Here is a 107,521-nt window from a genome sequence, read left to right on the forward strand (position 1 = left end):
CGTGACAGAACGGCCGTTCTCACGCGCAACGCGTTACGCGATCGCTACCACCCTCCATGCGGCCCCGGCCCCACTCGCACCTGGAAATCGCACTCCGTGACCGCTCCCCAGCAAATGCACCAGACCCCGGTAAATGGCCGGGATCTCCGGCGCTACTTGGCCAGACGTGATCTCTTGACGGCAAGAGGACGGCTCCCAGGCTCCAGGCCACCGTGGCCGGGATGAAGCCGGGCGACGCGCTGGTCATCACCAAGCCCGACCGGGTCGCGCCGCAGTGTCAAGGAGCTACTGGTCTTCCTGGCGGGCGAGCTTGCGCCGCGCGGCATCAACCTGCACATACTGACCGGCATCTGTGCGGGCATCCACCGCCCGGCCTGGCCGGGTATGGCCGACAAGATGCTGTTCCTGGTCTCGGCGACGGCCGCCGAGATGGAACGCGATCTCATCTCCGAGCGCACCCAGGAGGGCCTGGACACCGCGCGCGCCGCCGGCCGCGCCCGCCGTGAGCGCGGCCAGGCCCGCCACGCCCTGACGTCAGGCTGGGGAAGGCCCCCGGCTTGCGAACGAAAGAGAGGGACGCCGATGGACGGAGACATCGACCGCGTCGCGATCGCGTTCCTGCGCAAGCTCAGGCCCGAGGTCCAGGGATACTTCCCGAACAGCGAGGAGTTCCGCTCGCTGCCGGACGCCGACCGCAACCGGCTCTACGAGTATGACGCCGAGCCGGCGGAAGTTGAGCGCCAGCGAGCCCGGCGCCGCTGACGTCCGGGGCCGACCCAACCGGCTCCGAACGCCTGACCAGCATCCACCGCCGGTACCGCCGAGAGCCGCCGGCCCCCCTTGACAGAGAGCCTTCCGTTCTAGTGGTCGTCGCAACACCCCACCTCAGGGGATGCGATGGACTTCGAGATCCGGGAGATTCGATCTCCTCAGAGACGCAAGAAGCTGACCTAGGAGCGCGAGCACTACCTTGCTCTCGTGCAGCAGGGCGCGCGTCGTGCGCCGGCGGCCGCGGCCCAAGCAAGGCAAGATCGGCCGGAGCTCCGAGCTGCGGGCATACATTCAGGACCACCTGCATAAACGCTCGAGTCCGAGCAGATCTCCCAGAGCCTGCGCAGGAACTTCTCTGACCGACCAGAGATGCATGTGTTGCCATGAGACCACCCACCAAGCACTCTACGTTCAGGGCCGCGGCGAACTGCGCCGCGAGCTGACCAAGGCGCTGCGTACCGGCCGCGCCATGCGCAAGCCTCACCGCCTGGCCCAGCAGCGCCAGCCCTGATCGGCGACGATCATTCGCTCAAGCGAGCCGGGTGCCGGGTCTTGGCCTCCCCGGCTCAGCGGGCGGGCCTTATCAGGTTCCCGCGTCAATGCCCAGGTGAAGGGGCGCGGTCGGGTGCCGGCGCGGGGAGTACGGCGGCGTGACTGCTCACGATCGCGCGCATCGCCCTGTGGATCACGTACGCAGGAGTCGCCCGCAACCGCTGAGGGGCTGGCGGGGAAAACGCATCTATGACCGGCGGCAAGGCGAGCGGGTCATTGCACACACTTTATGCGTGAACCACATGATGCCATCATCCTCGGGCCGAACACCTGCCAAAAGGCACTGATTTCTGCCATTGATCATCGAATTCCGGCCAGAAATGGCGCGAGCGACGAACGGTGTTGACGCAGGGCGTACAGAACAGGCTGATCGGCGCGCATAACCGGCTGCGGTCCAATGGAGACAGGCTCAGGAAAAGCCGCTACCCTCCCATGGCAATCAATGATCACAGGAGCGTAATGAACATTCGCGGTAAGGCATCGACCGCTGCGGCGGCCTGGGCGTTCATCACCATGACCAATCTCATGGCAGGCGGTTTATCCACGGCTGCCCATGCCGGAACGGCTACAGACGGCCCGATCACGCACGAACAGAATCCCCGGGTCCCCCAGGGCGCGGCGTGGACGGAGGCGTACTTCCCGTCCTCGGACGGGAGCGGTGTCGAGCTGCACGCCGACGTGCTGCGGCCGGCACACCTGCCGGCTGATGCGAAGACGCCGGTGATCGTGTCGGTGGGCCCCTACTTCTCACACGTGGGGCAGTCGGAACCCGAGGGATGGGACCAGAGCGGACCGTCGACGCGCTTTCAGGACTTCGTCGACGGCGCGAAGCTGATGGCGCGCGGCTACACCTACGTGATGGTCGACCTGCGCGGTTTCGGCGGCAGCACCGGCTGTCTGGACTGGGCAGGACCGGGCGAGCAGGCCGACGTCAGGGCCGCGGTCGAGTGGGCGGCCAGCCGGCCGTGGTCGAACGGCAAGGTCGGCATGTACGGCAAGTCGTACGACGCCATCACGGGACTGGTGGGCAACAACCTCAAGCTGCGCGGCCTGAAGGCGGTCGTCGCCCAGGAGCCAGTCTGGGACATGTACAACTACCTGTTCAGCAACAAGGTTCCGCGGCCCAACGTCACGGCGACCCCGGAGGCGTTCAACGCGATCGTGACGATGCCCGCGATGGCCGACGACAGCGACAGGTACAAGGCGAACGCGGAGTACGAGAAGACGCATCCGCAGTGCCTGAGCGACAACCTCAGCAACAACAACGACCCCGATCCGAACTCGGCGTACTGGCGCGCCCGCAATCTGCCCGCACAGGCGGCCGGCTCGACCACGCCGTTGTTCGTGACCCAGGGGTTCATCGAACCCAACACCAAGCCTGAGGACATGGACGAGTACCTGGCCGCCCACTCGGGCCGGGAACGCGGCTGGCTCGGCCAGTGGCCACACGTACGGGGCAACGACACCGACGCCGACGACCGGCTGATGATGGGTCGTGCCGGCTGGTTCGACGAGGTGATGCGCTTCTACGACCAGTATCTTCTCGGCATCAACCCGCCGGTGAGCGACCCGGCCTACGCCATCGAGGACAGCCTCGGCCGCTGGCGTGCCCAGAACACCTGGCCGGTGGCTACGTCGTCGTACCCCGTGCCGCTCTCATCCGGCCAGTACGTCGACGACGGCGGCGGCGTCTCGGCCAAGGCCGTCCCGGAGGGCCGGTGGGACATGGAGCACGCGCCACCGGCCACGCCGCTGTCCGCCTCCGAGAAGGGCGCCCCCACGCAGGGCGGCACCGCCGCCAACACCTTCTGGACCTGGTCCACTCCCGCGACCAAGGCACTCCGGCTCACGGCCACGCCGACGATCACGCTCAACGCGAGCACGAGCGGGAACGTGATGGTCCGCCTGTGGGACGTCGCTCCGGACGGCACGGCGACGATGTTCGACGAGAACGTGGCCCTGCTGGAGAAGAGCGGATCGATCTCGTTCGACCTGAAGTCGACCGACTGGACCTTCCAGCAGGGACACCGGATGGGGGTACAGATCGGGACCATCATCGAAACCGACGACTGGGGCTGGCTGGACGTGCCCTCGGGTCACACGATCAAAGTCTCCGACGCGTGGCTGAGCCTGAGCATGCAGAACCCACGGTTCGACGTGCCCACGCAGGGTGACCGCTCGCCGTACTTGGACGAGTACATCGCGGCGAACACGACCACGCTCACCAACGTGGGTCCCGGCACCTTCCCACTGAATGCCTCGTAGCGCCGGCCGAGTGCTCGGCTGGGACATCCCAGCCGAGCACTCGCGGTCCAAGTCGAACTCACCCTGAGGCCGTTCCCCCTTTACTTGACAGAGGACACAAACCAGCGGCAAACCCTTGCTGATATCGGCCGCCGATGCTCGAAATCAGGCCATTTCGGGTTCCTGCCTTGATCCACCATCAGCTTGAGATCTGTTCCCGCAGGCAGGAAGACGGGCAGCCGATAACACAAGTGCTCGAGCGGGGAACGAGGAACCATGAAGGCGAAAGCTCGGGTTATCGGCCTTGCCCTGACAATGGCGATGGGAGTCATCGGAACATCGATCGCCGCCGCGCCGGCCCAGGCGGCGCCGTGCGGCTATTACACCGAGCGCAACGCGGCCGGGGACGTGTGAGCCTATTACCATCACTTCACCAAACTTCGCCCGCTACATCGGCGGGGTTGGTTGCACCCCGTAAGCCACGCTTTTCGACCTCTGAGAACAGGCCGCCCATTGGGGCGGCCTGTTCCGTCTTCCTGGAAGTGTCCGGAAATGTGGACTGATTCCGGATCCGCTCATCGCGAGGCGGTCGCCCGACCCCGTGTCGGGGACGTCGCGTTCGGGGAGGGAGGTCAACCGTTCCCCGAGCTGCCGCCGCGCCCCGCCAGGCCACGCCTCACGTGGGTGTAGAGGACCGGCGGATCCTCGTGGGTCGCCCCACTCGGCGAGTGAGGCAAGCGCGGGCGGCCGCCCCTTGTCGGTCGGCACGTACTCATACAATGCGGGACGATCTCGTCGGCGCGGTGGCCGCGCAGCCGTTGGGCGACCTCCACAGCTGTGCCGTACACGTAGACACCCGCCTCGACCAAGGCAGCGGCGCCCGCGCGGGGGTCTGCCGGGTCGGTGAGCATCCCGGCCCGTCGGAGCATGTCCGTGTGGTGCGGGGCCCGCAGGTGTCCGGCGGCCGCGCGGTAGGCGAGCCTGCGCGGGTCGCGGCCGGGGGCGGCCAGCGCCACGTGCACGACTGTCGCGCCGCGGGGCCTCCTGGGGCGCCCTTCAGCTCCGGCGGTCAGCGCGGGCAGCAGCGTGTCCTCAAGGTAGTGGGATGGCGTCATCCAGGTGATGGCCACGTCGGCGACGGCGCCCGCCATGCCGGGACGCAGCACGCCCAGGCCCACCTCGACTGGCGGATGGGACATCGGGGGCAGCGCGATGGCGCGCTCGGCGGCGGCCCCGTCGGTAGGCGACCGTCTGATGCGTCTCGACCAGCACGGACTGCCCGAGCCAGAGCCGGCCGGCCAGCCCGCTCATCACCAGCTTCCCGAACGGCACGACCGTCTCCGGGTCCGCGTGCTGGAGCGGGAACATCAGTCCGGGAGCCATGGGCCTCCCCATGTCGGCGAACGAGATTCGGCGATGCCGCAAGCGTGATCATGTACTCGCGGCACCGTCACCCTAACTCGTGTCCGTCGGCAGCCGAGAGGCGACAACCGCCCAAGACTCCGGGCTGATAGAAGAGTTCACGCCATTCTTGCCCCCTTTCACGCCAAACAGGATCGATCAAGGACAGCTGCGGCCGAACCCGGCTACCGTCTTGCGCGTCAGGGCGCACCGGCGCAGGCGTCGTCGGCTGAACACACGCTGGGGAGACTCCGTGCCGGAGAAGGGTCAGATGGCCTTTCGCATATTGGGACCGCTAGAGGTCACGATTGCGGGCCAGGAGGTTCCCATACCTGCCGGTAAGCATCGAAGCCTGCTCGCCGCGCTCCTGCTCCGGGTCAATTCCCCGGTGTCCATGGAGGAGCTGTCCGACTACATCTGGAGCGGCGCACCGCCTGCCAACGCGCGCGGCGCGGTGCAGACCTACGTTGCCAGGCTGAGGACGTCTCTCCAGATGCCCGGTCTGATCGTCACCCAGCGCGACGGCTACTCGATCGAGATGCCCGAGTTCGCGCTGGACCTGCACCGCTTCCGCGGCCTGGTCGCGCGCGCGGAGACGCTCACGCGAAGCGGCTCGGCCGCCCAGGCGGCGCTGCTGCGGCAGGCCCTGTCCTTGTGGCGAGGTCCCGCCCTCGCGAACGTACCCTCTGAGAGATTGCGGAGCATGGCCGCGCAGAGCCTCGGCGAGGAGCGGCTCAACGCGCTGGAGCGCCGCATCGACGCCGAACTGTCCCTCGGACGGCATCGGCAGATGCTGGCGGAGCTGCGTGCGCTCACCGCGGAACACCCGCTGCACGAGCGTCTGCAGGGCCAGCTGATGACGGCCCTGCATCGAAGCGGGCGGTACGCCGAAGCCCTCGAGTCCTTCCGGCGGCTGCGCCAAGTGCTGCACGATGAACTCGGCATCGAGCCGGGTGAGGATCTCCAGCGGCTCCACCAGCAGATGCTCGGGGGGCAGCCGTTGACGGAAAGTGATCCGGACGGCGACAAATCACTTCCGGCGTGGACCGCCGCGTGTCAGTTGCCGCTCGGCGTGGGAACTTATGTGGGACGGTCCGAGCTGGTTTCCGAGGCCACGGCGCAGCTGCTGCACCAGGACGTGGGCGTGGTTCCGATCGTGGTCGTGGGCGGTGGGCCTGGAACGGGCAAGACCGCTTTCGCCGTCCACGTCGCGCACCGGGTCCGCGCCGCGTTTCCGGACGGGCAGTGGTTCGTCCGGCTGCGAACGCCCGACGGAGGCCCTCGCGACCCCGCGGACGTCCTGGCGGAGATGCTGGTCTCCGCCGGGCTCGACCAGAGGGACGCCCCCGACGGTCTCGGCGCGCGAGCGGCTCGGTTACGCGCGCTGCTAGCCGACCGGTCAGTGCTGCTGGTACTGGATGACGCCTTCGACGCGACCCAGGTCAGATGCCTGTTGCCGGGCACCGCGGAGTGCGCGGTCCTGATCACCTCGGGAACGAACCTGTGGGGGCTGGCAGCGTTGGATGACGCGCGCGTCCTGATGCTGGAGCCGCTGCAGCGTGACGAAGCCACCCGCCTGCTGGCCGGACTGATCGGCCAGACGATCCCTCACGGCATTCTGGCCGAGATCGCCAGGCTCTGCGACGATCTCCCGCTGGCCCTGCGCCTGGCCGCGGCCAACATGATGGGCCGCTCCCCCAGCGAGAGGGCACGCTATCTGGCCGGACTTCGCTCGCGGGACCGGCTCTCCTTGCTCGCGGTGCGAGGCGATCAGGCGGCGGCGGTACGAACGTCGTTCGAGCGTTCCTACCTCACGCTGCCCGCGCCCGCGCAGCGGCTCTTCCGCCTGCTTGCCCTCGTGCCGGATGGCGACTGCACCCTGGAGAGCGTCGCGGTCCTGCTCCGGGTGCCGGTCCACGAGGCCGAGTTCCTGCTCGAGACGCTCATCGCGGCGCACCTGGTACGCAGGCTGATCCCGGGCCGTTTCCGCCTCGATCCCCTCCTACGTCTCTACGCACGCGAACAGCTGGCCACCGAGGAGATGTCCGCCGTCTAGCCTGCGCCCACCGGCCTCCGCGCCCACGTCATGGCAGGGATCTCTGCCGCGAGAGGGCCGCGTCGACCACACCGCGCATGATCGCCAGGGTTCGGCTTTCGGTTACGGGACGCATGCCGATGGAACGATTGTGATGCAGGTGCAGCAGCCCCGCCACCACGGCGAAACGTGTGCTGGACAACCGTCCCTCGGCCAGCAGCCAGCGGACGGACGGCCTCGGTGGAACGCACCGACAGCTCCCTGACGGTCTGCCCCTGGTGACCGCCGGCGGCGCCACGCCGGACAGAGGGCAGCACGAGCCGGTCACCCCGTACGACGCACATGTCGTTGACCACCACCCGTAGGCCTCGTCGCACGTGCGGCCGGCGCTCCCAGGCCGTGAGGAGCCAGGTCAGCCATCCGGCATCGGGACGCACTCCCTTGCTGGTGGCGCCCGCCAGGCGAACTCCGGTCCTGTCGCCGAAGGAGGCCAGGGCGACGCCCGCCAGGAGCCCGAACGGAGTGGGCCGGCCATGCGCAGCGCGTAGCGTGCCGTGGCCATGGCCGCTCGCCGGCGTTTGGAGGCTTCCACGGCTTGCCCGGCCTCGATGCGGTCGAGGACGCCGGCCAGCGAGTCACTGGAAACCTCCAGGGCCTCACGCAGGGGCGGATCACGCAGGGCCTTCGCCAGGAACGCCTCCTCGTCGTCGGCCCCTGCGAGACTGTGCATGGACCGCGAGGCCGCCGGCATGCGCAGGAGAGCAACGCCCGCGGCCACGAATCGCGGTTGTTCGCCCACGTGAACTCCACCGAGATCATCCGGAATGCGGTCACTCTGACCGGAGATCTCCGAGACCGTCATCGCCCCCGGCATCTGCGAAGGCCGAGGCCGGGTCGCCGTTCGACCTCGACCCGGTGACGGTCCTTGCAGAGGCCGATGGCGATGCCGGGTCCAGGGAGAGCGCGACAGTCAGCCAGGTCCTGCCCTATTTCGGCTGAGGCCCTTGCACAGAGATCGACCGCCCCGCGGATGATCCAGAAGCAGGTACGCGGTCGACCGGGCGCTTTGTCGTAGGGCCCGGTCCTGCCCGGGGGCGAGCCGCCGCTAGCCTGCGGCGCGGTCTGCCAGCAGACGTCTGCGCCGGAGGCTGTCGGTGAGGGACGGCGGGGTCCAGGCCCCGTCCGGGTGGTACATGTTCGTACCGGGCGGCACGATCTCGTCGATACGGTCCAGGACTGCGTCGTCGAGGACGACGGAAGCGCCCTTCATCAGCCCGTCCAGATGCTCCATCGTGCGCGGGCCGGTGATCACCGAGGTGACGGCCGGATGTGCCACCGTGAAGGCGACCGCGAGCTGAGGCAGGGTGCAGCCCAGCTCGTTGGCCAGTTCCACCAGCTGCTCCACGGCTTCGAACTTGGCGATGTTCTCGGGAAGGGCCGGGTCGAAGCGGTGCGGCGTGATCGTGGGACGCCCGCTGGACATGTCTACCGGCTGCCCCTTGCGATACTTGCCGGACAGGAACCCCGAGGCGAGGGGGCTCCAGGTCAGCACCCCCATGCCGTACCGCTGGCAGACCGGGAGCAGGTCCACCTCGACGCGCCGGGCGAGGAGCGAATAGGGGGGCTGTTCGGTCCGGAAGCGCAGCAGACCGCGGCGCTCGGCGACGTGATGCGCCTCGACGATCTCCTCGGCCGGGAACGTCGAGCAGCCGAAGGCGCGGATCTTCCCCTGGTGCACGAGGTCGCTCAACGCCGACAACGTCTCTTCGATGTCGGTCGTGTGGTCGGGCCGATGGACCTGGTAGAGGTCAATCCAGTCGGTTCGCAGGCGCTTCAGGCTCTCCTCGACCTCTTTGATGATCCAGCGCCGCGAGTTGCCGCCGCGATTGGGGCCCTCACCCATCGGGAAGTGCACCTTCGTGGCCAGGACGACGTCATCACGCCGTCCTTGGAGCGCCTTGCCCACGATCTGCTCGGACTCGCCCGCGGAGTACATGTCCGCGGTGTCGACGAAGTTGATGCCCTGATCGAGGGCGGCATGAATGATGCGGACGCAATCATCGTGGTCGGGATTGCCGACGGCGCCGAACATCATGGTGCCGAGACAATGGACGCTTACCTCGATGCCGGTGCCGCCAAGGGTACGGTAACGCATGATCATGCTCCCAGGTTGGCCGCGATCAGCGCGAACAAGTGGTTGTTGTGCGGCCTTACCCTAGGACCTAGAGTCGGCTCTAGGGCAAGCCCTACACTCGACGTATGCCGGAAACTGCAACCGAGTTGAGCATCGGCCAAGTCGCCGCGCGCACCGGGTTGAGCATCCACGCGTTGCGCTTCTACGAGCGCGAGGGCCTCCTGGCCAATCCTGTCCGGCGTGACCCTGCCGGGCGTCGCGTTTACACCGAGCAGGATGTGCAGTGGCTGAATCTCTGCGTCATTCTGCGTACCACCGGCATGCCGCTCCCCGAGATCCGCAAATACGCCGATCTGGTCAGGCAGGGAGCCGGCCACGACGAGCGGCTTGCCGTCCTGCGACGGCACCAAGAGCATGTGATGGACCAGCTCAGCGCGCTCACCGACAGCCTGAACGTGATAAGCCTCAAGGTCAGGGCGTATGAAGACTCCTCTGAGGAAAACCCTGTCGAGCACGAGTGCCGGAGCCCGTTCGTGACCGAGCACCCCGAACAAGGCTGACCGAAGCCCTGGTCGTGCCGGCCCGAACGCCCTCCCCCGACGGAGCGGAAATGACAGAAAGGCGGCGCGATTCGGCAGTTTCCGCTCTCCGCGGCGATAGGCGGTGTGCCAGTCTAGATCTCGTTGTTACCGGTGTTCATCGGGGTGATGAACGTTCCTGGCCTGCGGTCCTTGTCATAGATCTCCCGAGGGGGAAGTTCTGTGACCACGAGATTGCTCAGGTGGATGACGGCGACGGCCACTGCGGTCGCGCTTCTGAGCGCCCCTGTGTCTGCCGCCTTTTCACCGGCTGAAGCTTCGGCCGGTGCGGGAGGAAGATCACCTTTCGCGGCATGACGCTGACCGTTCCAGCGGCGTGGAAGGTCGACCGCATCGGCGACGACTGGCTCCAGGTGAGGCCCAAGGACTGCGATCCCACCAAGGTGGCCTGTGCCAACTTCGAGGTGGCCGGCCCCAAGGCGATAAGGGGAAAAGGGGACCTGGAGAAGTACCGGACCAATCGCCCCTTGCCCCGGGAACCAGCGTGTCACCGTGCCGTTTCACTCCGAGCAGCAGCAAGTACGGCGAAAGATTCACCGCCGGCAAACCCCTCCAGCAGGGCTCTCGCCAGGTCGGCCGCGGGCACCGGGCGCAATACCGCGTGTGGAAGGGAGAGTGTTACGACATGCACTCCGACAAGCGCACCAGGACCTTCGAACAGCGCGAGTGGTACCTGCCCACCTCGCAGATCCTCATCGTCGACGGCTGGGACGTCCTCGCCCCCCTGACCGACGTCATCGCGCGAGCCACGTGGAAGTGACCCCATATCGCGGGAACCGCCGCACGTAAGAGGGTTGAACCGGCGGCAAAGCCAGGATGTCCTCGAACGTCTCGCGGCCGCTCTGCACACGTAACGCTGAACCTCCTCGCCTGTCCAAAATACCCCAGGACTCGAGGTCATCCAGAACGGGTCCTTCACGTACAGACGGCATTGGCGACGGCGTGGGGACTTCGCCACCGAGGAACTGGTGGAGGTGGACCGATGAACTACACCGAAGACAGCTGCGCCCAGACCGTGATCAGTGACGCGGACCGGCGGCGGCTCACGGTGGCGGACATGTCGCAGCTGTCGGAGTTTTGGCCGGACAACCACCGGCGGGTGACGTACGTGTTGAGCGAAACCGCCGCGGGGCGGCTGGCACCGGTCATCGGTCAGAACTTTCCGCTGGCGGCGGCCGCCACTGCGCATGCCGACATCGAAGCACGCCGCTTCACCGGTAAGACCTTGCTACTGACATGACATCCCTACCTGTGTGGTGGCGGTGAGAACCAGGTCTTCGACCTGCTCACTGAGCCGGGCCATCAACCTCGATAGCGCTCCTGCGCGGTGGGCCGACGAGTCCTTCGGGTCGCCCCAATCCTGGCTCGATGCTCCGGGACCAAAGCGACTTGGACGGGTGCGGACCCCGCGACTTCCGGCTCGCGCAGGCCCGGACCGCCCGGGGCGGTGTCGCCGTGCCGCAGCCGCACCAGCCGGACGATGGCGGGTCCATCCTCGCTGAGGTGGAGCGGAACGTGTTCACCCGGCGAGTACGACGGCTCGGGCGTGCGGCGGCTTCGCGCGTCATCGGGGACCGGCCGAAGCACGCAGGCCCAGCCCCAGTTCCGCTGAAGCGAACGAGATGAGGAGGTTGAGCGCCGCCGAGCGGGGCAGGGAGGCGTTGCGGCTGACGATGTGCAGGCCGAGCCCGTCCTCCATGGCCAGGAACGAGGCAGCCAGCTCGTCTGCCGGCCTGCTGGGGTGGAAGTCGCCGGAGGCGACCCCGGCCACCACGATCGACTCGAAGAGCAGCTTCTCCCGATCCCACAGGGACGTCATCAGGGCGGCGTGGCGATCGTGGCGGGTGCCGAGGTCATGCAGCTGGTAGAGCACCTTGCACACCTCGTCGTCAGATCCGGATGGAAGGCCGGAACTGAACATGTGAACAATCTTGCGCGGAGGCTCCGGGATGGCCGCCGTGGTGTGCACCCGGCGGGTCACATAGCGGTCGACCAGCGTGCGATGCAGGTCGTACAGCAGGTGGTCGATGTCGGGGTAATGGTAGAGGACGGAGCCTGGCGACATACCGATCTTTGCCGCGATCCCCCTGATGGACAGTGCAGTGATGCCGCGCTCTGAGATCATCTCATGGGCGGCGGCGACCATCTCCGCGCGGCGGCGATCTGATCGGCTGGGTGTGTTCACACAGCCATCATCGCGGATGCCGACTGCGCGCGGAAGATTGACATCAGTCACACTTGTTTGCACACTCGTTCAAAGAAAAGCGACCGACAGGAGTCCAGACATGACCTCCATCGCGTCCCCCGTCGTCATCGACTGGCGGGAGGCCGCCGACGACGAGCGCTTCAGGTTGCTCAGCAGGGGCGGCGTCGCCGGCCACCTCGATCCCCGTGCGGAGCTCACCCACGCCATCGCGAAGCTGGTCGAGCGGGTGCGATCCGATGGGGACAAGGCGCTGGTGGAGGCACTGGCCGAGTTCGACGGTGTCGACGTCGACCCTGGGAGCCTGCGGGTGAGCGAGCAGGAGGTCCGGCAGGCCGTCGATTCGCTGCCGGCCCGGACGCTCGAGGCGGTCCGCGTCGCCATCTCGCAGGTCCGGGCGTTCAACGAGGCCGCGCTGGCCCGAGCGGAGTGGCGTGACGAGGTGGGCGGCATTCAACTCGGCGAGCTCGTCAAACCGATCGAGAGCACCGGCCTGTACGTGCCGGCGGGAAAGGGATCGTTCCCCTCCGCGCTGATCATGGTGGCCACGCCCGCCGTGGTGGCCGGGGTTCAGCGCATCGTCCTTGTCGTACCGCCGACGCCCGGCACGGGCGGCCGAATCGATCCGGCCCTGCTCGCCGCAGCGGAGATGCTGGGGATCACCGAGATCTACCGCAGCAACGGTCCAGCGGGGATCGCCGCCCTCGCCTGCGGCACCGAGACGATCTCCGCGGTCCGTAAGATCGTCGGCCCTGGCAGCCCGGCCGTGACCGTCGCCATGACAGAGGCCCAGCGCCTTGGCTGCGTGGTCGAGGTCGGGTTCGGCCCAACCGACTCGCTGATCGTCTGTGACGGGCGGGCCAATCCTGTGATGCTGGCGGCGGATCTGGTCAACGAGGCAGAGCACGGCTCCGACTCCTCCGCCGTCCTCGTGGGCACCGATCTGAACGTGCTACGACGCACCGCTGAGGAGGTCGCCAAGCAGATCGCGGCCCTGCCCGCTCGCCGGCGCGACTATGCCCGGGCCTCGATCTACGACAACGGCGGCATCGTCCTCGTCGGCTCACCGCAAGAGGCGATGGACATCGCCAACTCCTACGCACCCGAGCATCTGCAACTCGCCGTGGCCGATCCGGACGCCTGGCTCGCGCTGGTCCGGCACGCGGGCACGGTCCTGCTCGGCCAGTGGACCACGATGGCCGCCTCCAACTTCGCGATCGGCACCCCGGCGACGCTCCCCACGACAGGATTCGCAAAGGTGGTCAGCGGCGTCTCCGTCCACACGTACCTGACCCGCATACCGGTCGCAAGGCTGGAGGAAGAGGCCTTCTGGCGGCTTGCTCCCACGATCCGCACGCTGGCCGAGCACGAGGGGTTTCCCGCGCACGCCAACTCCGTCACCATCCGCGAGGGACGCAACCCGGGTTCATGAACGCTGCTGCGAAAGTGTCTCGAATGCGAGAGCCCTTCGTTGACGCAGCTGGGCGTCTCCACAACCAACGCACCTGGCGATCGGCTGGACCGTTGCGGCACGGATAGCCTCATATCTCATTCCGGAAGTTGAGCGCGACCAGAAAGGCACCGTTAGGTTCGGCGGCATCCCCGGGCTGCGATTCAGTGAGCCTTTTTCATCCTGGGTAACGGCCTTCTTCGACGAGCTGCAGCACGAGGATCGCCTGCACGAGCGCGGTCGCGCGATGGAGACGGCAGCGCAGCTTGGCCAGTACCTTCCAGGACTTCAAGGTCGCGACGGGGCGCTCGCCGATGGCGCGGATGCGGGCATGTGAGCGGTTCACGTCTCGCTGCCCGCGTGACAGCCATGGACGGCGGCGATGCCGCTTGAACGGTGTGCTGATTGTGCCGCCCGCGCCTCGATAATCCTTGTCGGCGAAGGTCTTGACGCCGGCGGCGGTCAGGGCGTCGATCCGGCCGTCCGTGCGGCGGTCACGTCATGAACGGCGCCCGGAAGCCCAGGCGAGGCCCACACCAGCCGGCCCACCGGATCGGCCGGCAGTTGGACGTTCATCCCGTGCTGTTTGTGTTCCCCGCTGTAGGACGGCCGCTTGTCGGCGACGCGGCCGATGGGGATGAGCGTGCCGTCCACGATGGTGCAGGCCAGCTGGGATGCGCGCTTCACGGCGGCGTTCACGTCGTCGGCCAGAGTGGCCAGAAGATCGACGCTTTCCCGGATGTGGCGCCAGGCGGTGGTGGTGCCGATGGCGAAGCCGGCGGCCAATCGGACTTAGGTGTCGCCGTTGCGCAGGTGGGCCAGGGTGTGGTTGGACAGCGGAATCGAGGGACGACAAGACAGCAACGAGGCTCCCGGTTGGGGCGTCGAATCTTGGTTGACGGCTGTCTTGCCGGGAGCCCCCTCTCATCCGCCACTTCTCCGCGCCAACCCATCGCGACCTGCGCCAGGGATGGAAAGAGCTCAATGTGGGCGATGATTCTGCCACCCACGCGCCGGTGGTCATCGGCCAGGACGATGATGAGGCCGTGCTGACCGAGCGTGCGGGGTCGCCTGGAGGTTTCGGCTACGCGAACCGGCCGACCGGCGCATTGGGCAAGGAGTGACGACTCGCACGACAGGAATCGTGGGCGTCCGGATCGAGTTGTGATGATCCAAGGGCTGAGAATCGAGAGGAAGCATGATGCGCGCCGCCGTCGTCAAGGTTCCGGGACCGGCTGAGTCCCTTCAAATCGCCGAGGTTTCGGATGCCACCCCTGGGGAGGGTGAGCTGTCGATCGAGGTGCGATTCGCCGGAGTCGGGTTCGTCGACACCTTGTTCCGCGCCGGCGCGTTCGGATTGCCAACGCCGTTCGTGCCAGGGATCGAGGTCACCGGTCACGTCCGGGAAGTGGGCGCAGGCGTGAGCGAGTTCACAGTGGGACAGCCGGTCGGCGCACTGCTCAACGACTTCGGCAGAGGCGTCCGGGCCGGCGGTTACGCCGAGATTGCCGTCGCCCACGCCTCCATGACGATCCCCCTTCCTGAGGACGCAGACCTTGCGCGCGTCGCGGGCGTTCTGGTCAACGGTGTCACCGCCTGGATGTCGCTGCACCACTTGGCCCGCCTCCGCGTCGAGGATGACGTCTTGGTGCTGGGGGCGAGCGGCGGACTCGGTGGCATCGCCAGCCGCCTGGCTGCTGTGCATCCGGCCAGTCGAGTGATCGGCGTCGTCGGCAGTGACGCCAAACGCCCATTCGTGGCCGATGAATGCACTGATGTGATCGTCGGAGCCGACCTCGCCGCGATGGTCGACGAAATGACCGACGGTCGCGGCGTCGATGTCATCGTCGACCCGGTCGGCGGTGAACTGCGCGGGCAGGCGTTCGAACGGCTCGCGCCCTTCGGACGCCTTCTTGTCCTCGGCAACGCTAGCGGTCAGGATCGCGCGCTGTCAGGAGACGCGGCCTTTTACGGCACCCGGCAGGTCATGGGATTCAGCTTGGGCGGAGTCGCGCACCTCGTGCCCGATCAGGTCCGGACGGCGCTGGCGGCCGTAGTCGGCTTGACGCACCGCGGCGTCCTTCGCGAGCCGGCTCCTTCGGTGGTCCCGCTGACCGACGTGGCCGAGGTCCACCGAGCCCTCGAGAACCGTTCCGCGTCTCCCAAGACGGTGCTGGCCATCGGCGCCTGACATCAGTAACGCTCACGCCTGGATACCAAGCGTTACCAGGAACTGATCGAGCAAATCACCTGAACTGGCCGCCCACCGACCGGGCCGCGACGTCGCGACCCGACGAGGATGCTGTCGCGCCATCAGCGCTCGGTCAACCGCGCGCACGCTCGCATCCGCGCCTGCGGAGAACGCGCCGTTGCCACCTTGAAGACCTGGAAGGTCCTGACCCGGCTGCGCTGCTGCCCGCCCTGTGCCACCACGATCGTGCGGGCCATCCTCGTCCTGCAGCGCATCGAAGAAGGCCGCTACTCGAAATGAAGAGTGCTCAGTCGATCCCGGTGGTGCGGCGGGCTGCGACAAACCAGGGCGGCAGCCTGTTGCTGCGGTTTCGGCCCGGCAAGGGCCGCCGCCCCGGATGCCCTTAGCACCGGCTATTGTCCAGGTCGGGACCTGGGCCAACAGCAGTGGTCAGCGGCAGCGAGATATATCACCACTACTGCCAATTTCTGTGCTGAGCCTTCCTGGAAAGCCCTTGGTGTTTTGGAAGGCGCTGGCCACGCTACGCGTTCGCGCAGTTAGTCCTCGTGTCGCAGCCCCCTGGGAGGGCTGTTACTCAGAACTGGGGCCCAGCATGTTCCCCTATTTGACCCTGTTTGGTTACGGCGCTACCTGAATGTAGAGATCTACCCAGCGGTCTCCGTACGGATCCGTGTCCCTGCATTGGAAGTCGTACCACTCGCCGTTGTTGATTCCCCTATAGCCGCGGTCGTAGCACTTCCACCAGTGGTTGGGCGGGTAGAAGGTCTCGTAGTACCGGAGCGGCGTTGCCGCGACCACATCTGAGCTGCTGCTCGAACTGGCTTGAGCGGGGATTGCCGCGGTCATGCCTCCGGCAAGAAAAAAGCCTGCGGCGATCAATGTGAGCATTTTGCGCATGCCCTGCTCCATCTCTCTGTCATTCCTGTGCGACTCAGGCAATTGTGTCCCGCGATATGCACCGTAAAGAAGATGCTAAAGTGCCAATATCCCTTTCAATTCTGCCACTCAGCCAGATGGACATCGCATATTATCCTGACCGTAAGAAAATGTTCAACTATGGTTTGATTCTTTCGGTATCACAGCTGGCGGGGTCCCAGATTTACCTGTTACACCATCGCATTGCGCGCATGGCAAGGGCTTTCACAAGCGATATCGCCAATGCAGTGACAGGCTCGTCGGGAAGTCGTCCGACGCCGGAGACGTGCGTGGACCTCTGGCAGACCGGTGCGGCCGAACACCTCCAGCAGCAGCTCGGGGACGTCCGGCCAGGGCAGCGTTCCGTCGACCAAGCTCGCCACTCGGCGTCTCAGCCGGGCAACCACAGCGGAGCCACGCGACCGCGACCTTCGTCCACCTCGGCGTCGGGCTCGGGCATTGCGTCCGGGTGCCGGCGCATCCAGTGCGAGAGGAGGTCCGAGGTGACCTCGAGCGCTGCGACGCCCGCCGATCCCGATAGCGAGAAAGGCCATCGCCGACCGCGGCTCAGGCGACACCCTGCTTGCCCGTCTGCTCACGGATCCAGCCACTGACCTCGCTGAGGCTGCCGACCTGGATGATGTGGGTGCCGTCGCGCTCGATCCGGCCCGTCCCCTGTCGCCCGAGGCCGGGCCGGCAGCAAGCATCACCTGATCACCGACGCGGCCGTCATCCCGCTCGCGGTGATCCTGACCGGCGCCAACCGCAACCTGCAGAACCAAGCCAATATCCAGGCCGGTCGCTGACCATCAGCGGCACCCCGTCCAGGGCGACGATCGACAAGTACGCTCCGAGCGGCGTGAAGATCGACGGTAACGGACAGCGGCTCACGACCTCGGGAGAGGTGACGATCGGGGCGAACAAGGTGAAGTTCAACGCCGAGATGCGGATCGAAGTCGCCGACGGGAAAATCAAGCTCCAGGCCGAGAAAATTCAGGGCGTGCCCGTGCCGGACCAGGTCGCGCAACTGATCTCCTACCCGATCCCGTTCAGTCTGCCCTTCGATGTGAAGCTGACCGGGGTCAGGAGCCTGCCGGAAGGACTGGAGCTCTCCGCCGAAGCGTTTGACGTGCCGATTCGTGGATGAGGTTGAACCACTTCGCCCTGTCGTCCGGGAAGAGGGTGGGCACAGCAGGCGCCGAGGCTGAGCGGCACTACTTGATCGTGCCATCGTTGAAAGATCATCTTTTCGCCGATCAACCTCCCAGAGATCCTCTCGCCGACGAGAAAACTGAACAACTTCCTCGAAGCCGTTCGAGCCAAGGTGTCATGCCGCAGGTCAGCGCCTGCCCCATACGCCAACTTCATCTGGAAGGGGCAGCCGACGCCCCAGCGCAGTTGCTGGTACGCATCCGCAGCGACCGTTGCTTCTGCGCCGCTCCACCGCCCGAGGCTCCGGCCCGGGTGGGCAGGCCACGCCGTCATGGCGCGAAGTTCACTTGTGGTGATGCCACCACCTGGCCGCCGCCCTCGGCCACCTGGTCGGTTGCCGACCCGCAATACGGCAGCGTGCTGGTGCAGGCCTGGAGCGGGCTGCACGCCAAGACCCAGCAGCACGACGGGCACGGCAGCCGCGGCCCACGCCCGATCGTGCCCGGCACCGTGATCTGCTTACACCAGGCGACTTTCCGGCCCGGCACGAGATCGGTGACGCGGACCCTGCAGCGGTGGACGTCCTTGTAGTGGTAGTCGAACTCGCCGCCGACCTGGTTGGTGACGCCCTCGACCTCTTGCGACCATCAACCGCGGACGTCGGTGATCGCGTCGAAAGCTTCCTGGGGAGTCCGGTCCACCGAGAAGGTGGCGGTGAAGTTCTAACCTGCTTGCATCATGCAAGTCACCCTAGTTCGAGCACTTTCATGATGCAAGGACCTTCGGTAAGATCGGGTGCATGCTGGGGAAGACCTACGAATCACAAGCATGCTCGATCGCACGCTCGCTGGAGGTGATCGGCGAGCGCTGGAGCCTGTTGATCGTTCGCGACGCCCTGTTCGGGGGGCGACCCGTTACAGCGACTTCCAGCGCAACTTGGGCATCGCGACCAACATCCTCAAGGCTCGGCTCGACGGCTTCGCCGAGGCCGGGATCATGCGGCGCCACAGATACTCCCAGCAGCCCGAACTGTATGAGTACCTGCCGACCGACAAGGGGCAAGCGCTCGCACCCGCGCTCGTCGCGCTCTCCGAGTGGGGTGACCAGTGGGCGACCGACGGGGAACCGCCGATCCTCTACGTCCACTCGGTGTGCGGCACCGGAGTCACCCAGCAGACGGTGTGCGCCCACTGCGGCCGGGTGAACGACCCGACCGAGATCCAGGCCACGATCGGACCCGGCCAGTCCAATCCGTAGCACTCCCAGATCCCGGTCGAATATCGCCTGGCGTGAGAACCGCATTCAGAGTGGCAAGCGATCATTCGCAGGGTGAGCCCGAAGGACACCACGGCAGAGATTGGCGTGTCGCCAGGGGGTTGACGCGCTGGTTTCGACAGGTCGTGGGGTGAGCCCAAGCTTGCCTCGCCGGTGGGCGTCGTTCGATCGCGATGGCGATCCGCATGCCTATCTTCGCCTGCCATGTGTCAGATCTGCCATCCACCGTCTCGAGAAATCGTCAAGACCTGTGGACTAGAACGACTCAGCTACCGGCGTTGCTCAGCCGGCGGTCGACGGCGGTGCGAACACGTCGTGTCCTTCCCTCGCTGGCGAGTAGCCGCAGAGCAGCCGGTGAGGTCAGGATCTGCACAGCCGTGCGCTGGAACCAGTCGGAGGCGGCAAGGACATCCTCCGACTTCCAAGGGGCGTTGACGGCGATCGACCTGAGTAGCGTCCATTCGTGCAGGCGGCGAACGAGGAACTCCTGCTCTCCCGCCTCCGTTGCCATGGCGTGGAACCAGCCGCCGAATCCGGGGTTGGTGAGCAACTGGTGTGCCCGTCGGTCCAGATGTCGGGCCACCGCCGACTGCGCCATCACCTCATCTGGATCGCGCAGGATCATCCGCACCAGCTCGGCTTCGTCTTCTCGGCAGACGTCCTCCAGCTGCTGAGGTAGCGGTCGAAGCGCTGATACTCGTCCTCGTCCGGCTGCTTACCGGTGTTGCTCCAGCCGCTCACGCTGCGACTTCTTCTGGGCGTTCGACGAGCTTGCCGTTGATGAAGGTCGTCCCGGTGCGGACCAGGGCGACGGGGTGGGGTGCGTTGAGCGCGCGCCAGCGGGCCTGGGCCGACTCGATCAGCTTGAACGCCATGGCCGGCCCGGTCGCCCGGGATCCGGGGCCTTTGGGGACCTTGGAGCGACCTCTGGCTTGCGGGAACACCTCACCCAGCGCTGCCCAGAATCCCAGGCCGCCGTCCCCGACGGCCGGCACCGGGGCGCGCATTCCCCGCCGTTGGCAGTCGCGCAGCAGGTCGGCCCACGACTCGGCCGACTCGTGGTAGCCGTCGGCCAGGGCGATCAGTTCTTTGCGGCCGTCGGCGGGCACGCCGATCATCACCAGCAGGCACAGCCGGTGTTCTTCAAGGCGAACGTTGACGTGCACGCCGCCGGCCCACAGGTAGACGTAGTCCACGGTCGACAGGCCGCGGTCGGCGAAGGCGCGCTGTTCGGCCTTCCACTGCTCGGTCAGCCGGGTGATGACCGGCGCGGACAGCCCGGCCGTGGAGCCGAGGAACTGCCCGAGCGCCGGTACGAAGTTTCCCGAGGTCAGGCCCGTGCTGGTAGAGCAGCGGCAGCACCTCGGTGATCTTCGGTGTCTTGCGTGCCCGGGGTGGCATGCGGCGGGCGCCTTCCCGACCGACGTTGGCGCGTCGGTCATGCATGAGACTTACATGATCATCGGGAAGGTGGACCTCTTCCCTGGAGATCCACAGGTTCTAAGCATTGCTCCACCGTCTCGCACCTGTGGGGCAGTGAGATGCTTGCGGGTCGTCGCATCACTTGCCTGCGCCGCGGTGCAGTACAGAGCTCCAGCCCGCGCTGCGTGGTGACGGCTCGGTCGAGGCGGAATCGCAGGCCTGATGGACTTACTGTCGAGGCCCACCAAGGGTCGCGGTTCGGCTCGATGCTCGATGCGGTGGCGCCATCACTGCCCGCTCAGGGCACATACCGGTGAAATGCCGGTGGGCGCTCCCGGTCGGTCCTGTGGCCGGGGCGATGGCGCGCATTCCCCTCTCAGAGGACCTTCATGAGGGCGGTGTGAGCATCGAGAATCGGCTCCCCGTGCCCGACGCAGGCCAGCGGCACGTCGATCTCCGCGAGCCGGCGGAAGGAACGCAGCATCTCGTCCCGGTCGAGGTTGAACACGCCGGGCATGACCTGCCCGCCGACGTGCGCGACGGTGTCGCCGGTGAAGAGCACGCCTGCGTGCGGCAGGTGCAGGGCAATGCTGCCGTCGGTGTGGCCGGGAGTGTGGATCACCCGGGCGCCGCCGCCGAAGTCGATCAGGTCACCGTCCTCCAGCTCGCGATCCACCCGGCAGGCAGGCGCGGGCGGCAGCAGGTGTGCGCCGAGGCTGCGGTGCAGGGCGCGCTCCTCGTCGGTGAAGAGCGGGGGCGGCGCGGGCCGTTCGCCACGGATCACCGGCGCTTCCAGCCGGTGAGCCAGCACGGTGACGTCCCCCCAGCCGGCGATCTCGGCCGCGCCGCCGCAGTGGTCCTCGTGGAAGTGGGTGAGCACCACGCGCTTGACGTCAGCTCTACGAAGGCCCAACTCCTCCAGCGCCGTCGCGATCTCACCGCCGGACGTGGCGATGCCGGTGTCGACGAGCGTGAGCACGCCCGCGTCGTTCCACAGGTACGCCTGCCCGAACTCGAGCTGCAGCAGATGCAGCTCAGGACGGACTTCCACCATCTTCATCTCGTTACCCCCCTTTGGCAGCAGCCAGCCAACCGCGCAAGGCCCGGTGATGTCCAACAGCCATCCCGGCCGGATTGACAACCGATGGTTTTGATTCCAGGCTCGTCGGTATGGAGGCGGGCATCGAGGGCCTGCGCGCGTTCGTCGTCACCGCGCAGGAGTTGCACTTCGGGCAGGCGAGCCGGCGGCTGTTCATCAGCCAACAGGCGTTGTCGAAACGCATCCGCCGGCTGGAGCAGGCGCTCGCCGTGCCGTTGTTCGAGCGGACCACGCGTGCCGTGGAGCTGACCGAGGCGGGGCGACGGTTGCTGCCGCACGCCGTCGAGGCGGTGTCCGCGTTCGACCGGGCGATGCGCACGGTCCGCGCGGCGGACGAGCCGCTGCGGGTGGACGTGTACGACGAACGCTTCACACCGTTGCGGATCGTCCGCCAGGTGAGCGAACTCGACCCTCGGGTACGCGTCGAGCTCGGCATGCGCCAGGGGCTGTCACCAGCGTTGCCGGCCTTGCGGCGTCAGGAGATCGACGCGGCGTTCGGACGGGTCCATGACACACCGGCGCCGTGGCCCGCCGAACTGGCGAACCGGCTCGTCCACCTGGAGCCGATTCACGCGTTCGTCCCCGAGGACCACCGCCTCGCCGACAGGAGCGTGCTGCGGCCTGCCGACCTGCGCCAAGCGGGTATCGCCATGCCAGACCCGGCGGGCGCGGCGGAGTGGCGCGGCTACCTCGAACGGCTGGCCTCCCATTTCGGCATGCCGTTGCGGTTCAACGCCCCGGCCATCGGCCAGCGCCACCTCGTGGAGCAGTTCCTGACCGAGAAGGCGGCCGTCGGGCTGGGCGAGATGAGCATCGACGCGGCCGGCACCGGCCTGCGCCGCATCCCCATCATCGACCCGACCCCGCTTCTGCCCTGGTCAGTGGTCTGGCACCGGCACAACCCACGCCCCCTGCTGCGCACCCTGCTGAGGCACCTGCCGGCACCTCAACTCCCGCCACCTTCCGATTCGCGGGTCTGGGTCCCGGACGTCGATCTGATGCCCTTGTCGTGACAAGACTGGGCCTGCCATCGGTGATTCCTCTGCTCGTACCCGCCGAGCAGGGTTCGGCGGCCGTCCGTTCCTGCGGTCGATGCCCTGATCAGCATGCTCGCCACGGGGCCGGCAGCTCTACGACGACCGGGCGTACGGCGCCATCACGGAGCGGATGCCTGGGCGCGCACGGAATGGGACAGCCAGCGAGGCAACCATGACCTTCATCAATGCGGGTGTCCTCCAGGCCGATCTCCATCGATGCTTGGAGCACTGACAGCCTCGCAAACCACCTGCTCACCCGACGGCTGGAGGGAGAAGGGGACGCGCGGCGACCACATGGAGGTACAGGTCGACGGCCTGGCCATTGCCTTCGAGCAGCCGGGCGGCCTCATGATGTGGCCTCCTCCGTCAGGCCGTTGTCCACGGTCGAAGCTTGTCGGGGTTGAGTGTCGCCCAGATGCGCTTGATCCGATCGCCTGTGACGTCGAACGCCATCACCACCACGGTGATGCCCTTCGACTGAACCGCCAAGCCGGGCTGACCGTTGACCGTGCACTCCAAGATCGTGACGTTGGGTGCCGCGTCGGCTCGACCAGCGAAGAAGTGCGCGATCTGCTCGGCGCCCTCGATCGGGCGGAGCGCTGCTGTGACGAATCCGCCGCCGTCGCCGGTCGCCGTGGCGTCGGGGGCCAGCAGGCCGATGAGGGCGTCGATGTCCTTGGCTTCCCAGGCATCTTTGAAGGCTCTGACGATGTCGGCGCGCTGGGCCGGCGGCACCGCGGGAGCCTGGGACTCGCGGATGCGATGGCGGGCCGAGGAGGCCAGCTGGCGGCACGCCGCGGGCGTACGGCCGACGATCTCGGCCACTTCGACGAAGGAGTAGCGGAAGACGTCATGCAGGATGAACGCCACGCGCTCGGCCGGAGTCATCGACTCCAGCACGACGAGGAAGGCCATGTTGACCGACTCGTCGAGGGTGACCCGGTCGGCCGGGTCGGCGGTGGCGCTGCCCGGCTGACTGCTGATCCACTCCGTACGATCGGGCAGCGGCTCCGGGATCCATTCGCCGACATAGCTCTCCCGCCGGGCCCTTGCTGAGCCCAGCAGGTCGAGGCAGATACGGCTGGCGACCGTCGTGAGCCAGCCGGCGGGCGATTCGATGGCCTGCTGCTGTCGCCGGGACATGGCGTACCAGCGAGCGTACGTCTCTTGTACGACATCCTCGGCATCGGCCAGGGAGCCGAGGAGCCGGTAGGCGAGATTGATCAGCTGACGTCGCTCGCTCATGATCGCGCTCATGCCCGGATCGGGCTGGCCGTCTCCTTGCTCGGATGGGTGGGTCACGGTGCCACCGACTCCTTCGGTCGTATCTGCCCTCACCTAGTTCGACGAGACGTCGCACGAAAGTGTGAGGTCGGTGCGCCGCCTGACATTTCGGGAGGCTGTGTCGTCGTACTACTGAGACCGATTTCAAGGAGAGATACCGATCATGGAACCCGTGCACGTCGCGATCGTTTACTACAGTGCCACAGGCACCGTGCATGCCTTGGCACAAGCCGCCGCCGAGGGCGCGGAAAAGGCCGGAGCACACGTGCGGCTGCGCAAGGTCGCCGAACTGGCCCCGCCGCAGGCGATCAACGCCAACCCGGCCTGGGCCCAACACCTCCAGGACGCTGCCGACGTCGCCGAAGTCGGCCACGACGACCTGGAGTGGGCCGACGCGGTCCTGTTCGGAACCCCCACCCGCTTCGGCAACCCGGCCAGCCAGCTGAGGGCGTTCATCGACACCACCGGCCCCCTGTGGTTCCAAGGCAAGCTAGCGGACAAGGTGTACTCGGCCTTCACCGCCTCTAACACCGCGCACGGCGGACAGGAGTCCACCCTCCTTGCGCTGGGGAACACCTTCTACCACTGGGGCGGCATCATCGTGCCCCCTGGCTACACCGACCCTGTGCAGTTCCAGTCGGGCAATCCCTACGGCACCTCCCACGTGGCCGGCGATGGCCCACTTAGTGAGGTGGCCCTGCAGGCGGCCCGCTACCAGGCCCGCCGTGTCGTCGAGACCGCCGCCGCCCTCAAGGCCGGCCGCGACGCCTGATCCACCACGGCACACCGACGAGGGCGTCGCCGGGCCGGCGACGCGTCAGGTTGTGAGAAGCGTCCGTGGCACCTCACCCTCCAGAGGGCTGTGCCGGGCTACTGAGACCCCATGGACCGGCGCCAGAAGAGCTGGATGCGGTCAGAATTCTGAACGGAGGATCGATGACGTCGTACGATTCCGAGGTTAGAGCGCTCCTGGACACCCGAGTCGATGCCTGCCAGGCAAAGGACATTGATCGACTCATGTCACTATATTCTCCCGACATCGTCTATTACGATGTCGTTCCCCCTCTCCAGTTCACGGGATCCGATGAAGTCCGCCGCAACTTTGTACGGTGGTTTGACGAGTACGACGGCCCCATCGGCCTGGAAACGCACGACTTGACCGTTGTGACGAGCGCAGAAGTCGCCTCCGCGCACATGCTTCACCTGGACACCGGAACGCGCAAGAACGGACTCGATGGTGCAGTATGGCTACGATCAACCGTCTGCTGCCGACGGTCGAACGACAAGTGGCTGATCACGCACGAACACATTTCACTGCCGATCAACCCTGATCGTTCATGGGTCCTGGAGGGTCGCCTTACAGAACCGGGCTGATCTGTAGGTGCGGCGAGTTCCCTCCATCCCATACTCACGGGCGGGCACCGTCCTTGCTGACCTGCACCGAGGTCCCTGATGTCCAGGCACGACGCCGCCCGGCCGACGTCACGCCTCCCGCCGCCCAGGTAGGCGCCTGGGACGCCGGGCCTGGGCGTAGGCAGCTCCGCCCGCAGCACACCCTGCCGCCGCGACAAAAGGTCAACTTCCTGTTGAATCCCGCATTCCGCAAGTAGTTCATCCGGCGGCATATGGGAGGTCGGCGAACGTGCAGTGAACGCCTCCAACCATTTGCATGAGCCGCACCCGCACCGAGCGAATCGGGCGACATCAATAAGGCAACTCAGCGAGGGTGATCGTACAACGGCCACGTCACATGGATGTGTGCCGTTCTCCGGCCTTGACAGTACTGGCCAGGTCATCCCCAGAGAGACTGGATCGGTGACAGGTGTGCGCACATCTCGTTGCTGGTCGGGGAGCTCTGCTCGCGCAATCGGACAACGACTGTAGGGCGCGTCGCAACGCGATGCCGAGGCGCTTGCCTGTAGAGGCATGCGCCCGCCGACGGCGCTTCAGTGGTGCGGGCTCAGGACTGGGCTTCGGGTCTCTCGTACACGGCGACGCCAAGGCTGGCCGACCGCCGCTGGAACTCAGGGATGGGCGCGGTCAGCGACAGATTGGGGAGCGGAGGGCCGAGCAGGCGAGCAGGATGGAGGTGTTGCGCGGACATCGGGAACGGATGCTCACCCAGATGCACGAACTCGACTCTCCTCAGTCATCTCGCCTTCGTGGACGCAGCGTGTCTTCACTGCCCGGCGATCACTATGGCCGACCTGACGCCCTGCTCCGGATACGGGTCGTTCCGCCTGAGTATCGGGATGTGGTGATCGCTAAGGCATCGTTCGATTGACGCCTGATCACTTCCCCGACCGGCACCGGACCGGCGGGTGGCAGCCGAGAGACATCGGACAACACAGCCTTCTCGCTGGTATGCAGCGCGTACGCCGAGTGCCGCGTCGACGTCGAGCGAAGCGCAACTCTAGGGTTGCGCTCCAGGAGTCCGATGTGCAACTATAGAGTTGCGCGACAAACAGCAACAGAAGGAGACCTGATGAGCGAGGATCGGATCGAACGCGACACCTTGATCGAGGCGCCCTTGGAGCGGGTGTGGTCGCTGGTGTCGGTGCCCGGGTTCTGGGTGGCCGACGAGGCGTCCGTGGCCGGCACCGTGGCCACGGAAGGCGCGACGTTGGTCGCGAAGAATGCCAATCTGGGCGAGGTGTCGGTGCGGGTGGAGAAAGTCCAGCCGCCCACCTACGTGGCATACCGGTGGGCCAGCGCGTTCCCGGGCGAGGCGCTGCGCGCGGACAACAGCACCCTGGTGGAGTTCAGTTTGAGCACGGAAGGCGGCAAGACGCGCCTGCGCGTCGTCGAGAGCGGGTTCGCGGCGCTGAGCATGTCCGAGGAATTGCGCGACCAGACGGTACGGTTCAACATCAGCGGCTGGCCTCAGGTGTTCGACGCGATCAAGGCCCGCGCCGAACAGGCCGGGTGACCACACAGGAAGGTCGCGACGCCGCCGAGGCGGTCGACAGCATCCTGGCCGCACTGGCCGACCCGACGCGACGCCAACTGCTCAATGTGCTCGCCGCGCAAGGCGAGGCCACCGCGACGACGCTCGCCGAACAGCTGCCCGTCTCGCGGCAGGCGATAGTCAAACACCTCGCCGTCTTGGACGCCGCCGGCTTGGTTTCCGGCGGTCGGGCGGGACGCGAGGTGCGGTACGCGGTGCGGCCCGCCGCGCTGGATGCGGCTGCGCAGTGGATGACCGCTCTCGCGGCCGACTGGGATCGGCGACTGGCGAACATCAAGCGCATCGCTGAGGCTGCCGATCGGGAACAGGACTAGCCACCAGCAGCTAATGATCACATCTGCCGGCCGCTTGACGATCCCGCGAGTAGGCCAGGGCAGGTCTGGAAAAGAGCTTACGGCACACCCCCGCGCTCAGGGGTGTACTGAGCCTGCCCTGAATTCGCGCGAACACAGGTGGAACGTAACCGAGCGTGTGGCTACCCATCCGCTGATCGCACTGTGACCAGACCAGTGCGGGCGCGCACCGCAGAAGGCCGCACGGCGGCCGCAGGGCGGTAATCAACGCAAACATCCCACCACGACACCGCCGCATGTCTGCGACCCGTCAGACCGGCTCGACGACCTGCTGAAGGTTGGCCGCACCGGGTCCTTGAGAAAGGAAACCTTCTCATGACTACCGACACCACCTCACCGCCCCGTTTGACCGGCCGGCAGCGGTTGATCCTGCTGATCCTGCTCGGCGCGGGATTCATGCTGTCCGCCGATTTCTCCATCCTGAACGTCGCGCTGCCGGAGGTGGGCCAGGGAGTCGGACTGCATCTGGCGGCGCTGCCCTGGATCGCCTCTGCCTACGCCCTGCCCGCGGCGGGCTTCACCCTCCTGTTCGGGCGGTTGGCCGACCTGTTCGGCCGCCGTCGGCTGTTCCTCGCGGGCATGATCCTGCTGGCCGTCTCCTCACTGCTCGGCGGCTTCGCCTCCACCCCCGAGACACTGCTGGCCGCCCGCGCGCTGCAGGGCCTGTCCACCGCCATGTCCATCCCGGCCTCGCTGTCCCTGCTCACCGTCACCTTCGAAGAAGGCCCGGCTCGTGACCGCGTTCTGGGCCTCAACGGTGCGCTGCTGTCCGGCGGCTTCACCATCGGCGCGCTCCTCGGCGGCACCCTGGTCAGCCTGCTGAGCTGGCGCTCGGCGTTCTTTATCAACGTGCCCGTGGCCGTGGCCATCCTCGCGCTCACGCCGTTCCTGATCAGAGAGAGCAAGGTGCCCGACCGGGTCAAGCTGGACGTACCCGGCGCGATCACCGTGACCGGCGGCCTGCTGGCCGTCGTCTACGCCATCATCGAGCGAAGCATCCCCGCGGCCGTCGTCGGCATCGTGCTGCTGGCCGCGTTCTGGCTGATCGAGCTGCGCGCCGCCGCGCCGCTCGCCCCGCTCCACATTCTCAAGCGGCCGACCGTCAAATGGGGCAACTACGCGGGTCTTGTGGTGTTCAGCATGGAGACGGCGATGATCTTCATGATGACGCTGTACCTGCAGAAGGTCCTCGCGTTCGACCCGTTCGTGACCGGCCTGATCTTCGGCGGCCCTGGCCTGGCGGCGGTACTCGCGGGCCCGATCGCCGGGCGCCTCATCGGCCGCCACGGCTACCGCAGGGTGCTGCCGGCGGCCCTGGCCGTCCAGGGCCTTGCCACAGTTCCGCTCATCTTCACCGACTCCGACCGCGTGGGACTGGCCATCCTGATCCCCGCACTGCTGGTCAGCTTCTTCGGACACGTGACGGCCATCGTGGCTTACACAGTCACCGGCACCTCCGGGCTGCCGAACCAGGAACAGGGCCTGGCCACCGGCCTCACCACGATGACCCAGAACGTCGCCATCACTGTCGGCATCCCGGTCCTGAGCGCGATCGCCGCCACGCAAACCGCGGAACTGACCGGCATCCACCTGGCGCTGACCGTGAATGTGATCATCACGTTCGTCAGCGTCGTGCTCATCTTCGTCGGCCTGCGACCGCGAACCGAGCCGAGCGCCGACGCGTCGGCCGTGCCGTCGGCGAACAAGATCTAGCGCGCCATCCGACCGCGTCACCGCGATCCCGATCGGCATCGCCGTGGAAAAGGGGTGACGCGGCCCCTGATCGTCCTCCCTGCATCGCCCGTCGACAGACGTGCGAAGTCCTGGAGGCGGCGTGATGAGCCCGGCGGTCCCGCCGGGCGGTGAACCACCATCTACAACCCGCGTACGCCGCGGCCTTGGCTGCGGCATCGAAAATGAGGAGACCATTCCATGGATCTGCAACTGGCCGGCAAGACGGCAGTCGTCACCGGCGGCAGCAAGGGCATCGGCCTGGCCCTTGTCCGCACCCTGCTCGCCGAGGGAATGCGCGTGGTCACCGGCTCGCGCACCATCACCGCGGAGCTGAAGGAGACCGACGCGGTGCCCGTCACCGTCGACCTCTCCACCTCGAGCGGACCGGCTCAGCTGATCGACAGCGCCATCGCCGAGCTCGGAGGCATCGACCTGCTCGTCAACAACGTGGGGGTCGGCGACACCGACGAGTTCGCCAAGGGTGCCCGATTCAACCTGCTCGAACTACCGGACGACGCCTGGGAGGACACCTTCAATCTGCACTTCTACAGCGCGCTGCGAGCCAGCCGCGCCGCACTGCCTTCCCTGATCGAGCGCAAGGGCACGATCATCAACATCTCCTCGATCGGAGCACGGCTCGCCGCCGCCGGCCCCGCCAACTACAACGTCTCCAAAGCCGCGCTCAGCGCCCTCACCAAGGTGATCGCCGAGCAGTTCGGCGGACAGGGCGTGCGCGCGATCACCGTGTCACCGGGCCCGGTGAGCACCGGGGTATGGACCGACCCGGACGGCTTCGTCGGCCGTCTCGCCAAGGAGCAGGGCGTTGCTCACGAAGCGTTCGTGGACCAGCTGATCAGCGGGCTCGGCGTGACCACCGGCCGCATCGCCGCACCGGAGGAGGTCGCGCGGCTCATCGCCTTCCTGGCCTCGCCCGTCAACATCACCGGCAACGAGTACCTCATCGACGGAGGCATGATCAAGCACGTGTGACCTTCGGACGTGAAGATACGAACACATTTTCACCATCGTGAGCCCGAGGCACGCAGGTCGCACTGCGTGCCTCGGCGTCACGGGTCCCGTCCCCCTCTTCCGGAAAGCATGATAAAGGCCCGCGTTGGCAGAAATGCAACTTGCTGACTGCCTCGGCATCGCTGAGCATGGAAGCGCTCTTCTCGGGCGCATGTTTGGACAACTCCGGTGCGGCCGAACGTCTCGTCCTTCACGGACGAGACGTTCGCCTTTTCTGGTGCACCATCCACCGATGTCACGGCCTTCATCTGTTCGCACGTCACCAGGGAACCGCTCGTCGGGGCGGGCTGAACCGCAACGCCTGCCGTCGGAAACCCATAAACAAGCCAAACAATTCGCCAGGTCTCGCCGACGAAAGCCTTTATCATGCCTCGCTCAGCTCTGCCTGATCACCTCGTCGCAGCCCTCGCCCGGCCGAATCCTTGCGTGATCAGCACGATCCGCCCGGACGGCGCACCCGTCTCCGTCGCCACCTGGTATCTGTGGGAGGGGGGAAGGGTGCTGGTCAACATGGACGCCCAGCGCAAGCGTCTCGACTACCTGCGAGCCGAGCCTCGAGTCTCACTCACCGTGCTCGACGCCGACAGCTGGTACCGCCACATCAGTCTCCAGGGGCGAATGGTGTCTCTGATGGACGACCCGAATCTGGCGGACATCGACCGCATCGCCCGCCATTACACCGGTGGACCGTACTTCGACCGCGGACGACCGCGAGTGAGCGGCTGGATCGAGATCGAGACCTGGCACGACTGGGGGATGATCGCCGGTCCACGTGACTGATCATGGTTTGCGCTCCGCTGGTCATGCCGTAGCCAGAGAATCGACCACCGGCTGCGAGCAGGGACGCCGCCGCGCCGATCTGGCCCCGATCCCGTCGAACACGACATCCTCTCCCTGTGCAGCCGTGATCGTATGCATCTGGCCAGCCAGTCCAGCCGAGAGTGGTCGACCGCCTCGGCGCCCAGATTCAGGGCGGCAGAGTGCTTCTTCACTCCATGCACGGCGGCGATGACCATCGCCCCCGCCGCGAGAGCCAGCTGCACCAGGAGGTTGCCGAGGCCACCTATCCCCGGTACTACCAGGACCTGCTCCCCCGCCCGTACCGGGGTCCTTTCCAACAGGGCCAGGGCGGCGCTGCCGTCGTTCATCACGGTCATGGCGCTGCACAGGTCGAGACCCCCGGAGCCGGGAAAGCGACCTCCAGGGCGGCGGACACGGCGCAACCTCCGCCGTAGCCGTCGCTGACGGCGTGGGCGCCCACACGGGCATCCAGCCAGCTGTCGTCCACTCCGGCTCCGAGCATGGTGACCGGGCCTGCGACTGCACCGCCAGGAACATACGGAGGATCCACCGCGAACAGCTCGGGTCCGTCGCCGGATCGAATCAAGGTGTCCATCCAGGTCACACCCACGACCGCCACATCGACACCGCATTGTCCCGCTGCCGGCGACGGTGTGGGCAAGTCAACCAGTTCCAGGACCTCAGGGGCGCCGAACCGGGTCGCCATGATCGCTCGCTTCCCGACGCAGGCTGACCGGCGGCGATGCCCTGCATCTGAAGGTCCGATCGACATGGCAGAAAGAAGGCGGACGCCGGCAAGCTACCCGCAGTCCCCCGCGAGGGCTACCGCGACATCCCCGACGGGATGACCCGGAGCTGCGACTCTTCGACCGGGCCGATAGGCAGCGGCGCCGACGTCGTCGGCCCCGAGCCGCTGTGTCGTGCCATGGATGGAGGCATAAATGGCACGAAAATAGCGCATTTTGTCCGTAACCACTCCTCTCGAGCATCCGAGAGACTGCCAGACTCGATGGTCGCCGTACGGGTCATGGCCGCGGCGGGACGGTGCGACAGGTTTCTCATGGGGGTCAACAGTGGCGAGGGCAAGCGATGTAGCGGGTGTGATGCTCCTGTTCGAAATGGTCACGGCATGTGGGCTCACGCCGCCGACCGCGCCCGCCACCGCGAGTTCCCCCGGCCCTTCACGGCACGAGGCCGTGGCCACGTCGGAGCCGCCCGCCGAGTCCGCCCGGCTCGCGGTGCCGGACGACCCCTGTCGCGTGCTGACCACCTCGATCCGGTCGAGAATCGGGATGGGGCAGGGAACCAAGGACCGACTCGACCCGGCCTGTAAATGGCGCAACGACCCCGGTGACGTACCACCGTTCAGGTTCAGGGACCTCGGCATCGTCTATGACGCCGGCTTCACGGAGCTCACCTTCTCCCTGAAGGAGGCGAAGGAGAGCTTCGCGATCAAGAGGAGGAACGACTACCGGCAACCGAGCCTCTTCGGTGGGGCCCCCTCGGTGCGCGGCACGATCAAGCAGGTCGGCACCACCAAGGCGGGCAAGCACTTCGACGAGGGTTACTACGTGTACTTCGTCTACAAGGTCGGCGAGGCCCGGCGCGGCGAGGGGAAGGCCGTCCTGCGCAAGGGCAACGTGGTGATCACCATCAGCGTCAGCGGCGCCGACGTGCCCGGGCGCAGAATGCGCGACAGCAGACCGATCAGCAACGCCACCGCCCAGGCGATGATCGACATCGTGGCTGCGCGTGCCGTCGCGGCAGTCCGGTGACCTTCGCCCCTCAGGTCTCCGCCCACTCTCCTCCTCCATCCTGATCCAGGCATGGCCGATCACAGCGGATGGTCCCGTCGGACTCGTCCGGTACCTGCATCGCTGCAGGTACCGGAACACAGCCGACGTCGCGTCACCCGTGAATGATCACAGCTCACGGACAGGTTCGGAGTCTTGTCTCCGCCGTGCTCCCTGCCGTGTCATCCGCCGTACACCTCGATGCGATCGAGGCTGATGACCGTGCTGCCGGAGTCGGGGTTCCTGGAACCGGTCACGCGTACGCGCAGAGTATGCGGCCCCGGAGGCAGGACCGGGCTCAAGTAGTTGAGCTCCTCCCCGACGCGGATGCCGCTGTAGTAGTCCAGGCGCTGCTCAGCGCCGCCGTCGACGGAGATCGCGGCGATGCCGTTGCCCCAGTCGCGCACGCTGAGCAGGGCTACTTGGGTGCCGGTGAAGCGGATCGTCGCGGTCGCCCCCGCCCGGCCGCTCCAATGATCGTTGCCCTGGAAGCACTGGTTGCCGCAACCTGATCCTGACTGCCATGTTCCGCTGTACTGGACCTGGTTCTGTCCAGTGCCGACATCGAAATCGTTGATCACCGCGGTGGGTGCGCCCGGATCGCCCGAGGGCAACTGCTGGGCGGTACCGGCGGCTAGCGGCCTGCCGAAGCTGGGAGTGCCGTCGGGGTTCCAGCCGAACTTCTGCACCCGGGTCGTGCGGAAGGAGTAGGTGTAGGCGCTGGTGTTCTTGCCGTGGTAGGCGATCCAGTCCTCGGTGCCGTCGGGCGAGCGGAAGAAGGAGTGGTGTCCCGGACCCCACACACCGGCGGCGTCGTCGCGCCAGAACACCGGCCCGGGATGCTGCACCCAGCTGGCGGCCGCCATCGGATCGGCCCCGTCGGCGATGCTCGTCATCCACAGCTGGTAGTCGGGCTTGGCAGTGTCGCAGGTGGAGTAGGTCAGGAAGGTCCTGCCGTTGCGATACAGCGGCGTGGGGCCCTCCCGCACCTCGGCGCAGCCGCCGTCGGCGGGGATCGCCGTCCGCGCTCCCGTCACCGTCCACGGGTTGCTCATCCGGGCGATGTAGAGCTGCGCCGGTCCGCCCTGGCCTCGCCCGGGGCCGCTCCAGACGAAGTAGGACTGGCCGTTGTGGGTGATCGGCTCGCCGTCGATGGCGTACTCGCCGAAGTCGGCGATCTTGGCCTTGAACGCGTACGGCCCCATGGGGTCGTTCCCGGCCGACTCCAGCACGTACATCCGGTGGTTGGCGTCCACACCGTCGGAGGCGGTGTAGTAGATGTACCAGCGCAAGCCGACCTGCCGGAAGGCCGGCGCCCACATCTGGGTGTTACGGGAGGGGTCGCCGTCCTGCCAGACCACGTGCTCGGGTGCGGCCAGCAGGGTGGCCAGGCTGGCCGACTTCCAGACACTGACCCGATCCCCGCCTGTGGTGGCCAGGTAGTAGAAGCCCTCGTGGTAGAGCAGGCTGGGGTCGGCGCTGGGGTTCAGCGGGTTACGGAAGGTCTGCGCGGCGGTCGCGGCGCGCGGGTCGCGCAGCTCCGCGGCGGCGGGCGGGACGGACACGAGGGATAGCAGCAGGCACAGGGCCGCCAAGGCCGCCGCCGCCGTCCGGGATGGGAGGCCCATGGGCGATCCTTTCTGCTTCGCGGTGTCCGGCCGGGGACCCCCCGTCCCCGGCCGGAGGTCGTCAGCGGACTTCCAGCTCGGCCAGCTGCAGCCGCTGGTCGCCGACCGGGTCGGCGGACAGCCTCGTCGCAGCCATTCGCACGTAACGTGCGGTCACCGGGGCGAAGGACAGTGTTTCACCGGAGATCCCGGGACGTGCCTGGCCGGTCCTGGTCGCCACCGTGGTCCAGGTGGCGTTGTCGGCCGACACCTGGATGGTGTAGTCGACCGGGAAGCCGGCCCCGACGGCCTCGCCGTCCGTACGCGGGCGCAGGACCACCGAGCTGAACCGCGTGGGTCCGGCGAGGTCCACCGTGGCGTTCGCGGTGGATGCGCCATGGCTGCTCCAGCCCATGGAGTAGCCAAGCGCCGAGCGCGTCTGTCCGTCGGTGAGGGCGGTGCGTGACCATCCGTCCCCTTCGTAGGAGGTGCTCGTGCTGACCGCCCTGCCTGCGGCGAGGTTGCCGCCCGCCACCTCGATCTCGGCGAACTGCATCCGGTAGTGGCCGTACGGGTCGCGGCTGAGCTTGGTGCCCTCGACCTTCACGTAGCGCACATCGGTCGTCGGGAACGGGAACGTCTGCGCGCCCGCGCCCGGCGTGGCGAAGCCGGTACGGGTGGCCACGGTCGTCCAGGTGGACTTGTTGGCAGACACCTGAACGGTGAAGTCGACGGGGAAGCTCCGCCCGACATTGCCGGCGTCGGCCCGCGGGTACAGGTCCACTCGGCTGACCGGCTTGGCGGACCCCAGGTCCACGGTGATCGACTCGCGGTGGTCGGTGGTGAGGTCGGAGTGGCTGCTCCAGCCCATCCGTCCCGCGACAGAACCGCGTTCGCCGTCGACGGCGCCCTGAGGGCTCCAGCCGTCGCCCTCGTACGAGCTGCTCGCGGTGATGGCGCGGCCCTCGGCCGGGTTGGTCTCCGGGTTGACCTTGAAGTTGTCGAAGCGGGCGGCCGCGCCTCCGGTGATCAAGGCGATGTCGCCGGCCTGGTAGGCCTTGTCGGTCACCGTCAGGAGCGGGGCGGCATTCGCGCCCGCGTACACGGTGATCGTGTCGCCTCTGGCGACCACGCGCAGCCTGGACCGCTGCCCGGCGACGTAGCCCGGGACATTGGCCTTGGCCAGGATGGTACCGCTGCGGACGATGAAGACCTCGCCGTTGTTGCGCTGGGCGACGAGGTAGCCGGTGTCCATTTCGGTGCCGCTGAGGTTGCGGATCATCAACCCTGCCCAGTTCTCCTGGCCTCCGGCGGGGCTCACACCGGTGATCCTGAGGTCGACGGAGGCCGCCACGTCACGGTAGGCGCGGCCTTTGAGGTTGACGACGGCCTTGTCCCAGCCGGTGCCGGCCTGGGGCTGCACGAACTCTCCGCCGGAGATCGACCAAGAGCTCTCCTGCTGCCCGCTCGCGCGATTGATCGGCACGAGCCACTGCCGGGCGGAGGAGGTGTCGGAGAAGTCGTCGGCGTACGGGAAGCGTGGTTCGGCCTCCGCCGGGGCGAGCGCGTCCAGGATCTGCTTGTGCCGTTCGGTGACCGCCTGGCCCGACCGCTCGAAGGTCGCGATGTCGGTGATCACCGTGTCGGCGATCGCCCGCGCCGTCACGGGCTTGGTGGCCGCGAGCAGGTTGAGCAGCTCGTAGTCCTCCACCCCGTCGAGCTGCGCCTCGCTGCGAACGCTGTCATAGACGTCGTAGCGCGCCTTGTCGGGCCGGACGATGTAGCTGTCGCCGTTCTGGGGTCCGTCGAAGGTGTCGTAGTCGCGGAAGTCGCCGTCGGGTTCGTACGCCCAGTAGTTCCAGCCCCAGTGCTGGAAGCCCTTGCCGCCGATCTTCCACACCAGCCAGGGCATCAGCCGTGACTTGGCCAGGTGCATGCCGATGAGCCGGTTCACCTGGTAGTCCCACGGCACGATGCAGACGTAGAGCCACAACTCCTTGCCCTTGAGCCGCTGATCCTGCCAGTAGCCGGTGTGGTCCTCGTAGTTGTCGGTGTACGGCGTGAAGGTGGTGATGTTCTCAGCCGCGCCCGGCAGGAACGTGTAGCCGTGGGCCTCGTTGGTCAGCGGGTCGGGGAAGTAGGCAGTGTAGATGTCGTAGAACCACGTGGCGGCGGTGACCTGGGCCTGCTCCGTCGGCTCGTCGAGCGCGCTCATGTAAAACTGGTCTGTCCAGCCCTTGGCGTCCAGATGGGCCTTCAGCGCGGGGAAGAGCTTGTTGAGATAGGCGGTCGTCTCGGCGGTGTTCGGATCGGCCAGCACCTTCTGCGGTTTGCCGTCGGATCCGCGTTTGAGCATTTCCAGCATCGGGCGCGACGCGCCCTGGACCGGGTGGGGCTCCAGAAGGGTCGGCGTGTAGATGTACTGCATGGCGCCGGCGTCCTCGAACAGCTTCACGAACCGGTCGAACGTCGCCCAGCCGAAGGTGTAGTTCCCCGCCGTGTCGATCGTGGTGTCGGGGATCAGCAGCGCCTGGAAGTCGGTGTAGATGACGTTGTTGCGGTGCTTGGCCTGGTTTCTCGCGAAGGCTGCGATGACCTTCCACCAGTTGGGGCTGTAGGCCGCGGCGTCGGCGTACTGCTCGGGGATCGACAGTTCCGCGCCCTTGTAATCCCATCCGACCGAGGCGAACCAGTTGTTCTGCTTGAACGTCGACTGGTCGGCCGGCGGGACGGTCACGGGGTAGACCCGCACCGAGACCGGGATGGGCACGTCGCCGGCGCTGCTCTCGACGGTGACCGAACCGGTGTAGACCCCGGCCGGCTGGCCTGTGGGGATGTGCACGCTGTAGTGGTAGGCCTGGGCGTAGTTTGCGGGCACCAGGATCGGGGTGTTGTCGACGAGGGCGTCGTAGAAGGAGGTCCCGCCGGCGGGCGGGATCTCGTACTCCTTGAGCCAGATGTTCCTGCCGTGCATGACCACGTTCGGATGGTTGTACTGCCGTCTGACGGTGATCTCGCTCACCGGGATGGTCGCGCCGCCGGGCCCGGCCAGCGCCGTGGGGCTCAGCGAGACGCCGTCGGCTTCCGAGGGCGGCCGGTACAGGACCTGCGCCGCCTCGTACTCTCCGCGTGCGGCGTACAGGGAGATGGCGGTCGCGGGATGCGCGGGCGGGGTGCTGGTGGAGAAGACGTGATCGGCGGAGTTCTGCACCCACGCGACGGGCGCCGCGGCCTGCGCGGCCGCGGGCAGCAGGGGGGGCAGCAGGCTGGCCAGCCCCACGGCGGTTATGAAACGTTTCAACAAGGAGGTCATGGTTCCTTCCTGGCGGATGAAGTGGGAGGCTCGGCGTTGCGAGGTCAGGTGGCGATGCCGCTGCCGAGTTCGGCGGCGTGCCAGGGGCCGAGGCCGGGGGCGTCCTGCCAGGCGTGCCGCAGCGTGCCGGCGGCTGTTCGGGCGACGTAGTGCACTCTGCCGGCGGCGTCCTGAGCCGCCGCCCCGTCGCCGGCGACGGTGATCGGCGTGCCCGACGCCCGGATGACCGTGGCGTCCCAGGGCCCTTCGTCGGGGTGGCGCTGCCAGCTGTGGAACACCCGGCCGTCCGTCGTCCTGGCGAAGTACACCAGGCGCCCGCTGGGGTCCAGCGTGGCGGCCGGATCTCCGGCGATCGTGACGGTGACGGGCGTGCCGCCGTCGTCGGCGTTCGTCGTCAGCGGCAGGAAGTCCCAGCGCCACGGGCCGTTGCCGGGCGTGGACTGCCAGCCGTGCACCATCCGGCCGCTGGTGTCGCGGGCGTGGAAAGCGAGCCGTCCGGAGATGGTCTGCGAGACGGCGGGCCGGCCGGCGATGACGGCCGCCCCGCCGGTCCCGTTCTGGTAGAGGAAGTCGGTGTTCCACTGCGCGCCGCCGGGGGTGAGCTGCCAGCCGTGCAGGAGTTGCCCGCCCGTGCTCTGCGCGAAGAACGTCAGCTTGCCGCTCGGGTCCTGGACCAGCGCGGGATCGCCGGTGACCCTGACTCTGCCGCCGTCGCGGACGCTGGTGAGGTACGTTGCCCGCCACGTCTCGCTGCCGGGCGCATCCTGCTGACCGAGGATGAGGAAGCCGTCGCTCGTACGGGAGCAGAAGACGAGCCGGCCGTTGACGTCCAACGCGGCGGCCGGCCGGCCGATGAGGCTAGGCCGGGTGCCGTTGTCGGGCGTGAGATCGAGTGTCCACCGCCGCCAGGTGCCTCCCGGCGTCTGCTCGCGGCTCCACTGGAGGGGCTGGCCGGCGCCGGTGGCAGCGATGAGGTTCAGCCGGGCGCCCGGGTCGATGGCCGAGGCCACCGCGCCGGTCACCGGTCCGCGCAGCCCCTCGTCGGCGGCGTTGGTGAACTCCCATGCGGCCGGGTCGCCGCCCGTCTGCCTGGCCATCGCGATGCCGCCGTCGGTCCTGGCCACGTGCAGGGTCGGCCGCCGTCGGCCGTCCTGTCGCAGCCAGGTGCCGGGCGAGGGAAGGCCCGTGCGGCCGCGGGTGAAGCGCACGTTGTCCACGTACAGGGTGAGCGGCTGGTCGCGCCGGGGTGCGCGCAACTCCATCGAGGTGATCTCGGTCAGGTTGTTCGGCAGGTTGGTGAGCGGTACGCGCACCGCGTGTTGCTTGCGCGGTGACAGGTAGAAGGGGTTGTCGCCGCCGAAGTGGATCGGGTCGTAGAAGTTGAGGTGCATGACGACGAGGTCGTCGCTGTCGTTGTAGACGTCCATCTCCACGGCGTCGAACGTCGACCAGTCATTGCGGCCGATGGACCATTCGGGATGGTCGGCGTGCAGGGTGTAGAAGAACGCGCCGGCGTCGTCGACATCCGCGGCGAACACCATGCGCGCCGACGAGCGGCCCGCCGAGGCGTGCTGGTCGGAGCGGGTGACCGTCACCTTGGTCGGCTTGACCCTGCCGATGTCGGCATCGGACTCGAAACTGTTGATGATGATCTCGTGCGGGGTGGCGACCGGGCCGACATGGACGGTGCGGGTGAACCGGTTGGTGACGCCGTTCGCCGTCGCCGAGAACGACACGTCCCTTCTGCTCTGGGCGAGGTCGAGGATCAGCTCGTAGGTGTCGGCCGCGCTGTTACCGCCGGTCCGGGCCCGGGTGACGCCGTCGATGACGAGTGTCGCGCCCCGGGTGAGGTGAACGGTGACGGGCACATGGTGGGCCGTGGGGGTGCCAACGTGGACGAGCGCGGGCGCGTTGCCGTGCAGTTGCGCGACCTCGGCGCCGACCTGGGCCCGGATGCGGCCGAACAGCGCAGGGTCGTCCTGGTAGGGCTCCAGCCAGTCGTGCAGGACATCATGGTAGGAGCGCAGGGCGGTCTTGGCGTCGAAGGTGACGTTCCACTGCTGGGCGAGGGCGGCGGCACGCTTCTCGTACTGCACGAGATACTCGGCGTCCTCGAAGCCCTCCCGCAGCCCGTGCAGGCGGATCGAGCCGACGGGGCCGTCGACTCCCACGTGCCTGCCGGGATACAGGAGGAATCCGTCACCGGAGAAGTCCCACAGCGGGTTGGGGTTGGCCCAGCGGTCCTGCCAATCCTGGCTGGACCGGTAGTAGGCCTGGCCGTCGTAGGTGCCGAACACCGTGGTCGACCAGTACAGATAGCCCTGGATACCCATGTAATGCTGGATCCACGGCAGCAGGCGGGTCCCGACGAGGCTGTCGTGGATGAACACGCTCGGCGTCGGATAGTTGTGGCCCCAGGCCGTGTACCACCAGACCAGGTCGCCGCGAGCCCGCAGGGCCTGGACGACGCCGGGCAGTTCGGGTTTCGGCGCGGTGACGACGAACGCCCAGGCCCGCACGACGTCGAGCAGGTCCTGCCGGGGCGGCCCGGTGAGGGTCAGGACATGTGGCACGTCCGGGGCGATCGAGTCGACCAGCGCGAAGAGGTCCTTGACGTTCTGGAAGTGCTGGTCGTTCATCGGCTCGTCGGCGTAGTAGAAGAACCCGCGCTCGAGCAGCCCCAGCCGGCGCAGCCCCGCCACGACCTCCTCCAGCCTGTCGATGTCGGTGTCGAATCCGACGTTGTTGTCGCCCGTGGTGTAGAGCGGAATGCGGTACTTGCGGATGCGTGGGTCGGCCAGATGCTCCTCGGCATGCGCCAGGAACACCGCCGGTTCGGGGTCAGGCCCGGGGCCCGGCGGGTAGCCGGGCACCGGCGGGCCGGGGTCGCCGCGCATGGGGATGTCGGCGCCCGCTAGGCGGAAACCTGCCTGGAAGTCCCAATACGCGCGCATCATCCGGTCGTAGTCGGCCGTGCCCCAGGTGAGATCGTGGGCGGCGCCGACCTGCGGATACCAGATGGCGCACGAGGTGTCGAAGCTGGGCGCGTCGGGCACCTCGAAGTTCCACAGGTCCACGCTGAGCGGGATCGTGATCGGGGCGTCGCCGCCGGTCACGGTGATCGTGCCGGAGTAGACCCCGGGCGCCTGCCCCTTGGGGATCTTGACAGTGAACCATACGGCGGCGTTCTGGGCGGCGCTCGCTGTGATTGTCGCTCCGGCGGCGAGCGGCACCAGCGGGTCGGGATACCAGCCGGCGAAGTACTTCGGATTATCCTCCGAACGAGGCACCTCGACGTAGCGTTGTTCATAAAAGCTGATCAGCGAGCTGGGGACAGTCGCCCCGCCCGGTCCGGTCAGCGCTGTGGCCGCCACGCCGACCTGGGCGCTGCCCGCGGCGGTTCGCACGATGATCTGGGCGGACTCGTACTCGTTCCGCGCCGCCTGTAAGGAGATCCGGCTGCCGCGATCGGCCGGCATCGCCCGGTCACGGCGAACCTTGTCGGTGGGCGAAGGCAGCCAGACGGTCAGGCCGGCGGCTTGTGCCCGGGCGGAACGGGCCTGCAGGAACGGGAAGGCGACGCTCGCGGCCCCGGCCGCGGCGAGACCGGCCACGAGCTGGCGGCGAGTGGGGTGGTTGGGGGGTGAAGAACGTTCAGGTGAACCGGACATACCGGCCCCTCTCATACGCCTTATCGACGGAGTCCTTACATTAAGCTCCGCCCCCTCCACGGGAGTCAAGCGTCAGATGTGACCGACAATGCCTGGGGGCGCCGAAGAGGTCCGAGAGGACCGCCGTCCTCGGTGAGAAGAGCGGCGTCGACATGTTCCAGAGCAAGGCACACCGCGCCCTGAGCGGCGGAGTCGGCGCCGAGGCGTGAGCCGCGTAGTTCCGGCGTGCGCAGGCACAGCAGGTCCAGTTCGCTTTCCAGGAGCGGCAGCAGCAGGTCAGCGTGCTCGGACATCGAGCCGCCGAGCACGATGAGTTCCGGGTCGATGATCGAGGCGATGGCGGCCGCCGCGACGGCCATCTCGCGGACGTAGCGGCGCACGGCCACCCGCGCGTCCGCGTGCCCCTCAGCGGCGGCGACCAGCACGTCGGCCACCGCATCGCCGCTCCGTCCCGTGGTGGGCACGGCGTCGCAGAACTGCAGATATTCGATCGCCGGCTCCCATTTGAGCGCGCGATGCATCGACAGGTCGCCGGCCACGGAGCCGAAGCCGCGGTGCAAGCGGCCGTCGATGAGCAAGCCGAGGCCTGTGCGGCGGCCGGCCTGGAGGAGAACGAGGTCACGCACTCCCTGGCCGACCCCACGCCGATGCTCGGCCAGCGCGGCGAGACGGCTGTCGTTCTCCACCAGGGCAGGGGCGCCGAGCCGGGCCCGAAGGTGGCCGGCGAGGTCGACGCCCGCCCAATCGGGTATCGAGCCTGACATGAGGATCTGGCCATCGCGATCGATCCAGCCCGTGCTGGCCGCGACGGTCATCCATACTTGTCCGGTGGCGATCTCGCCCTGTCGCAGGCAGTCGCTCACGGCCTCGTCGATGATGCGCAGCCGCTCCGTGCGAGGCATGGCCGGGTCGGTGAGGCACCGCCCGGTCGCCAGCACGGTGCCGCTGAGATCCGCGAGCATGGCCCTCACACTGTGCGCGCCGATGTCGAGGCCCAGCACATGCCCGGCCTCGGCGCGGAAGCGGTAGCGGTGCGCCGGACGCCCCCGCCCCGCGGCCACCGGTACCTGTCCCTCCAGCCAGCCGTTGCCGACCAGGCCCCGGACCACTTCGCCCACCGAGGTCCTGGCAAGGCCGGTGCGTTCGGCGATCTGTGCCACACGCAGGTCGCCGCAGTCCCGTACGGCCGCGATCACCGCGAGTTCGTTGATGCGCCGCAAGCGTCCGAGATCGGCACCGTTGAGCCCCATATCCGCCATATTATCGAAGGAGCTCGTCGGTATTGCTTCCTTCCAGCCTTCCATGCGATCCTCCTCACAACGCCCTGGCGCGCCGCTCACCCGCCTCGGCCCAGAGGCGAGGGACCACGACCTCGCCCCGCGCCTCGCCGTTCCATCAACTCCTGACAGCCCGCGGACGGATGCGTCCGTGCCGCGTGGCGGCCTCCCACAGATAGAGGTGATCCCTGATGCGTCGTTCAGTGTCGCATCGTTCCCCCCGCGCCGTGGCCATCCTGATGGCCGCCGCCGTCGCGGTCTCGGCCTGCGGAACCGACACGGATGGTACTGAGCCCGCCGCACCGCAGCAGTTCACCTACTGGAGCATGTGGGAGGAGAACGAGCCGCAGGCCACGGTGATCAAGGACGCCATCGCGGCCTTCACCAAGGAGAGCGGTGTCCAGGTGAAGGTGGAGTGGCAGGGACGCAAGGTCTTACAGAAGCTCACCCCGGCCCTGCGCTCAGGCGATGTCCCCGACCTGGTCGACCAGGACGGCAACAGCATCCGCGGCGCGATGGTGAGCAACGGCCAGAACCGCGACATGTCCGCCGTCATGGCCACGCAGGTGCCGGGCGAGGGCAAGACCGTGGCCGAGGTCGGTCCCGGCCGCTACCTCGACCTGATCATCGACGCCGCCGGTAAGCCGTTCCTGGTGCCGTACGAGGCACTCGGCTATGGGATCTTCTACAACGGCGCCAAGCATCCCGAACTGGCCACCAAGGCTCCCGCGACATGGGACGACTTCATCGCGATGCTGGACGATCGCAAGGCCAAGGTGGCGCTGGACGGTGACATCGGCTCGTACGCGGCGCTGTGGACCATCCACGCCCTGGGCGCTGAGCTCGGCCCCGGCAAGGTGAAGGAGCTGGCCGCCGACAAGACCGGCCAAGCCTGGAGCGCCCCGCAGGTACGGCCCGCGCTGGAACGCATCGAGAAGCTGGCCAAGGGCGGATACTTCGCGCCCGGCTCCTTCGGCAGCAAGTTCCCTGCCATGCAGGAGAAATGGGCGGCCGGTCAGGCCGATTTCCTGCTCATGGGAAGCTGGGCGCCGAGCGAGACCCAGAAGTCCGCTCCACAGGGCTTCCAGTACCGTGCGCTCCCCTTCCCCGGAGCAGCCTCCGTGCAGGCTGCCGTCATCGGGTTCGCGGTGCCCAAGCGCGCCGCCCACGCCGCCGCCGCTGAGCGCTTCATCACATCCTTCATGAAGAAGGAGCGCATGCAGGGCCTGGCCACCGTCGCGCTCAACATCACCACCCGGCCCGACATCCCCGCTCCCGAGCAGCTCGCCGACATCGCGAGGCAGCTGACCGACAAGCCCGTCACCCCCTTCTACGAGGGCCTCGACACCCTCGGCACCTACCCCGTCGAGGTGTTCGAGCCGACACACACGGAATTCCTTAGCGGCAAGATCACCGCTGCTGAGTTCGCGACCAAGCTCGGGGAGAAGCAGGCGGCGTTCTGGAAGAAGAACTCCTGATGGCCGTGCTCGTCCGAGAGCACGCCAGGCTCCACCGGCCCCATGGGCCTTCGATCAGCCGGCAGCGGCGGCGGGCCTTCCTCGTCCTTACCCTGCCGGCGGTGATCCTCTACACGATCTTCTTCGTCGGGCCGACGCTCGCCTCGTTCTGGGTGAGCCTGCACGCCTGGGACGGCGTCACCGAGATGCGCTGGCGCGGGCTGGGCAACTACGCGCTGCTGCTGGAGGACGAGGTGTTCCTCGCGGCCTTCCGCAACACGCTGGCCATCCTCCTGGCCGGCGGCCTGCTGGTCTTCCTACTCAGCTTCGCCCTCCTGCTCGGCATGCGGGCGATGGCCGGTCGCCGGTTCGCCCGGTCGGTGATCTTCTTCCCGAACATCATCGCGCCGATCGTGCTGTCGGTGCTGTGGGGGTTCCTCTTCTCCACCGGCGGCCTGGTCGACGCGGCGCTGAGCGGAATGGGCCTCGACCCGCCCAACTGGCTGGGCGATCACCTGTTCCTGGTCATCTTCCTCGGGCTGATCTGGACCCACACCGGCTTCTACGTCACCATCCTGATGGCCGCCACCGACCGGATCCCCCGCTACTTCTACGAGGCCGCCGAACTCGACGGGGCCGGGCCGCTGCAGCAGTTCAGGCACATCACCATGCCGCTGACCTGGGACGTGGTGTCCACTGCCGCCGTCATCTGGACCATCTCCTCGCTGAAGGTCTTCGACTTCATCTACGCCTTCGGCGGGACCTCCAACGACCTGCCGCCGATTCACACCTGGAACACCGCTGTGTTCATCTACGCCCAGACGTTCGGCGGAAGGGTGCCCGCCTACAGCTTCGGGTACGCGTCGGCTTCCGCGGTGGTCACGCTGGTGTCGATCGTCATCTTCGTCCTCCTGCTCCGCCGGGTGATACGCCGTGATCCGATTCAGTTCTAGGGGCGCCATCTGGCTGATGGTGGTCGTGAACCTTACCGTCCTGGCCTGGATGCTGGTCACCTCGCTGCGCGAGCATCGTGAGATCTTCGCCCGGCCCTTCGACTGGCCCACCTTCGCCTGGGGCAACTACGCCAAGGCGTGGCAGAGCGCCGACTTCGGGGTCGCGGCGGGCAACTCGCTGCTGCTGGTCGCCACGGCCGCTGTGGCGGTCGTGATCGTCGCCGCGCCAGCTGGGTACGCCCTAGGGCGGGGCGTCGGACGCGCCGCCGCCTCGCTCACCCTGTACTTCGCGCTCGGCATCGGCGTCCCTGTCCAGGTCATCGTGATTCCGCTGTTCGTGCTCATGGAACGGTTGTCCCTGGTGAACAACCTGTTCGGGCTGTTCCTGCTCTACGTGGCGGTGTCGCTGCCGTTCACGGTCTTCCTGCTGACCGGCTACTTCGCCTCGCTGCCGGCCGAATTGGAGGAAGCCGCGGCGATCGACGGCGCGTCACGGCTGCGCGCTTTCTGGACGATCATGTTGCCGCTGGCGCGGTCCGGGCTGATCACCGCATTCACCCTCAACGCCATCGGGCTGTGGAACGAGGCGTTCCTCGCCCTGGTCTTCGTGCAGAGCACCGGCAAGCAGACGCTGCCCCTCGCGCTGCTCGGATTCCTGGCCAAGCAGCAGTACAGCGGCGCCGACTACGGCGTGCTCTTCGCGGGCGTGGCCATGCTCGTACTGCCGATGCTGCTGCTCTACGTCTGGCTTGGCCGGCGCATCATCGAGGGCATGACGCTCGGCGCCGGAAAGTGATCAAGGAGCTCGCCGCATGAGAAGAGAAGGTCTCGACCTGCCCGTCGCCGAGCCGGGCCCCGCCAGCCCTCTGCCGATCCTGCGGGACAACGGGGTACGGGTGGACACCAGGGCCGCCGACCCCGCCATGGCCGCCGGCATCGCCTACGGCCAGCCGTTCAGCCTGCTGCCGTACGGCATGCAGGACGACTACCGGCGAGAGCGCCGGGTGCGCCGGGTGGACAGCATCGTCCTGGAGAACGAGTGGCTCAGCGCCACGTTCCTGCCCGGCTTCGGCGGGCGGTTGTGGTCGCTGGTGCACCGGCCCACAGGCCGCGAACTGCTGTTCCGCAACCCGATCCTGCAGCCGGCCAACCTGGCGTTGCGGGGCGCGTGGTTCTCCGGCGGCGTCGAGTGGAACCTCGGCGCGACCGGACACTGGCCGTTGACCTGTGCGCCCCTGCACACCGCCCGGGTGGACGAGGGGTTGCGCATGTGGGAGTACGAGCGGATGCGCGGCCTGGTCGTGCAACTGGACGTACAGCTCCCACCGGGGTCTGCGGTGCTCCTGGTGCACGTACGCCTGCATAACCCGCACATGAGGGACGTGCCTGCCTACTGGTGGTCGAACATCGCCGTACCGGAGACGCCCGGCCTGCGGGTGATCGCGCCCGCCGACCACGCCTACCACGTCGACCACACCGACACCCTGCACCACGTGCCCTTCCCCCGCTGGAAGGGCACCGACCGCAGCTACACCACCCGAGCCGCGGGAGCCGCCGACTTCTTCTTCGACATCTCCGAGCGGCCCTGGATCGCCGCACTCGACGAGACCGGAAGCGGCCTCGTCCACACATCCACCCGCCGGTTGAGCGGCCGCAAGCTCTTCCACTGGGGCACCTCTCACGGCGGGAGGCGCTGGCAGGAATGGCTGAACGGCCCGGACGCGCACTACCTGGAGATACAGGCGGGTCTCGCCCGCACCCAGCTTGAGCATCTACCGCTGCCCGCCGGTGCGACCTGGTCGTGGACGGAGGCCTACGGCCTGTTGCGCGCCGACCCCGATGTGGTCCACGGCCCTTGGGACCAGGCCAGGGGCGCGGTGGAGAAGGCCGTGACCGGACTGCTGCCCGAGGCGACATTGGAGGCGCGGCACCGATGGCTGGCCCATACTTCCAGGCGCGCCCCCTCCGACATCCGCTATGGAGACTCGGGCTGGGGGGCTCTGCAACGGCGGGCGTCGGTGCTCCCCCATGACGACGCGACGCCGTTCGGAGACGAGACGCTCGGAGCCGACCAGCAGCCGTGGCTGCGCGTGCTGGAGACCGGCCTGCTGCCCATCCAGGAGCCCCCTGCTCCCCCGGTGATCGGCCGGCCGTGGCTCGGCCTGCTCGAGAGCACCGCGGCGGACTGGCACGCGTACTACCATCTGGGGCTGCTCCGCTACGCGGAGGGCGACGTCGAAGGCGCCCGCGCCGCCTGGCGGACCTCTGGGGACAACCCGTGGGCGGCGCGCTGTATGGCCGAGACCGACCTGCTGGCCGGCGACCCGGCCACCGCCGCCGATCGGCTTCGGACGGCGCTGGCGCTGGCCCCCGGCCTTCGCCAGCTGGCGGTCGAAACCCTGGCCGCGCTGCTCCTGGCCGGCCGGCCGCAGGAAGCGCTGGCGCTGACCGACCGGCTGCCGCATCGCGACCACGGCCGGATCCGGCTCCTGCGCTGCAGAGCCGCCATCGCGGCCGGGTGCCCCGAGATCGCGGCCGCAATCCTGCGCGACGGGATGGAGGTGCCAGACCTGCGAGAAGGCGAGGACTCCCTGCACCAGGTCTGGACCGATTGCCAGCGTGCCCTCGACACCGACGAGCCGTTCCCGCCGAGGTACGACTTCCGTATGAAGCCCTGACCTCGCACATCACCGACCTGGATGGACAGCGGCGGGAAAGAGGCGACGCATGGCAGATGTGACGCTTGCCGTCGCGTCCTGCCGGTCGCTAACTTGGCACTGCGTCTGCGGTATGGCGGAACGGCTTGGGCAAGCTCCGATTCGACCGGCTCTCGGCTGCGTGACAGAACGACGGTCCGGCCTTCTCGAGTGTTCATCGCCACCGACGATTTCTTCGGCTGGGCCATCCTGAGATCGGCACGGCGAGGCGATGCCGACTTGTCAGTAAGGGAGGCCGGGCATCCCGCAGAACGAGTTGTATGCGGACTTTTCATCCGCGTTCGTGCGAGATTTGGAAGAGCTTCTCGCAACGTGGTCCTCGCGGACGGGGATCGCTGTGGAGACATGGGCGTGGCCGACCGAAGGGCTTCCTGATCACGTCGGCCAGATCGTCCACGCCACCATCCGTGGCGCCCTGGGAGAGGTGGAGCGGCAGCCGCCGGGGATCCGTACGGTCTCCATCGTCCTGACCCACGCCGCCGGCGGATTACGGCTGACCGTCGGCGATGACGGCGGCGGTGCGCCGCCTGCCCGGCGGCAGGCCAGGAGGGCGAAGGGAACCACGGACGAGATCGTGGCGAAGCCGACGGGTCGGCCGGTTCCCGCCCAAGATGCGGTTCTCAGACCTCAAGGTAAGAGACTCCATGGCACGTGCCCGGCCGCCTGGCCTGCGCGCGCTGGGCACGTTCTCCCCGGTCAGGCCGGCGGGAAAGCGTCACTGACGTGCTCTCGCGGATCGCTGGCGCTGGCGATAGTCCGTCGGGGAGATGCCATGGCGCTTGACGAACTGCGCGCGCAGCACGCCGTTGGAACGGAACCCCACGCGGCCGGCGATCTCCCGGATCGACAGGGTCGTGGTCGCCAGCAGTTCTTCGGCGAGATCGAGCCTTTGACTGGTCAGCCACGCATACGGTGTGGTGCCGGTCGCGGACTGAAAGCGGCGGGCGAAGGTACGAGAGCTCATCAAGGCCTGCTTGGCCAGCTCTCTGACCGTCAAGGGCTGGTTCAGGCGGGTGCGTGCCCAGGCAAGCAGATCGGCCAGGCGCGCGTCCTCGTCGTCGGCGAGCGACCGGGTGCCGATCTCCGCGGGGTCGGGGACATATTGTGTCTGCCCGCTCTCGCGACGTGGTGCGACCATCCATTCCCTGGCCACGGCGTTGGAAACGGCCACGCCATGCTCACGACGCAGAAGATGCAGGCACATGTCGATGCCGGCGGCCGCGCCGGCGCCCGTGACCAACTGGCCTTCGTCCACGTACAGAGCGTCGGTCTCCACGGTGATCGTCGGATGACGGAGGGCCAGGACCCCGGACAAGGACCGACTCGTCGTGGCACGCCGGCCGCCGAGCAGGCCGGTCTCGGCCAGCAGGTACGAGCCCGCGCAGTAGGCCGCGACGAGGGCTCCCCGGTGGAAGGCGTCCACCAGTGCCTGATTGAGTGCCACGGACGCGGTGAGCGGGCGGCGCTCAGTGGGCAGCACGATGATCAGGTCGGCGTTCGCCATCGCCTCCAGCCCGTGCTTGACCTGCATGCACATGCCGACGTCGGTGTTCAGCACACCGGCGGCGTCGGAGCAGACGGAGAGCTCGAACCGGGGAAGTCCCATGTGGCTCCGGTCCGCGAAGAGGCCACTGATCGCGCTCAGCCCGAACGCGCTGACCCCGGAAGGGGCATAGGCGACCACGGAGCGGAAGGGCGTCTGCGGCTTCCTGACGAACAGCCCACGTAATCGGCGGCCTTCATGTAGGTGTCGCTGTAGCCCGGTTCGACTTATCGGGGACCACGGTGGTGATCCATCCATGAGCACCATGGAATCTCCTTCCATACGAGGCGGAAGTCGCTGACCAACGCTGCTGATCACGGCGGGTACGGCAGCGGCACGGCTCGTCGATACGCGAAGCAATGCTGCGGAGGAAGGTCACCGTGAACACGAGTCGAAGGCACGATGAGCGTCGGCTCAGGAGTGGTGGTGTGGCCGGGCGGGTCCCGGGGGCTCACGTCACCTCATGTGTCGAGGGCGGCGAAGGACGTCTTGTCGGGTTCCGATACACCAAATAGGGCCGATGCGCCTCGATACACCGGAAAGGCAGGTAGCCGGTGCCCTTTCCACGATCAGTACCTCAATCTTCGAACTTTTGTTCTAACAGGAGGCCTCGCGTGGATCCATTCGTCGCTATCAGCCCCCCGCTACTCACATTTCTGCCACACGGTGTCGTCTTGACGTCGTTTGGCTGTCGTCTGACAATTCTCCGTCCAGCTCTCGGGAGGGAATTCCGCTCGGCTCGCCGGGGGCTGCCGCCGCACTAAGGCGCTCGGCCGAAGCGATTGCGCCGTGAAAGTGCAGCGCACGCGCGGGTGGGCGCCATCACCGTGATGTCCGGGACGGCGAGGTCCAGGTCGGGCCGGAGCGCGGATCACCCCTTTCACGGCACCTTCCTCATGCTGCGGACTCCAGGAGAAATGTGGCATCGTTCCTGCATGGGGACGTGGTTCGGTGTGCTTGGCAACCTTGAGGTGGTGCGCGAGGGGGTCCCGCTGGCCGTGCCGGCGCTCAAGCAGCGCATCGCCCTGGCCACCTTGCTCCTGCAGGCCAACCAGCACGTGTCGTTCGACCAGCTGGCCGAACGGATGTGGGACGGGCGCGAAACCCCCGACGATGCGCGCGGTGCCGTTCAGACACACATCGGCAGATTGCGACGTACCCTGCTCGACCGTGGTGGCGACCAGCAGCTGATCCACACCCGTGACGAGGGGTACGTACTCAAGCTGGCGGCGGAGGACCTCGACGTCACCGTCTTCTTAGATCTCGTCGGCCGAGCCAAGCGAGCGGGCCAGGCCGGCGACGAGGCTGCCGAGGCCGACCTGCTCCAGCGGGCATTGGCTCTGTGGCGCGGCCCCGCCCTGGTCGACGTGCCGTCGGAGTCGCTGTACCGTGATCACGTCCTGGTGCTGGACGAGCAGCGAGTACAGGTGCTGGAACGCTGGTTCGAGCTGGGGCTGCGCTCGGGCCGCCATGAGGAGATGGTCGTGGGCCTCAGAGCGGCCACGTCGGCGCATCCGATGCGTGAGCGGCTGTGGGCTCAGCTCATGCTCGCGCTCTATCGGTCAGGTCTGCAGGCCGAGGCGCTCCAGGCGTACCAGAGGGTCGGCGAGGTGCTCCGGCAGGAGCTGGGGGTCGATCCCAGCGACGAGCTGCGCAAGCTGCATCACGGCATCCTGACCGGCGATCGTGTCCTGCTGACGCTTCCTGGGCCGGGCAGCGAAGCAGCCGTTCCCGGACAGCCGGAGGCCAAGGCCGCCGACTCCGTCTCCGCCCCGCCTCCCCGGCAGCTGCCCGCTGACATCGCGCACTTCACCGGCCGTCTCGCCCAGTTGGCGACGCTGGAGAAACTGCTGCCCGTGCCCGGCGGGCAGCCTTCGCGGCCGATCATCCTTGACGGCACCGCGGGGGTGGGCAAGACCGCCCTGGCCGTCCATTGGGCGCACCTGGCCGGCGACCACTTCCCCGACGGCCAGCTCTACCTCGATCTCCGCGGCTTCGGACCCGGTGCGCCGCTCGAGCCCGCCGCCGCCTTGGAGACGCTGCTGCGCGCCCTGGGTGTCGTGGCGGAGCTCCCTGCCGAGTTGGACGCGCGATCGGCGCTGTTGCGCACTCAGATGGCGCGGCGGCGCACCCTGATACTGCTCGACAACGCCCGCGACGAGGCACAGGTGCGCCCTCTGCTTCCCGGCGGGGAATCGCAGGTGCTGATCACCAGCCGCAACCAGCTGCGGGGACTGATCGCCCGGGAGGGCGCCTTCCGCGTCACCCTTGACGTCTTCTTGCCGGATGAAGCCCATTCCCTGCTGGCCGCGCTCTTGGACGAGGCACGCCTGCATGCCGCTCCACAGGCGGAGACGGAACTGGGCGAACTGTGCTCGCGTCTCCCCCTTGCTCTCAGCATCGCGGCGGCCAACCTCGACGCCAGCCCGCACCTGAGCCTGGCCGACTACGTGTGCGAGCTTCGCAAAGGCAACCGACTGGCCGCCCTGCAGGCCGGGAGCGACCAGGCGGCTGCCGTGCGTGCCACCTTGGACCTGTCCTACACCGCCCTGCCCGAGGAGCAGCGCAGGCTGTTCCGCCTGCTTGGGCTGGTTCCTGGTGCGGACTTCACCCCGGAGGCCACGGCCGCCCTGACCGGCTGCACGACGGCCGAGGCAAGACGAAGGCTGGACCAGCTCGCCTCCTTCCACCTGATCCGCATGCACGGCCCCGGCCGCTACACCTTCCATGACCTGCTCCGCCTCTACGCCGCCGAGCGCGCACAGTCCGACGAAACCGCCGACGAACTGCAGGAAGCCAGGCGGCGCCTCTACAGCTGGCACCTCCACAGCGTTCTGGCCGCCGCCCGGCTCCTCCAGCCCTATTGGGTACGGCTGCCGCCACCCCCGCTCGTGGATGCCGTGAAACCCGTGGTCTTCGACACCAAGGAGGGCGCCGTAGCCTGGCTGGAGGCCGAGCACGTCAATCTGGTGGCGATGATCCATGACGCGATGCAGCACGGTCCGCGCGAGAACGTGTGGCTGCTGACGGACGCGCTGCGCGGCTACTTCTGGATGAGCAGACGCCTGGAGGACTGGCTGGCCTGTGCCCAGGCCGCCCTGGCCGCCGCCGTCGCGGCCGGCGATCCGGCGGCCGAGGCGGTGATTCAGCTGAGTCTGGCCAACGCGCAAACGTTCCAGGATCGGCCTGAGCGGTCGATGGTATCGTATGCGCGCGCCCTGTCGCTGGCAGAGGAGATCTCCTGGCTGGGCTGCCAGGCCATCGCCCTCGCCGGGCTGGCCAACGCCCATCTGCGGCTGGGGTATCCGCAGCAGGCGGTCGAACACCTCAACAGAGCTCTCACCCGGCGAACCGATCACGAACATGGCAGGGAGTCGTACCTCAACAACCTGGCGGTCGCCTACCACCAGCTGGGGCAGCTGGAGCTCGCCCTTGACCACCTCGGGCAGGCCCTGGACCTCACCACGGATAGCCCCGCCGTCTTCTGCAACCTGGGAGAGGTCTGCCACAGCCTGGGACGGCTCGGCGAGGCGGTCAGGCATCTCAACGAGGGTCTCTCCCTTAACCACCAGCAGGGTAACCGCGGCGGGGAACTGGAGTGCCTGGTCCTGCTGGCAGCCGTTCACTGCGATCTCGGGCACTACCCCAAGGCCTTCGATCTTGCTGCTCAGGCGCTGGCGATGAGCCAGGACCTGGAGGACCGTCTCCTCCAGGCCGGCGCCTTGAACGTCATGGGCGCGGTCCATCACGATCTCGGCCGATACCACCAGGCACTGGAATGCCGCCAGCAGGCGCTCGACGCGTCGAAACAGGGGAACAATCGCCACCCCGAAGTGACCAGCCTGATCGGCCTGGCCAAGGCCGCCAGGAGTCTCGGCCGCCTCCCGGAAGCCGCCGCACACGCCGAGCAGGCGTACGCGATCGCCCGCGACCGCTCCTTCCGCGTGCTGGAGGGCCTGGCTCTGACCGCGCTCGCGGAGGTCGGCATCGCCCGTGGCGAGCGAGCCGAAGCCATCATCCAGGCGAAGCAGGCCGTTGACCTGCATCGCACGACAGGCCACCGCCTCGGTGAGGCCCGAGCCCTTCGGGCGCTCGGCGAAGCCCTCTACCAGGAGGGCGACGTCCGCACTGCGGCGCCGTACTGGCGGGATGCGCTCGCGCTGTTCTCCGCGGTCGGCAGCCCCGAGGCCGCCGACGTCAACCTCCTCATCCAGGAGGAGGGCAATGATCAGCGCCGCGAGACGTGATGATCCGGAGAGAACCCACTGCACGTCGTCGTGATGGTGAGCGTAGGCGTGGTGGCCGGCGTATCAGGCCGCCGCAGGCCGCCGGCAGGCTGGGGATTCCAGCACGTGCACGGCCAACAACGACACGCACGTCGCCATGCCGTCGAACTGGTCGCCGAGCGCCGTCGCCTCAAAAGCGACGTCGTCGCGAAGGATCTCCTGCAAGGCGGCCGCGTCCGCCTTCTCAAAGGCATCCATGTACCTGGTCAGCAGGTCACGTGCCCGCGGATCGCACGGCTCGATGACTTGATCCGTGCTCGGCGCGGCCTTAGCAAGCGTGGCGCGGGCTCGCTGAAGCAGGCTCTTGACCGCCGGGACGGTTGTGTCCAGCATGTGTGCGACCTCGGCGGCGCGAAAGGCCAGGACGTCCCGGAGTATGAGCACGGCTCGTTGTCGCGCCGGCAGATGTCGCAGGCTGGTGATCAGTGCCAGGCGCAGGCTCTCCCTGCCCGTGACGATGGCGACAGGGTCCTGCGACTCCGGCTCCACGAGCGCGTCGGTGATCTGCTGAGCCCACGAGACGTCGGGGACGGCGGAGGGGGGCGCGTACGGATCGTCGCCGGGGTCCATGAGGCCCGATGGCACCACCTTGCGGCTGGCGTGATCCAGCGCGGTCAGGCACGCGTTGGTGGCGATGCGATAGAGCCAGCTTCGCACCGACGCTCTGCCTTCGAACTGCTCGAACGCCCGCCAGGCACGCAAGTATGTCTCCTGCACGAGGTCCTCGGCCTCGTCCAGCGATCCCAGCATTCGACGGCAGTGGGCGAGCAACTCGCGCCGGTAGGGATCGGTGCTGGTGGCGAAGTCAAGGGTGGAGCCGTCGCTTGACACTGTTCGATTTCCCCTTTTGTACAGGTCGAAGTGACCCTGTCTCCGGCCCGCTGCTGCGGCGTCGGGGTCAGACCATCGGAAATAGGAAGGCCGACATGGGTCGGAGAGGAACGGCGGTCAGGTCGCAGTCGACGCGGACGATCGTGAGGAGCGCTCGCCCACGCCCTCGAAGCCACGCGCCGGGCAGTTCCGGCCGTCGTGAGTCCGGCTGCCGAGCATCTGAGACCTCCACCAGCCCGCTTGCATCATGCTACCTTTCGCTCGTACGTTACTAGCTTCATGCAAGTAATTCAGGCAATTGCGAGGAGAAGCTGCAGCGATGGGCAGATGTGACGGCCTGGTCGCCGTTGTGACGGGTGGCGACAGCGGCATCGGCCCTGACAGCAGCGCCGCCGGACCGCGGCAGCCGTCACCTGATTGGAGTTCTCGGGCATGACGATGGGCACGGGACAACGCCGAACCGCGCTGCCGCTGATTGCTCCCGCGACGCCCCACAACCCGGAATCGGAGTCACACGGGCTGTTCCCGGTAGGGCCGCGCGAGCAGGTTCGTGCCTCCAAACGACAGTGTGTGCCGCGCGGACCCGTGGTAACGGTGGGTGTTCACCACTCCGGCTTCGCGGAGAACCGTCGCGTGCTGCGAGGCGCTGGCGGGCGAGGTGCTGAGCATGCTGGCGAGTTGGGTGGTGTCCTCAGACAACAGGGGCTCCCGGCTCATGACGAAGGCAGGAGACGCCATGCGGCGAAATGACGGTCGCATCGAACTACAGGAAGCGGGCGAGTCGCCTGCGCGGCTCCTCGCAATCTGATTGTTTGTACGCTACGGTCTCGATCATCGGTGATGGGAGGTATAGCGATGGCACAGCTCAACAAGGGGAAGCGGGATACATCGACTTTCGCGGTGCCGTTTGAGCTGAAGGGGCGCATCGAGGTTGCCGGGGAGCGCCATGGCTACACTCAGCCCGGCGTCTACTTGGCCGACCTCATCAGTGCACTGCATCCGGAGCCACGCCAGCCGTCGGAAACGCACGCCTCTCTGGGGGCGATGATCCCGATGTTGCTCGGCACCACGCAAGTACCGGTGTCCAGCGAGAGGCACGTGTTCACCTTCCGAACCCCGGTGGGCGTCAAACCACGGATCAAGGCCGCCTACAAGGCTTACGGCTATGCACGCATGACGGCGTATCTCGTGGACGTGATGAGCGCGTTGCATCCCCCGCAGCGAGAGGACCACCGGGGCGAGTCCGTCCACGCCGGACACACGCTGACGCCCGAGGCTGCTCATTCATTGGTCAGCAGTCTCCTGAACGACAGCCACAACATTTCGATAACGAGCGGTCCAGCGAGTTACGAGCAACAAGCGTTCCTAGACCTGTACGACCTCGAACGTCCCCAGCAGACCGCAGCCTGAGCCCGCCGGCACCCCCGGCACGAGGAGGCATTCGAACGCTCACGTAAGCCGCGCCCACATCGGCGCACCGCACAAATGCAGAGAGCCCCCGCGCTACATGGCCTGGTAAACCTTGCGCGGGAGCTCTCTCCAAACCAAAGACATCCGGCCCGGCTCGAGTCGGCTTGGCGCTTTCGCGTGCCTGGCCGGTGTCCAGAAAGTCCTGGAGTCCACGATAGACGATGACTCGCAGGGTCGGCTAGTCGTGCGCGCAATCGGCGTGTTCGGCGTGTCGCCGCCCACGATGATGATTACCGCTCGCGTGTCCGATAAACCGGACACCTGCTGGAGCGGACAACCGGTCGCGCGCTCGCACGGCCCACATCGCACAGGTCCCATGCGCCCGCTCGGCCGGCTCCATCCGGCCGAGCGATCACCGGAGCCTCGACTCGGCACGTCCTCGAGACCGGCTCCCCTCGCTGTTCTTCTCACGGGTCTGGCATCCATCGCCGTCCAGGCGAGGAGCCGCGCCACACGCGGACACATGCCCGCCGGCCGATCGGCCATACCAGCTCGCCGTCGCCCCGCGACCGGCGCACTCTGCCGATCATCGCGGAGGCGCCCTTGATCTAGACCATCCAGAGCAATACCCAGGCCCGCCGACACCCGCGGTGCCGACCGTGCCGCCCAACGCGGCCGCCGGCACTGGTGTTTGTTGTACCCATTGATCGTACGGAGCCCGCCATGCGCCATGCGCTCTGTTCAGTGCGCCCTGAACCGGGCCTGTCAGCCGCACGCCGTGAAAGTTGCGAGCGGCGGTGGCATTCGGTCGCGCTGTCCCGCTTCAGCATGGCGCGCCCCGTGGAGGCGCTCTTGATCTAAACCGTCCGCCGCCCGGAGGTCACATACTCCGGGCCCACCTGACCCCATGACGCACTCAGACGGTGCCGGCCCCAGCCACCTGGCCAGGCCGCCGACACCTCTGTTCGGCGCACCCGAAAACCGCATCGGAGCACACGATGAGCCATGCGCTCTCTTTGGCATACCCAAAAACAGGATCACAAGCCATATACCAGACGAACGCGCCCGGCAGTGTCGACGGAGTTGTGACGCGACAGACGCACGAGCAGGACCGGTGCGCATCAAGGCCGGGTACGTGCCCACTGGACGAGCTGCCCGACGGCACGGTCAAGATCCCGCTCGGGCTCCCCCACGGCGCTGCCTGGCCCCTGGTGGCGCAGGTGGCCGCTCTGTCACAGCGCCGGGCAGGCTGCACCGCGAGCATCGCGTTCCTGTCCGAACGGCTTGGCATGCACCCCAGCACCATCTACGATGCGCTGAGCGCCGCCGGCGCGTGGATCATCACCGACACCACCACCCGGATCACGCGCCGCTTTCTCGCCCCGCTTCCGGAGGACGCGGCCTGGGCGCGCATCTCCTATCGTGCGGCGGCCGGTGTCGGCTGTCGCAGCGTCCACGGCACGTGGACACCTCGAAGGAACCGCTCACTGATGCTGGAGCTGTACTGCCGGCTGCGCCGCGACGAAGCTGTCGGGGCCATCCGCAGCCAAGCCGAATTGGCTCAAGACCTGGATGTGACAGACCGGACGGTGCGCTCTTTGCTGACCGCACTCGAAAGTGATGGCTGGATCTCGCCTCGCCCGACCGGCCGCATGATCGCATACCGCACCCATGACGCCCCTCTGCTGGCCGTTGAGGAGCCACCGGCCGATCCGGACGAACGACCGGATCGGGAGCTCCCATCGAACCGATCTCGGATCGTGAAGCGAAACGATCAGGGAAGCCAAGGGGAAACGATCATGGAAACTGAACCTGCACAGAAGGACGACCTTGAAGCAGGACTGGAGAAGCATGATCATTCACCTCTCGCCGTAGGCGAAGCACAGGACCGTAACGGCGACGCGGGCAGCGCGCTTTCGCGCGAGAGGCAGATCAACGAGCAGGCAGGCTGTGCTGTTCGGCCGCTTCGACCGGCAGGTGCCCTGAGCGTCATGACCGCGCTCCCCCTCCGATGGCAGCTGCGCATGACCGAGCAAGAACGCGACCGGGTGCTGACGGCCATGGAGAAGGAGATGAGCCGCGGGCGCACCGTGGCACAGCTGACCGCTCGCATCCGGCGACGGCTGACGGCGTGGTACGGCATCGAACCCCGCCGGCCGGTCGCGGCCGCTCTGACCGTCGTCGATCGTGGCTACCATTGCCCGCACCCCGAGTGCGAAGATCACCTCCTGCCCTCGGGATATCCCTGCCCCGCCTGCCAGGAGCTTGGCGCCCGCGTCAACCAGGAACGGCGTGCGATGGGGAAGCCCGGCGCGACCGATTCGCGCCGGACAACTCCACCTGACCCACACATGGACGCTCGCGTGAGGCCGTCTCCAGAACCCCAGCCCCCCAGGCATGGACTGCCCCGGGTCGACGCTGAGGGCCCGGACGGGCCGGCCGCGCGTGCGCGGGCCCTGCTCTTGGCGACGTGTCCCCGTACGGCCTCGGCGTTGCGAGCCTCAGTTGTGCGCAAAGGGCAACGACTGCCGGACCCGATGGCGCGAATCGCGGGAAGACGACCCGGTTCTGCCGTTGAAAGGCACTGAGGCCTGGACCAACGGAGGGCCAGCTGGCAGGAATCACATGATGATTGGCGGCGAAGACGACGTTCTCCAGACCGAATCCGTGAGATGCTTTACTGGGCCTGTTCGGAGAATCGACTCACCGTAGTCACTCGCTGAACATATTCTTCCGATCCAATTGTCTCGAGTCGTGCACCTCAAGAATTTGGCCTTCAATGTCAATGGAATAGCGAAGATATTCCGAATCTAAACAATACTCACACGGGATCACCGCTGAAATGACCATGGTGTCTGCTGTCACACCATCGGCCCGGCCGAGGCAGTGTTTGTTTCGTGGCGATGAAGTGGCCACTGAGCAGCTCGAACAGGGGTCTTGCTCAGCGACGCTGTGCCCGCCGAACCGAGGGCGCGCCCGCGGAATTGACGAGGGTGCGGGCCTTGTCGATGCTCACGGTGAAGGCGTCTTCTGCGCCGGCACGCCGCTGGCCCGGTCACGTCAAGGGCCGAAACGTTCGGGAGCCTGCTGGTGCCGCGCGGTGAACCGAGGCCAGTTCACTCTTGTGAGGAAACCACGACTCTGGACACCGGCATGGTCAGCCCCCTGGCAATGGTTCAGGATTCACCACGCGGAGAACAACCGCGTTGAGTGAGGTGATCTCAGCGAATTGCGAGCAGGTAGTCGTGCTCGAAATGGGTGAGGACAAGTGCCGCGCGGGCGATGTCGCCGATCCGACTGGGACTGACGGTGACGTGCTGGAGGGTGCGCCAGCGGCCTTTGAGTAGGGCGAAGCCGCGTTCGCCGAGACAGCGCAGGGCTCGTAGAAGATGGTTGTAGGTGCGGTTGCTCGGGCTGAGGACTTGGTTGCCTTTGGGCTGCCTGATCGGTGAATGAATGCCGATTCCGGCGCCGTCGTAGCCGCTGTCAGCGAGGGTGGGCAGGCCGCGAGAGGCCGCGGCCTGCAGCGCGCCCAGCACCTGTGCGCGGGCGGCGGTCAGATCGTGGACAGAGCCGGGCTCGACCTCGGCGATCCACAACGGCAGACCGCCCGGTGCCGAGAGGGCTTGGAGGTTGCCGGCGTGCTGGTGGGCCTTGCCGGAGTACCAGGCGTCGATGGGTTCGCCCTTGACACTGACTGTCTGCTCGGCGCAGCGGTCGATGCCGATCAGGGTGCCGTCGAGGATCACGCAGGCCAGTCCTTCGGCGTGGGCGCGGTCGAGGGCTTGACGCAGATCTGGTGTCTGAGCTGCGAGGACGTCGATGCCTTCGTGAATGTAGCGGTAGGCGGTGGCCCGTGAGATGCGGTGGTCGCGGCCGAGCTTGGGAACGTCGTGCTCGCCGCGGAACCAGCGCACCACCATGACCGCCTGTCTGAACGGGGCCAGGGCTCGGCTGCCTTGCGGGGTGCCACGCAATCGACGCTCTTCATGCAGGAGTCGCGCGACGTACTGAACGAGTGCGCGGGAGACGTCGAGCGTGGCACGATGAGCAATCACGTGGAGCTCTCCGGCCTTGAGCGTTCTTGTGGTGAGAACTCATCTACCGGAGGCTCCACGTCTGTCTCCGGCCTTCGACGACTTCTCCTGAAAGGCCCGAAACGCCACCATCGGCGCCCCGGATATCCCGCATCGCCCGATCTATTTCGCTGAGATCACCTCACTGAGTCGGCAGAAAGCCACCGTCCTTCGGACGGATGGAAAGGAGCCCTCTTGCTGTCAGTTTGCGCAGGACGGAAAGGCCATACGAATCAGGAGGTGGGCTTATATGAGTGTTGAGAGCCTGGCCCCGGACCACGTGCTGTCAGGCTCGCTGCCCCGGGACGCCGGCGGAGGCCACGCGACAACAGGTCATCCAGCGGATCTGCGCCAGGGTCCTGCCCGAGATGGAGTTCGAGGTCACCGAGCTGCCCTCCGGGGGCCTGCAGGTACGGATCGACACCCCGGCGCCGGAGGCCGAGCAAGGATCGTGGGTCCTCCACCACCGCCTGGCCCGCGAGATGGCGCTGGTGGGCTGGCAGTGCGATGTGGACGCCGACCGCCTCCTGGTGCTCGACTGGAGTGCCGCGTGCCTGCGAAACCGCGCACGCCTACTCCGAGGCGGCCTGCGCAGGCTCGCCGACTTCGAGCCAACGGCCCAGCGGGCCGCGCAACTCGATGGCCGCGAGCCGGACACCCGGTGCGCCGCGGAGCTCGTGGCCGATGTGTGCGCCTCGATCGAGCGGCGGCTGCGCTGGCCCGAGCGACTGGCCGAGCTCGACGGGTTCGACCGCCGCTCCAGCCAGCAGCGTCTGCAGTTGCGCCTCGCCCAGATCACCGGCCTAGAGGCGAGGGTCGCGGCCGCCTGCGAAGATCACCTGGTCATGGCACGGGTGCTGGTGCAGAGCGTTTACGAGCGCTACGGCCGGCACGGGAGCTTCATCCACGCGCAGGGCGAGGTGCTTGCCCAGTCGCGTCCAGGGACACACGACAGCTCCATGATCCGCGGCTCGGCCACCACAAGCCCTAGCTTCGCCCGCGCCGGCCATCCCCACATGGGGCCGACGGAGCGCCGCATCGCGGCGAGCGTCAGCAACCACCACGCGCCGCAGGCGTGACTCGCGGCTGCGGCGTCCCGGGTCGTAGACGTCGACCTCACGCGAAGCGCCGTGTGACGACAGGCTGTCCAGCGGCCCACAGCAGTGATCCAGCGCCTTTCACATGCACCTTCTGAGCTCGCCCCGCACCTGATCAACCAGAGTGGCGGCCCTCTGAGACCCCACCCCACCGCTGGCGACATCCAGCGGCTGGAGGGGCTCTCGGCACCGTTGTGGGACATCTCGTCTGGTCGGCCATCGCCCCTGACCGACCGCGGCCGGTGATGGCGGACAAGCGCTTCCGCACTCACAGAACCAGGCCGCTCCCCCCACGCTGTTGCCGAACCAGCGTGGAAGCTGTGTGTCATCCGCCCTGTGTCAACCGCTCCCTATCTGCCCGAGGAGATGGCCGCGTCGTCAGTGGAGGGACTGGAGTCGACGCCGTCATCGTCGAGCAGGTACGCCTCCACCGCCACGGAGACCAGCGTGGACAGGTGCTCTGCGCCGGTGTCCTGTACCAGGTCGTTGAGAATGTCGAGCTCGGCTGGACGGAACTGGACAGGCCACAGTACCCGCCGGATGCCCGGCCTCGACTTCGAGCGCAGGTTTCTGCGGGGCGGGAAGTGCGAGCCGTTGGGGCGGCTCACCTCCAAGCGGGCCCTTACCAGGAAGGCCAGCATGTTCTCTGACAGGAAGTGGTCGATGGCGTCCATGGCCAGCTGCGCGTACTCGATGCCCTCGCTGCGACTCATCACGCGCGCCCGCTCCTTGGCCTCGGGCTTGACGTAAATGCTGACCTGCTCGGGCGTCTGGTAGGCGCTCGAATTCACTCCGGTGGCAGCGGAGGGCCTGGGCATCGGTCGCGGCGCGGGCCTGGCAGGCTGGGGCCGGCTCTGCAACACCTGCGCAGGCGCGGCGAGCTGTGTTTGCGGTACGAGGTCAGGGCGCCGGCGCGGCTCCGTCTCCACCGGCCTGGACGGCGCCACGGAGGCCGCGGCTCCAGAGGCCGGCACCGCAGATCCGGGCGTTGCACCCCGTGACTCCGCGGAGGCCGGTGTTGCGGGAGCCGGTGTCGCGCTGCGCGCCTCCTGCTGCTGAGTGGTGATCGCCCGACCTGGAGCCTTTCCCTGAGGCGAGGTGGTCTGTCCCTCCGGCTGCGGACGGGCCGACGCAGCGGGACCGTTTCCTTCGACCTGCGCGGGAAGTCCCCGATTCACAGGAGTGAGGCGGGAAGGCGGCGCCGCGGACTTCTCCAGTGCCCCGCCCCTGGACTCGGACTCGCCGTCGGAGGGACCCCTCTGGGGCGGAGGCACAGCTCGCTGGGAGGGCGGCTGTTGAGTCTCCGGCGGGGTGGCGGCGGCAGGCTCCTCAACGGCCGGCGACTGGGCGACCAGCGAGGCCAGTCCACTCTGCCCGCGTTTGCCCCGCGCCCTCGTCATCCCGCCCAGCTTGGGCTGGGGAGGCTTGTCGTCGAAGAATTCCGTGGTCACGCGTACGCCTCCGCTTCCAGTTCCATGGCTCGCTTGATGATCTCAGCGGTGGCCTCCTCCATCTCGATCGCGGAGGTCTCGGCCGATTCCGTGCTGAGAGTGAGTTGGTGCTGCTTGGCGTGCCGCTTCCAGTCGGAGCCAGCCGTGAGGTCGGCCAGTTCGGCGAAGACGCGTCCATGCTTTCTGCACTGGTCGGCGACGTTCACGGCCCGGGTGATCACGGTCTGGAAGATCGGGATGCCCGAGTCACCGAGGACTTCCGTGATCTCCCGCCGCTTCTTGGCCAGGAAGCCGATCTCCTTGAGGCCGATCACCTCCCCGTCCTCATTCCGAATCTTGCGCAGATGCTGCCGGTCGAAGCCGAACAGCAGCACCCCCAACGGGGTGATGCTCGGATTGAGCCGCGTTGCGACGTCGAACACCTCGCTGACGCCCTCAAGGCCTTGAATGGCGCCTTGGTCGAAACACACGGGGATGAGCACGTACTCGGCCGCGACCGCCGCGAGGTGCTGGAGATCGGCCAGGTTTGGGGGACAGTCGATAAGGATCCACTCATAGTCGTGCGCCACTTCGGCGAGGGCCTCAGCCAGGCTCAGCAGGATCTCCCGCCTCGGGTCGATGGACCTGGTGCCGATCATCGAGGCGGTGATCCTCTTGAGGACCTTCCCGCCTGGTACGACGTCCAGTTGCGGTCGCACGTCCTTGATGATGTGCAGAGGGCCTGTGCCCTCGACCACGTCGATGACGCTCTGGCCCTCATCGTCGCCGGGCGTTCCCTGATGGCCCAGGTCCAGTCCGAGATTCCCCTGTGGGTCGAGGTCGATGGCGAGCACGCGCTGTGACGATCCGGCGCTGTGCAGGGCGGCTGCCAGTTGAGCTGAGATGTTGGCCGTCGTGGTGGTCTTGCCTGCGCCTCCCTTGTTGTTCAACACGATGATCACTCGCCTCAGCTTAGGCCGGATCGACTCGACGATCTCCTGCACGCTCAGCGCTCCACTTCTGCTGGCGGTGTGGGGGAAGGTCATGGATTTGCTCTCCTGTGCATGCCGACGACTTGGTGGAAGCGCCTTCTGGGCGGCGACGGGCTGAGCGACAGGCGGCCCGGTTGTGGCGACGGTACTTCCGTCACATTCCTAACAGATCAGCCTTGCCCGTGCCACGTTTCTCGCGGGTGTGTCGCCGATGTCGCTCGGTTCAACGGGGTCGCCGAGACGGGGCTGTGCCGTTTCGCGCGCTCTTCCATGCGTCGGCCCGCGATCCCCCGGATCCCCCTGTGCCCGTATTGGGCATCCATCTGGCCCGTGTCCCCTGGGGGAATCGGTCCGCGACGTGGTCTCGCTACCGTGCACCCAGTTCTCATCACGTGTTGGACGCTGCTGTCACTGCCTGTCTACCTATTGGCTGGTATCCCTATGAGTGCGCCTGTGATGCTCATAGTGTCACTCTGTTTGATTCACCTGAGCATTTTCCTGTTTTGACATCAATCTTCATCACGATTTATAACCCTGAGATAGATCCTATGGACAGACATAGTGATGTATTTATGCATAACTCTATGCTTACATTTATCTCAACACCTTTCAACATCATTATCTTGACACCTATCATGATACCTATTACTCGATCTGACCAGGGGGAACGCATCTCGCTAACCATAAATGATCTTGCTGGGGGTCGTCTATGCCAAGCAATAGGAGAAGGTCATCATGTGCTCGTCTACGACGACCTTCGTGCTACATCGAAGCTCCTCATAAAAATTAGCAAGGCGGCCTACAGTTAGGCGTCCCTCACGAATCTCAAAGCCGACCGCTGAACCAAAATGGCTGTACGGAGGCAGGCGGGGCGGCCCCTTTGTGGCCCCGGCTTCCAGTTGCGGCAGGCCATCTGCGGTTTGAACCGGACGTACATCGCTTGCCCGATCTCATCGAGCTACGGATTCCTCTCAACGGAGGGCTTCCTCGTCTCGGCATCCCACACAACCGGAGGAAGGCTGAAGCTCTCTAGCTGGCCAGGCCGACTCCCCGAACGACATGGGACAGACGTCGACCGGGATCCCGCCTCCATACGCCCGATGAACTGATGATCCCATATTTAGCAGCAATGTACCGTCTTTCCTCCGCCGTACCCTTACAGGGTCGTATGGCCCGAACGTTCGTGCGGAGGACGACGGACCGCCTGGCCGGTCGTCTCGAGCTCAATGCAGAAGGCCGACCGCTGACGTCGCCACTCGAGTACTAACTCCCACCAACGAACCGAAGCCGTTCTACCGCCACCAGCCTCGTCTCGGCGCCACCCCGTCTGCAGCGAAGCCAAAACCGCTCCCGGCGCCCTCTCCCCAACGCAGTAGGTGTGACCTCGCTACATCAGAGTCACCCTGACGCCGGGCATCCGCTGACTCCAGACCTCATCGTCTGTCTGAAGGCTGGACCGGAGAGCACCTACGTGTCGCCGAACCGTGCACGATGGTGTCCAGCGGCAAGCGTGGCGGCGGTGGCATGAAGCTCTCCCAATTGCTCACGGAACGAGGCATATCGAGGCTCGTCCAGCGAGTCTACGATCTCCTGGACCCACCAGCCGATCTCCCGCAGCGTGGAGTAGTGAGCCGGCGACAGCGGCCACTGCATCTCTCTCACCGCCCGACGAAGGCCGATGAGGCACTCCGCCATCTCGTCGTCGATGAGGTGATCAAGCTGAGAGCGGGAGGCCACCAACTGGGCGGCCGCCTCCCACAACGCCAGGGCATGGCGGTCGTACCAGAGCGCCTCAGCGGAGGTGCTCTCCGGTGGCGTCCTCGACAACCGGTGTGCTCGTTCCAGCCGCTCACTTCGGCCTAGCCCCAGCCGAGCGGCCCGATGCCGGAGAAGCCGATGCTCCACCGCCTGCCGGCTGCGCACATTGAGCGGCGGTGCCATGCGGATCATCGCGATCTGCATGGCGCGCCCCAGTTCCAGCAGTTCGTGCTCAAGGCGCTCCGCCTCATCTGGACGATGAGGACAATGAAGACGTATGTAGGCGAGCACCCACAGCCCGTCGAGAACGTCGTTCGACGTCACCCAATCAGGAACCCTGCGGCAACTCAAGACGTGCTGGATCACGGCCAGAGGGTGCTCGGCTGGATCCTTGGTCTCCAGCGCGACCAGATCGGGGTCGCGTACTTCCCGCCGACGCTGTACGATCCGCTCAATGGCCTCCTGACCTGCGGTTTTACTGATCTGAGGAAGGACGCGCTTCGCCATGTCAATAGTGTATTGACAAATATGATCTATGGCGGCGCGGTTGCCGTGGAACCTCTAGATTCGGATGTCCGCCGTGGACGATGGTCGAGGCGTTAGGGCTGGATGTACGCGCGTCAGGTGACGTCCGTTCACTGGCGTACGGCGTCGTTGCGACGCCGGAGACGTACAGAGCGATCGAGGCTGCTACAGGCGTGAGCGCCGAGACAGTGCGTGGGATGCACCTGGAGATGTTCGACGGCTCGGTCCTGGATCTGGGAGGCGTTCATGTGGGCGACAAGGAGTCAGTCCGTCGTGCAGAGGGTCGTGAGTGGGTGCAGTTCTTCGGCAGCCGGGCATGCCCGACGTGCCTGGCGGCTTCGGACGGAGCGTGGCTGGTCTGGTGGAAGCTGGGCTGGGCCGCGGTCTGTCCCGCGCATAGGACGCTGCTGGTGGATCTCTGCCCGAGATGCCGCGTTTCCGTGCGACGGGGTCCGGCCGGGCAGCCTGCGCGTCTGTCTCGCTCACGGATGCCGGCTCCGTTGCGGTGCGGCGCGCTTCTCAGCGGGGCCGTATGTGATCAGCCGATCCCGCAGATCAGCACGAGTTGGGTGAGTGGCAAACTCGCTGATCAGCAACAACTCGTGCTTGAGGTGGCGATGCACCGTCGGCCCGCGCTGATCGCAGGTCAGGTGGTGAGTGCCGGTCAGTGGTTCGCGGTCTTGAAAGCGACGGCGATGCTGGTCCGGCCTGGGGTGCCGGAGGTTCTCCCTCTGTTGGATGTGCCCTCTGGATGGTCAGGGCGCGCTGGCCGCAGAAGTTGGTGGACAGCGGTGGAACCGGGCGGGGCCAGTAGGTCGCTTCGGGATGGCTCCGCGGACGGCGTTGGTGTCTGCGGGACTGCTGGCGGTGGCTTTGGAGGTGGCCGCGGCGGAAGGGGAGTCGGAGCTGGTGGCCCGGTTGATGCCACTGGCCGCCGCCGCGCGGATGAGATGGAAGGAGCGGCGGCCAGATCTGTTGACGCAGGTGGCTCTGCCGTCAGTTTTTAGAGCAGCCTTGGATGCCGTGCTCGGTGGGCAAGCTCACCGGCGGTGAGCGGGCCAACGGGGGTGGCCTGAGATGCTTGGCCCGGAAAGTGAGGACGAAGTCAACCACGGAGCGCTAACGTGACCTTCGTCACACGATTCTGCTCCGCGTGCCGACGCTCTGGATGAATGCGAGCAGCCGCTTCTTACAGTCTTGGGAGGCGTGATGAAGGCTGCCGACCTGCAGTTACGCAGCGTCCAGGTCCGCTACCTGCATCCGGACGGGCAGGAAGAGCAGCTTCCGCTGGAAGCTGCCGCCGAGGTGGCGTTCGAGAACTGCGGCGCGATCCGGCGGATCCCGCACCGAGCCGATCAGGCGCACACGCCGAGCACGCACTGGTCATCCACGACGAACCGGATGATCGAGTGTGAGTCGTATCTGGAAAGCGTCTGGATGACGATGCTGGACTTCGACCCCGAGGTGACCGGCTTCTCCGGCCAGCCGATGCAGCTGTTCGGCGTGGACAATCGCGGCGTCTGGAAGGCCACGCCGGACCTGTTCGTCCGCCGGGTGGACGGCTCGGCGACGGTGATGGAGGTCAAGAACCCCGGCCGGTTGAACGACGCGAAGGTGAAGGCGACCGCCGAGCGGGTCGCGGCCTGCTGCGCAGTGGCGGGCTGGGGCTATGAGCTGGTCGGCGAGCCGCCCGGGCGGCAACGCACGATCAACGTGCTGGCGTTGGCGGGCTATCGCCACGAAATGGTCGGGGTGAGCGACTACCGCGCGCAACTGCTGGCGCTGGCCGGCGAGCCGGTGCCGCTGGGGCAGCTGGTCAGCTTCACCGCCGAACCGCTGGTAGCCCGCGCGGTCGTGCTGCACCTGTGCTGGACCGGCGAACTGGCCGTGGACCTCTCACGCCCGTTAGAGGACACCACCATGGTCTGGGCCGCTTCGGCGATCAGCGACGCCGGAGCACGCCCATGAGCGAGCCGGACGAGGCTGGGGCGGCCGGCGGCCATGAAGTCGCTGGAGGAGCCAAAGACTCACATGGTGGAGCCAGGCCCGCCGCGCAGGCGTCGCACGAGGTCGTCGGCGGCCTCCGGCCACTGCGGGTAGTCGAAGGCGAAGCCCGCTTCGAGCAGGCGGCAGGGGACGACGCGGCGGCTTTTCAACAGGAGCTCGGTGTCCGAGCGCAGCGCGAACGCGCCGAGCTCGGCCATCCACTTTGTTGCGGGCAGGCCCACCGGAACACCCCACGCGGCGCGCAGCACGCGCATGAACGTGCGCTGCGGTAAAGGACCGGGAGCGGCGAGGTTCACCGGCCCGGCAAGGTCGTCCCGGTCGGCCAGGAACTCGACGGCGCGGACGAAGTCGTGGTCGTGGATCCAGGACACGTACTGCGCGCCGCCGGCGACCGGGCCGCCAAGTCCGAGGCGCGCGAGCCGCAGCAAGACCTCGAAGACGCCGCCACGGTCGGGGCCCATCACCATGGCAGTGCGCATGCTGACCTTGCGCGTGTGCGGGGTTTCGGCTTGCTCCTGCGCCCGCTCCCACGCTTTCGCGATCTCAACGCTGTAGGCCCAGTAGCCTGGCACGTCCGGTTCGTTTCCGCCGAGCACGCCGGCCACCTCGTCGTTTGGGGCGTCGAAGCGGTGGGAGTAGAGCGTGGCGGTGCTCATCTGCAACCAGACCCGGGGAGGCCGTACAGCGGCCGCGACCGCCTCACCCACCACCCGGGCGGAATGCACCCGCGAATCCATCATGGCCCGCAGATTGTCAGGCGTGGAGCGACAGTTGACGCTGCGTCCGGCCAGGTTGATCACGACGTCGCTGCCGTCGAGTTCCTTCGCCCATGGGCCAAGCGCCTCGGCATCCCAGCGGACGTCGCGATCGCGCACCGGCCGCCTGGTCAGGATGACAACGTCATGGCCCGCGGCGGTCAGCGCGCGACTGAGGATAGTGCCTACCTGCCCGGTTCCCCGGGTATCACGATCTTCATCCGGCTTTCCCTAAAGGTGAGTGGGACAAGCCTAGCGCGGCTGGCTGAACGCGTTCAAAAGTGGCTCTTGCCGCGACTTGGGAACCGCCAGGCCTGTGACGCACCGGGATCCCAGATCACCGCGCACCTTGTCATGCCTCATCGTGAGCGCCGCCTGGTCGAACGTCGACGTCCACGACCACCGCTTCGGGCGTCTCGTACACGCGCGAGCCATAGGTCGTGTCGCAGGTGCCGTGCAGGTAGCTCAGCTGGAGCTCTGTCGGCGCGCGCACCTCGTATGTGCGCACTTCCTGGATCCCGTCACTGACCGGCCGGGGCGGCCAGCCCATCGCGGCCGGTCCACTGCGACCCGCCGGAACGGCTCCGGCACGCCCTGCACGGTGAAGTCCCACGTGGGCACTCGCACGTCCCCCCGGCTGCTGGGCATCGTGGCCTCGCCTCTCGCCACCGCGAGCACTCGCAACGGCCGGCAGCCCCTGGTCGAGCACTCCTCGTCGACGAAGGACTCAGGCTTGCTGAGTCCGGCGTAGGCGGCTGTGACGGCCAGGACCGGGACGCTCAGTGTGCCCCCATCGGCGCAGCGCAGCACGGCTGGGGTCGGCACCTCGACCGAGAGCTCGGTCTCCCATCGGCAGTGATCGGCGCTCGGGCGGAACCGCAGGCCGCCGCGAGCACCAGAAGCACTGCGGCTGGAAGTATCCGCATATCCGGCAGACGTGCCGGCGGACGCCGCGGTTCGCTCAGCCGCGCCTCGGCTCGGGTACGCCCGTCTCTAGTCCGCGGGCGGCACGGGTGCCACCTTTCGCCCTCTACTCTTCCGCCCTACCACTCGGCCATCGCGCCGGACATCCAGTTCGTCCACGGCCGGACCGACAAACGCGCGTCGCGAACGAGCCAGATCCCCTTCAGAGGCGATGTCTGGAAGAGCAACCAGTGGGACGCCCGAACCGTGTTCGGATCGTACTATCACGTTGAATGACGTTCGGTCGCCCTATTTAGACGTATATCCAATTGATAGTGCGCAGGTAGAGGCCTGGCTCCGCTATCAAGTTCCGAGACGCCAGATAGTTCCTGTCCGACGGCCTTGCAAATGCCGGTACAGCACGGGGGGATGTCAGGAGACCTGGCAGTAGGCCGTCGGAGATGTCAGTAGCGCACGTGTATCGCCGGAGGTTCGGCCTGGGAAATGATGACGCTCTGGCCCGGCGGCTGGCGTTGGTGGTGGCACCGGCGTACGGCGAGTCGTTCGCGTCGTGGATCGATCGGATGGCCCTGCGGAACGGATGTCCGCCCTGGACGATCGCCGAAGCGTTGGGGCTGGATGTACGCGCATCAGGGCCCGCGAACGCTGCGGCGACCAGCTCTCCTACCAGCCCGGACCGTTGCTCAGCGCCGCTGCGATGCTACGCCGCCCAGCACCACCTCACCTACGCCGTCAACGGCGAACTCGTCACCGACATCAACCCAGCCTTTCCTATTGACCGGCATGGCGCGGACCCCAACCGGCTAAATCGTCACCTCCGTGAGCTGGGCATCGATCCCGCCGCCGCCGACCACATCGACAACCCCATCCCAGTGGCCCTGGCGATCGCCAGCAGAATCACCGGTGTCGTACTCACTCCGCAACACGGCAGCTGGAGGCGCTGCAGCTGCCGGCTCTGCCTTGACCGCTCTTCGCCGATCTCGGCACCGTGCCCGACATGACTCTCGGCATCGCGATGCCTCTCCGCCAGTGGGGCTCATCGACGCCTGCATGGACAACGACGCCAGCGTCGAGACCGTGGACGGCAATCGCCGGCGGGCCCATCTTGCGCGCAGCATCCGCAGGGCCGGTTGTGGTAGGGCAAGGTGACAGTGGCGTGAACACCAAGACCAAACGGATCATGCGCCAGATGCACGGGGGGCCGGCTTCACGCTGCTCCGCCACCGCATCCTCTTGGCCTAACTCTCCGTCACCACCGAAAGAGAGACAGAGCCGAGGACTGGACACTCCCCACGTGGGGGTCAACGTGCCCTCGTATCGATTCCTTGGGTCGGCCCGGTCGGTCATTAACGGTGGAGACGCCGGGCCAGGGGACGCAAGGTCAACAACGCTCCGTCACCGCATCGACAGCGAGAGGGAGTAGGAGAAATCGTGTCCCAGCCCACGACTAGGGAACCGTACGGGCGCACACCGGGACCTGCGCACCGTCGGTAGCTCATGACCGGGGAGTGAGGAGACTGCGGCCGCATGGGCGGCCGCCCTCAGCAACCTGGGTAAGGAGCCGGCCGATGTCGCATGCCGAATCGGGGGCGGGTCACCCCTCATCTGACTCCTGGCGATGGCCGACCGTAGGAGGTCGCATTACAGGGGCCGAGCCGGCGCTCAGCCTCGTCTTCCTGGACACCTTCCGGATCAGCAGGCCCTCGGCTGCAACTGGCTCGGGGACCGCTCTCCGCTGGCCCCCGAATACGGGCGACCTGCTCCGGCTCCCGAGTCACCGCAGCCCAGCGGCCGAAGCGATGCCAATCGCGAGCTAGGGGTGCCAGCTGGTGTCCTTGGCATGCGCTCGTTCGCCAATACGGGGGGTGAGTCGCTTCGGTCGCTGTTCACGTGAGAATGTCCATGTTCGCCGCATGTGCGGGAATCCTGCTGAGAGCAGAACTCAGCGACCAGAGACTGTGTTCCGCTCGCCTGCTTCAGTCGCTGCCCCTTGAGTCGCTGGACAAAATCCCAGGTCAACGCTGGTATTGGGCTTTGTGAAGCGACCGAAGCGACGCTGGGTGGGGATATATATCGTCTACAACGCTTCTCTCTGGCGACGTCATAAGTACCGGCCTTCAGTAGCTTCGGTCGCTCCACCGACCGCTGACAAGCTTTTCACCAGGCACTCTTTCAACAAGGCGCCAGCGACTCAAGCGCCCGTGTGTCGAGCGACTCAAACTTCAGTCGCTGCCGTGTCGCCGCAGCGCAATGCCACGCTCCCACTGTGGTGTCGGCTAGTGTGTACTACCGTCTTCGAGTCCCGGTCGCTTCAGTCGCTTCAGTCACCCCAACTACAGCAGCACTCGACAAGGATCCGCAGGCAGCGGCTTGGGAAGAGCCGCTGCCGAGCGCACTACGGGAAGGGATCATGTGACTCAGCGACTTCGCCACGACGGTCACCATCCCGGACTTGTCTCCCCTCACTTCTCTCCCGTTGCCCGTCGGTGTCCCCACACAGCTGGCGGGCGTGTGGTGCTGGGCCGGGCCTCCGATCCCATGGAGGCGGGTGTATGTGTCAGCAGGGGAGAAGGCTTTCAGCCCGAAGTGATCAGCGTTGAGCCGGACGATGTCGCCACCCATACACCGGTGGCCGAGGGACACTTGGTCGACAGCAACGCGGAAATGCCTCCTGGTGGAGCCGGTTCGGCCCGGCCGTACCCCGATCTCCCTGCGTGCGGCAGGACCGCCGGCCCGTTTAGCTCGTACCATCCTGAAGGACGATCATGACCCCCTCAACCGGCCCGGGGGGCTTCGACCCGGTGGCCGTAGCTCAGCAGATTCTCGATCTGTCCGACATCTCCGCCGAGCAGGCCCCCTCGCGGGTGCGCCTGTCCGAGGAGCCCGTCGCTACGGGCAACGGGTTGTTCCCTGACTCGCTGACCGATCGCGGCAACGCCAAGCTCTTTGTGGGGCTGTACGGCAGAGACTTTCGGCATGTCCCCGGCATGGGATGGTTCCGTTGGGCAGGGCATCGCTGGGTCCTGGATGAGAGCGACGCCGTCATGTGGGCGGCGGGTGAGATGGCCGAGCAGCTGGCCGTGTTCGACGCGCGAGGCCGTTACTCCTCGGCCGAGCTCCGCCGTCACCGGCGCAGGGCGTTGTCGACTACGGGGATGAACGCTCTGCTCGCGCAGGCCAAATCCGCCCCTGGCATGGTGTTGTCCCCTGCGATGTTGGACGCCGACCCCTATGCGCTGTGCACTCCGGCGGGCGTCGTAGACCTGCGTACCGGTGGGATCTCACCGCCAGACCCGGCCACGCACCTGCATTCACGCTCCACCACTCTGTCACCCGAACCCGCCCCGACTCCTCGGTGGCATCGTTTCCTCAATGACACCTTCGGTGATGACGCCGATGGCCATCAGACGATCGACTTCCTTCATCTTCTCCTGGGTTATTCAATCACCGGTGACGTCGGCGCCCAAGTCATGCCTTTTCTGTACGGGCAGGGTAAGAACGGCAAGTCGGTTCTGGTCGAAGTGATGCTCCAACTCATGGGGGACTACGCCGATGCGGCCCCGCCCGGCTTCCTCATGGCCAAGGCCTTCGACGGGCACCCCACCGACTTGGCCGAGCTGCATGGCCGCCGCATTGTCGTCTGCTCGGAGCTCAAACCGGGCGATCGCTTTGACGAGGCCCGCGTCAAGCTCCTCACCGGCGGCGACAAGATCAAGGCCCGCCGGATGCGCCAGGACTTCTTCAGCTTCGACCCGACGCATCACCTCTGGCTGCTCGGCAACCACCGCCCCGAGGTCGCCACGGGCGGCTTCGCGTTCTGGAGGAGGCTGCGGCTCATCCCGTTCGAGCGCGTCGTGGCGGAAGAAAACAAGATCGACAACCTGGCGCGCATTCTCGTCCAGGAGGAGGGTGCCGGAATCCTGGCCTGGCTGGTCGACGGAGCCCGCCGCTATCTGAGTGGTCAGAGAGATTTGTCCGGCCCTCACCGGGTAAGACTTGCCACCGATGCGTACGAGGCGACGGAGGACGTGGTTGGACGGTTCATTACGGAGGCATGCAAGCTCGGCCCCGCACTACGTGCCGAGCAAGCGCATCTGTACACGGCTTACACTCGTTGGTGCGGAAGCGAAGGAGCCACCCCGGTATCTGCCCGGGCCTTCGCCTCGCGGGTACGAGACACACTCGGGATGGCGTCACCCAAGGAAATGCTTCTGTCCAACTCTCGCAAGTTCTATCCAGGGCTCGGTCTGATCTCCGATCTCGACGATGAAGGGCTGTCGCGATGAGTGCCTCGATCAATCCCGATGACCTCATGTACGAAACCGAGCTGGTGTGGCTCGAAGACATCGGCGCGCTTGACTATGTCCGCCAGAGCCTTGATCGCCTGCCGAGCCGTCGTCGCAAACCCGTCTACCACCGAGACGGTCGAATGGTGGGGTACGCGGTACTCGGCCCGGAGGCGAAAGGTTCGCCCGCGTCGGGGACCTTTCGCCGCCGTGTCTTCTGGCTGGCTCCCCACGATCGTGATCAGCAGCCGACGGGCTTCTATTCCACGGGAGCACCCGTGGAGGCGATCGACCCCCGGACCTTGGAGCCTCGATCCCCGGGCCGGAAGACCGAGCGATCGGAAGGCGGCCCTCCGTCGCCCGCCATGGTGGAACTTGGGATCACATTGGACAAGGCTTGACTCGAGCGTCGTCGGTCCGTACCTCTGACGCTGGTTGAAACCGGTTCTCGCAGGGCGCCCGAGCGATCAACGGCGATGACCCGGGCACTTGCGGCCCGGACGACGGGCAGCGCCGCCTCACCGAGGTTACCGATTGCTCCCGCGATCACGACCGTTTCGCCGGACCGGAGTCCGCCTCGATGCAGGAGTGAGACGTGCGTGGTGGCGTACGAGACGGGAAAGGCGGCGGCCGTCAGGTCGTCCAGGCTGCAGGGGACCGGCAGTACATGGGCGGCGTCCACGACGAGCTGGTCGGTATAGGCGCCCCAGCTCACGAGGGTGATCATCGCCAGCCGAGCGCGACCGTGGTCACGTCGGGCGCTGTCTCGGTGACGACGCCGAATAGCTCGAAGCCGGGGACGAGCAGGTCCGGAGCGGGGATCTGAACGTCACCTGACAGCTGGACGAGCTTCGCGAAGTCGAGGCCGATCGCGGCGACCCGTACGCGGACCTGGCCGGGGCCCAGAGCAGGGTCCGGGAGCTGACGTAGCCGCAGGTGCTCGAGTCCGCCGGTCTCATCGGCAGCAAGGACGAACATGGCTGAGGGCTCCTCAGTTGGGCACGGAATCCACGGTATTGCGCCGCGAGGTGCCGGAAGGTGCCTTAGTTACCGTACGTTCGTCCAGACCAACTGGCGGATGCGATCCGAGACTTTAACCCACCGGACGGGAAGCACGGGGCTGCGAAGCTCGGGCCGGCGCTTCCTCTCCCACCGCTGAAGAAGCGCGCCTGGCAAGCCTTCGCCATCGGCTCACGGCCAGGGGTCAATTGCCGGCCGGCCGGTGCACCACCCATGATCCGGGCTCCACCGGGCCGATGATCGGTGGAGCCCGCAAATTCGGTTCCGACTTCGCCCTGCCCGGGACGCGCCAGGGCGGTCGTGGTCGTGTGACATCGTCAGCCGAAGGGCTCGATCGTGCGCGGTGGCGCTGGCGCCCCGGCGTCGTTCCTACTGGAACGGGTTGGTGTCGGCGACGAGGGCGGGCAGGAGCGTGGCTTCGAGCATGCTGTAGAGGTGGCGTTGCACCATGGGTCCGAAGGTGATCCTGGCGACTCCGAGTGAGGCGAGGGTGGCCAGGGAATGGGCGCCTCGGCCGTAGGCCACGTTGACAGGGCCGGGAATGTTCTGGGTGAGGGCTTTGATCACGGTGGGGTCGCCCACGCCGATCGGGTAGACGCAGTCCGCGCCGGCCTCGAGGTAGCGCCTGCCGCGCTCCAGGGTGGTGGCCAGCTGCTCCTCCGGAGATCCTGCACGGCGCAGGAACGCGTCCGTGCGCGCGTTGATGACCAGGTCCACGTTCAAGGAGCGCGCCGCCTGGCGGACGGCGGCCAGGAAGTCCGCCTGCTCCCCGACGTCCAGCAGTTGCCCGGTCGCCGGTTCGGAGTCCTCCAGGTTGAGTCCTGCCGCCCCGGTTGCGGCGAACCGCTCGACCAGTTCCGCCGGCGCCAGCCCGTATCCGCGTTCGAAGTCCACGGTCACCGGTACGCGCACCGCCTGAACCATCCGCCGTGTGGCGTCCAGCACCTCCTGTACCGGAGTCGCCTCACCGTCCTCGAAACCCAGGATCTGGGAGGTTGCCGCGCTGCTCGTGGCCACGGCGGAGAAACCCGCAGCCTCGACCATCCGCGCCGAGGCCGCATCCCATGCATTGGGAAGCACCACCGGTGCACCCGCCACGTGCAATGCGCGCAACACCGCCGCCTTCGGCGTCGGCGGGGTCACACCGCTCGCGGGGACAGTGGTGGCATCATCGACGGTCGTGCTCCTGCTGGCTGAGTCACTCATCGTGTTCATTCCTCTCAACGTGGATACGTATGGGGGGCCGATGCCCCGCGGACGGGCTTTCACGCGGTCGGCGCCTGCGGCCAAGGCGCTGTGCCGGGCGGCGAACCCCCTGCAGGCGATGCGAGTACGGTGACGCCGTCCTTGGAGCCTGCAGGCCTCCGCCACCGCGCAACCTCCTGGAAAGATCAGGCACACATCTATCGATGAATTGGCCTGACGGTGTGGAGTCGTCGGCGATGGCCAGGTGGCCGGCCGGTGGCACCACCTTCGAATGAAGTGGTAGCGTGATGCTAGCTAGCATACTTTCATCATGCAAGAAGTGGGGAGGCGCATGCTGGGCCGGACGTACGAAGGCGAGGACTGCTCCGCAGCGCGGGCATTGGAGCTGGTCGGTGAGCGTTGGAGCCTGCTGATCCTGCGCGACGCGCTCTTCCGGCACTACACCCGGTACTCCCAGTTCCAGAGCAGCCTGGCCATCGCGCCGAACATTCTGGCCAAGCGCCTCAGTACCCTGGTCGAGTCAGGGATCTTCCGTACGCGCGCTCCTGAGACTCGGCCGGGCCACCAGGAATACGTGCTGACCGAGATGGGCCAGTCGTTCAAGCCCGTCATCATCGCGCTCACGCGGTGGGGTGATCAATGGATCAGCCCGGGACCTGTGGAGTTCGTACACCACCAGTGCGACACGGAGGTCGAGCACGAGATCCGGTGCGCCGCCTGCGGGGACGACCTCCCCTTGGCTGACGTTCAGGTCCGGCTGCGATCACCTCAGCCGGCCGGGTAGCGATCCCCGGGCCATCCGATCGGTTGGTGCGCGGAACGCGACCTCACGCCTTGTCGAGGGTGAGCCCGAGTTCGACCATGGCGGGCGACGGAGGGCCACCTTCGGAGCGTTCGGTCTTTCTGCCAGGTACGCCCGGCGCCAGGGTCCGCGGATCGACCGCCTCCACGGGGGCTCCCGTACTGTAGAAGCCCTGCGGCTCCTGGTCGCGATCATGCGGCGCGAGCCAGAACACCCGGCGAAGGAACGTCCCCGAGACCGGCGACCCCTTGGCGGTCGACCCCAGGACGGCGTATCCCACCATGCGGCCGTTGCGGTAGTAGGCGGGCTTGCGGCCGCGCGTCGGCAGCCGGTCGAGGCATTGGCGGACGTAGTCGAGATCTTGGATGTCCTCGAGCCATACCAGCTCGATTTCGTGCGTGAGGTCGTCGGGCGTGATCGAAGCGCTCACCGCTGCAGCTCCTCACCGTTAAGATCGGAGATCAAGCCAATCCCTGGATAGAACTTGCGAGAGTTCGACAGGAGCATCTCTCTCGGAGAGGCCATTCCCAGAGTGTCGCGCACGCGGGCCGCGAAGGCGCGAGCCGAGACGGGGGTAGCTCCTTCTTGACCACACCAACGAGTGTAAGCGCTGTAGAGGCTCGCTTGCTCGGCCCGTAGGGTCTGATCGAGCTTGCACGCCTCGACGATGAACCGGCCGACGACATCTTCTGTCGCCTCGTAGGCGTCGGTCGCCAGTTGCACGCGTGGCGGTCCTGACAGGTCCTTCTCGCCTCTCAGGTAGCGGCCGGCGCCCTCGATCAGCAAGGCCAGGATGCCTGGTCCTTCTTCCTGGACGAGGATGCGGGCGAGGTTGTCGATCTTGCGGTCTTCGGCGACCACCCGCTCGAACGGGATCAGCCGAAGCCTGCGCCAGAAAGCGAATCCGCCGGTCGTCACCTCAGGACGATGGTTGCCGAGCAGCCAGAGGTGGTGCGTGGGGTTGAAGCTGAAGAAGTCCTGGCGCATCCGGCGGGCCTTGATCTTGTCGCCGCCGGTGAGGAGCTTGACGCGGGCCTCGTCGAAGCGATCTCCGGGCTTGAGCTCCGAGCACACGATGACGCGCCGGCCGTGCAACTCCGCCAGCTCCGTCGGGTGGCTGTCGAAGGTCCTGGCTATGAGGAAGCCGGGCGGGGCCGCATCGGCGTAGTCCCCCAGCAGTTGCAGCATCACCTCGACCAGCACTGACTTGCCGTTCTTACCCTGCCCGTACAGAAAAGGCATGACCTGGGCGCCGACGTCACCGGTGATCGAATAACCCAGGAGTACCTGGAGGAAGTCGATCGTCTGGCGTCCTTCGTCGTCAGTTCCGAAGGTGTCCTCAAGGAAGCGCCGCCATCGGGGTGTGGCCGACCGCTGGGGGGAGACGGTGGTGGAACGAGAGTGCGCCTGCCTCAGGGGATCGGGAGGAGAGATGGCGCCGGTGCGCAGGTCCACCACTCCCGCCGGCGTGCACAGCGCATAGGGGTCGGCGTCGAGCAGGGACGGCTCAAGGACCATGCCGGGAGCCGCCTTGGCCTGAGCGAGGAAGGCGTTCATCCCCGTGGTGGACAGCGCGCGCCGCCGATGTCGGCGCAGCTCGGCGGAGGTGTAGCGGCCGTGGGGGTCGAAGACCGCCAGCTGCTCTGCCATCTCGCCGGCCGCCCACATGACGGCATCGCTGTCGTCGAGCGCCCATCGGTGATGCGCCCAGCGAAACCAGCCCATGCCGGGCACGTGCCGGAAGTCGCGGCCGTAGAGCTGGACGAACAGCTTGGCGTTGCCCCGATCCGTCAGGCTGTCGGGCAGGAGGCCCTCGCTACCGACGATGGCGGGCTGTTTCGGGCGGTCCGCGGGCAGCGGCTCGGGTACCGTCCCATCGGAAAGGTCAAGGGTCTGCTGGGTCGCGGCGACCCAGCCGGATTCGTCTCGGCCTCTGGACGGGCTCATGGCCGTTCCTGGGGATGGAACGGCCTACGCTGCCCGGCGGTCAGGCCGGAGTCGATGATGCGCTCGAACCGTCGTTCCTGGCCGGGGCGAGCCTGCTGCGCGGCCCGGGTGAGCACGGCGTGGGCGAGGTCGTGCGTGAGGTAACCAGCGGCGACAAGCCCGCCGGCGGTGTAGGAGGCTCGGTTGAGCTTCGCGCTGAAACCGGCCCCTTCCGGCACCAGGCGGCAGTCCTCGACGTCCGCGATGAGGCGTCGTAATGCGCGGTCGCCCACGGTACCCGTTCCGTCGCCGGCCTCCAGCACGGCGAGACGGGCGCGCGGCGGCACGGCCGGTGTCTTCGGCGCGGGATCCTGGGGGACCAGGTGCCCCGTCCTGATCAGTTCGATGCGCAGCCACGAGGGCAGGGGAGCAGGCTCTCTGCGCTCGCCGACGGGGACATAAGGGCCGTCTTTCGTACGTGTCCCCGGCGCGATGATGTACCCGCCCGTGGCCCGTACATCAACTTGCCAGGCCAGCCCGCGACCAGCGCCCGAACCGGTGGAGCACAGGTACGTCTCGCCGGGCGCCGCTCGGTACCACACATGCAGGCCTCCTGAGGGGGTGCGTACCCGGAGGGTGGATTCGTCGTCGGCGGGACTCGCCTCGCCACGCAGCGCGGCGAGGAGTGCGATGGTGTGGAAACCGTTGGCCAGCCCGGACAGATCGACCCGGGGGTCGATGGTGATGCCCGGCAGCAGATGCTCACGCTCGGGGACCGGGGTGGGATGGGCGTCGATGTCGATCACGACCAGCCGGGCAGGCCCGCACGCCACCCCCACACCGAAGCCCGGGGTATGCGCCCACCACGAGGTGATGAGCTCCTGGTCGAGCGTCGCCGCGAGGAACCCGTGACACCAGCGGCCCTTCTTCAGGCAGAGGCACCCCGCTGTCGTGTGGCCCCGCTCGCTGCACGCCGAGCAGTTTCCCGCCGGGGTCTTCGCGCCCGGCCGCAGCGGATGGACGGGCCACGCCTGCCCGGCGCACCACAGGGCGATGTCCAGCGGCCGGGGGAGAGGGAGCGCCGGGCGGTGACCGTGGTAGTCGGAGTGCAGCGTCACGGCTTCCTTCCATGCCTCTGTTCCGAAGTCCGGCTGAGTCGCTGCCCGGGAGAACGTCGCACCGATGGCTGGGGTGTTGTGCCTCGCTGTGGGGAGTGACCGTAGCGACTGAAGCGACTGAAGGCTTGGTCTGGTGTCAAAGCCTAGCCGACGGCCCACCTCGGAGGGGCGGTCGCCGAGGATGACCTGCGGCAGCGACTCAACACACCGACCGCCGCGGAGCGCACGCTCGGTCGCTGCTTCTCCCGAAAGGTCAGCCCCAGTTCAAGGGATATTGTGCCGCATCATGAGCGACTGAAGCGACTGATGAGGCCGACTCACGATTCTGTGACGGCGGGCGCAGCGGGGACGGTCCTTTGAGAACGCGTCGCTTCGGTCGCTCATCAGGTGTCGCTTCGAGGGACTGGCCTGCGGTTTCGGCTGCGACTCAACAGCGGCGACTCAACGGCAGCGACTCAACGGCTGGACCTCTCGTTCCTGCATGATGCCGGTCGTGGCTCCGCTGTGGGCGAGGGCTGGAGAAGGCGCAGCTCGCCGGGTCCCTTCCTGGCGGAGCAGCGACTGAAGCGACCGAACGCCGACATCATCTCGGTGAATGCATGCCAACAACGCGACCGGCGCTTCTTGTTAGCGACTTGAGTCGCTTCAGTCGCTGTGCCGTCGCGTGTGCGGTGATCAATGCGATTGGGGCGGCCCTTTCCATGTCGAGGAAGGGCATGAGGTCTCGAGAAGGGGCGAGACCGGAGCTAGGCGCTCATCTCCTCCCTTGTGCGTGAGGATCCATGTCGTCGCTGACCGTGAAGCCCTCTTCGGCGGCAGCCCTCACGGGCACACCCACCGGATCCGAGCCGAGAGGTGCGGGGGGTGATAGGCGTGGAACACGGTGCCCCGCGGATCCTCGAGCGACCGTGGAACGCTTGTGCATCGCCGTCATTCCTCCCTTGCGAACGTCGAGTGGCGGTCTCACAGATAGGGACCGGACTCGGGCAAGAAAGGAATCGGCGGCGTGGCCTGCCTGTCTTCGACAGGCCGGGGCGTACGGGCGGAGCCGATTCCTTTGCCGCTCGCCCGTGGTCTTCATGGCGAGGGCGGGTCATCCGCGTCGCGCCCCCAAACGGCCCGATGTGAGCGCAGACGGGTAAAGCACGCTCACCCGTTCGAGCGGGGTGCGTTCCATCCGCGCCATCACAGCAGAACGCACATCATGCAACGGAGATATGTTCGCCGTGAACGACCAATCGATCTTCGCGACGTCAGCCGGCCATCCATGGTCTCGAGGGACTTCAGGGGCGAATGTCGGCTTGGATCCGTACCTGCCCGTCCCGGCCATCTTGCGCCGGCTCGATTTCACCCAACCCAGTGTCGCGCGCATCTACGACTATCTCCTGAAAGGCCGGGACAACTTCGCGGCGGATCGCGCGGCCGCCGAGGCCCTGCTCAAGCAGGCGCCCGATCTGAGGGAGTCGGTCCGTGACAACAGGGAGTTCCTGACGCGTGCGGTCGAGTACCTGGCCACGCAGGGAATCAGCTTCTTCCTGGACCTCGGCTGTGGGCTGCCCGCCCAGCCGAACGTCTACGAGATCGCGGCACGCCGAATCCCTCGGGCGCGCGTCGCGTATGTGGACAACGATCCCATGGTCGCCGTTCACGGGCGGGCGCTGCTCGTCGTCGGAGAGGCCACCGCGATGATCGAGCTGGACGTGCGCGACCCCGCCAAGATCCTCGCCGACCCGTACGTCGCGGCGATGTTCGGAGAGGACGAGCCCGTGGCGGTACTGGCCACTGATGTGTTCCCGTTCGTGGAGGATGCCGATGACCCCGCCGCAATCATGGCGGAACTCGGCGAGGCCCTGCCGGCGGGAAGCGTCATGGTGCACTCACATCTCAGCTCCGACGGCTTTGACCGGCGTCAGATCGAGGCGATCGAGCACGTGTACGCGGGGACGTCGGCCCGTATGACGCTGCGCTCCACCGAGCAGATCCGAGATCTTCTCGGTGACCGGTGGGAAATACTCGCCCCCGGCACGACCGCGGTGAGCCGGTGGTTCGGGCCCCTCCCGCCGCTGAGCGAGCCACCGAGAAGCGTGACGTATGTCGGAGGCATCGTCCGGGTGCGCCCGAGATGACCGCGCATGGTTCCACCCCCATCCGATTCTTCTCAGGCCCGGCTTGAGTCAATACCCGTGCAGGCCCCACCGAAAGTGCCGGTCGCGGGAATCCTGTCGACGCGCCCGCCGCCCCGGACGACGAGATGTTGTGTGATGACCATCAAGAGCGAGGCACGTTCTCTCGAGCCACAGGAGCGGCACGATGATGTACGACAAGGCGTCCCGGCTGTTGCCGCCCGCAATCGAGTACGCGCTCGACTGCGTTTCTTATGTCACGCAGGAGTCATTGTCTCGCCAGACCCCCTGCGCCGAATGGAATCTCGCCGACCTTCTTCGCCACGTCAACGATTCTCTCGTCATCCTGCACGAAGGGGCCGTGCTGGGTTTCATCGCCAGTGGCCCGATCGCCGCCCCCGGCGGCCTGTCGAAGGTCAGCCTCGTACGGACGTTTACCGGCCGCGCCCGGCAACTCCTCGCTGCGGTCGCACTGCCGAGAGACGACGCGTATTCCGTCGCCATCGCGGACCGGGCGCTTTCATACGACATTCTGGTGGCCGTCGGTGTGATGGAGGTCGCTGTCCACGGGTGGGACATCGCGTGTTCCTGCGATGTGCGCAAGCCGATCCCGGCGACGCTCGCCTCGGCCATCATGGAACTCGCCCCGGTTCTGGTCTCCGACGAGGCCCGGACACACGACTTCAGGCCTCCGCTTCCTGTCTCGTCGCTGGCCGACCCCAGCGACCGGCTCCTGGCATTCCTCGGGCGTGAGGGAAGCGCCCGGCAATTCACCGGCTGATCTGGCCCCGGCCGGGCCGGCACGTCGGATGGCGTCTTCAGGCCAGTTCGCCGACGCGCAGGAGGGCACGCAGTCGTAGGTCCGGGTATGACCGGCCGTCGGTGGCGTCGACGATGACCGCTGCGCCGATCCAGGTGGCGCCGCTGTCTCGCCGATCCGGCGGGCGGTCTTGGCGGTGGCACCGGTTTCCACCCATTCGTCCACGAACAGCATCTTTTTGGCCCGGATGCAGGAACCGCCGCTGTACCACCCACTTCAGAGTCCGGTCGGCGTAGTCGGGCGGGGTGCTGCGTACCAAGACCCGATCTTGGACCAGGACTTCGTTCCCGTCGTTACCTTGCCAACGGCCTTTGCGCATCTCGACGAACCCGGTGCCCGCCTGAACGGCCACGAGCGGCCCGATGACGAAGCCGCAGGCCTCCGGGGCGAGCACCATGCTGAGACGCGCATGGCCGTGCAGCCGCGCAGAGCCGGGCCCAGGCCCGACAGCACGTCGGCGTGCGCCCACCGGCCTTCCATGCGCGCGCCGCCATTTCGTCGAATCGCCGCCTGGCCTCGGGCAGACCGACGTACCTGCAGCGCTGTGTCACGAATCGCTCATGGGAGCCGTCGCCAAGCAGCCGCCTGGCGTTCCGTGACACGTGTGCCGAGTGGCGCACGGCGATCGCGGCCAGGGTGACCGCCTCGTCCCGGACCGCCACCTTGGCATGGTGCTCGAAATAGCACCCGGGCAGCGCAGCGGCCGCTTGCGTGCTCTGCGGCACGTCCTCGTTCCACGGCGCGGCTTCGATCTTGACCCTGACGACGCCGAAACCCTCCTCACGCAGCCGCGTCGCACTCGTCGCGGCGGCGATCCGCTGGCCGGTCAGGGTACCGCGCCCGGTGAAGGTGAGCATGGGCTGGGAGGGAACTTCGCCGCGGGCGAGCACGATGTGGGTGAGTTTCCCGCCGTTGCCGGCCACCCAGGAGGCCAGGCGCTCGATGGCGGTCCCGGCCGCGAGGGTCACGTGGATGTCGAAGACACCTGCGAACTCCAGGCCGGATGGCGATCGATTTTCCATGAGCGGCCATTGTTGCCATGCGTGGATGTTTGGTGCGAACGGTTTTCCGTCGAGTGGTCCCGCCCTACTCCCTGTGGGCAGAGCGTGTAGTGCCTGCCTGTGCTGCGAATGGCAGTATGCAGGCGATTTCTGGCTTGATCTCACCCCTGAAGTGGAGGTGGCGTTCGCCATACTGAACGGTTGCAGGAAAACGAGATGAAATCCATCCGGGGGCGGGACCGGAGGCTGACGTGAATTATCCTTCCAGGCTGAGAATTGCCGGAGGCCTGACCACGCTGTTCGTGAGCACGTTGGTGTTGGGCAGCGCCAAGGGGATCGTGTCTTTGCCGGAGCGTGTCAGCGACACCACGGGAGGGTCGTCGTTCGTCTCGGCTGAGACCGCCTATACCCTCGGGTTCGTCATCGGCGGGCCGTTACTGACCTTCGTGAGCATCCGTCTGGGGCGTCGGCTGTTGCTGCTCGTGTCGATGGCGGCGTCCGTACTGGCGAACATCGCCATGGCGCTGACATCCGGCGGCCTGCCCGCACCGGCGGGCGCGGCGATCATCGGCGCGCTGTACGGCGTGTTCCTGGGCGTCGCCTGTGTCACGGCGGCGTCGATGGCTCCGCCCGCGTGGCTTGGCAGGGCCTTGTCCGTCGTGGTCGCCGGGCACGCGACGACGACCTTGCTGGGCCTTGTGTTGAGCGCTTGGATGATAGAAGTGATGTCGTGGGAGCTTGCTCTGCTCGTGAGCGCCGTGGCCGACCTGCTCTCGCTGCCGCTCCTTGGGGTGCTCCTCCCTCCGGCCGGCGCTCCGCGGCAGCGGGCAGGGAGGTTCCGGGCGGCGTTCGCGCCACGCGTCCTGGCCGTGCTGGGCATCGCCGCATTTCTCATCGGCGGTCAGAACGCCCTGCTCGCCTTCGTCTCTCCTGTGCCGACAGGCTGGTCCGAGTGGACGGTCGGGCTGCTCTCCTTGCTCCTGGGCGGAGTAGCGGCCGTCATGGCAACGGCGACGCTGGCCGGTGGGTGGGCAGCGGATCGCGACGCCCGGCGCACTCTGCTGATCGGCAACGGAGTGCTTGTGCTGATGCTGGTCGTGGTCCTGCTGAGCGGCGGGCTCCCGGACGTGGCGATGGCGTCGGTCCTGGTGTGGGCGCTCGCCTTGTACGTCGTGGAGCCGTCTGTGGTGCATGGCCTCTTCACCGCAGCCGGGCCGGGCAGGCACGTGGGCGTGTCGCTCCTGTTCTCGGCGATCGGCGTCGGCTCGATGGCGGGCCAGGGAGCAATTTACGTGCTGACCAGGGTTAGCTGGTTCGCGGGCCAGAAGGCAGGTTCGTGGCTGTCCAACCTTGGCTGGCGTGAGATCGTTCTCGTCGTCGCCTTGCTGATCGGCTTGGCCGCGTTTCCCGTGATACGGGCGGTGAGCAGGCGACATGACGCCTCTCCGGTGTCCGGGCACCAGCCTCTTGACGGCCCGTCAGCGCACAGCACCATCTCGGCCGGTTAGAACCGCTCAGCGGCCCCCGGTGAGGCCTGAATGACAGTAACCGTATTGCTCGAAAACTGCCAACGTTGCCAGTGGCTCTGCCAACGCCCCCCGGCAAACCTTCCCCGTCCCGCGGGCATGCGGATACGGGTCGCCGGCGACACCGGCGATCCGTTTCACCAGCAGCGGGTCGTCGCCACCGGCCGGTAGGGACCGGCCAGCCGGCAGTCGGCAGACGACGACGTCACCCGCGCGCAGGCGCCGGTGCCAACCACGCCGGACGGCGAGCAGCATGTCGCCGTCCTGGTAGGTCGGCAGCATGCTTCCGCCGCGCACCCGCGTCACCAACAGCCCCCGGCGGAGGACCGGCACCAGCGCACACGTCACGGCGAGCAGACCCAGGGCAGTCAGCACGAGGCGCTCCCAGAGCCTGCACCTCCTTGAGCCAAGGGTGTCGAAGCCATGCCGGACGATCGCGTTGGCCAGTTCCCTTCCCAGGCCCGCTCCCCACACCTCGGGGGACAGCGCATAGACGATCTCGTGGCCTTGGACCACGTTGGTCGGCTTGATCTCAGCGTGTCCGACCAAGGCGCCGTTCCGGCGAACCGCCCAGACGTCGAACAGGTCCTGGGCGTAGACCTTCGTGAAGATCCGTCCGAACAGCGCGCGGTCCTCCTCCCCGGGAGCAGGGCCAGGACCATCCACTGCGAAACTTTCTGGTCCTGGAACAGGACGACGAAGTCTTCCTGGTCGTCGGTGACGTACGGTTTCAGCAACAGTCGCTCGGTGCGCAAGGTCGGGGTCATAGACGGGGAAGCAATCCGAGCGCCATGCTCTCGAACAAAGCATTTTCACGGCCGAACTCGGCGCATGCGTTTTCGCACACACCGAAGCCCTTTCTGGCCAGCCGCTTGACAAGAGCTTCCGGGTGACCTTCCTGTGGCCCAGTATGGCAAATCCCGGACTTCGGTGATCATCCAGAAGCTTTTCTGGCGCCGATCGCGATGTCCATGGCAGGAATTCGTCGCCGCATCGCCAGGGCGGCGGCGAAACCGAGTATCGGCTCCGCGACCACCGCTCGTCTTTGCGTAGATGCTCGTGAAACCCTTCCCCTGCATGTGATTGGCAGGAAAACGACGACCGCCGGCAGGGAGCGATATTGCCTACGGGAACCAAGTCGTTAGAATCGTCAGCGTCTTAGGCTGGCGAGTTGAGGAAGATCTACGGGAGGATCGGTCGTGCGACGCCAGAGCATGACCGTCCGGCTCGCGATGATCTAAGGCGCGTTTCCCCCGAAGGCAGGCCGTGTGGGAGACGATAAGCGGCTCGGAGATGACCGCCCTGAATTTCCGAGCCGCTTATCTCCACTGGCGGCAAACGAGCCGTGCCGGCGCTGCTGCGCATGGCCGATCCCTCTGACGAGGACGTTCGCTCTTACGTCGCGTGATCGCTGCGGATGGGCCGCTACGAGGGCAACGACGTCGCCGAGGCGCTGCGCTGGTGCATTTCTGAGGCGCGCGCCGCTCGCGACGCCTTCTCTGCCGACCTGACCGAGGCGCAGCACGGCCGACCTTGTCGCCGACCAGCTCTCCTGACGGTTCCCACCCCAGTGGACGATCAGCCCACCCCGGCCGCGGTGCTGGAGACGGTGCCCGTGAACCACGCGGGCCTGACATCGGCCGAGGAGGAGGAAACTGCTCGGATGATCCGCCATGGTACAGGCGTGTCTTCGTCCCGGCCCCTCTTCCGACGTACGCTGGAGTGTGGCCCTGCTCGTCGGCGCCCTGTACATGGCGGGCACGGGGCCGCCTGCCTACGACGTTCCGGTCGGCGCCATGCTCATCGCGCTCTATCAGGTGGGCAGCCGCTGCTCGGCGGCAACGTCGGCCGGGGTTGCGGCGGTGGGCATGGCGGCCTTCTGGTGGCTCCACGGCCGGTCGCGGCGCAGGAGCATCTTCCGACGGTCCTGTCGAGCCTGCTGCCGGCGATGCCGATCGCGGCCGGCTATATCGTGCGCCTGCGCACGGAGCTGTCACGCCGTAGGGAGCGGCAGGCGGCCGAACACGCCGTACGGGAGGAACGCCGTCGCACCGCGAGCGCACCGGCGCCGAGCGGGGCGAGCCAGCCGAGCGGGATGAACCACAGCGCGACCGCCGCCCCAGCGCCCACGGTCAGGGTGTTCACGGCCGCCACGGCGGTGACGGCGATCAGGGCCAGCGCCAGGATGGGCAGCACGGTGAGCACGTTCTCCCGGCAGACCATCCACATCACCTGATTGCGGCGCATCCCGATCTGCCGCATCCGGCGAACTCACGCCGGCGGTCGAGCAGCGCCAGGCAGAGGCCGTTGACGGCCGCCATCAGGCAGAGGAGCGCGATCAGCGCCGACACGTAGGGGAGCAGCCAGTTGCGTTCGGCGCTCTCGGCCGCCTTGCGGAGGACATAGGCCGTCCTGTCGTAGGAGGGGACGGTCGCCCCCGCACGAGTAAGAGCCTCATGGTCGAGAGGGCCGCTCACATAGATGGCGGCGTACCGCCCGGCCGCCAGGTGGTCTGCCGTGGGGCCCAGGGAGGGCAGCACCACGTTGGCCGGCTCGCCGGTGTCGGGGTAGAGCGCGGCCACCGTGTAGAGCTTGTCCCTCGTCGCGCCCGGCAGCCGGATCCATACTCGTGATCCGATCCGCGCCTTGCCCGTGGCCGCGGCCGAGTAGCTGAGGGGCGAGCTCCCGCTCAGTCAGGGCGTTGAGCGCGGGCGACCGCGTATCGGCAGGTTCAGCGCCTGCGTGAGGTCTCCGGCCGCCAGCGATCCATACGTGCGCGGCAGCGGATTCCGGCCCTCGGCTCTCATACTGATCGGCAGCATCTGGATCCCGATCGCCTCGTCCTGGCGCGTCAGACGTCGTCGCAGCTCCTCCGCCAGCACGTTGTTGCTGCTCTTCTTCTGCCATAAATCGCCGCTTGACTGCCAGTCGAGTCGCAGGTTTGTGCGGTCGCGTGCCGGAATCCTCGCTTCTCTGTCCCGGCGTACAGGCCGAAAGGGAGGTCGCGGATCCACTGAAGCGTTTTCATCCTCCTGGCAGTGGGCTGCTGATCACAGCATGATCGCGAGCCTGACGTTCGCCTGACGACGCAAGAAACCCCTGGTAGATGGATTGATCACCACAATCAGATCCGTCACAACCAGGGGCTTCGGATGCTGTTCTATCGTGTTGCCGTCTATTTGTCGCGTTCAACGCTGAACTACGTCGCCGGGGTGATCCGCCGGCATCGCAAGGCGATCGGGTCGGCCTGGCGGCTGCTCCACCCCGGCCAGCAGGCGTTACTGGTGCTGGTCTACCTGCGCAAGGGCGAGACGTTCACCGAGCTCGGGGCGGGGTTCGGGGTGTCGACGGCGACCGCGTGGCGGTATGTAGAGGAGGCGGTCGCGCTGTTGTCGGCCCGCTCGCCCAAGCTTGCCCAGGCGCTGCGCAAGGCGAAGCGGGACGGGCTGCACTACCTGGTCCTGGCCGGCACGCTGACCCACACCGACCGGGTCAAGGCCGACCGGCCGTACTTCTCCGGCAAGCACCGCGTGCATGGGATGAATGGCATGGTCCTGGACACACCAGGCCATCAGCGCCCTGGACCGGCTGCGCATCCTGCCCACCCCGACCTGAACAACACCAACACTCCGACGCGACGGAGGATCGTCGCGGGTGTGTGTGGAGCGCCTTCCCCGCCGACGAAACAACCGGGTCCCACCCGGACACGACGCGAAGTCAACTTCAACCGAGACCAGGCACTGGAACGATCAAACAGCCGGCGGTCGTCACCCTCGATGTGGTGGAAAACTGCCGTTGTTCGCTGAATTCCTGCCTGCGAACTCCGAGGCCCTTTCGCTGCCGCGACCGCCGAACGCCCTGCTCTCGATGGCCTTGGTAATCCAGTGACACTTTGAGATCACGGTCGGGATCTGCCTTGATAGTGCAATGGCGGAACTCGTGTCTGGTGACGACTGCCAAGCTGGCAATACAGAAGTTCTACGCCTGGCTCCTGGCGGTCATCGACCCTCGCTCACGAGGTCGATGACCGGTGACCGGCCCCGTCGCGAAATTGTCAGAAGAGGAGCTTGATCCATTAATCTTTCGTCCATGGACCTACCGGGCGTGGACCCGAGCGTGCCGAGCGCGGCGCGCATATACGACTATTTGCTGGGCGGCAAGGACCACTTCGCCTCAGATCGCGAGGCCGCCGAAGCGGTGCTCCAATCCGTGCCGAACGCGCGCCAGAGCGCCAGGGCCAACCGCGCCTTCCTGAGCCGGGCCGTACGCGCCCTTGTCGACGCGGGCGTCCGCCAGTTCCTCGACATCGGCGCAGGGTTGCCGACGCAGGAGAACGTTCATCAGGTGGCCCAGCGCGCGGCGCCGAGCTCACGGGTGGTCTACGTCGACAACGATCCCGTGGTACTCGTCCATGCCCGCGCGCTGCTCGCCGACAACCCCGGTACGATGGTCGCCCCGGCCGACATCCGCAACCCGGTCGCCCTCCTCCACCACCCCACCGTCCAAGGCCACCTGGATTTCACCCAGCCGGTTGGAGTGCTGCTTCTGGCCATCCTGCATTTCATCTCCGACGACAAGGAAGCGGCCCACATCGTCGCCGAACTCCGTCGCCCTCTGGTGTCCGGCAGCCACGTGGCCATCTCCCACGGCCACCCGGGCCAGCTCACCGGAGACCTGGCGCAGAAGGGCCGCGAGCTGTACGGTCGCACCCGCCAGGGAGGCGTCGTCGGCCGTACTCGATCGGACATGTCCGCGTGGCTGGAAGGCTTGGAGCTCCTGGATCCGGGCATCGTCCCCCTCCAGGGCTGGCGCCCTGAGGATGACTTCGACCCCGTCCCCGACCTCGCGGAACCCGGCGTCTTCGGCATGGTCGCGAGAGTCCCGTAGGGTGTGGGCGACAGGCCTCAGGTCGTGCTCGTCTCGTGGCATCCGGGCAGCGCACGCGCCCTCGAAATCGGCCGGCCGGCCGCCCGAGTACGACCTGCGCGCCATCCTGGAGGCGATCCTGTACGTCAATCGCACCGGCATCCTCTGACGCTGCCCGCCACACGGCCGCCCCGGCCGACCCGACTGCACCCGCAGGCTGGTTTTGTTCGTGAGAGTTGACTGCAGTTGCTCGCCGGGTGTGACCGCGGCCCTGTTTCGGTGAAGTCGTTGTTCGTGAGTTTTGACCGCACGATGTGTCTTATGGTGACATGCTGGATGCGCTTCGTTATGAAGGAGCATCCCCATGCCCCCTTCGAAGGTCGATCTGTACGCCGCGATCCGGCGAGATGCCCGTGCGGGGATGTCGGGCCGCGCAATCGAGAAGAAGTACCGTGTTGGGCGGCGGGCGATCGTCAAGGCCCTGGCGTCTGCGTGGCCCGAGCCGCGGAAGCAGTTGCCGCCCAGGGCGTCGAAGCTGGACCCGTTCAAGCCGACGATCGATGAGATCCTGAAAGCGGACCTGGACGCGCCGCGCAAGCAGCGGCACACCGTCACGAGGATCTGGCACCGGCTGATGGACGAGCACGGGATGACGGAGGTGTCCTATCCCGTGGTCCGGGCCTATGTCGCCGAGCGGAAGCCGCAGGTCAGGGTTGAGGCCGGCCAGGGCCCGGCCGAGGTGTTCGTGCGGCAGTCGCACCGCCCTGGCGATGAGGCGGAAGTCGACTTCGGCGAGGTCGTGATCCGGCTGGCTGGGGAGGATGTCAAGTGCTTCCTGTTCTGCCTGCGGCTGTCGTTCTCCGGCAAAGCGGTGCACCGGGTCTCCCTGTCGGGCGGGCAGGAGGCATTCTTCGAGGGCCACGAGCACGCGTTCCGCATCCTGGGATGGGTACCGGCCGGAAAGATCCGCTACGACAACCTCAAGTCCGCGGTCGCGCAGGTGATCGGGTTCAGCCGGTCGAGGGTGGAGACTGACCGGTGGACCGCCTTCCGCTCCCACTGGGCCCTGGACGCCTTCTACTGCCGGCCCGGCATCGAGGGCGCGCACGAGAAGGGCGGGGTGGAAGGGCAGATCGGCTGGTTCCGCCGCAACCATCTTGTCCCCGTCCCGGACGTGCCGTCCGTTCAAGCTCTCAACGCGATGATCGACGAGTGGGACGCCGCGGACGAGGCCCGCCGGATCGGCGGCCGGGCGCGGACCGTCGGGGAGTTCCTGGCGATCGAGAGGCCGTTGCTGCGGCCGTTGCCGCAGGAGCCGTTCGAGACCGGCCGCTGGTTCACCCCGCGTGTCGACCGGTTCGCCCAGGTCACGGTCCGCACCAACAAGAAGGGCAACGGGTTTGGCGATCTTCGTGGGGGTTGGGATTGGGGCTAGATGATCCCGATGACCAAGCCTAGCAGTAGGCCTCTTCCTGGTCTTCGACCCGCTGGTGGTCGTCTGCGAGCAGGCCTCCATCAACGGCTACAAGGTCGAGGGGATGCTCGTGCACGAAGATGATGAAGTCCGGAAGCCGGTAGGCCTCAGCGACCGCCGTGTTGATCTTCTTCAGCATCTTCCGCTTGGCGTCGGTATCGGCCCCCTGAGGGACGTGCACCATGAACACGGGCCTGGCCGGTTCCGAGCCGAGGAGCCCGTTCTGGCTCACGCTGTCCAGCGGCCACTCACGCAGGAAGATCCGCGTGTCGTCAGGGAACGGGTAGGCCTCGTGCATAGCTTCGTAGATCGCCTTCACCAGTTGGCGCTTCCTACTGAGGTCAGCGCTGGTAGGTACGTCGAGATACCCGACTGGCATGTCCATGCTCCTTCGGTGGCACGGTGCGCCGGCGGTGTCAGGCCGTCGGCGCGGGGATGAGAAGTCCCGATCCCGGTCATCGACCGGGCCGGGCATCTGGGCGAACACCACGATCGCCGCAGAACGCGACACCCTTATGTCAGTGGAACCGGAACTCTTGCCGGAAAATCTGTCGGTGACCCCGGCTAGCCTCCGGAGACGTGAATCGCACCGACCGGCTCTATGCCCTTGTGGAGGAACTGCGCGCGGTCGCGCCGCGCCGACGCACCGCCCGCGAGCTGGCCGCCCGCTTCGAGGTGAGCGTCCGCACCATCGAACGCGACATCAACGCGCTCACTCAGGCTGGCGTGCCCATCTACGCCGACGCCGGGTGGCGCGGCGGATACACCCTCGACAAGGCCATGACCCTGCCACCGCTGAATTTCACCCCTGCCGAGGCGGCCGCTGTGGCTGTGGCAATCGGCCAGGCCGGCGGCACACCGTTCGCGCACGCGTCGCGCAGCGCGATCCACAAGATCGTTACAGCGATGTCCGCACGCGACGCCGTAGCCGCAGACGATCTCGCCAACCGCGTCCAGCTACTCGACCGGCCAGAACACAAGCCACACCCGGTCCCCATGGTGATCCAAGACGCCATCGTCGACCGCCAGGTGCTGCGGCTCACCTACCTCGACAGGGACGGCACCCGAACCCAACGCGAGGTCGAACCCGTCCGGTTCGCCACCATACGCGGACAACACTGGTACCTGCTCGCCTGGTGCCGACTGCGTTTGGCCTCCCGCGCCTTCCGCACCGACAGGATCGTCCACGCCCAGGCCACCGGCGAGCCCGCATCGCCCCGCCCCCACCAAGACTTCGCACTCCACACCTGCGACCTCATCGACCGCACCCCAACTCTCGAGGGAAACCGACGACCCTGACCTGGCCGCCTCGGAACTGTTGGCGAAGGACAGTGCGGTCACTTCTCGCGAACATCGATCATGCTTACGGCCACCAAGCGCGGTCAAAACTCACAAGCAAGTGCGGTCAGTTCCCGTGAACAAAACCCGCAGGCAGAAGATGGCGTCGTCGACGGTCCAGCACCTTGCCCCTGCCGAGCCGTCCGCACTGCCGCAGGCCAAGGTCCCGTGCCACCGGGTGCGTCATCGACTCTCAGAGCGTCAAGGATTTCGGTGAACGCGAGATGGTCGCTGCACAATCGGTACCTCACTGCAGGAGCGTCGCCGGTGCAAGCGTAGCCACTCGCGGGGCTGTGTGGCGGCACGTGCCCGAGCACGGGGCCGTCAACACCGCCCCTCGGAGATCACGCCAGGTAGCCGCCGTCGATGTCGAGGACGGCGCCGGCGATGGAGGCGTTTGGACCGGCCAGGAGGGCGATAGCCGCCGCGATCTCTTCTGGGGTGCCGAAGCGTCCAATCGTGTTGGCGGCACGTGGGACGTCCGCGAAAGGTGGCGGCCAGGTCGGCCGGCGTGACGGGCATCCTCTCCGGTGCAGGCCGCGATCAGGGCGATGTCGCCGAGCTCGGCCACCTCCCTGAAACTGCCTGCCTGACCGTTCCACTTGCGGGCCAGCGCCTTCGCCTTGCCCGCTGTGCGGCCGGAGACCGTCAACTCGTGGTCGGCAACCGCCCACCGGGCGCCGAGCGTCTGCCATCGACCTGGCACCGCGAACACCGATCGGGGCAGTCGGCGAGCAACACGTCGTGCTCACTCAGACGGCGCCCTCATGCAACCACTCTCCGCGCCTTGCACAGCGCGCCGGCGCCCGGGACGTATGGCTCATGCTTCCCAAGGATCTCCCCTGTCACCAGGTGCCGGACATCGGGGGCAGGGCCGGCTGTTGACAGGGTCGCGGTTGGCGGCCCGTCCATTCCTGGCGTGCAGGACGGCCACAGCCACCGGGCGGTCGTCATGGCCGCCGCCGGCCCGTGAAGATGCTCCGGTAGACCGCGGTGATGACGACGAAGATGGCGGCCGCGACGATCACGGTCGCGATCACGTTGATGACCACGGGTGCGTCCTCGAGGAACCTCTGCTTGACATAGTTGCCGCCGATGATGAGCACCACATAGATGTACCAGGGCGCCCATTTGCGGTCGTTCTCTGTGCCGCTCTTCTTGCCATTCTCGCTCATTTTCTCCCCTGTTCGCCAGTCTCCTTCGACGGTGCGCGCCCTCGGCGCCAGGTGGTCCGGCCCCCGCTTCGGACCGATGGCCGCCGACTCGGCCGGCAAAATTCTCCTGCGCTCTCCCGCCGCCACTCTGCCGAAATGTATTCAGTCCCTCATACGAGTATGGTCGCGCCAGTATGACGGCGCCTATCGGCGAGTCGGACGAGTGCGCCTCATCACTTCGTATGATGTGCCTGCACGGCCGGCTGTGCTGGGATGAACGTGTGCTCCCTCGCACCACGCTCACGACCATACGGTTGCGGAACCTGCCGGAATGGCAGCAGGATCTGGCCATCACCGCAAGCTCGGTCGGGATCGGCGTTCTCCTCCTGGTGATCGGCTGGTCCCCGGTGTTCGAGAGCGGCCTGGCGCCGCCGCAGTGGTTGCATCCGGTCCTGTTCGGGTGCGTCTGCGTCGTGGAGTTGTTCCGGCGTCGAGCACCGGTCACGGCGCTCACCATCGGGTTCGCGCTGCTGGCCGCCGACAGCGTTTTCGGCGCGAGCATGGCGGTGCTGATCGTGTTCGCCGATCTGCTCTACGCGGCGACGTTGTACGGCCCGCGGCAGCTCAGCCGAGGCATGGTCCCGATCACCTCGGCCATCACGATCGCGTCGATCGGCGTCATGACGGTGCTCACGCCGAACGTACGGACGGCCGTCGTGACCGGGCTGGCGGTGCTGCCGTTCCTCGTCATCCCCATGTGGTGGGCGACGATCCTCCGGCAGCACAAGGAGATCGCCAGTGCTGAGCGCAGGAACGCGTCGCAGTTGACGAGGATCAGCGAGCTGGGTCAGCGGGCGGCAGTCGCCGCTGAGCGCGCGAAGATGGCGCGCGATCTGCACGATGTGATCGCCGGGCATCTTTCCGCAATTGCCCTGCAGTCCGAAGCCGTCCTGTCGCTCGGCAACGCCTCCCCGCAGGCCTCGCGGTCGGTGCTGACGTCGGTACGGGAGAACAGCGTGCGCGCGCTGGAGGAGATGCGTGCAATGATCGAACTGCTGCGCGCCGACGGGAGCGGCAGTGATGAGACCCTCGCCCCGGCGGGACTCTCCGAGCTGTCGGCCCTGGTGGAATCGGCGCGAGCGACCGGGATGGACATTGAGGTGCATTCGGATATCGACGAGTCGGTAACCCTGCCGGCGGCGGTCAACCTCACGGCGTACCGGATCGCCCAGGAGGCCTTGACCAACGCGATGAAGCACGCACCGCAGGCGTGGGCACGGGTGGAGATCCGGCTCGTCGACGGCGCGCTCACCGTCGAGGTGGTCAACGATCTGCCCACCGCGGCCGCGAGCGGCACCGGCACCGGGTTGCTCAACATGCGGGAGCGCGCGACCGCGGTCGGGGGGTCCCTGGCCGCCGGTCCGTCGGACGCGGGCTGGCTGGTACGCGCGGTTCTGCCCATCATGCAGGCGAGGTCATGAGAGTCAAGGTTCTGATAGCGGACGACCATGCCGCCATACGCGCCGGCCTGGTTCTGCTCCTGGACAACGCGCCCGGCATCGACGTGGTGGGTGAGGTCGCCGACGGCGCGTCCGCCATCCGCCAGGCAAGGGCACTGCGGCCGGACGTGGTGTTGATGGACCTGCGGATGCCTGGGATGGACGGCATCACCGCCACCCGCACGCTGGTTGCGGAGCAGCTGTGTCAGGTACTCGTGCTCACCACGTTCGACCTCGACGAGTACGTCTACGCGGCGCTGCGCGCGGGCGCCGCGGGCTTCCTGCTCAAGACTGTGGAGGCAAGCCGCCTGGTGGAGGCGGTGCACCTGGTCGCCGCGGGAGAGGGTGTGCTCGACCCGCAGGTCACGCGCAAGCTGATCGGCGCGTTCGCCACGCTGAAGCCGCCTGCCGCCAAACCCGCGGTGAGCCTGGACGAGCTCACCGATCGAGAGCGTGATGTGTTCGTCTGCCTGGGCAAGGGCCTGTCCAACGCGCAGATCGCCGCAGAGCTCTTCATCAGCGAGACCACCGTGAAGACCCACGTGTCGAAGGTGCTGTCGAAGCTGCAGCTGCGCTCTCGCGTCCAGGCGGCCATCGTCGCGCAGGAAAGCGGCTGGCCGGGGACCGCAGCCGGGGGCGCGGGGGTTCCGCTGCTTGACAGGCCGGAGGGCTGCGGCTCGGTTCGGTAGCCGACGCCGTGGACACTGCGTGGACCAATGTCCGCGCATCTGGCCGGCCGGGACCCAAGGCCCTGCCCGCGGCCATGGAGTCCCCTCGCGACCTGGCCGGCACATGGCTGACTGTCATCACGGCCCGGTCGGTCCTGGTTCCTCGGCTCCACCGATGTCAACGGTTACGACTCCGCCCTCGCTCACCGCGGCCCCTCGGGCTGCGCATCGGCCGCAACAGCACTTGAGCGAACCGCTCGTGAGCCCTTGGAGGAATGCCGCGAATCAACCGACAGTGGCAGGAATCATTCTTGCCAGCCACACCGGATACCGCCGACTATCAGTATGCCCCTTCTCTTGGGGCATGGCAGGGAAGAAACAAAGCGGTGCGGTGGGGGCGAACGCCTCGTCCTTGACAGGGCGGGACGCTCGCCCCCGGCTCATATACCCGTCTATCCCTGTCGATATGGCCGATCCAGCTAGGCCCCTGACGAAGATCGGCCTCGTGGGGTGATCCCGTCCATCTGATGGCGCGGCTCTGCCGTGTCCTGCCTTTCCTGAACGGCAGCATCAGCCAGAAGTCTCGTGATGTGGCGGCGATCGTCCACGGTGACCCGGTGCACCTCTCAGGCTCCCAGCACCTCAGCCTGCTCGGGCACCGATGCCTCTCGCGGACGTACCGGGTGGTCAATGGCGGCGACGGCCGCTGCCTGGCGGTACGGCGGGCGCCACAGGAACGGCGGGTATGAGATCGCCGAACCACGGACGCCGCACCCGGCCGGCGAAGCCGCCGAGGACATGCGCTCCAGGCTACGTCGGCGGCAGCTCACTCAGCGTTTCGTAACCCCATGAGCACGTCACTGTGCAAGGTGATTCTGGCCGTCCTCGGCCGGCCGCTCCTAGTGTCGGGAGACACCATACAAGCTGGTCGATGGAGCCCATCATGTCCCATCATCTCGACTCACCGCTCGCTCGCCAGGACCCGCGCCTCGATATCAGCGACGTCTACCTTTTCCGCGGCACCACGGGAACCGCGTTCGTCATCAACGTGAACCCCCTGTCCGGTGCTGGAGCGTTTCATCCCGAAGGCCGGTACGAGTTCAAAATTGACACCGACGGCGATGCCGTCGAGGATCGCACGTATTGCGTCACCTTCGGCGAGCTCGACGGCGACGGCTGGCAGGCTCTGGAACTGCGCCGGCTCGACGGTGAGGACGCGCGGGACCGTGATGCCGCCGGGACCGTACTGGTTCGCGGCCGCACCGGCACGAAGCTGGGCGCCGAGAGTGGCGTGCGAATCTGGGCCGGTCCCGCGGCAGATCCGTTCTACATCAACGGAGCCGTGGTCGGCGCCGTCAAGGACGCGGTCATGAACGGAACCGCACTCGATGTGGCCGCGATCGACTATGAGCAGCCGGCGAACCTGTTCGCAGGCACGAACGTGAACGCCATCGTCCTGGAGATTCCCGACGAGGACTTCGAGGTCGCCGTCATCGGCTTCTGGGGGACGACGGCTCTGGCCACCGACGCCGGCGGCTGGCGGCAGATCAACCGTTGTGCTTATCCGCTCGTGAACACCATCTTGTATCCGGACGACTCACAGCAGGCCAGCGACTACAACACCACCCAGCCCAGCCAGGACCCAGACCTGTACGGGCCACTCGTGCACGATCTCGTGAGCAAGGCCGTCGCCGCCGCGCACACCAGCGACGACCCTGCCGCGCACGCGAGCCGGGTCGTCGGTGAGATCTTCCCTGACATGCTCCGTTACGAGCTCGGGACCGCTGCCGGGTTCGGCTTCGCCGCCCGCAACGGTCGTGGCCTGGCCGACTGTGCGGCCGAGGTGATGTTCGCGCTGGTGCTCAACAGGGCCGTGCCGCTCGGCCTCGACAGCCGATCGATCGCCGTGGCGCCGGGCCGTGGTTTCCCCTACCTCGCCCCTCCCGTGTAGTGCTAGGCCGTCGTGAGCAATCAGCTGTGACGTGCGGGAGCCGTTGCAGCGCATGACCTGCTCGTTCGTGGCCTTGTTCGCGTGGCGGGCACTACTCTGAACCCGAACCATCGGGGTGTCATCAGACACGAGGTGAGGTGCCGATGCCCACGGTCAGCACGTTGGCGGGCCGGTCCGAACTCGGGATGCGGCTTCTCACGCACGGGCCCGCCAGGACGCGGCAGATCGACTCTGCGCTGATCGTTGAAGGGGACTTGTCCGCTTGGGGCGGAGCCGATCCGGAGATCTTCCGGCGAACCCTCGTCATCCTGCCCTTCGCCGGGTTCGAAGGGCGAGCCGAGGACACCATGCGACGGCTGGGCGGTGTGGGCGCCGCGGGTGTGGTCCTCGCCGTCGGCCTGGGTGGGGAATGCTCGCCGGACGCCGAGGTCCTGGCCGCCTTGGCCCGTGAGCACGGCACGCCGCTGCTGCTGTCAGCGAGCGAGCCGCATCGTGTATGGGCGGCGACCATGCAGATCATCCGCGAGGAACGCGAGCACGCGACCACTCACCTCAAAGAGATGCAACGAGAGGTGACGCGTCCGGACGGCCTGAGTCACCTGCTGCGCTGGCTTGCCCGGCAGGTGGGCGGCAGCGTCGTTCTGCTGGACCTGGCTGGTAGGCCTCGCCACGCCTTTCCATCGCTCCCCGAGGACGTGATGGAGCAGGCCGCGGGCGATATCCGCCGGGTGATGAGCGGTGAGGCGGGTGCCGCCGCCGCGGATGTCGAGGCGGGTGTGGTCCACGTCCAGTCGATCGGTGAGGGCGGCCACGAGGCGACCCTCGTCGTGGCGCGGGCGCACCGCTTCTCGGCATCGGTACGGAACCTGATCGGCGACGCGTCCCGGCTGCTGTCGCTGAGCTGGAGCGTGGAGGAGTCCGGCCGTCGGCGACGCGATGTGGACCGGGCGGAGGCGCAGACCCGCGAGGCGGTGCTTCACCTCCTGCTGACCGGTCAGATGGAGGCCGCGCACCGCGTCGCGGAGACCATGGGCCCGAGGCTCGCGGACGAGGTCCGCGTCTATGTCGTGGAATGCCCGGAGCAGATCAGGGATCGATCGGTGGCCGAGTGTGACCGCGCGTCACAGGGCACAGCCTGGATCGTGCGCTGTCCCGTCTACGCCCGCCATGTCATCGTGCTCGCGCCGGCGCAGAGGGGCGACGATATGGAGCAGGCACTCCGGCTTTACGCCGGCCGATCGGCGGACATTCATGTCGGGCGCGGCGGGAGCGTCGCGCTGCGGGATCTGGCGTCCGGCTACCGGCAGGCGTTCCACGCCCTGGCGACCGCGCGGGGAAGAGACGAGCACTACGCCGATTTCAACCCGAGAGGAGACCTGGCCGCTCTCGTGCGCGGCCGCGGGTACGCGTGGGCCGGAGCGCTGCTCGAGCCGCTGCACACCTACCGGCCGGCCCGAGTTCAAGATCCTGACGCGGCCGTGCTGACCTCCACAGTCCGGTCCTGGCTCGACTTCCACGGCGGCGCCGCGCGGCAGCTGAAGATTCATCGCAACACGTTGTCGGCTCGGCTGCGGCACATCGAACGCCTTCTCGGCCGCTCCTTGGACGACCTCGCGACGCAGGCGAAGCTGCACCTCGCGCTCTGCGTACTCGAGGGGCCTGGAGGAGCCGGCGGCGAAGGGACCCTCGATGCGCTCCTCGACACCGCGGACGTGCGCGATTGGGCCGCACTGCAAGTGTCTCCGCTGGCGAGTCGCGAATTGGTGCCGTCGCTTGCGACCTTGCGGGTATGGCTGGGCAACGATGCCCGTCTGGAACCGACCGCCTCGGCGCTCGGCATCTCGGCACCCGGTGTGCGCAAACGCCTGACCCGGATCGAGGAAGTACTCGGACGGTCATTGCTGGACAGCCCCTCTGCGCGCTACGACCTGTGGTTCGCTATGCGCGTGTTCGACGCCTGTGACGTGCCCACCGCTGGATGAGACCAGAGATTGGTGTCCGGAGTCGTCCTACGATCGGCGCGTCGGTGGCGACACTGCCTTCCGCTGATCTCCACGCCACAATTGGGCATGACGAGTGGGCATGACGAGACTCTTCTCGCGGTCCTTGCCCCGTTGGCATGTTGATCAGCGCGCTGCCGGTCCTGCTCTCGCCATCGCCGGCATGACCGAGCCGGTCTCTTGCGGCCACCATGTCGCGCCCGCGGCCTCGGAGTGTGCACCTCGCCGTGGGAGAGGAGGTGTACGGCTACAAGAGGCCGGGCGACGGGACCTGCCGACGGCGATGCTCCGACGAACATCATCAGCACCACCCGGGCGGCGGAGCCGTTTCCCACGCCGACGCAGTGATCCTTCCGGCCACGGCACAAGTGGACCTGAAGCGGTGGAGGTCAGCGCACGGCCGCGCCGTCATGCCCGGACCTCTGACCCGTACGGCGACCGTTGATTCTGGTAGCCGCTCTGGCGCGGGGGAGAGTGATTCCAGTCGAACTCCGCCTGATCCATGCCGGTGACCGCTGATCGGGTACGCCGGGGCCTTCCCGGCGTACCCGATCACCTCAGAAGCTCAGCTCGCCTGCCTGAACTGGAACAGCAGAGAGCCGTTGAGCCGCCAGCCGGGCTCCTTGACCAGGATGCTGTCTTTGTGCGCTTCGACGGCGAGGCGCCACCTGCCATCGCTGGACAGGCGGAACACCTTGACGTCACCGCCCGCGGTGGTCGAGGAGGGCGCGTAGCCGAGCACTCCTTCGCTGCGGAAGTCGCCCGAGGCGACCAGGCTGTCGCGCTCGGTGATCGAAGCGGTGACGATGTAAGACGCCTTCTTCAGATAGCGCAGCCGGTACAGCGGCTTGCCGCCCGCGAACGGCGCGGGGGACAAGTAGTACATCGGGGTCGGCGTGACCGTCCAGCCGCGCTTGGCGATGGCGTTCTCCTTCTCCGTCTCGCTGGCGGTGTAGAAGTAGCCGCCGTCCTTGGTCAGCAGTTCGTAGACCTTGACCCGCTGCGCGAGCGTCGCGGTGCCCGAACTGCCCTTGTCGGCGGTGCCGGCGGTGGCTTGCGTGGCGGCGACGCCGAGGGACAGCGTGGCGCCCAGCGCCACCGCCAATCCCAGGCTCACGGGACGGAGCGTCCGGCCCAGCGAAATGGCCATGGAGGTATTTCCCTTCGAGTAGCTCTGTGTGGACTGCTCGCCGGTGTTGCGGTATCGGCATGCGATGGGGCAACAGGGGGCTGCAGGTCGGCAACACCCTATGGAGCGGCCACACTCGGGAAACCTCCGCTGCGGATCATGGCAGGATCACGCTCCTGTTTGGCGCGACATCACTCCCCGCGCGGGGTGAGTGCCCTGTCACGAAGTGCAGGAGGTACCCTTCTGCAGGTTGAGGTGGTCGTGGATGAGCCCGAGGTACAGGCATCCGTCCTTGGCGTTGGGCTCGATGATGCCTCCCTCGTGCCATTCGTTCCAGGCGTAGATGCTCACGAAATTGTCCACGGCGGAGATGTGTCGGGAGTTCGCGATGTCGGCACGAATCTGGTTCAGGCCCTGGGAGAACAGCGTGGGGGTCTGGTCCTGGTAGTAACGGATCCTCGTCCGGTCCGGGATGAGGTGCGGGTAGCGGGGGCGCTCGTCGAACCCGGCGGCCGCGCAGCGCATGAACTGCCGGGGAGTGGCGCCGAAGTAGGCGGGCATCGCGGCCACGTAGTCGGTGTAGCTCTTGACATGGTCGATGCGTACGCCGCAGTAGGCGCCGTCGGCGCCCCATCGGGTGGGCGCGGCCGTGTCGAGCATGGCTTCCCAGTATCCGAGGACGAGCACGTCCTCGTTCAGTATGGCCCTGGCCTGCCGGCGGACGGCGTCGACGAAGGAGCGCGTGTCGGCGTCGCTGCCGTCGCCGAGCCCGCGCCGGTCGCACAGTCCCAGGACGAGCCGCCCGTCGTTGGCGCGCAGGTAGTTGGGCTGGTTGAAGAACGTGTCGGCGAACCGTTTGGCCACGGTGGTGTAGTCGCTCGTGGGGATCTGGAGGCCACCCCATGGATGGGCGCATACGGTGAGCGCGAAGTCGATGGCGGTCCGGTTGCGGGCTTGGGCGAAGGCGGCCAGCGATGCCTCGAACTGTTTGGGGGAATTCTGCCGTGCGGTGTTCCAGTACCAGTAGAACTGGAAGAAGTCGAGTCCTGCTCCGGCGGCCTGTTCGATGTGCTTCTCCAGGGTTTCCGGCCGGGAATCATCGTAAAACCCGATCTCGGGTTGTAGATGGGAGAAGTCCTCGTTCCACCCCTGGGTGTTCTTCGGTACGGCTGGGTCGGCGCCGGAGAAGTCGCGTACGCCGCCCCACCAGTCGCCCTCGCGCCCGAAGACGTTCTTCGTGGCGGTCATGACACTTGTGGATTGCGGGTTGAACGTGCCGAAATAGATCGCCCCGGTGCGGATCCACTCCGGGTGCCCCCAGCCGAGCGGCCCGTCGATCCGGTATCCGGCGGCCACCAGCTCCTGGCTGCGGTTCTCGAAGGCCACTCGCCATTCTCCCCACCTGCTGAAGCGCATCAGCCGTTGCGTGCCGGACGCGCGCTGCTGCCCCAGGTGACCGGCGATGCCCTCGTAGGCGAACCGTCCGCCGGCCAGGAGGTTGTCCCGCTCAGCGGTCGATGCGGTGAGCAGGTAGGAAGATCCGGTACGAAGCCGGTAGACGGGCTGGGAGCCGGTGAAGGCGGTTGTGCGCCAGTAGCCGACCTGCCCGCGCTGATGGGTGAACCCGTACAGGTTCACCGCCTCGGTCGCCTCACTGGTCGACAATGTGTACAGTCGGCCGTGTCCGCCCGGGGCCAGCAGTTCCATCATCGGGACCGGGTCGGTGATCTGGGCCGCCGCCGCAGCGGCTTCCGCATTGATGCCCGGCGTGGGGGGGCCGGCCACCAGCAGGGCGGCCGCGATCGTCATCGCGGCCCCTGCCCTCCAGAAACGTCGCACAGGACCCCGCTCGCTCGACTCGTAGTGATCGCCGAGATTAGCGGATGCCAGGCGCGGCGCGGAGGCAGTCGTCGGGGAAGGCCGCGGGTCGAGTTCCAGGGCGAAGCAGGCGATCTGCTGCCGCTCCACGGCCTGCCGTGGCTCGTCCGAGCTTGCCAGCGGGCAGAGGTGGCAGGAGTGCCGCGTCCGGAGGCAGCGATACTCGTGGCGAAAGATGGCGGAAATTCAGCGCCATATGGCAGTAAGAAGTTTGGTGAATACAGGGGCTTGCAGGGCGGCTACGCCCCCTTCCAGAATCCGAAGGATTCTTGCCTATCAGGCGTGGCGTGGCGCGGCGTCGGCTCACCGGCCTCGGGTACAGCCGCCGTTGCGGAACACATCATCACCGTAAGACAGTCGACGACCCTCCTCCGGTGAGAATGGCGATCTCCCCGGTCATGGTGGCGGCGCCATCCGAGGCGACGAACGCGGCCATGACGAAACGCCCGGCGGTGGTCCGCCGGGCGTTCGCCGTCATCTCTTCGGTGTGGATCGAGGATCAGCCGCCCGGCTGCACGACACCGTTGACCGTCAGCTTGTACGGCGCGTACTGCTGTACTTGCTCGGTCGGCTCGTCGTTGGCGACGATCGCCACCACTGTCGGGAACGCCTTGAACGGCGCGAGCTGCAGTTCGTTCAAGTTGATCGAACCCTGGCCGTTGTACTCCACCTGCCGGACGGTCGTCTGCTCGCCGTCCATGCCGACCAACCGCACGTTCCAGTTGCCGACCGGCGTCGGGTAGATCTCCGACGGCGAGTCGAACGGCTCCAGGCTGGATCCGTCGCTGACCGTCGTCCCGCCGACCTTCACGTCGTCGACCGACAGTCCGCCCTCGTTGACCCCTCCGTCGCTGACGTAGCGGAAGCCGAGCAGGATCTCCTGGCCGGCGTAGGCGGACAGGCTGTAGACGTGCGGCTCGAACCCGGTCGTGGTGCCGTTGAGCCCGGGGCCGAGCGGCGCGGCCACGGTCTTGTCACCGGGGATGGCGGTGTAGGTCTTGCCGCCGTCCGTGGAGACGACCACGTAGGCGTAGTCGAAGCCGGCCTCGGCGCCGTACTTGGCCAAGAAGCGCAGCGTCGGATCGGCGGCTGGCACCGTCACCTTGGCCACGGCCGTGGCGTTGAGGTTGGTCTCGTTGCCCGACCACAGCACCGGGTTGCCCTGCCTGTCGGGGTCGTTGGCGACGACGGTCCAGGCCAGCGGGATGGACGGCAGCGTCTTGGCCCCCTGGAACGACAGGGAGCGCAGCACGTCGCCGCCCAGCCTGCGCACCGGCACGAAGTCCGCGCCGTTCGGCGCCGCGCCGGGGGTGGCGTAGGCGGCCGGGTTGGCCAGGTTGAGCTCCGAGTTCAGGCTCGCCGAGGTCACCCGCTCACGCGGCACGCCCGTGATCGTACCCTTGGCACTGTCGAGCAGTCCGTCCACCAGTGCCATCGTCTGGAAGTCGTGCAGCACCTGGTACAGGTCGGTGTCGCCCAGCGCCGCCTTCAGGCTGGCCAGTCCCTGCAGGTCGCCGTCGCGGTGCAGCCTGCTCATGAACGCGTCGCCGTACCGGTCGTAGAGGAACACCATGAACGCGTAGGCCTGGCCGTAGTCGGCCAGCAGCGCGTCCGGGTTGGCCTCACCCCAGAGGTTGAGCGAGTTCTCCGGGCCGCCGCAGTCGCGCGGGTTGGGATTGTGCGGTGTCTGCACCACGCCAAAGCCCTGCCAGCAGACGATGTGGCTGTCGTTGCCCGGCTCGTCCACGCGAAGGCCGGCGTCGACGTACCCAGTGAGGGTCTGCGCGAAGTCCGACAGGCCCTCGTTCAGCCACGTGGTCTCGAACGGGTCGGTGTAGTAGTGCAGCAGGTGCTGGTACTCGTGCGCGAACGTGCTCTCGTACAGGTACGGCCGTGCCCCCCGCGAGGTGCACGGGTCGCCGGTCGGCTCGTCCGGCGGGTTCGCGCCGGTGCGATGCAGCCAGTCGAAGGCGTCGATCGTCATCACGTTGCGGTCGAACTGGTCATTGAGCGCCGCGGAGAAGAAGCCCGCGATGTACGTGGGGGCGGCGGGGAAGGTGTAGAAGTTGGCGTCCCTGACGTTGTCGACCAGCGTCACCGTTCGGTCGCCCGCGCCCGTGTAAACGCCGCCGTTCCCGTTCTCGTCCGGGCCGAGGGTGGCGTTGGTGCCGTCGCGATCCGGCGCCGTGCTGAAGGCCTCCGACAGCTTCGGGTACATGGTGGTGTCGAACTGCTCGGCCATGTCCGTCACCTGCGCGTCGGTGATCTGCACGCTCGAGGCGCCCCGGCAGTCGCCCTCGGGGAACGCCAGATCATTGGCGACCCAGATCTCGATCTTGTCGCCGATCGCACGAAGCGTGTAGTCCTTGCGGTAGAGCGTGCCGTTATGGTCGTCCAGGCCGAGCCACTGTCGTACGGTGCCGACCGGCGGCGTGTCCGCGGCCTTCGCCGTGGCCTTGCCGCTCTTGCCGTCCTTGTAGGACGAGGGCACCTTGACCGGCTTGCCGTCCAAGGTGAAGTCCTTGCGAGTGAGCTCTCTTGTGTCGCGCGGGACGGGCGCCGGTGCGGCCTCGGCCGCCGCCGCAGGTAGGGCGGTCAGCGACGGTAACAGGAGAAGCGTGCATGCTAATGCGATGATTCGGCTGCGCGCCATAAACCTTTCCTTGTGATCGGTGCGGACGAAGTGAAATCGTGCCGTGCTTACGGTGCTCCGGAGACCGTCGTGGCCGGTTGAATTGCCCAGAGAAAACAAACTCTTTGGCACAGCCGTCCTGATCAGCCGCAGCAGAGAATTCGAGAGCAGATTACTCGACGTGATGTAATGGCCTCCACAGGAAAAGATGCCAATATTCGAATGATTACAGACAGCGGCGTTCAGCGCGGTTGTCGGTGCAACCGTGCGCCGTACTGTTCGAGGGCGTGCCGCAATCTGACAAGTGTCCAGGTCGTGGACACTCATGGCGTCGGCAGAAAAGCGGCGATCACTGGCAGGAATCGGCGTTGCAGGTGGAGATCGGCTGTGGTTAGGATCATCAGCGTCTTAGGTCGACGGCCCGGGAAGGGTAGTGCGGAAGAAATGGTCGCGCGTATCCCGCATATGCCCACCCGGCTTCCGATGACTTAAGGCAACTTCCCGGGAGCAGCGCCGGGTGGGGTGATAATGAGCGGCCTGGATGTGAATCCCCCTGAGCGTCCGGGCCGCTCTGCCTACCCGAAGGCGTCCGCGGGGCGCCTTGGGCGGTCTGCTCGACGCTCACCGTCGTTCGGCACTCGCTCGGGACCGCCGCAGAAGGCTCCGGCCACGTCGAGCATGAACATCATCTCAAAGACCTCGCCCCTGCGATCCTTCCGCGAGTGTGACGAACGGCGAGAGGTGCCGCCTGGACGATCGCGGATGGCGTCACTGGCCGATGACATCCGCTGGGTCGGCTTGACGGTCACGTGGCAGTCCCGCTCTGACCAGTACGAGCGCTGTCGCGTACGTCAGCCCGGTAGGCGGCGGGCAGCAGGGGAGCAGGCCCTATCAGGGCAGTGCCGAACCCGGCCGCCGAGACGGTGACCAGCACGGAGGCGGCCACGGTTGTGCTGCGCGCGGCCGCGGCCGCCGCCGCGAACCCGCCCAGGACGCCGTAGACGGCAAGGAGATCCAGCAGCCGCCATGCGTCCAGGGGCCCGGCTTCGCCAGTGGGCGATGGAAGCGATGACGTCCAGACGAAGGTGAGCCCCCTGCCATGTTGAGCGTCGGCGGGAGGGCCACCATGAGCCCCGCCAGCGTCACGCGCCAGTGCCTGCGCCTCAGGGGTGAGCGATCGTTCAGAGGCTGCTGTCCTAGCTGGTCACTGATCCATGTGACGAAGCAGATCGACAGGAGTGGATCATGAGGGACTCGACGCGATACAGGCTGGCATGGCAGGTGCCGCTCGACGAGGGCGAGAACTGCCCTCGTCCATCGTTTCTGTGCCATTCATCCCGGTCGTTCCGGAGAGCGGGGAGATGCGGATGGTCACAGCCCTTGGCCCACACTCTGCCGGCGCTCCGCCGTTCCCGGAACAGCACCAGAAGGTGTCGGCCATCTGATCAGGGATGCACCACTGTCAATCCCCTGGAATCGTGGAGACGGTCCATGCCACAGCGGTCCTCAGCAGGGCCGATGAGGCTCGTCTCTTCTCGATCATGTGACGTTCGAATCCACCGGCGCGCCGGGAGACATGGTCAGCCAAGACCCTTGCCGTCCCGCTGAACGCCGGCAGCAACACCATCCGCCGGTTCAGTGGACCAGCCTGCTCGTCGCCAGCGGGGCCGACCATCTGGCGGCGAGTCACTCGAGGGGGCGCAGAATGCCGTCGGCAGTGACCGTCTGCTCGCCGTAGCGCTCGTCGAGCCGGTCGCGCAGGTCGTCGCCGGCCACCCAGATGCCGGCCGTCACGCGGTTGGCGCGCTCGTCCACCGCCACCGAGACGAACTCCTCCTCGCACTGCAACTCCTCCTGAATCCCTTGCAACTCGGCATAGGTGTGCGATGGCGTCCCGTGGAGTGGTGTAACTACGTGATCGACGGTTGCGATTCTGAGTGCGTGGTGAGCTCGGCCGGGTCGCGTGCAGCGCTGCCGGTGTGGAGGTCGGCCATGGAGGTCTCCGACAGGTA

The 107,521-nt window shown here is 67.1% G+C and carries 82 protein-coding genes and 8 pseudogenes; 50 read left to right on the top strand and 40 right to left on the bottom strand.

The window, feature by feature from the left end:
* Positions 1-282 precede the first annotated feature (282 nt).
* From LDL49_RS46880 to LDL49_RS46890, 3 genes and pseudogenes are all read left to right on the top strand, one after another.
* Positions 283-762: pseudogene (locus LDL49_RS46880) on the top strand (recombinase family protein); the annotation flags it as partial.
* A gap of 226 nt (positions 763-988) precedes the next feature.
* Positions 989-1,279, top strand: a pseudogene (locus LDL49_RS59820) (IS30 family transposase); the annotation flags it as partial.
* Positions 1,280-1,782: 503 nt separating this feature from the next.
* Positions 1,783-3,588 carry a CocE/NonD family hydrolase gene (locus tag LDL49_RS46890; protein WP_225301431.1) on the top strand — a complete coding sequence of 602 codons (1,806 nt, stop codon included), beginning with the start codon at positions 1,783-1,785 and terminating at the stop codon, positions 3,586-3,588.
* Positions 3,589-4,199: 611 nt separating this feature from the next.
* Here LDL49_RS46890 and LDL49_RS46895 read toward each other — a convergent pair.
* Positions 4,200-4,766 carry a hypothetical protein gene (locus LDL49_RS46895; RefSeq protein ID WP_308016278.1) on the bottom strand — a complete coding sequence of 189 codons (567 nt, stop codon included), beginning with the start codon at positions 4,764-4,766 and terminating at the stop codon, positions 4,200-4,202.
* A 473-nt stretch (positions 4,767-5,239) separates the two neighbouring features.
* On the opposite strand from LDL49_RS46895, the gene LDL49_RS46900 reads away from it, so the two are divergent.
* Entirely contained in the window at positions 5,240-7,024 is a 1,785-nt protein-coding gene (locus LDL49_RS46900; RefSeq protein ID WP_225301432.1) for an AfsR/SARP family transcriptional regulator, read from the top strand.
* On the opposite strand, the pseudogene LDL49_RS59480 reads toward LDL49_RS46900, so the two are convergent.
* Together LDL49_RS59480 and LDL49_RS46910 are read right to left on the bottom strand one after the other, a co-directional pair.
* Positions 7,021-7,877: pseudogene (locus LDL49_RS59480) on the bottom strand (lantibiotic dehydratase). The gene LDL49_RS46900 and the pseudogene LDL49_RS59480 overlap by 4 nt on opposite strands.
* Before the next feature lie 231 nt (positions 7,878-8,108).
* Entirely contained in the window at positions 8,109-9,164 is a 1,056-nt protein-coding gene (locus tag LDL49_RS46910; RefSeq protein ID WP_308016280.1) for an aldo/keto reductase, read from the bottom strand.
* Positions 9,165-9,262: 98 nt separating this feature from the next.
* Here LDL49_RS46910 and LDL49_RS46915 point away from each other — a divergent pair, with 98 nt between their 5' ends.
* Positions 9,263-9,697 carry a MerR family transcriptional regulator gene (locus LDL49_RS46915; RefSeq protein WP_225301433.1) on the top strand — a complete coding sequence of 145 codons (435 nt, stop codon included), beginning with the start codon at positions 9,263-9,265 and terminating at the stop codon, positions 9,695-9,697.
* A 113-nt stretch (positions 9,698-9,810) separates the two neighbouring features.
* On the opposite strand, the gene LDL49_RS57680 is transcribed toward LDL49_RS46915, so the two are convergent.
* Positions 9,811-9,939: a hypothetical protein gene (locus tag LDL49_RS57680; protein ID WP_263656426.1), complete on the bottom strand. Its 129-nt coding sequence runs from the start codon at positions 9,937-9,939 to the stop codon at positions 9,811-9,813.
* Between the two features lie 422 nt (positions 9,940-10,361).
* On the opposite strand from LDL49_RS57680, the gene LDL49_RS57685 reads away from it, so the two are divergent.
* Both LDL49_RS57685 and LDL49_RS46920 read left to right on the top strand, forming a co-directional pair.
* Positions 10,362-10,496, top strand: coding sequence for a hypothetical protein (locus tag LDL49_RS57685; protein WP_263656427.1), 135 nt, complete (start codon positions 10,362-10,364; stop codon positions 10,494-10,496).
* 222 nt (positions 10,497-10,718) lie between these two features.
* Positions 10,719-10,976, top strand: coding sequence for a zinc-binding dehydrogenase (locus LDL49_RS46920; protein ID WP_225301434.1), 258 nt, complete (start codon positions 10,719-10,721; stop codon positions 10,974-10,976).
* A gap of 324 nt (positions 10,977-11,300) precedes the next feature.
* Here LDL49_RS46920 and LDL49_RS46925 read toward each other — a convergent pair whose 3' ends face one another.
* The gene (locus LDL49_RS46925) at positions 11,301-11,921 is read right to left on the bottom strand and encodes a TetR/AcrR family transcriptional regulator (protein ID WP_225301435.1); all 621 of its coding nucleotides are present in this window, start codon (positions 11,919-11,921) and stop codon (positions 11,301-11,303) included.
* Between the two features lie 100 nt (positions 11,922-12,021).
* Between LDL49_RS46925 and hisD the strand changes: the two genes are divergently transcribed.
* A complete protein-coding gene (gene hisD, locus LDL49_RS46930; RefSeq protein WP_225301436.1) occupies positions 12,022-13,371 on the top strand; it encodes a histidinol dehydrogenase in 1,350 nt (449 codons plus the stop codon).
* A gap of 196 nt (positions 13,372-13,567) precedes the next feature.
* Here the strand turns inward: hisD and LDL49_RS46935 are convergent.
* Positions 13,568-14,253: pseudogene (locus LDL49_RS46935) on the bottom strand (transposase family protein).
* A 122-nt stretch (positions 14,254-14,375) separates the two neighbouring features.
* Between LDL49_RS46935 and LDL49_RS46940 the strand changes: the two are divergent.
* From LDL49_RS46940 to LDL49_RS46950, 3 genes and pseudogenes are all read left to right on the top strand, one after another.
* On the top strand, positions 14,376-14,513 hold the full coding sequence (locus tag LDL49_RS46940; protein ID WP_225301437.1) for a hypothetical protein: 138 nt from the start codon (positions 14,376-14,378) through the stop codon (positions 14,511-14,513).
* A 74-nt stretch (positions 14,514-14,587) separates the two neighbouring features.
* Positions 14,588-15,580, top strand: coding sequence for a quinone oxidoreductase family protein (locus tag LDL49_RS46945; RefSeq protein WP_225301438.1), 993 nt, complete (start codon positions 14,588-14,590; stop codon positions 15,578-15,580).
* A 108-nt stretch (positions 15,581-15,688) separates the two neighbouring features.
* Positions 15,689-15,880, top strand: a pseudogene (locus LDL49_RS46950) (transposase family protein); the annotation flags it as partial.
* Positions 15,881-16,219: 339 nt separating this feature from the next.
* On the opposite strand, the gene LDL49_RS46955 reads toward LDL49_RS46950, so the two are convergent.
* A complete protein-coding gene (locus LDL49_RS46955) occupies positions 16,220-16,498 on the bottom strand; it encodes a hypothetical protein (RefSeq protein ID WP_225301439.1) in 279 nt (92 codons plus the stop codon).
* A gap of 677 nt (positions 16,499-17,175) precedes the next feature.
* On the opposite strand from LDL49_RS46955, the pseudogene LDL49_RS46960 reads away from it, so the two are divergent.
* The 4 genes and pseudogenes from LDL49_RS46960 to LDL49_RS46975 all read left to right on the top strand — a co-directional run.
* Positions 17,176-17,286: pseudogene (locus LDL49_RS46960) on the top strand (IS5/IS1182 family transposase); the annotation flags it as partial.
* 65 nt (positions 17,287-17,351) lie between these two features.
* The gene (locus LDL49_RS46965; protein WP_225301508.1) at positions 17,352-17,663 is read left to right on the top strand and encodes an LmeA family phospholipid-binding protein; all 312 of its coding nucleotides are present in this window, start codon (positions 17,352-17,354) and stop codon (positions 17,661-17,663) included.
* An 86-nt stretch (positions 17,664-17,749) separates the two neighbouring features.
* On the top strand, positions 17,750-18,259 hold the full coding sequence (locus LDL49_RS46970; protein ID WP_225301440.1) for a hypothetical protein: 510 nt from the start codon (positions 17,750-17,752) through the stop codon (positions 18,257-18,259).
* A 345-nt stretch (positions 18,260-18,604) separates the two neighbouring features.
* A complete protein-coding gene (locus LDL49_RS46975) occupies positions 18,605-18,925 on the top strand; it encodes a winged helix-turn-helix transcriptional regulator (RefSeq protein ID WP_263656428.1) in 321 nt (106 codons plus the stop codon).
* A 283-nt stretch (positions 18,926-19,208) separates the two neighbouring features.
* Here the strand turns inward: LDL49_RS46975 and LDL49_RS46980 are convergent, their stop codons facing one another.
* From LDL49_RS46980 to LDL49_RS46990, 3 genes and pseudogenes are all read right to left on the bottom strand, one after another.
* Complete coding sequence (locus LDL49_RS46980) at positions 19,209-19,568, bottom strand: hypothetical protein (protein ID WP_225301442.1); 360 nt, start codon at positions 19,566-19,568, stop codon at positions 19,209-19,211.
* A gap of 112 nt (positions 19,569-19,680) precedes the next feature.
* A pseudogene (locus LDL49_RS46985) lies at positions 19,681-20,344 on the bottom strand (transposase); the annotation flags it as partial.
* Between the two features lie 397 nt (positions 20,345-20,741).
* Complete coding sequence (locus tag LDL49_RS46990) at positions 20,742-21,425, bottom strand: MBL fold metallo-hydrolase (protein ID WP_225301443.1); 684 nt, start codon at positions 21,423-21,425, stop codon at positions 20,742-20,744.
* Between the two features lie 110 nt (positions 21,426-21,535).
* On the opposite strand from LDL49_RS46990, the gene LDL49_RS46995 reads away from it, so the two are divergent.
* Positions 21,536-22,477, top strand: coding sequence for a LysR family transcriptional regulator (locus LDL49_RS46995; protein ID WP_225301444.1), 942 nt, complete (start codon positions 21,536-21,538; stop codon positions 22,475-22,477).
* A gap of 390 nt (positions 22,478-22,867) precedes the next feature.
* Here the strand turns inward: LDL49_RS46995 and sigJ are convergent, their stop codons facing one another.
* Entirely contained in the window at positions 22,868-23,803 is a 936-nt protein-coding gene (gene sigJ, locus LDL49_RS47000; protein WP_225301445.1) for an RNA polymerase sigma factor SigJ, read from the bottom strand.
* Between the two features lie 145 nt (positions 23,804-23,948).
* Between sigJ and wrbA the strand changes: the two genes are divergently transcribed.
* The 8 genes from wrbA (at position 23,949) to LDL49_RS47040 (ending at position 32,445) form a co-directional block, all read left to right on the top strand.
* Positions 23,949-24,557, top strand: a complete 609-nt coding sequence (gene wrbA, locus LDL49_RS47005; protein WP_225301446.1) for an NAD(P)H:quinone oxidoreductase — start codon at positions 23,949-23,951, stop codon at positions 24,555-24,557.
* A gap of 164 nt (positions 24,558-24,721) precedes the next feature.
* Entirely contained in the window at positions 24,722-25,159 is a 438-nt protein-coding gene (locus tag LDL49_RS47010; protein ID WP_225301447.1) for a YybH family protein, read from the top strand.
* Positions 25,160-26,270: 1,111 nt separating this feature from the next.
* Positions 26,271-26,714 (top strand): SRPBCC domain-containing protein, encoded by a 444-nt coding sequence (locus LDL49_RS47015; protein WP_225301448.1) that lies wholly within the window; start codon positions 26,271-26,273, stop codon positions 26,712-26,714.
* Positions 26,711-27,067: an ArsR/SmtB family transcription factor gene (locus LDL49_RS47020; protein ID WP_225301449.1), complete on the top strand. Its 357-nt coding sequence runs from the start codon at positions 26,711-26,713 to the stop codon at positions 27,065-27,067. The genes LDL49_RS47015 and LDL49_RS47020 overlap by 4 nt, the downstream gene beginning before the upstream one ends.
* Positions 27,068-27,421: 354 nt before the next feature.
* Positions 27,422-28,819 carry an MFS transporter gene (locus LDL49_RS47025; RefSeq protein ID WP_225301450.1) on the top strand — a complete coding sequence of 466 codons (1,398 nt, stop codon included), beginning with the start codon at positions 27,422-27,424 and terminating at the stop codon, positions 28,817-28,819.
* Positions 28,820-29,038: 219 nt separating this feature from the next.
* Positions 29,039-29,830: an SDR family oxidoreductase gene (locus LDL49_RS47030; protein ID WP_225301451.1), complete on the top strand. Its 792-nt coding sequence runs from the start codon at positions 29,039-29,041 to the stop codon at positions 29,828-29,830.
* Positions 29,831-30,235: 405 nt separating this feature from the next.
* Positions 30,236-30,649 carry a PPOX class F420-dependent oxidoreductase gene (locus LDL49_RS47035; RefSeq protein WP_225301452.1) on the top strand — a complete coding sequence of 138 codons (414 nt, stop codon included), beginning with the start codon at positions 30,236-30,238 and terminating at the stop codon, positions 30,647-30,649.
* Between the two features lie 1,124 nt (positions 30,650-31,773).
* Positions 31,774-32,445, top strand: a complete 672-nt coding sequence (locus LDL49_RS47040; protein ID WP_225301453.1) for a DUF3558 domain-containing protein — start codon at positions 31,774-31,776, stop codon at positions 32,443-32,445.
* 200 nt (positions 32,446-32,645) lie between these two features.
* On the opposite strand, the gene LDL49_RS47045 is transcribed toward LDL49_RS47040, so the two are convergent.
* The 4 genes from LDL49_RS47045 to LDL49_RS47060 all read right to left on the bottom strand — a co-directional run bounded on the left by LDL49_RS47045 (position 32,646) and on the right by LDL49_RS47060 (position 42,304).
* Positions 32,646-34,091 carry a family 43 glycosylhydrolase gene (locus LDL49_RS47045; RefSeq protein WP_225301454.1) on the bottom strand — a complete coding sequence of 482 codons (1,446 nt, stop codon included), beginning with the start codon at positions 34,089-34,091 and terminating at the stop codon, positions 32,646-32,648.
* A 61-nt stretch (positions 34,092-34,152) separates the two neighbouring features.
* The gene (locus tag LDL49_RS47050) at positions 34,153-37,371 is read right to left on the bottom strand and encodes a discoidin domain-containing protein (protein ID WP_225301455.1); all 3,219 of its coding nucleotides are present in this window, start codon (positions 37,369-37,371) and stop codon (positions 34,153-34,155) included.
* A 56-nt stretch (positions 37,372-37,427) separates the two neighbouring features.
* The gene (locus tag LDL49_RS47055) at positions 37,428-41,054 is read right to left on the bottom strand and encodes a DUF8189 domain-containing protein (protein WP_225301456.1); all 3,627 of its coding nucleotides are present in this window, start codon (positions 41,052-41,054) and stop codon (positions 37,428-37,430) included.
* A gap of 65 nt (positions 41,055-41,119) precedes the next feature.
* Entirely contained in the window at positions 41,120-42,304 is a 1,185-nt protein-coding gene (locus tag LDL49_RS47060; RefSeq protein ID WP_225301457.1) for an ROK family transcriptional regulator, read from the bottom strand.
* A 218-nt stretch (positions 42,305-42,522) separates the two neighbouring features.
* Here LDL49_RS47060 and LDL49_RS47065 point away from each other — a divergent pair, with 218 nt between their 5' ends.
* Genes LDL49_RS47065 through LDL49_RS47080 form a run of 4 tightly spaced genes read left to right on the top strand, consistent with a single transcriptional unit; the run spans position 42,523 to position 47,419 of the window.
* Positions 42,523-43,809, top strand: a complete 1,287-nt coding sequence (locus tag LDL49_RS47065; protein WP_225301458.1) for an ABC transporter substrate-binding protein — start codon at positions 42,523-42,525, stop codon at positions 43,807-43,809.
* Positions 43,809-44,741: a carbohydrate ABC transporter permease gene (locus LDL49_RS47070; RefSeq protein ID WP_225301459.1), complete on the top strand. Its 933-nt coding sequence runs from the start codon at positions 43,809-43,811 to the stop codon at positions 44,739-44,741. The genes LDL49_RS47065 and LDL49_RS47070 overlap by 1 nt, the downstream gene beginning before the upstream one ends.
* Positions 44,742-44,757: 16 nt before the next feature.
* A complete protein-coding gene (locus tag LDL49_RS47075) occupies positions 44,758-45,537 on the top strand; it encodes a carbohydrate ABC transporter permease (protein ID WP_225301460.1) in 780 nt (259 codons plus the stop codon).
* Between the two features lie 16 nt (positions 45,538-45,553).
* A complete protein-coding gene (locus LDL49_RS47080; protein WP_225301461.1) occupies positions 45,554-47,419 on the top strand; it encodes a DUF5107 domain-containing protein in 1,866 nt (621 codons plus the stop codon).
* A 754-nt stretch (positions 47,420-48,173) separates the two neighbouring features.
* On the opposite strand, the gene LDL49_RS47085 is transcribed toward LDL49_RS47080, so the two are convergent.
* Entirely contained in the window at positions 48,174-49,283 is a 1,110-nt protein-coding gene (locus LDL49_RS47085; RefSeq protein WP_372470680.1) for a GlxA family transcriptional regulator, read from the bottom strand.
* Between the two features lie 653 nt (positions 49,284-49,936).
* Between LDL49_RS47085 and LDL49_RS47090 the strand changes: the two genes are divergently transcribed.
* Positions 49,937-53,248, top strand: coding sequence for an AfsR/SARP family transcriptional regulator (locus tag LDL49_RS47090; RefSeq protein WP_225301462.1), 3,312 nt, complete (start codon positions 49,937-49,939; stop codon positions 53,246-53,248).
* Between the two features lie 63 nt (positions 53,249-53,311).
* On the opposite strand, the gene LDL49_RS47095 is transcribed toward LDL49_RS47090, so the two are convergent.
* Positions 53,312-54,118, bottom strand: coding sequence for an RNA polymerase subunit sigma-70 (locus LDL49_RS47095; RefSeq protein ID WP_225301463.1), 807 nt, complete (start codon positions 54,116-54,118; stop codon positions 53,312-53,314).
* A 510-nt stretch (positions 54,119-54,628) separates the two neighbouring features.
* Positions 54,629-54,817: a hypothetical protein gene (locus tag LDL49_RS47100; RefSeq protein ID WP_225301464.1), complete on the bottom strand. Its 189-nt coding sequence runs from the start codon at positions 54,815-54,817 to the stop codon at positions 54,629-54,631.
* A 156-nt stretch (positions 54,818-54,973) separates the two neighbouring features.
* On the opposite strand from LDL49_RS47100, the gene LDL49_RS47105 reads away from it, so the two are divergent.
* Positions 54,974-55,528 carry a hypothetical protein gene (locus LDL49_RS47105; RefSeq protein WP_225301465.1) on the top strand — a complete coding sequence of 185 codons (555 nt, stop codon included), beginning with the start codon at positions 54,974-54,976 and terminating at the stop codon, positions 55,526-55,528.
* A gap of 998 nt (positions 55,529-56,526) precedes the next feature.
* A complete protein-coding gene (locus tag LDL49_RS47110; RefSeq protein WP_225301466.1) occupies positions 56,527-58,116 on the top strand; it encodes a helix-turn-helix domain-containing protein in 1,590 nt (529 codons plus the stop codon).
* A gap of 633 nt (positions 58,117-58,749) precedes the next feature.
* Here the strand turns inward: LDL49_RS47110 and LDL49_RS47115 are convergent.
* Positions 58,750-59,586 (bottom strand): transposase family protein, encoded by an 837-nt coding sequence (locus tag LDL49_RS47115; protein WP_225301467.1) that lies wholly within the window; start codon positions 59,584-59,586, stop codon positions 58,750-58,752.
* Between the two features lie 386 nt (positions 59,587-59,972).
* Here LDL49_RS47115 and LDL49_RS47120 point away from each other — a divergent pair, with 386 nt between their 5' ends.
* Positions 59,973-60,683, top strand: coding sequence for a hypothetical protein (locus LDL49_RS47120; protein WP_225301468.1), 711 nt, complete (start codon positions 59,973-59,975; stop codon positions 60,681-60,683).
* Positions 60,684-61,051: 368 nt separating this feature from the next.
* Here LDL49_RS47120 and LDL49_RS47125 read toward each other — a convergent pair whose 3' ends face one another.
* From LDL49_RS47125 to LDL49_RS47135, 3 genes are all read right to left on the bottom strand, one after another.
* The gene (locus LDL49_RS47125; protein WP_225301469.1) at positions 61,052-61,492 is read right to left on the bottom strand and encodes a hypothetical protein; all 441 of its coding nucleotides are present in this window, start codon (positions 61,490-61,492) and stop codon (positions 61,052-61,054) included.
* A 656-nt stretch (positions 61,493-62,148) separates the two neighbouring features.
* Positions 62,149-63,177 (bottom strand): ParA family protein, encoded by a 1,029-nt coding sequence (locus tag LDL49_RS47130; RefSeq protein ID WP_225301470.1) that lies wholly within the window; start codon positions 63,175-63,177, stop codon positions 62,149-62,151.
* 1,413 nt (positions 63,178-64,590) lie between these two features.
* On the bottom strand, positions 64,591-65,388 hold the full coding sequence (locus tag LDL49_RS47135; protein WP_225301471.1) for a hypothetical protein: 798 nt from the start codon (positions 65,386-65,388) through the stop codon (positions 64,591-64,593).
* Positions 65,389-65,468: 80 nt separating this feature from the next.
* On the opposite strand from LDL49_RS47135, the gene LDL49_RS59485 reads away from it, so the two are divergent.
* Positions 65,469-66,413, top strand: coding sequence for a TniQ family protein (locus tag LDL49_RS59485; protein ID WP_225301472.1), 945 nt, complete (start codon positions 65,469-65,471; stop codon positions 66,411-66,413).
* A gap of 202 nt (positions 66,414-66,615) precedes the next feature.
* Positions 66,616-67,374: a TnsA-like heteromeric transposase endonuclease subunit gene (locus LDL49_RS47145; protein ID WP_225301473.1), complete on the top strand. Its 759-nt coding sequence runs from the start codon at positions 66,616-66,618 to the stop codon at positions 67,372-67,374.
* 59 nt (positions 67,375-67,433) lie between these two features.
* Here the strand turns inward: LDL49_RS47145 and LDL49_RS47150 are convergent, their stop codons facing one another.
* Complete coding sequence (locus LDL49_RS47150; RefSeq protein WP_225301510.1) at positions 67,434-68,348, bottom strand: DUF1731 domain-containing protein; 915 nt, start codon at positions 68,346-68,348, stop codon at positions 67,434-67,436.
* Positions 68,349-68,520: 172 nt separating this feature from the next.
* Positions 68,521-68,676, bottom strand: coding sequence for a hypothetical protein (locus LDL49_RS47155; protein ID WP_225301474.1), 156 nt, complete (start codon positions 68,674-68,676; stop codon positions 68,521-68,523).
* Between the two features lie 979 nt (positions 68,677-69,655).
* On the opposite strand from LDL49_RS47155, the gene LDL49_RS59490 reads away from it, so the two are divergent.
* The 3 genes from LDL49_RS59490 to LDL49_RS47170 all read left to right on the top strand — a co-directional run bounded on the left by LDL49_RS59490 (position 69,656) and on the right by LDL49_RS47170 (position 73,779).
* Entirely contained in the window at positions 69,656-70,093 is a 438-nt protein-coding gene (locus tag LDL49_RS59490; protein ID WP_225301475.1) for a DUF6461 domain-containing protein, read from the top strand.
* A 1,764-nt stretch (positions 70,094-71,857) separates the two neighbouring features.
* Positions 71,858-73,378 carry a DNA primase family protein gene (locus tag LDL49_RS47165; protein WP_225301476.1) on the top strand — a complete coding sequence of 507 codons (1,521 nt, stop codon included), beginning with the start codon at positions 71,858-71,860 and terminating at the stop codon, positions 73,376-73,378.
* The gene (locus tag LDL49_RS47170) at positions 73,375-73,779 is read left to right on the top strand and encodes a DUF6009 family protein (protein WP_225301477.1); all 405 of its coding nucleotides are present in this window, start codon (positions 73,375-73,377) and stop codon (positions 73,777-73,779) included. Before LDL49_RS47165 ends, LDL49_RS47170 begins: the two co-directional genes overlap by 4 nt.
* Before the next feature lie 322 nt (positions 73,780-74,101).
* Here the strand turns inward: LDL49_RS47170 and LDL49_RS47175 are convergent, their stop codons facing one another.
* Together LDL49_RS47175 and LDL49_RS47180 are read right to left on the bottom strand one after the other, a co-directional pair.
* Positions 74,102-74,356, bottom strand: coding sequence for an alcohol dehydrogenase catalytic domain-containing protein (locus tag LDL49_RS47175; protein ID WP_225301478.1), 255 nt, complete (start codon positions 74,354-74,356; stop codon positions 74,102-74,104).
* A 411-nt stretch (positions 74,357-74,767) separates the two neighbouring features.
* A complete protein-coding gene (locus LDL49_RS47180) occupies positions 74,768-75,604 on the bottom strand; it encodes an isocitrate lyase/PEP mutase family protein (RefSeq protein ID WP_225301479.1) in 837 nt (278 codons plus the stop codon).
* A gap of 310 nt (positions 75,605-75,914) precedes the next feature.
* On the opposite strand from LDL49_RS47180, the gene LDL49_RS47185 reads away from it, so the two are divergent.
* On the top strand, positions 75,915-76,388 hold the full coding sequence (locus tag LDL49_RS47185; RefSeq protein WP_225301480.1) for a winged helix-turn-helix transcriptional regulator: 474 nt from the start codon (positions 75,915-75,917) through the stop codon (positions 76,386-76,388).
* Between the two features lie 43 nt (positions 76,389-76,431).
* Here LDL49_RS47185 and LDL49_RS47190 read toward each other — a convergent pair whose 3' ends face one another.
* The 3 genes from LDL49_RS47190 to LDL49_RS47200 are packed head-to-tail and all read right to left on the bottom strand — an operon-like array spanning position 76,432 to position 79,450.
* Positions 76,432-76,836: a DUF6009 family protein gene (locus LDL49_RS47190; RefSeq protein WP_225301481.1), complete on the bottom strand. Its 405-nt coding sequence runs from the start codon at positions 76,834-76,836 to the stop codon at positions 76,432-76,434.
* Positions 76,833-78,353, bottom strand: a complete 1,521-nt coding sequence (locus LDL49_RS47195; protein WP_225301482.1) for a DNA primase family protein — start codon at positions 78,351-78,353, stop codon at positions 76,833-76,835. The genes LDL49_RS47190 and LDL49_RS47195 overlap by 4 nt, the downstream gene beginning before the upstream one ends.
* Entirely contained in the window at positions 78,350-79,450 is a 1,101-nt protein-coding gene (locus LDL49_RS47200) for a bifunctional DNA primase/polymerase (RefSeq protein WP_225301483.1), read from the bottom strand. The genes LDL49_RS47195 and LDL49_RS47200 overlap by 4 nt, the downstream gene beginning before the upstream one ends.
* Before the next feature lie 1,301 nt (positions 79,451-80,751).
* Here LDL49_RS47200 and LDL49_RS47205 point away from each other — a divergent pair.
* Together LDL49_RS47205 and LDL49_RS47210 are read left to right on the top strand one after the other, a co-directional pair.
* Entirely contained in the window at positions 80,752-81,576 is an 825-nt protein-coding gene (locus LDL49_RS47205; protein WP_225301484.1) for an SAM-dependent methyltransferase, read from the top strand.
* A 184-nt stretch (positions 81,577-81,760) separates the two neighbouring features.
* The gene (locus tag LDL49_RS47210; protein WP_225301485.1) at positions 81,761-82,354 is read left to right on the top strand and encodes a TIGR03086 family metal-binding protein; all 594 of its coding nucleotides are present in this window, start codon (positions 81,761-81,763) and stop codon (positions 82,352-82,354) included.
* A 332-nt stretch (positions 82,355-82,686) separates the two neighbouring features.
* Here LDL49_RS47210 and LDL49_RS47215 read toward each other — a convergent pair whose 3' ends face one another.
* Positions 82,687-83,415: a hypothetical protein gene (locus tag LDL49_RS47215; protein WP_225301486.1), complete on the bottom strand. Its 729-nt coding sequence runs from the start codon at positions 83,413-83,415 to the stop codon at positions 82,687-82,689.
* Positions 83,416-83,696: 281 nt separating this feature from the next.
* Between LDL49_RS47215 and LDL49_RS47220 the strand changes: the two genes are divergently transcribed.
* Positions 83,697-84,902 (top strand): MFS transporter, encoded by a 1,206-nt coding sequence (locus LDL49_RS47220; protein ID WP_225301487.1) that lies wholly within the window; start codon positions 83,697-83,699, stop codon positions 84,900-84,902.
* Between the two features lie 6 nt (positions 84,903-84,908).
* Here the strand turns inward: LDL49_RS47220 and LDL49_RS47225 are convergent, their stop codons facing one another.
* The 4 genes from LDL49_RS47225 to LDL49_RS47240 all read right to left on the bottom strand — a co-directional run bounded on the left by LDL49_RS47225 (position 84,909) and on the right by LDL49_RS47240 (position 87,802).
* Entirely contained in the window at positions 84,909-85,586 is a 678-nt protein-coding gene (locus LDL49_RS47225; RefSeq protein WP_225301488.1) for a GNAT family N-acetyltransferase, read from the bottom strand.
* 1,299 nt (positions 85,587-86,885) lie between these two features.
* A complete protein-coding gene (locus LDL49_RS47230) occupies positions 86,886-87,167 on the bottom strand; it encodes a hypothetical protein (protein WP_225301489.1) in 282 nt (93 codons plus the stop codon).
* Positions 87,149-87,502 (bottom strand): hypothetical protein, encoded by a 354-nt coding sequence (locus LDL49_RS47235; RefSeq protein ID WP_225301490.1) that lies wholly within the window; start codon positions 87,500-87,502, stop codon positions 87,149-87,151. The genes LDL49_RS47230 and LDL49_RS47235 overlap by 19 nt, the downstream gene beginning before the upstream one ends.
* A 111-nt stretch (positions 87,503-87,613) precedes the next feature.
* Positions 87,614-87,802, bottom strand: a complete 189-nt coding sequence (locus tag LDL49_RS47240) for a hypothetical protein (protein WP_225301491.1) — start codon at positions 87,800-87,802, stop codon at positions 87,614-87,616.
* Between the two features lie 270 nt (positions 87,803-88,072).
* On the opposite strand from LDL49_RS47240, the pseudogene LDL49_RS47245 reads away from it, so the two are divergent.
* From LDL49_RS47245 to istA, 3 genes and pseudogenes are all read left to right on the top strand, one after another.
* Positions 88,073-88,486, top strand: a pseudogene (locus LDL49_RS47245) (transposase family protein); the annotation flags it as partial.
* A gap of 523 nt (positions 88,487-89,009) precedes the next feature.
* Positions 89,010-89,807 (top strand): SAM-dependent methyltransferase, encoded by a 798-nt coding sequence (locus LDL49_RS47250; protein ID WP_225301492.1) that lies wholly within the window; start codon positions 89,010-89,012, stop codon positions 89,805-89,807.
* A gap of 343 nt (positions 89,808-90,150) precedes the next feature.
* On the top strand, positions 90,151-91,221 hold the full coding sequence (gene istA / locus LDL49_RS47255; RefSeq protein WP_225301493.1) for an IS21 family transposase: 1,071 nt from the start codon (positions 90,151-90,153) through the stop codon (positions 91,219-91,221).
* A 19-nt stretch (positions 91,222-91,240) separates the two neighbouring features.
* Here the strand turns inward: istA and LDL49_RS47260 are convergent, their stop codons facing one another.
* Entirely contained in the window at positions 91,241-91,645 is a 405-nt protein-coding gene (locus LDL49_RS47260) for a tautomerase family protein (RefSeq protein ID WP_225301494.1), read from the bottom strand.
* A gap of 194 nt (positions 91,646-91,839) precedes the next feature.
* Between LDL49_RS47260 and LDL49_RS58795 the strand changes: the two genes are divergently transcribed.
* A complete protein-coding gene (locus LDL49_RS58795; RefSeq protein WP_225301495.1) occupies positions 91,840-92,559 on the top strand; it encodes a helix-turn-helix transcriptional regulator in 720 nt (239 codons plus the stop codon).
* A gap of 989 nt (positions 92,560-93,548) precedes the next feature.
* On the opposite strand, the gene LDL49_RS47275 is transcribed toward LDL49_RS58795, so the two are convergent.
* A complete protein-coding gene (locus LDL49_RS47275; RefSeq protein WP_225301496.1) occupies positions 93,549-93,773 on the bottom strand; it encodes a hypothetical protein in 225 nt (74 codons plus the stop codon).
* Positions 93,774-94,033: 260 nt separating this feature from the next.
* Between LDL49_RS47275 and LDL49_RS58800 the strand changes: the two genes are divergently transcribed.
* The 5 genes from LDL49_RS58800 (at position 94,034) to LDL49_RS58805 (ending at position 99,852) form a co-directional block, all read left to right on the top strand.
* On the top strand, positions 94,034-95,233 hold the full coding sequence (locus LDL49_RS58800) for a sensor histidine kinase (protein ID WP_225301497.1): 1,200 nt from the start codon (positions 94,034-94,036) through the stop codon (positions 95,231-95,233).
* Complete coding sequence (locus tag LDL49_RS47285) at positions 95,230-95,940, top strand: response regulator (RefSeq protein WP_225301498.1); 711 nt, start codon at positions 95,230-95,232, stop codon at positions 95,938-95,940. The genes LDL49_RS58800 and LDL49_RS47285 overlap by 4 nt, the downstream gene beginning before the upstream one ends.
* Before the next feature lie 506 nt (positions 95,941-96,446).
* Positions 96,447-96,668, top strand: coding sequence for a hypothetical protein (locus tag LDL49_RS47290; protein WP_225301499.1), 222 nt, complete (start codon positions 96,447-96,449; stop codon positions 96,666-96,668).
* 194 nt (positions 96,669-96,862) lie between these two features.
* On the top strand, positions 96,863-97,870 hold the full coding sequence (locus LDL49_RS47295) for a DUF4331 family protein (RefSeq protein ID WP_225301500.1): 1,008 nt from the start codon (positions 96,863-96,865) through the stop codon (positions 97,868-97,870).
* Between the two features lie 380 nt (positions 97,871-98,250).
* Positions 98,251-99,852: a PucR family transcriptional regulator gene (locus LDL49_RS58805; RefSeq protein ID WP_225301501.1), complete on the top strand. Its 1,602-nt coding sequence runs from the start codon at positions 98,251-98,253 to the stop codon at positions 99,850-99,852.
* 583 nt (positions 99,853-100,435) lie between these two features.
* On the opposite strand, the gene LDL49_RS47305 is transcribed toward LDL49_RS58805, so the two are convergent.
* From LDL49_RS47305 to LDL49_RS47320, 4 genes are all read right to left on the bottom strand, one after another.
* Positions 100,436-100,987 (bottom strand): hypothetical protein, encoded by a 552-nt coding sequence (locus LDL49_RS47305; protein ID WP_225301502.1) that lies wholly within the window; start codon positions 100,985-100,987, stop codon positions 100,436-100,438.
* Positions 100,988-101,218: 231 nt separating this feature from the next.
* Positions 101,219-102,808 carry a glycoside hydrolase family 99-like domain-containing protein gene (locus LDL49_RS47310; protein ID WP_225301503.1) on the bottom strand — a complete coding sequence of 530 codons (1,590 nt, stop codon included), beginning with the start codon at positions 102,806-102,808 and terminating at the stop codon, positions 101,219-101,221.
* 568 nt (positions 102,809-103,376) lie between these two features.
* Positions 103,377-105,530, bottom strand: coding sequence for a M6 family metallopeptidase (locus LDL49_RS47315; protein WP_225301504.1), 2,154 nt, complete (start codon positions 105,528-105,530; stop codon positions 103,377-103,379).
* Between the two features lie 1,665 nt (positions 105,531-107,195).
* A complete protein-coding gene (locus tag LDL49_RS47320; RefSeq protein ID WP_225301505.1) occupies positions 107,196-107,378 on the bottom strand; it encodes a hypothetical protein in 183 nt (60 codons plus the stop codon).
* Between the last annotated feature and the right edge of the window lie 143 nt (positions 107,379-107,521).

It is taken from the genome of Nonomuraea aurantiaca, assembly GCF_020215705.1.
In the GTDB taxonomy this organism is placed as follows: Bacteria; Actinomycetota; Actinomycetes; order Streptosporangiales; family Streptosporangiaceae; genus Nonomuraea; species Nonomuraea aurantiaca.

Excerpts from the sequence above, each read along its gene's own strand:
- LDL49_RS47180 (WP_225301479.1), bottom strand. The coding sequence starts at position 75,604 with ATGAGTGACTCAGCCAGCAGGAGCACGACCGTCGATGATGCCACCACT.
- LDL49_RS47070 (WP_225301459.1), top strand. The coding sequence starts at position 43,809 with ATGGCCGTGCTCGTCCGAGAGCACGCCAGGCTCCACCGGCCCCATGGG.
- LDL49_RS47170 (WP_225301477.1), top strand. The coding sequence starts at position 73,375 with ATGAGTGCCTCGATCAATCCCGATGACCTCATGTACGAAACCGAGCTG.
- LDL49_RS46980 (WP_225301442.1), bottom strand. The coding sequence starts at position 19,568 with ATGATCCTGCGCGATCCAGATGAGGTGATGGCGCAGTCGGCGGTGGCC.
- LDL49_RS47195 (WP_225301482.1), bottom strand. The coding sequence starts at position 78,353 with ATGAGCCCGTCCAGAGGCCGAGACGAATCCGGCTGGGTCGCCGCGACC.
- LDL49_RS47015 (WP_225301448.1), top strand. The coding sequence starts at position 26,271 with ATGAGCGAGGATCGGATCGAACGCGACACCTTGATCGAGGCGCCCTTG.
- LDL49_RS46920 (WP_225301434.1), top strand. The coding sequence starts at position 10,719 with ATGAACTACACCGAAGACAGCTGCGCCCAGACCGTGATCAGTGACGCG.
- LDL49_RS47055 (WP_225301456.1), bottom strand. The coding sequence starts at position 41,054 with ATGTCCGGTTCACCTGAACGTTCTTCACCCCCCAACCACCCCACTCGC.
- LDL49_RS47120 (WP_225301468.1), top strand. The coding sequence starts at position 59,973 with ATGGAGTTCGAGGTCACCGAGCTGCCCTCCGGGGGCCTGCAGGTACGG.
- LDL49_RS47275 (WP_225301496.1), bottom strand. The coding sequence starts at position 93,773 with ATGAGCGAGAATGGCAAGAAGAGCGGCACAGAGAACGACCGCAAATGG.
- LDL49_RS57685 (WP_263656427.1), top strand. The coding sequence starts at position 10,362 with ATGCACTCCGACAAGCGCACCAGGACCTTCGAACAGCGCGAGTGGTAC.
- LDL49_RS47035 (WP_225301452.1), top strand. The coding sequence starts at position 30,236 with ATGCCTCGCTCAGCTCTGCCTGATCACCTCGTCGCAGCCCTCGCCCGG.
- LDL49_RS47185 (WP_225301480.1), top strand. The coding sequence starts at position 75,915 with ATGCAAGAAGTGGGGAGGCGCATGCTGGGCCGGACGTACGAAGGCGAG.
- LDL49_RS47110 (WP_225301466.1), top strand. The coding sequence starts at position 56,527 with ATGAGCCATGCGCTCTCTTTGGCATACCCAAAAACAGGATCACAAGCC.
- LDL49_RS47060 (WP_225301457.1), bottom strand. The coding sequence starts at position 42,304 with ATGGGGCTCAACGGTGCCGATCTCGGACGCTTGCGGCGCATCAACGAA.
- LDL49_RS47215 (WP_225301486.1), bottom strand. The coding sequence starts at position 83,415 with ATGGAAAATCGATCGCCATCCGGCCTGGAGTTCGCAGGTGTCTTCGAC.
- LDL49_RS47025 (WP_225301450.1), top strand. The coding sequence starts at position 27,422 with ATGACTACCGACACCACCTCACCGCCCCGTTTGACCGGCCGGCAGCGG.
- LDL49_RS46900 (WP_225301432.1), top strand. The coding sequence starts at position 5,240 with ATGGCCTTTCGCATATTGGGACCGCTAGAGGTCACGATTGCGGGCCAG.
- LDL49_RS47090 (WP_225301462.1), top strand. The coding sequence starts at position 49,937 with ATGGGGACGTGGTTCGGTGTGCTTGGCAACCTTGAGGTGGTGCGCGAG.
- LDL49_RS47065 (WP_225301458.1), top strand. The coding sequence starts at position 42,523 with ATGCGTCGTTCAGTGTCGCATCGTTCCCCCCGCGCCGTGGCCATCCTG.
- LDL49_RS47165 (WP_225301476.1), top strand. The coding sequence starts at position 71,858 with ATGACCCCCTCAACCGGCCCGGGGGGCTTCGACCCGGTGGCCGTAGCT.
- LDL49_RS47145 (WP_225301473.1), top strand. The coding sequence starts at position 66,616 with ATGAAGGCTGCCGACCTGCAGTTACGCAGCGTCCAGGTCCGCTACCTG.
- LDL49_RS47260 (WP_225301494.1), bottom strand. The coding sequence starts at position 91,645 with ATGGACATGCCAGTCGGGTATCTCGACGTACCTACCAGCGCTGACCTC.
- LDL49_RS47290 (WP_225301499.1), top strand. The coding sequence starts at position 96,447 with ATGGCGCGGCTCTGCCGTGTCCTGCCTTTCCTGAACGGCAGCATCAGC.
- LDL49_RS46955 (WP_225301439.1), bottom strand. The coding sequence starts at position 16,498 with ATGCGCAAAATGCTCACATTGATCGCCGCAGGCTTTTTTCTTGCCGGA.
- LDL49_RS47175 (WP_225301478.1), bottom strand. The coding sequence starts at position 74,356 with ATGTTCGTCCTTGCTGCCGATGAGACCGGCGGACTCGAGCACCTGCGG.
- LDL49_RS47080 (WP_225301461.1), top strand. The coding sequence starts at position 45,554 with ATGAGAAGAGAAGGTCTCGACCTGCCCGTCGCCGAGCCGGGCCCCGCC.
- LDL49_RS46990 (WP_225301443.1), bottom strand. The coding sequence starts at position 21,425 with ATGAAGATGGTGGAAGTCCGTCCTGAGCTGCATCTGCTGCAGCTCGAG.
- LDL49_RS47310 (WP_225301503.1), bottom strand. The coding sequence starts at position 102,808 with ATGACGATCGCGGCCGCCCTGCTGGTGGCCGGCCCCCCCACGCCGGGC.
- LDL49_RS47210 (WP_225301485.1), top strand. The coding sequence starts at position 81,761 with ATGATGTACGACAAGGCGTCCCGGCTGTTGCCGCCCGCAATCGAGTAC.
- LDL49_RS47075 (WP_225301460.1), top strand. The coding sequence starts at position 44,758 with ATGGTGGTCGTGAACCTTACCGTCCTGGCCTGGATGCTGGTCACCTCG.
- istA (WP_225301493.1), top strand. The coding sequence starts at position 90,151 with ATGCCCCCTTCGAAGGTCGATCTGTACGCCGCGATCCGGCGAGATGCC.
- LDL49_RS47295 (WP_225301500.1), top strand. The coding sequence starts at position 96,863 with ATGTCCCATCATCTCGACTCACCGCTCGCTCGCCAGGACCCGCGCCTC.
- LDL49_RS46895 (WP_308016278.1), bottom strand. The coding sequence starts at position 4,766 with ATGTCCCATCCGCCAGTCGAGGTGGGCCTGGGCGTGCTGCGTCCCGGC.
- LDL49_RS47250 (WP_225301492.1), top strand. The coding sequence starts at position 89,010 with ATGGACCTACCGGGCGTGGACCCGAGCGTGCCGAGCGCGGCGCGCATA.
- LDL49_RS47230 (WP_225301489.1), bottom strand. The coding sequence starts at position 87,167 with ATGCGCCGCAATCAGGTGATGTGGATGGTCTGCCGGGAGAACGTGCTC.
- LDL49_RS47135 (WP_225301471.1), bottom strand. The coding sequence starts at position 65,388 with ATGGCGAAGCGCGTCCTTCCTCAGATCAGTAAAACCGCAGGTCAGGAG.
- wrbA (WP_225301446.1), top strand. The coding sequence starts at position 23,949 with ATGGAACCCGTGCACGTCGCGATCGTTTACTACAGTGCCACAGGCACC.
- LDL49_RS47030 (WP_225301451.1), top strand. The coding sequence starts at position 29,039 with ATGGATCTGCAACTGGCCGGCAAGACGGCAGTCGTCACCGGCGGCAGC.
- LDL49_RS47085 (WP_372470680.1), bottom strand. The coding sequence starts at position 49,283 with ATGGAAGGAGATTCCATGGTGCTCATGGATGGATCACCACCGTGGTCC.
- LDL49_RS59490 (WP_225301475.1), top strand. The coding sequence starts at position 69,656 with ATGGCCCTGCGGAACGGATGTCCGCCCTGGACGATCGCCGAAGCGTTG.
- LDL49_RS47285 (WP_225301498.1), top strand. The coding sequence starts at position 95,230 with ATGAGAGTCAAGGTTCTGATAGCGGACGACCATGCCGCCATACGCGCC.
- LDL49_RS46890 (WP_225301431.1), top strand. The coding sequence starts at position 1,783 with ATGAACATTCGCGGTAAGGCATCGACCGCTGCGGCGGCCTGGGCGTTC.
- LDL49_RS46945 (WP_225301438.1), top strand. The coding sequence starts at position 14,588 with ATGATGCGCGCCGCCGTCGTCAAGGTTCCGGGACCGGCTGAGTCCCTT.
- LDL49_RS46915 (WP_225301433.1), top strand. The coding sequence starts at position 9,263 with ATGCCGGAAACTGCAACCGAGTTGAGCATCGGCCAAGTCGCCGCGCGC.
- LDL49_RS47040 (WP_225301453.1), top strand. The coding sequence starts at position 31,774 with ATGCTCCTGTTCGAAATGGTCACGGCATGTGGGCTCACGCCGCCGACC.
- LDL49_RS46995 (WP_225301444.1), top strand. The coding sequence starts at position 21,536 with ATGGAGGCGGGCATCGAGGGCCTGCGCGCGTTCGTCGTCACCGCGCAG.
- LDL49_RS59485 (WP_225301472.1), top strand. The coding sequence starts at position 65,469 with ATGGTCGAGGCGTTAGGGCTGGATGTACGCGCGTCAGGTGACGTCCGT.
- LDL49_RS46910 (WP_308016280.1), bottom strand. The coding sequence starts at position 9,164 with ATGATCATGCGTTACCGTACCCTTGGCGGCACCGGCATCGAGGTAAGC.
- hisD (WP_225301436.1), top strand. The coding sequence starts at position 12,022 with ATGACCTCCATCGCGTCCCCCGTCGTCATCGACTGGCGGGAGGCCGCC.
- LDL49_RS47130 (WP_225301470.1), bottom strand. The coding sequence starts at position 63,177 with ATGACCTTCCCCCACACCGCCAGCAGAAGTGGAGCGCTGAGCGTGCAG.
- LDL49_RS47315 (WP_225301504.1), bottom strand. The coding sequence starts at position 105,530 with ATGGCGCGCAGCCGAATCATCGCATTAGCATGCACGCTTCTCCTGTTA.
- LDL49_RS47045 (WP_225301454.1), bottom strand. The coding sequence starts at position 34,091 with ATGGGCCTCCCATCCCGGACGGCGGCGGCGGCCTTGGCGGCCCTGTGC.
- LDL49_RS47010 (WP_225301447.1), top strand. The coding sequence starts at position 24,722 with ATGACGTCGTACGATTCCGAGGTTAGAGCGCTCCTGGACACCCGAGTC.
- LDL49_RS47105 (WP_225301465.1), top strand. The coding sequence starts at position 54,974 with ATGGCACAGCTCAACAAGGGGAAGCGGGATACATCGACTTTCGCGGTG.